90 protein-coding genes, 1 other RNA gene and 1 pseudogene (1 of these 92 running past the window's edge) are annotated in these 115343 nt (G+C 40.1%); 31 read left to right on the forward strand and 61 right to left on the reverse strand.

All coding sequences use genetic code 11. The features are described from left to right. Positions 1 to 563 precede the first annotated feature (563 nt). The 22 genes from AB4153_RS09740 to AB4153_RS09845 all read right to left on the reverse strand — a co-directional run bounded on the left by AB4153_RS09740 (position 564) and on the right by AB4153_RS09845 (position 34437). Positions 564 to 3254, reverse strand: coding sequence for a tetratricopeptide repeat protein (locus AB4153_RS09740; protein WP_371997224.1), 2691 nt, complete (start codon positions 3252 to 3254; stop codon positions 564 to 566). Positions 3255 to 3598: 344 nt separating this feature from the next. Beyond that, positions 3599 to 6094, reverse strand: a complete 2496-nt coding sequence (locus AB4153_RS09745) for an AAA family ATPase (protein WP_371997226.1) — start codon at positions 6092 to 6094, stop codon at positions 3599 to 3601. Positions 6095 to 6315: 221 nt separating this feature from the next. After that, entirely contained in the window at positions 6316 to 7161 is an 846-nt protein-coding gene (locus tag AB4153_RS09750) for a helix-turn-helix transcriptional regulator (protein WP_371997228.1), read from the reverse strand. Further along, positions 7158 to 8054: a hypothetical protein gene (locus tag AB4153_RS09755; RefSeq protein ID WP_371997229.1), complete on the reverse strand. Its 897-nt coding sequence runs from the start codon at positions 8052 to 8054 to the stop codon at positions 7158 to 7160. Before AB4153_RS09755 ends, AB4153_RS09750 begins: the two co-directional genes overlap by 4 nt. Further along, positions 8047 to 9288 carry a hypothetical protein gene (locus AB4153_RS09760; RefSeq protein ID WP_371997231.1) on the reverse strand — a complete coding sequence of 414 codons (1242 nt, stop codon included), beginning with the start codon at positions 9286 to 9288 and terminating at the stop codon, positions 8047 to 8049. Before AB4153_RS09760 ends, AB4153_RS09755 begins: the two co-directional genes overlap by 8 nt. Further along, positions 9288 to 9920, reverse strand: coding sequence for a condensin complex protein MksE (locus tag AB4153_RS09765; RefSeq protein ID WP_371997233.1), 633 nt, complete (start codon positions 9918 to 9920; stop codon positions 9288 to 9290). The genes AB4153_RS09760 and AB4153_RS09765 overlap by 1 nt, the downstream gene beginning before the upstream one ends. After that, on the reverse strand, positions 9917 to 13654 hold the full coding sequence (locus tag AB4153_RS09770; RefSeq protein WP_371997234.1) for an ATP-binding protein: 3738 nt from the start codon (positions 13652 to 13654) through the stop codon (positions 9917 to 9919). The genes AB4153_RS09765 and AB4153_RS09770 overlap by 4 nt, the downstream gene beginning before the upstream one ends. A gap of 112 nt (positions 13655 to 13766) precedes the next feature. Further along, the gene (locus AB4153_RS09775; protein WP_371997236.1) at positions 13767 to 14162 is read right to left on the reverse strand and encodes a hypothetical protein; all 396 of its coding nucleotides are present in this window, start codon (positions 14160 to 14162) and stop codon (positions 13767 to 13769) included. Positions 14163 to 14475: 313 nt separating this feature from the next. Continuing rightward, on the reverse strand, positions 14476 to 14811 hold the full coding sequence (locus AB4153_RS09780; protein ID WP_371997238.1) for a hypothetical protein: 336 nt from the start codon (positions 14809 to 14811) through the stop codon (positions 14476 to 14478). Between the two features lie 3 nt (positions 14812 to 14814). Then, positions 14815 to 15246 carry an MbcA/ParS/Xre antitoxin family protein gene (locus tag AB4153_RS09785; protein WP_371997240.1) on the reverse strand — a complete coding sequence of 144 codons (432 nt, stop codon included), beginning with the start codon at positions 15244 to 15246 and terminating at the stop codon, positions 14815 to 14817. Next, complete coding sequence (locus tag AB4153_RS09790) at positions 15221 to 16672, reverse strand: TnsD family Tn7-like transposition protein (RefSeq protein ID WP_371997242.1); 1452 nt, start codon at positions 16670 to 16672, stop codon at positions 15221 to 15223. Before AB4153_RS09790 ends, AB4153_RS09785 begins: the two co-directional genes overlap by 26 nt. Then, a complete protein-coding gene (locus AB4153_RS09795) occupies positions 16665 to 17627 on the reverse strand; it encodes a TniQ family protein (RefSeq protein WP_371997243.1) in 963 nt (320 codons plus the stop codon). Before AB4153_RS09795 ends, AB4153_RS09790 begins: the two co-directional genes overlap by 8 nt. 2 nt (positions 17628 to 17629) lie before the next feature. Next, positions 17630 to 19045 (reverse strand): AAA family ATPase, encoded by a 1416-nt coding sequence (locus AB4153_RS09800; protein ID WP_371997245.1) that lies wholly within the window; start codon positions 19043 to 19045, stop codon positions 17630 to 17632. Continuing rightward, positions 19038 to 21299: a hypothetical protein gene (locus AB4153_RS09805; protein WP_371997246.1), complete on the reverse strand. Its 2262-nt coding sequence runs from the start codon at positions 21297 to 21299 to the stop codon at positions 19038 to 19040. The genes AB4153_RS09800 and AB4153_RS09805 overlap by 8 nt, the downstream gene beginning before the upstream one ends. 1 nt (position 21300) lies before the next feature. Next, entirely contained in the window at positions 21301 to 22116 is an 816-nt protein-coding gene (locus AB4153_RS09810) for a TnsA endonuclease N-terminal domain-containing protein (RefSeq protein WP_371997247.1), read from the reverse strand. Between the two features lie 925 nt (positions 22117 to 23041). Then, positions 23042 to 25792, reverse strand: a complete 2751-nt coding sequence (locus tag AB4153_RS09815; RefSeq protein WP_371997249.1) for a TrlF family AAA-like ATPase — start codon at positions 25790 to 25792, stop codon at positions 23042 to 23044. 275 nt (positions 25793 to 26067) lie between these two features. After that, entirely contained in the window at positions 26068 to 28956 is a 2889-nt protein-coding gene (gene gcvP, locus AB4153_RS09820) for an aminomethyl-transferring glycine dehydrogenase (RefSeq protein WP_371997250.1), read from the reverse strand. A 175-nt stretch (positions 28957 to 29131) separates the two neighbouring features. Continuing rightward, entirely contained in the window at positions 29132 to 29521 is a 390-nt protein-coding gene (gene gcvH, locus AB4153_RS09825) for a glycine cleavage system protein GcvH (protein ID WP_102528280.1), read from the reverse strand. A gap of 257 nt (positions 29522 to 29778) precedes the next feature. After that, positions 29779 to 30873: a glycine cleavage system aminomethyltransferase GcvT gene (gene gcvT, locus AB4153_RS09830; RefSeq protein ID WP_102528279.1), complete on the reverse strand. Its 1095-nt coding sequence runs from the start codon at positions 30871 to 30873 to the stop codon at positions 29779 to 29781. Positions 30874 to 31148: 275 nt separating this feature from the next. Continuing rightward, positions 31149 to 32360: an FAD-dependent monooxygenase gene (locus AB4153_RS09835; RefSeq protein ID WP_371997251.1), complete on the reverse strand. Its 1212-nt coding sequence runs from the start codon at positions 32358 to 32360 to the stop codon at positions 31149 to 31151. A 57-nt stretch (positions 32361 to 32417) separates the two neighbouring features. Continuing rightward, positions 32418 to 33749, reverse strand: coding sequence for a 2-octaprenyl-6-methoxyphenyl hydroxylase (ubiH, locus tag AB4153_RS09840; protein WP_371997253.1), 1332 nt, complete (start codon positions 33747 to 33749; stop codon positions 32418 to 32420). A 112-nt stretch (positions 33750 to 33861) separates the two neighbouring features. Then, positions 33862 to 34437 (reverse strand): UPF0149 family protein, encoded by a 576-nt coding sequence (locus AB4153_RS09845; protein ID WP_102528276.1) that lies wholly within the window; start codon positions 34435 to 34437, stop codon positions 33862 to 33864. A 688-nt stretch (positions 34438 to 35125) separates the two neighbouring features. Between AB4153_RS09845 and AB4153_RS09850 the strand changes: the two genes are divergently transcribed. From AB4153_RS09850 to AB4153_RS09875, 6 genes are all read left to right on the forward strand, one after another. Then, positions 35126 to 35434: a cell division protein ZapA gene (locus AB4153_RS09850; RefSeq protein WP_102528275.1), complete on the forward strand. Its 309-nt coding sequence runs from the start codon at positions 35126 to 35128 to the stop codon at positions 35432 to 35434. Between the two features lie 62 nt (positions 35435 to 35496). Continuing rightward, a non-coding RNA gene (ssrS, locus tag AB4153_RS09855) (6S RNA) lies at positions 35497 to 35679 on the forward strand. A gap of 374 nt (positions 35680 to 36053) precedes the next feature. Next, a complete protein-coding gene (locus tag AB4153_RS09860; protein ID WP_371997255.1) occupies positions 36054 to 37508 on the forward strand; it encodes a glycerophosphodiester phosphodiesterase in 1455 nt (484 codons plus the stop codon). A 42-nt stretch (positions 37509 to 37550) separates the two neighbouring features. After that, positions 37551 to 40034 (forward strand): hypothetical protein, encoded by a 2484-nt coding sequence (locus tag AB4153_RS09865; RefSeq protein ID WP_371997257.1) that lies wholly within the window; start codon positions 37551 to 37553, stop codon positions 40032 to 40034. 54 nt (positions 40035 to 40088) lie between these two features. Further along, positions 40089 to 41975: a hypothetical protein gene (locus AB4153_RS09870; protein ID WP_303515277.1), complete on the forward strand. Its 1887-nt coding sequence runs from the start codon at positions 40089 to 40091 to the stop codon at positions 41973 to 41975. Between the two features lie 226 nt (positions 41976 to 42201). Continuing rightward, positions 42202 to 42975: a 5-formyltetrahydrofolate cyclo-ligase gene (locus AB4153_RS09875; protein ID WP_303515279.1), complete on the forward strand. Its 774-nt coding sequence runs from the start codon at positions 42202 to 42204 to the stop codon at positions 42973 to 42975. A 136-nt stretch (positions 42976 to 43111) separates the two neighbouring features. Here AB4153_RS09875 and AB4153_RS09880 read toward each other — a convergent pair whose 3' ends face one another. Beyond that, positions 43112 to 43993, reverse strand: a complete 882-nt coding sequence (locus AB4153_RS09880; protein WP_303515282.1) for a LysR family transcriptional regulator — start codon at positions 43991 to 43993, stop codon at positions 43112 to 43114. A gap of 165 nt (positions 43994 to 44158) precedes the next feature. On the opposite strand from AB4153_RS09880, the gene AB4153_RS09885 reads away from it, so the two are divergent. After that, positions 44159 to 45370, forward strand: coding sequence for an MFS transporter (locus AB4153_RS09885; protein WP_248955501.1), 1212 nt, complete (start codon positions 44159 to 44161; stop codon positions 45368 to 45370). Between the two features lie 125 nt (positions 45371 to 45495). Here AB4153_RS09885 and folM read toward each other — a convergent pair whose 3' ends face one another. The 3 genes from folM to folX form a co-directional block, all read right to left on the reverse strand. Next, positions 45496 to 46221, reverse strand: a complete 726-nt coding sequence (folM, locus tag AB4153_RS09890) for a dihydromonapterin reductase (RefSeq protein WP_371997259.1) — start codon at positions 46219 to 46221, stop codon at positions 45496 to 45498. 219 nt (positions 46222 to 46440) lie between these two features. Then, positions 46441 to 47085 (reverse strand): GTP cyclohydrolase I FolE, encoded by a 645-nt coding sequence (gene folE / locus AB4153_RS09895; RefSeq protein ID WP_102528267.1) that lies wholly within the window; start codon positions 47083 to 47085, stop codon positions 46441 to 46443. 70 nt (positions 47086 to 47155) lie between these two features. Then, positions 47156 to 47512: a dihydroneopterin triphosphate 2'-epimerase gene (folX, locus tag AB4153_RS09900; RefSeq protein ID WP_102528314.1), complete on the reverse strand. Its 357-nt coding sequence runs from the start codon at positions 47510 to 47512 to the stop codon at positions 47156 to 47158. Between the two features lie 219 nt (positions 47513 to 47731). Between folX and AB4153_RS09905 the strand changes: the two are divergent. Beyond that, positions 47732 to 47959 (forward strand): annotated as a pseudogene (locus tag AB4153_RS09905) (hypothetical protein); the annotation flags it as partial. Here the strand turns inward: AB4153_RS09905 and AB4153_RS09910 are convergent. From AB4153_RS09910 to AB4153_RS09920, 3 genes are all read right to left on the reverse strand, one after another. Then, positions 47931 to 50999, reverse strand: coding sequence for an efflux RND transporter permease subunit (locus AB4153_RS09910; protein WP_371997261.1), 3069 nt, complete (start codon positions 50997 to 50999; stop codon positions 47931 to 47933). The pseudogene AB4153_RS09905 and the gene AB4153_RS09910 sit on opposite strands and share 29 nt — an antisense overlap. Positions 51000 to 51073: 74 nt before the next feature. Continuing rightward, positions 51074 to 52225 (reverse strand): efflux RND transporter periplasmic adaptor subunit, encoded by a 1152-nt coding sequence (locus AB4153_RS09915; RefSeq protein ID WP_371997263.1) that lies wholly within the window; start codon positions 52223 to 52225, stop codon positions 51074 to 51076. 1 nt (position 52226) lies between these two features. Next, entirely contained in the window at positions 52227 to 53315 is a 1089-nt protein-coding gene (locus tag AB4153_RS09920; RefSeq protein ID WP_102528264.1) for an efflux RND transporter periplasmic adaptor subunit, read from the reverse strand. A 148-nt stretch (positions 53316 to 53463) separates the two neighbouring features. On the opposite strand from AB4153_RS09920, the gene AB4153_RS09925 reads away from it, so the two are divergent. From AB4153_RS09925 to AB4153_RS09935, 3 genes are all read left to right on the forward strand, one after another. Further along, complete coding sequence (locus AB4153_RS09925) at positions 53464 to 53853, forward strand: thiol-disulfide oxidoreductase DCC family protein (RefSeq protein ID WP_102528263.1); 390 nt, start codon at positions 53464 to 53466, stop codon at positions 53851 to 53853. Between the two features lie 125 nt (positions 53854 to 53978). Next, complete coding sequence (locus tag AB4153_RS09930) at positions 53979 to 54809, forward strand: SDR family NAD(P)-dependent oxidoreductase (protein WP_371997265.1); 831 nt, start codon at positions 53979 to 53981, stop codon at positions 54807 to 54809. 158 nt (positions 54810 to 54967) lie between these two features. Beyond that, complete coding sequence (locus AB4153_RS09935; protein WP_371997310.1) at positions 54968 to 55249, forward strand: pentapeptide repeat-containing protein; 282 nt, start codon at positions 54968 to 54970, stop codon at positions 55247 to 55249. Positions 55250 to 55310: 61 nt separating this feature from the next. Here AB4153_RS09935 and mdh read toward each other — a convergent pair whose 3' ends face one another. Then, a complete protein-coding gene (gene mdh / locus AB4153_RS09940) occupies positions 55311 to 56246 on the reverse strand; it encodes a malate dehydrogenase (RefSeq protein ID WP_229369177.1) in 936 nt (311 codons plus the stop codon). A 316-nt stretch (positions 56247 to 56562) separates the two neighbouring features. On the opposite strand from mdh, the gene argR reads away from it, so the two are divergent. After that, positions 56563 to 57033, forward strand: a complete 471-nt coding sequence (argR, locus tag AB4153_RS09945; protein WP_102528260.1) for a transcriptional regulator ArgR — start codon at positions 56563 to 56565, stop codon at positions 57031 to 57033. 107 nt (positions 57034 to 57140) lie between these two features. On the opposite strand, the gene AB4153_RS09950 is transcribed toward argR, so the two are convergent. The 6 genes from AB4153_RS09950 to AB4153_RS09975 all read right to left on the reverse strand — a co-directional run bounded on the left by AB4153_RS09950 (position 57141) and on the right by AB4153_RS09975 (position 63557). Further along, positions 57141 to 58079, reverse strand: a complete 939-nt coding sequence (locus AB4153_RS09950) for a Dyp-type peroxidase (RefSeq protein WP_229369178.1) — start codon at positions 58077 to 58079, stop codon at positions 57141 to 57143. Positions 58080 to 58187: 108 nt separating this feature from the next. Then, complete coding sequence (locus AB4153_RS09955; protein ID WP_248955510.1) at positions 58188 to 59216, reverse strand: ABC transporter ATP-binding protein; 1029 nt, start codon at positions 59214 to 59216, stop codon at positions 58188 to 58190. 1 nt (position 59217) lies between these two features. After that, the gene (locus AB4153_RS09960; protein WP_371997268.1) at positions 59218 to 60849 is read right to left on the reverse strand and encodes an ABC transporter permease; all 1632 of its coding nucleotides are present in this window, start codon (positions 60847 to 60849) and stop codon (positions 59218 to 59220) included. 53 nt (positions 60850 to 60902) lie between these two features. Continuing rightward, positions 60903 to 61922, reverse strand: coding sequence for a Fe(3+) ABC transporter substrate-binding protein (locus AB4153_RS09965; RefSeq protein WP_102528256.1), 1020 nt, complete (start codon positions 61920 to 61922; stop codon positions 60903 to 60905). Positions 61923 to 62173: 251 nt separating this feature from the next. Next, the gene (locus AB4153_RS09970) at positions 62174 to 62923 is read right to left on the reverse strand and encodes a ferredoxin--NADP reductase (protein WP_371997270.1); all 750 of its coding nucleotides are present in this window, start codon (positions 62921 to 62923) and stop codon (positions 62174 to 62176) included. Between the two features lie 40 nt (positions 62924 to 62963). Then, entirely contained in the window at positions 62964 to 63557 is a 594-nt protein-coding gene (locus AB4153_RS09975) for a DUF5610 domain-containing protein (RefSeq protein ID WP_229369181.1), read from the reverse strand. A gap of 274 nt (positions 63558 to 63831) precedes the next feature. On the opposite strand from AB4153_RS09975, the gene AB4153_RS09980 reads away from it, so the two are divergent. Beyond that, positions 63832 to 65313, forward strand: coding sequence for an FMN-binding glutamate synthase family protein (locus AB4153_RS09980; RefSeq protein WP_371997271.1), 1482 nt, complete (start codon positions 63832 to 63834; stop codon positions 65311 to 65313). A 507-nt stretch (positions 65314 to 65820) separates the two neighbouring features. Here the strand turns inward: AB4153_RS09980 and AB4153_RS09985 are convergent. Both AB4153_RS09985 and AB4153_RS09990 read right to left on the reverse strand, forming a co-directional pair. Further along, positions 65821 to 66069, reverse strand: a complete 249-nt coding sequence (locus tag AB4153_RS09985) for a hypothetical protein (protein WP_102528251.1) — start codon at positions 66067 to 66069, stop codon at positions 65821 to 65823. Between the two features lie 138 nt (positions 66070 to 66207). Continuing rightward, on the reverse strand, positions 66208 to 67995 hold the full coding sequence (locus AB4153_RS09990) for an ABC transporter ATP-binding protein/permease (protein ID WP_229369184.1): 1788 nt from the start codon (positions 67993 to 67995) through the stop codon (positions 66208 to 66210). A 371-nt stretch (positions 67996 to 68366) separates the two neighbouring features. On the opposite strand from AB4153_RS09990, the gene AB4153_RS09995 reads away from it, so the two are divergent. Further along, complete coding sequence (locus AB4153_RS09995) at positions 68367 to 68540, forward strand: hypothetical protein (RefSeq protein WP_102528249.1); 174 nt, start codon at positions 68367 to 68369, stop codon at positions 68538 to 68540. Positions 68541 to 68623: 83 nt separating this feature from the next. Here AB4153_RS09995 and aroG read toward each other — a convergent pair whose 3' ends face one another. The 6 genes from aroG to AB4153_RS10025 all read right to left on the reverse strand — a co-directional run bounded on the left by aroG (position 68624) and on the right by AB4153_RS10025 (position 75562). Further along, positions 68624 to 69676 carry a 3-deoxy-7-phosphoheptulonate synthase AroG gene (gene aroG / locus AB4153_RS10000; RefSeq protein WP_102528313.1) on the reverse strand — a complete coding sequence of 351 codons (1053 nt, stop codon included), beginning with the start codon at positions 69674 to 69676 and terminating at the stop codon, positions 68624 to 68626. Between the two features lie 359 nt (positions 69677 to 70035). Next, positions 70036 to 71265 (reverse strand): tetratricopeptide repeat protein, encoded by a 1230-nt coding sequence (locus AB4153_RS10005; RefSeq protein WP_303515319.1) that lies wholly within the window; start codon positions 71263 to 71265, stop codon positions 70036 to 70038. A 419-nt stretch (positions 71266 to 71684) separates the two neighbouring features. Beyond that, positions 71685 to 72065 carry a hypothetical protein gene (locus AB4153_RS10010; protein WP_241906419.1) on the reverse strand — a complete coding sequence of 127 codons (381 nt, stop codon included), beginning with the start codon at positions 72063 to 72065 and terminating at the stop codon, positions 71685 to 71687. Between the two features lie 98 nt (positions 72066 to 72163). Next, positions 72164 to 73414, reverse strand: a complete 1251-nt coding sequence (locus tag AB4153_RS10015) for an ammonium transporter (protein WP_229369187.1) — start codon at positions 73412 to 73414, stop codon at positions 72164 to 72166. A 10-nt stretch (positions 73415 to 73424) separates the two neighbouring features. After that, complete coding sequence (locus AB4153_RS10020; protein ID WP_102528246.1) at positions 73425 to 73763, reverse strand: P-II family nitrogen regulator; 339 nt, start codon at positions 73761 to 73763, stop codon at positions 73425 to 73427. Between the two features lie 479 nt (positions 73764 to 74242). After that, a complete protein-coding gene (locus AB4153_RS10025) occupies positions 74243 to 75562 on the reverse strand; it encodes a polymer-forming cytoskeletal protein (RefSeq protein WP_371997273.1) in 1320 nt (439 codons plus the stop codon). Positions 75563 to 75791: 229 nt separating this feature from the next. Here AB4153_RS10025 and AB4153_RS10030 point away from each other — a divergent pair, with 229 nt between their 5' ends. Together AB4153_RS10030 and zapE are read left to right on the forward strand one after the other, a co-directional pair. Next, positions 75792 to 76412, forward strand: coding sequence for a response regulator transcription factor (locus AB4153_RS10030; RefSeq protein ID WP_102528244.1), 621 nt, complete (start codon positions 75792 to 75794; stop codon positions 76410 to 76412). An 88-nt stretch (positions 76413 to 76500) separates the two neighbouring features. Beyond that, positions 76501 to 77709, forward strand: a complete 1209-nt coding sequence (zapE, locus tag AB4153_RS10035) for a cell division protein ZapE (protein WP_371997275.1) — start codon at positions 76501 to 76503, stop codon at positions 77707 to 77709. Positions 77710 to 77838: 129 nt separating this feature from the next. On the opposite strand, the gene AB4153_RS10040 is transcribed toward zapE, so the two are convergent. From AB4153_RS10040 to glnE, 3 genes are all read right to left on the reverse strand, one after another. Then, positions 77839 to 78120 carry a DUF3081 family protein gene (locus tag AB4153_RS10040; protein WP_102528242.1) on the reverse strand — a complete coding sequence of 94 codons (282 nt, stop codon included), beginning with the start codon at positions 78118 to 78120 and terminating at the stop codon, positions 77839 to 77841. Between the two features lie 194 nt (positions 78121 to 78314). Then, on the reverse strand, positions 78315 to 79283 hold the full coding sequence (locus AB4153_RS10045) for a sensor domain-containing diguanylate cyclase (protein ID WP_102528241.1): 969 nt from the start codon (positions 79281 to 79283) through the stop codon (positions 78315 to 78317). 327 nt (positions 79284 to 79610) lie between these two features. After that, positions 79611 to 82478, reverse strand: coding sequence for a bifunctional [glutamate--ammonia ligase]-adenylyl-L-tyrosine phosphorylase/[glutamate--ammonia-ligase] adenylyltransferase (gene glnE, locus AB4153_RS10050; protein ID WP_371997312.1), 2868 nt, complete (start codon positions 82476 to 82478; stop codon positions 79611 to 79613). Between the two features lie 240 nt (positions 82479 to 82718). On the opposite strand from glnE, the gene AB4153_RS10055 reads away from it, so the two are divergent. The 8 genes from AB4153_RS10055 (at position 82719) to AB4153_RS10090 (ending at position 89524) form a co-directional block, all read left to right on the forward strand. Beyond that, a complete protein-coding gene (locus AB4153_RS10055; protein WP_102528239.1) occupies positions 82719 to 83687 on the forward strand; it encodes a hypothetical protein in 969 nt (322 codons plus the stop codon). A 9-nt stretch (positions 83688 to 83696) separates the two neighbouring features. Continuing rightward, on the forward strand, positions 83697 to 84596 hold the full coding sequence (locus tag AB4153_RS10060; protein ID WP_102528238.1) for a DUF350 domain-containing protein: 900 nt from the start codon (positions 83697 to 83699) through the stop codon (positions 84594 to 84596). 4 nt (positions 84597 to 84600) lie between these two features. Next, positions 84601 to 86349, forward strand: coding sequence for a polyamine aminopropyltransferase (locus AB4153_RS10065; protein ID WP_371997276.1), 1749 nt, complete (start codon positions 84601 to 84603; stop codon positions 86347 to 86349). Positions 86350 to 86429: 80 nt separating this feature from the next. Continuing rightward, positions 86430 to 86843, forward strand: coding sequence for a YjfI family protein (locus tag AB4153_RS10070; protein ID WP_102528236.1), 414 nt, complete (start codon positions 86430 to 86432; stop codon positions 86841 to 86843). Positions 86844 to 86854: 11 nt separating this feature from the next. Continuing rightward, entirely contained in the window at positions 86855 to 87544 is a 690-nt protein-coding gene (locus AB4153_RS10075) for a PspA/IM30 family protein (RefSeq protein WP_102528235.1), read from the forward strand. Between the two features lie 7 nt (positions 87545 to 87551). Next, complete coding sequence (locus AB4153_RS10080; protein ID WP_102528234.1) at positions 87552 to 88208, forward strand: hypothetical protein; 657 nt, start codon at positions 87552 to 87554, stop codon at positions 88206 to 88208. 29 nt (positions 88209 to 88237) lie between these two features. Continuing rightward, positions 88238 to 88561 (forward strand): hypothetical protein, encoded by a 324-nt coding sequence (locus AB4153_RS10085; protein ID WP_102528233.1) that lies wholly within the window; start codon positions 88238 to 88240, stop codon positions 88559 to 88561. A 153-nt stretch (positions 88562 to 88714) separates the two neighbouring features. Further along, on the forward strand, positions 88715 to 89524 hold the full coding sequence (locus AB4153_RS10090) for an ion transporter (protein WP_371997278.1): 810 nt from the start codon (positions 88715 to 88717) through the stop codon (positions 89522 to 89524). Positions 89525 to 89626: 102 nt separating this feature from the next. Here the strand turns inward: AB4153_RS10090 and AB4153_RS10095 are convergent, their stop codons facing one another. Further along, a complete protein-coding gene (locus AB4153_RS10095) occupies positions 89627 to 91108 on the reverse strand; it encodes an inorganic triphosphatase (protein ID WP_371997279.1) in 1482 nt (493 codons plus the stop codon). A gap of 224 nt (positions 91109 to 91332) precedes the next feature. On the opposite strand from AB4153_RS10095, the gene AB4153_RS10100 reads away from it, so the two are divergent. The 6 genes from AB4153_RS10100 (at position 91333) to AB4153_RS10125 (ending at position 97513) form a co-directional block, all read left to right on the forward strand. After that, the gene (locus tag AB4153_RS10100) at positions 91333 to 92016 is read left to right on the forward strand and encodes a TIGR00153 family protein (protein ID WP_229371395.1); all 684 of its coding nucleotides are present in this window, start codon (positions 91333 to 91335) and stop codon (positions 92014 to 92016) included. 25 nt (positions 92017 to 92041) lie between these two features. Beyond that, the gene (locus tag AB4153_RS10105) at positions 92042 to 93310 is read left to right on the forward strand and encodes an inorganic phosphate transporter (protein WP_102528229.1); all 1269 of its coding nucleotides are present in this window, start codon (positions 92042 to 92044) and stop codon (positions 93308 to 93310) included. A 229-nt stretch (positions 93311 to 93539) separates the two neighbouring features. Next, positions 93540 to 94130: a TIGR04211 family SH3 domain-containing protein gene (locus AB4153_RS10110; RefSeq protein ID WP_303567680.1), complete on the forward strand. Its 591-nt coding sequence runs from the start codon at positions 93540 to 93542 to the stop codon at positions 94128 to 94130. Positions 94131 to 94597: 467 nt separating this feature from the next. Further along, the gene (locus AB4153_RS10115) at positions 94598 to 95929 is read left to right on the forward strand and encodes a Na+/H+ antiporter NhaC family protein (RefSeq protein WP_371997282.1); all 1332 of its coding nucleotides are present in this window, start codon (positions 94598 to 94600) and stop codon (positions 95927 to 95929) included. Positions 95930 to 96092: 163 nt separating this feature from the next. Beyond that, the gene (locus tag AB4153_RS10120; RefSeq protein ID WP_102528226.1) at positions 96093 to 96797 is read left to right on the forward strand and encodes a hypothetical protein; all 705 of its coding nucleotides are present in this window, start codon (positions 96093 to 96095) and stop codon (positions 96795 to 96797) included. A gap of 14 nt (positions 96798 to 96811) precedes the next feature. Further along, positions 96812 to 97513 carry a 23S rRNA pseudouridine(2604) synthase RluF gene (locus tag AB4153_RS10125; RefSeq protein WP_102528310.1) on the forward strand — a complete coding sequence of 234 codons (702 nt, stop codon included), beginning with the start codon at positions 96812 to 96814 and terminating at the stop codon, positions 97511 to 97513. A gap of 22 nt (positions 97514 to 97535) precedes the next feature. On the opposite strand, the gene AB4153_RS10130 is transcribed toward AB4153_RS10125, so the two are convergent. The 9 genes from AB4153_RS10130 to cobA form a co-directional block, all read right to left on the reverse strand. After that, on the reverse strand, positions 97536 to 99692 hold the full coding sequence (locus AB4153_RS10130) for a S46 family peptidase (protein ID WP_371997283.1): 2157 nt from the start codon (positions 99690 to 99692) through the stop codon (positions 97536 to 97538). 319 nt (positions 99693 to 100011) lie between these two features. Next, entirely contained in the window at positions 100012 to 101217 is a 1206-nt protein-coding gene (locus tag AB4153_RS10135; protein ID WP_102528224.1) for an amino acid permease, read from the reverse strand. A gap of 377 nt (positions 101218 to 101594) precedes the next feature. Then, positions 101595 to 102812 (reverse strand): NADH:ubiquinone reductase (Na(+)-transporting) subunit F, encoded by a 1218-nt coding sequence (nqrF, locus tag AB4153_RS10140; protein ID WP_229371406.1) that lies wholly within the window; start codon positions 102810 to 102812, stop codon positions 101595 to 101597. Positions 102813 to 102888: 76 nt separating this feature from the next. After that, positions 102889 to 103497 (reverse strand): NADH:ubiquinone reductase (Na(+)-transporting) subunit E, encoded by a 609-nt coding sequence (gene nqrE, locus AB4153_RS10145; protein WP_248955527.1) that lies wholly within the window; start codon positions 103495 to 103497, stop codon positions 102889 to 102891. A 5-nt stretch (positions 103498 to 103502) separates the two neighbouring features. Beyond that, a complete protein-coding gene (locus AB4153_RS10150; RefSeq protein WP_102528222.1) occupies positions 103503 to 104123 on the reverse strand; it encodes an NADH:ubiquinone reductase (Na(+)-transporting) subunit D in 621 nt (206 codons plus the stop codon). Next, the gene (locus tag AB4153_RS10155; RefSeq protein WP_229371408.1) at positions 104123 to 104893 is read right to left on the reverse strand and encodes a Na(+)-translocating NADH-quinone reductase subunit C; all 771 of its coding nucleotides are present in this window, start codon (positions 104891 to 104893) and stop codon (positions 104123 to 104125) included. The genes AB4153_RS10150 and AB4153_RS10155 overlap by 1 nt, the downstream gene beginning before the upstream one ends. Further along, on the reverse strand, positions 104883 to 106100 hold the full coding sequence (locus AB4153_RS10160; RefSeq protein ID WP_102528220.1) for an NADH:ubiquinone reductase (Na(+)-transporting) subunit B: 1218 nt from the start codon (positions 106098 to 106100) through the stop codon (positions 104883 to 104885). The genes AB4153_RS10155 and AB4153_RS10160 overlap by 11 nt, the downstream gene beginning before the upstream one ends. Beyond that, complete coding sequence (locus tag AB4153_RS10165) at positions 106100 to 107461, reverse strand: Na(+)-translocating NADH-quinone reductase subunit A (protein WP_371997284.1); 1362 nt, start codon at positions 107459 to 107461, stop codon at positions 106100 to 106102. The genes AB4153_RS10160 and AB4153_RS10165 overlap by 1 nt, the downstream gene beginning before the upstream one ends. A gap of 541 nt (positions 107462 to 108002) precedes the next feature. Then, positions 108003 to 108824 carry a uroporphyrinogen-III C-methyltransferase gene (gene cobA, locus AB4153_RS10170; RefSeq protein WP_371997285.1) on the reverse strand — a complete coding sequence of 274 codons (822 nt, stop codon included), beginning with the start codon at positions 108822 to 108824 and terminating at the stop codon, positions 108003 to 108005. A 266-nt stretch (positions 108825 to 109090) separates the two neighbouring features. Here cobA and AB4153_RS10175 point away from each other — a divergent pair, with 266 nt between their 5' ends. After that, the gene (locus tag AB4153_RS10175) at positions 109091 to 109990 is read left to right on the forward strand and encodes a phospholipase A (protein ID WP_102528217.1); all 900 of its coding nucleotides are present in this window, start codon (positions 109091 to 109093) and stop codon (positions 109988 to 109990) included. Positions 109991 to 110216: 226 nt separating this feature from the next. On the opposite strand, the gene AB4153_RS10180 is transcribed toward AB4153_RS10175, so the two are convergent. The 4 genes from AB4153_RS10180 to AB4153_RS10195 form a co-directional block, all read right to left on the reverse strand. After that, positions 110217 to 111938, reverse strand: a complete 1722-nt coding sequence (locus AB4153_RS10180) for a hypothetical protein (protein ID WP_371997287.1) — start codon at positions 111936 to 111938, stop codon at positions 110217 to 110219. A 689-nt stretch (positions 111939 to 112627) separates the two neighbouring features. Then, positions 112628 to 113368, reverse strand: coding sequence for a phosphoadenylyl-sulfate reductase (locus AB4153_RS10185; RefSeq protein WP_303515386.1), 741 nt, complete (start codon positions 113366 to 113368; stop codon positions 112628 to 112630). Between the two features lie 39 nt (positions 113369 to 113407). Continuing rightward, positions 113408 to 115099 carry an assimilatory sulfite reductase (NADPH) hemoprotein subunit gene (gene cysI / locus AB4153_RS10190; protein WP_229371479.1) on the reverse strand — a complete coding sequence of 564 codons (1692 nt, stop codon included), beginning with the start codon at positions 115097 to 115099 and terminating at the stop codon, positions 113408 to 113410. A gap of 94 nt (positions 115100 to 115193) precedes the next feature. Then, positions 115194 to 115343 carry the 3' portion of an assimilatory sulfite reductase (NADPH) flavoprotein subunit gene (locus AB4153_RS10195; protein ID WP_371997288.1) on the reverse strand. 1635 nt of this gene lie beyond the right edge of the window, so only the last 150 of its 1785 coding nucleotides appear in the window; its start codon lies beyond the right edge, outside the window; it ends in the stop codon at positions 115194 to 115196.

Below are 115343 nucleotides of genomic sequence, written 5' to 3' on the forward strand. Positions count from 1 at the left end.
ATTTCGTGGGGATTCGTCAGCCCCTAAGGTCGCTTTTTTAATGTTTCAAATTCCTACCAACCCAACAACACCATAATTGTGTCGCTGGCGATGATACTCTTTACATAAACAGCTCTGCGGCGGCGAACCGAAGCTCTTGCGCGGAGTTGACTGGTGTCTCGCAGCGATTATAAGCCAACTAAAATCCCAAATAGCGTCACTGCCGATAGTAACAAAAAAGCGACCCTAAGGTCGCTTTTTTAATACTTCAAATTCCTACCCATCCAACAACACCATAATTGCGTCGCTGGCGATGATAAGACAAGGAAGCCGATGCTTTTAGCCACGGAGTTGACTGGTGTCAATGAGTAGCTAAAAGTGTCGGCAGACGCCGTATTATCAAGCCTAAGCAGCTGAGGATCGTTAATGAAGTTGGTTAACTCACAGACTGATTTTTTGACTATTTTCACCAACATTTACTAATGGAAGTTGGTTAACTTAGCAAAAAAACAAATCTAATAAACCTATCATTATTAATTAAGTGGGTTAACGAGATTATCTTACATCAAGTATCGACCAATTATTTAAGCACCCTCTAACTCTATAGATTGAAGTCGATGTTTTAAGTCTTCCAAGTATTTGTCATTTTTACACAACTCAATCGCCTTAGCTAAATCTGCTTTTGCCAATTCATATTCTTTTTTTGCAAGTAGACACTGACTTCTCAACTCATAATAAATAGAAATTCTATCTTTAGCTCTTGTATCTTCTAATGCATTTTCTAATGCACTTTCCGCACAACTTAAAGCCATAGCCATATGTTCTTCACCATCGGGAAGTGTACTACTTTGACTAAGCCCCAATAAAGCCTGCGATTTCCGATACAAAGTCCAGTGTGACTCTTGCTCTTTTTGCGAAACCTTTGACAATACACTAAGAGCCTCATCATACTTTTTTGTTATAATATAAGATTTGGCTACAGCTCTAGCGTCGAAAGGTTTAAGCTCAGCCCGAGCAGATAACTTATCGGCAAACATTAAGCTAGCATCAGATAATCTCTTTGAAATTATGCTCCTACCTTGACGAATAGCTGCATCAGAAATATTTGCTAATGCTTCACAGGCACTAACCCACTGCCTCTTAGACACGAACTCAGGTGGTAACTCAAGCATGTCCGGAATACTTTCGGCCAAATCTAAACAGCATTCACTATGGTTATAACTAAAAATAGAAGTGAATGAAACAAATGCCTCGTAGAATTGATCTAACCCTTCCATACTTGACATCGTTATTAAACTAGCTAATTTTTGAACTTTTTCTGGACTATTTGAGATTTCATTTTTAACACTATAGTAAGATCTTATCCTCGCTATTGCAGCCAAAGAGACCCTGAGAGGCACTACTGAAGAGTCTGATAAAATATCCTTTACAAGCACTTTTATAGAAAGTTCTCCTGCATCTTTAACTCGTGAACTAACTTTATACTGACTTCCTAAATGGGCTATTTGACCATGAATTGCATGCCAATTGGGTTTTAACTTAAGCAGCTCTTCAAAGCACTCTAATGACTGTTCGTGCTTTCCGCATCGCCTTAAAGCTTTTCCCCTATGATGCATTAGCTCTGCTTTGATCTCATCACATTGATATATATTTAAGGCTGATTGGTATTCCTTGGCACAGCTTTCGTAGTAGTCAATTCGAGAGTCTTGAGCAATTAAGTAAGAATAAGACTCTTTAGAGTCGATAATGCACATAACTTCTGCCAACGATAGCTCACCTGTAAACTCTTTGTTATACAGCTCATCGTGGATGGTCTTTTTGTAACTATCTTCAATTTGAAGAAGGCTATATGTTAACCAATCAACTTTGCCATTATGATTGTTTTCTACTTCATCCCTTATCTGTTTCTTAGCCAAATGAACTTGGCGAAGAATACTAGGAGTCATTTCACCAGAGGCTTTGCCGACATATTCAGAAATCGAATTTACCATACAACTTTGATCTACATTCTCTCTAACTGCAATCGCTACCAGATCATGCAACCTCAATATACCAGGTGTGTTGGATTGAACAATTATAGACAAACCTTGAAGGTTATGTAGTTCTAACTTATTAACGAAAAACTCTAAGAAATCGGAATCGTAAAAATTTAGATTTGAATTGGCAATTTTCTGTAATGCTTTTAGTGTAGCAGGAGGGACCTTTTTCAAAATATTACTTATTATTGACTCCCCTTTATGATCTATAATGTCAACAGGCACATCCAAAACATCGCGATAAAACTTATCGTTACTATTACTTTCCTTTGAAATTACCTTTCTTGCTAGGGCTAAGACTAGGGGAGAGAAGCTGCATGCTTTCAAAAATTCATCACACGCCTCACTAATATTACATGGATTTTCACCAAGTATTTCAATAGCTTGCTTTTTAGGGATATTTGGCTTTGAGATATATAAATTATTATTAGGATCACTTAGCTGAGAACTAAGGACAACAACTCCACCTAAGGAAAACCCAACTTGTAAATCCCTAAAATCATTGTCATTCAATATTCGTTCAATACTATCAATAACTAAGATCGTTTTAGATGAATTAAATGTCTTCACAACATTTATTGGTTTACCACCACGTGTTCTATGTATATCACAAAGAGCATACCCATCTATCCAATCATCCCCATTGATCCATAATTGATTATCAAATTTTTGAGTGGACCTATTAACATAATCAATTAAAGCTTGTGTTTTTCCTGAACCGCTCGCACCAGACAAAATACCAATATTTTTTCCACTTGCGAAGTGCTTTTCTAATACGCTGTAGCTAATAGGGTCATGCACATGGTGTTCACAAAGAGGAGCAACTATATGCGATGGTTTCACACGAGGTAAGTCATATTCTTTATCTAATTTATGAACAAACTCATCAGCAGTTTTTTCCTGAATATCTTCAAGTTTATTTGAAAGTGCAATATCCCCTTCGTTTTTACTCTTGACGACTTGAGCAACTGTTTCAACAAGATAAACAAACACACTTAACAATATTAACGACCACCCCCAAACTCCATTTGGTTCTGCAAGCGGAATCTGGTAATGCGGAAAAGTGGATTGATTAACTAATATCCAATTTACTATTTCAATCCATAATGGGGGATTTAATAAACCTAATCCTGTAACTAGTAATGGCCAAATAATGAATTTTGCAAGCGAAGGTCTGAAGTATGCAATGATAAAAGAAAAGATCTGTTTAAGCGCTTTGTTTGTGTCAATTTTGAACACTAAACTCTCCTTGAAGGGTGTCCCTATTTTATAGTCGTGTCACTAGCTACTTTGTAAACTTAATTTTTAAAATTAGTCATTACTTTACAACAAAATTTATTTATAAAACAGATAAATAAAGGAGTTTAATATTTAGTTCTCAAAGCTAGTACGTTGAAAAAAGGAATCATAAACTAACAATCGTTTTAAAATTACACTTGTGAGACAGTAGAGGAATACTGAATAGGGCTTTCAGCTAAACTGCCTGAAATAAACATTTAAGTATATCTATATTCGTAGCACTATAAAGTTCAAACCAGAATCACCATCAAGGAAATCCGGGTAATTAATCATTACATTCCGCTTTAATTGATAAATAGATTGGTCATCTTTCTCCAGCCATCTTTTTCAGATTCGATCAAATCAAACTTTTCCAAAACCCTAAATGCATCATTAACATACGCATTCCAAGACTGCCTATTCAACTCACAGACCTGCATATTCCATTTACGAGTTGCATCAGTCACATCTTTTATTTTTACTCTATTTTCTTGCTTATTGTGACGTAAATATAAATAACAAAGAGAGTAAGCCAAAGCGAGTCTATTAATTCCCTTAGTCACATGGTTTATTGCTGATATTACATCCTCAGAAAACAGCATCACTGGCAATTTTTTGAATGCTCCAACGATGTATAATGACGCAGCGAGTTTAGCTCTTTCGTCTTGCGTCGTTTTTACCTGTTGGGTTAATACCCCTCCTAATTCATGTATGTTCTCTTCAAAAGAAATATCGCGTTCGGTGTTATTTTTAGAGCACAATAAGCATAAGTCCCCACTCATTTTTGCAATAGAATGTGGCGTTAATTCTTCGCATGATAGACATGCCTTAAATTCGAATAGTTCACTAGAGAATTGACGTTGTAAATCGTATTTCTCAGAAGATATTAGGCTTAATGTTCTTCGACTGTCTTTACTCCAAGTAAGAATTTCTGGAGTTAATTCTGACCTCAAATAAACTTCTAAAAGAGATTTATCTAACTCTTGGTTACCTTCCCCAGGAATTAATACATATCGGCTCCATTCATGGCACCAAAAAACAGGAAGACTCTCGTGTATAGGGGTAAGGTTGAAGTTAAGTTCAGAAAAAAAATGACTAGTAAGAGAGCGATTAACTTCTTTGTCTATATTTTCAGTGTCACTTCTGTATAACTCTGGTCCAATAGCCCCATAACTTCCTTTTTTAACATGGTAAGCTTCAAAAATAGAAATACACTTAGATGTAGCTCTAGAATATGCAACAAAGAAGTCAGTATTTGTCATCTTATGATCTGCATAAATAATAACTATAGGGCTTTCTAGCCCTCTAAACTTTCCGATATTCTCAATATTCACTCCACTTGGAACAAGAGATTCAGGTACCCCTAAAAAAGTTGGTTTTAATACCGTAATATATGACGGAGGAATACCATCAGAAATTAGCTGCTCTACAAGTTGTTTAAGCGAATGTTTTGGAGAAGGAACCACTAGTTCAGACAATGTATCATTTTCATACTCCCTAGGGTTCTGAACTGAGTAATTTGGTTTCGTAAATAGCTTTAACCTATCGCATACTTTTTTAGGAACCCTTAAACTATTTGTCAGTGTAAAAGCTTTAACCATAAGCCGTGATTCTAGCCAATCTAAGGGAACTGGTGTTTCATATTCAAAGACTTGTGTCGCATCACACATTAAAACTATCTTTTTCGTATCAAAAATAGATATGAAGAGCTCCCAAGCTTCCCTCCATACAACCTGCCCTTCATCAACAATTAAGCAATCGTATTCATCAAAAAAACCTCTAGCAGCTCCATTTTTAATGCTATTGATAACACCTAAATCAGCCCCTACACTCATAACTTCATGAGGATTGATATCATTGCTCGAAGTACTATCAAGCTTTTCATCAATTTCCCAGGCTAGCTTATGTAAAGTAAAAACGTCACAATAGCCTTTATGTTCAATAAGCTCAGCTCTGAGTTTGTCCGCTAGTAATCTATTATAAGTAAGTGTAAGTACCTTTCTTTTTAATGAGGCAAGCTTCCTGGCTGTTTGAACTGCTACTACAGTTTTTCCAGATCCTGGCCAGCCATTAATAATCAACCGTTTGCAATTGAAAGCCTCATTAACACATTCGTTTTGTTCTTCTGTTAGCTTTAACCAAAGATAATTATCAGAGTTTATTCGAGATATCCAGCAAGGTGCTGCATCAATTGTAGGAGCTATCATCTCAATTACTTTTTCTAATTGATACTCAGAAAGCTTTGGTATTGACATGTTTTCTCTATGGAATGCCATGATATCAACGATTCGTTGACCAAACGTTTCGCTATGTTTTTTATCAATCACTAGGCTCACAGCTTTATATTCATTAAAATCTTTGTAACCTGGCGGTAGTGAATTTATTGGCACGACAGACTCTGGAAAGCAAAATGCTTTACCAATTTTCATTTTTATTCCATTGTCTAAAAACCATTTTTGAAGAACAAAAACTCCCCGGTTTAACTGAGATACAGGATCTATCCTTGAGATAGTTAGCCCTGAATCACGAGAGTAATAATACCCGTCCTTGTCATGCCTTAATATTCCTCCCTTAACCTCTATTGCTAGGACTCCTAAATCTTTATTTAAAACCAAAAAATCAACTTCACCAATATGACTCTTATCTTTCAGTACATCTGTAATTAAAGAAGATAACCATGGAACACTGTGAATAATATGAAATGAGTCATCTAATTGTTCTCTTAATAGCTTATAAACCAAAGGTTCGGCCACTGGACTATCATTTATTTTTGGAGCACTTGAGGGGTACATTAAGGCCATTAATAAGGCTTCCTTCCTGTCGAATTATAATTCATGTTAAATGTTGAACATTTAATCTTTTCACTACAGTTTTCTAGTTTTATTAGACTGTTAAATTAACGTTTTTTGATTTTTCACGTTCAGAGAAAGACGTCAATTCGAACAAGTTACTATCAAACAATTTTGAGATTTGAGGCTTCAGATTAGACATAAATTACTTCTTAGTTGATATGCATCCATTTTTAGACTTGATAAAGCCATTTTTTTACATCATTTAAGTTTACTAAATATAAAGGCCGAGCTTTCGGATCGCCTTCGAAAGGCTCTTTACTTATAAGGTAATTTTGCAGTGTATACTCAACCATCGAAGCTCGTACAGCTATTGTGAATGTTTTACCGCCTCCATGCTCCATCATTATTACCTTTCTTTGTTCTGGTGATAACTCCGGGTGTGTTCCAATAATCAGCTCAACATTTAAATGCCAAGCTTTATCATGACTATTATCGATATTTGATGTTGCAGAAACTCTAGCTTTTGTAATTCGCCCTAGATGAAAATCTCTAAATTCACCTCTTAATTCATCATAAGCACGGCAATGCCACCTCAATCCGCTATTTGCTATTGCAAATGGATGAATAGCCCTCTTACTACCTTTAGGAGATGTCATTGAAAAATATTCAATTTTTAATGACTGTTTACCCGAGATTGCTTGAGATACAGCTCTGACTATCTCTGGTTCAGCATTAAACCTTGAACTAGGCCCCAGCTCTAAAGCAGATGAGGACCAAAAATTTTCTCGGTAAATATTGGCATAATAACTAACGAATAATTCATACTCATTCCACTTTGAATCAGTGTGTTGTGATCGAAATTTATCTGTAGGTTCAAAGCGCTTCTGAGTTTTGTTATATGCCAAATTGTCAGGATATAGCTCCCGATAATTCACCATATCTTTAGTTATATTACCAACTGTCACCCCAAAAAGTTTAGATAAACGAGTTGCATTAACAGCTCCTTCCCAATAAGCAAGAATCTCAATGGCTTTGAAACGGCTTTCTCTAGCTACAGATATGTTTACAGGTTTCATTTTATTATTCTTATGTTGTCTGTTTTTGAAATTGAATACTGATGCTTAATCAAATGCTCTTGAGTTATTGCAATGCGATGCTCTCTCAAGTAAAGCAGCATATCCATTATTGGTTTGGGGGTTAATGTTGAATTAATACGGTTCTTTAACTGCACAGTTTGAGCAACAAATGACTTTTGCTTATTCAGCTTTTTAAATTCTTCACTAGACAGTTTATGGAGCTCACTCCATTTACAAGGATGAAGAATATCAATTGCTCTAACCTCTGCTATGTTTAATGCCATGTCGAATCCAGCTCCGTCAAAGTCGTAAAAAACACCAATAAGAGTATCATCGGCAAGCTTACCAATAAGCTCTAACAGCGTATTCTGATTCTGACCATGCCCACGATATACTATTAATGAGGATTGATATTCTTTTGGTAGTAAAGGGATTAATTCATTCCAATGGGTCATTAATGTCCCATTTTCTATGATTAATAATGATTCAATTTTTGCAGTATCTATTTTTTCAACACTCAAACTAGTGACAACTCCAGAAGGAGTAATAAAACTAGAGTCATCTTTCACTGGTAATGGCAGCCTTTGCGCTCTAGCCATTGAAATCAATTCTTCAAACACACCTCTTTGCGACCATTTATCTTCAGAGGTATCTTCAGACGACTCCATTCTGTCCTTAGCATCTAAATTAATATTGATAATTGATGAGCCATATAGGTTGTCTCCATAAGACTCTAGGGAGCTTAAGTCATCAAACGTAAAGCTAATTCTCTTACCTTTTAATTGACCAACATTAACTTCGTCACATATTTCACGCCACAACTTTGAGTCATTAACCATATTTTTACGTTGCCGCAAGACATCTTGAATCATTCGAACTTTTATTTTATCCATGCCTTACCCTTCGAAAACAGATATCTCTAACAAAGTGATTACCATCGAAAGGCATAAATACTCTTTCATCTAAAGTTAATTTTATCTTTCCTGTTAGTTCTGACTTTTGCGCCTCATAGTGCTCCATTAGACACAACATCCAGTCTTCTGGTTCAGCATCAACTTCAAGTAACTCATAGGCTTTTAAGGCAGTTAGCTCTCTAACCTCACTTTCTTCATTTAATAAAGCATCAAAAAAGAAATCTACATTCTCTTCAAGAGTATCTATATCGCCTTCAATTGTTTCACTGCGTCCATCAGTAACTTCAACCTCTTCATCCTGATTACTGTTTATTATTTCTTTTCTAACATTCTGCATAACAGAAGTAGCAACATCCGATAAAACGTCTTCATCAATTGCACTATCAATATCAGCACGGCTATTGATAGTGATTGAATTGATACGATTAAAAGACGGGGGTAAATCAATTACCGAATTTAGATCAGGTGTATAGCTTGGATACTTTTGATAATGGGTATAAAAGGAATCTATTAATTGGTTAAGACGCTGCGCTTCTTTGTCTTTAATTAATTTAGCGATCATTTCTAGTAAGCGATGAGCTGTCGTACTCAACTCTTTTAAACACTTATCTACATGGCTCTTTAAAGTTTTCATTAGGAGCCTCTCTAACATTAGATCGGCTCCCGCCCAATCTCTAATATCAGCAACGCTAAGGCTACTAAAAACTTCATTCAATTTTGCGATTTCATTTTTACAACGTGTGGTTTCACGTATCCTGATGTCAATACTCGAAATAGTGCTAAACTCATTTCCAACTATATGTGCAAAAGATTGAACGGTATCAGTAAGTTCACTCATGATATCTAAAGTAAATTCATGAATTTGATCTTGATATAACAATTTATCTTCTTGGCTTTTATTTTTAGCAAATTGATAATTTTGAATAGCATGTCTTAACTCTTCAATCATTCCGGCGAATGCTTGATGAGTTTCCCTTAATCTATACCGCTTGGTAACATGGTTTAGTAATCTTCTAACCGTACTATGTACCTGCACTCCCATTGCATCATCAACATAATAAGCTAAATTATTTTTTTGCAGCGCCTTAATTGCTGACTCATTTTCAGGAATATCTGCTATTTGACCTCGTGCCATGAAGCAGGAATCGTCAATAGTATTAATGTTTCTATATAATGCTCCTGTAGCAGATTTAGCTTCATCTTTTCGGCTCATTAAAACATTTCCTTTTGTACTTCATCTTTGGGTTGAGAAGTATCTATTCCTTCAAACTGACAAATGAAATCTAACTGGTCATAAACAAGAGACCACTTGGCCGTCGCAATATAAACTGCACCTGAACCGCCAACACTTATTAGGAAGCCATGTTCTGTTAAATACTTTAAAATGCCTCTCAATTTAGACTTAGACTCAGTTGATTTATGATCACGTCTGAGACGATGAGCTATTTCATCTAATTGACTATTCAGTGAAGCAGAGTCCTCTATTGCAGCAAGTAATTCAGACTCCAATAAACGATAACCAGCTTCAATAGGGCGTGAATCTGGATCTGTTCTTCTCACCAATCTAAGCCAAAGTATCAGGCCTTCAAAAGAGGCTTGAATTATTTCAAATTGACGTTTTACATCAGCACGATGCTTAGGATTAGACAAATCCTTGTAAGCACAAAAAAAGCCAGCTTTATCTCTTGTTGTAATTATCTTTCTACCTATTTGATGTAGAAACTTTTGAATTGAATTTAAATTCTCATGATCTAATAAATAGCGATAAAGCTCTGGTTGGGAGGCTTCACAAACAACATCACCGTTCAGCAGGGTTTCAATGCAACTCTCAAAACGTTCACTCATGAGCTAGCTCCTTCTAACTTTTCACTGGGAGCATCTGATTGCCCAATGCTATTAATCAAAGGGTTCTTTTTATTGCTTTTCCAATCTGTATACCTAAAGACCCCTTTATCTTTAACTAAATGATTCTTAGTTGTGAAATATTTTCTTAGTACTGATGGAGGATTTGGCTGAGCACAGAAAAGCGCAATGTTATGCCTATCCATAAACTTAAATAGAAGTGTTGTATTTTGTGTAGATAGCTTGCCTAGTTCATCTAGTGGCCAGTGAATTTTTACATTTTCATCACGACAAAGGTATCTAGTCATTCCACAGAAAACAACAATAACGGCCAGCATTGAAATCCCTGTACTACTGACATTTTTAAGGTCATTGTCATTTCGAATGTTAACTAATCTGCCGTTTTCTTCTAGCGATATGTTTACCTCTACTAACGAGGCTATGTCGCTAGTAACTTTGGATACTTTCAAGCTATCAATAACTGCTGCAAAGGAGTTCAAAAAATCATTACTAGGCAGTTGTCCTCTGTCAAGCTCCTGCCAAGACGACCAGGATGTATTGAAATTCTTTAGATCCTTCCAAACGTCATACTCATTGATTTTTGAAACTAAACTAATTTCAACATTACCTATTGCAGGGAATTCATGTTGAGTATTTATGTTGTTTGCTAATGTTTGGGAAACAGAGTTAACTTTCCGATTTAGACTATCCAAGCTCTGGTAAAAACGTATCACCTGCTCACCAACACTTCTTATTGACTCAATTGTTATCGATGTAACATCAGGTATAGAAGTATCGATTAATGTCGCTATATCTTGAATCGCCTCTAAGAAAAACTCCTCTTCATGAGGCTCATATTTACTTAGCTCTTTTCGTGAATCATAAAGCTGTAGCCACAATTCATTAATCTTAGTTTTATTATTTGTTTGGCTCAAAAAAGCAACAACATTCTTAACTACTTTGATAATTGAACGCTTCAATCTCAACGCTTCTGCTACAGAATGGTTCACACTCTCAAATAAAAGAATAGGAGCTTCCGACTCATCAACAACTAGAGGTTGCACATCAACAGGGGCAAGCTCTAACTGAGCATCTATGTTACTTAAGCAACCTTGAGCCGACTCTTCAGATTGTCTTAAAGTCGAAATCTTTTTTGTTAACGAGGATATGTTGCTTTCTAAAGTAGCTTTTACACTATCAAAATTTTTCTGACTCGATTCTAACTCTTGTTCAAGTTTATTTACTTTCGCAGAGATAGTACTGTCCCGTTTATTGAAGTCATCTATACGAGACCATTCAACCTTTTCCCAACTTTTAAATTCATTTACTAACGCTCTGTAACCTTCAACGCGTTCTAGCTTTTCGAAACTTTCAGCTTTAAGTTTTTTAGCGTCAGACTCCATTTTCGTGTCAATGTTTAAATCTGTTAATAAGGATTTAAATTGCTTTTCCAAGTCATTACATTGCTGCGCTAAAGTACTTTTTACCTGAGATATATTTTTGTTAATAACATCCTTACTTTGAAGTGCTTTTTCTTCTTCAAACGAAAATCTCTCTTTCTCTGATAGCATTAGCTCATGAAATTTAGCGGCAATATCTGCAATATTACGTTTAATTGCACTCTCTAATTGCTTAATATCTTCTTCGACTTTAATTTCTGCTGCTTTAGCATCTTTTAACCGTTGTTGCCCATTCGATTTATATATCTCTTTTTGCGTCGCAATAAAGCTTCTTAGTCGGTTTCGCTCATCTTTAATATGCTGTATTTGACGACTAATTTCTTGTTCGGTGTTTTCAAACGCCTTTATCTCATTATTAGCAACTTTTAAACGCTTTTCGAATTGTTTAATTTCATCATTAGCAATGCTTAGGTCGAGCTTTGTAGCCTCTAATTGTTCTGATAAGACTTTATCACTTAGGGCACTTTCTTGGTCAGGAAGGTTCTTCAAATCAATAGAAATACCAAAGAAGTTATCAAAATTTTGCGTGTCATAAAGCTCTGGAGACAATTTGGTATTAAGTAAAAGCTCAGGAAGAATGACTTTGCCTATACTTTCTCTCCAAGCTAACCCACTATTATTTAGAAACTCCTTAAGAGACCCAGGTAAAGGGTAACGTTGTCTAGTAATATCATCCAATTTCGACTGAAGGCGTTCTACGTATTTTTTCTTTTTTGAGTATGAGTTAAGTAAAGCGTCCCTATCCGTACGCTTTAATTTAAATTCCTCTTGTACACGTTCAAATTTAGTTTCACTGTCCTCTAAATCAGTTTCAATTTCAGTTAGCCTCTTTTGCTGACTATTAGAAGATTCCATCTCCTCGTCCGTAAGCTTAGTAGCCATCTGACTTGATACACGAGCTTCAACTAGTTTGTCTTGCAACGCTAACCGCTGATTTTCCATTGATTTTTTATACCGCTCTTGCTCTTGTATTTTTTCCTTTTCAAAAGCATTAATTTTATCGTTAGACTTCTTCTCATTTGAGTGCAAATCAGTATCGATGAGATGTATTTTTTCTTTTAGTTCCTGAGCCTTTTTGCTAGCTTTTTCTTTTAATTTAAGCTTATTTAATTCATGTTCATCTTTTTCTTTTTTAACGGAGTTCAAGAGATTGTCATAATGCTCTGAAGCAACCTTATATTCGTTACGGTAATCCTCAAGTTGCTCAAGTTCGGCTTCTTTTTGACTTACATTTTCTTCATCCCATTTATCCCTTTGAAGATAAAGGTTGTCTAAATGCTCCTTTACAGTTTTCAGCTCAATTTTATTAGCACTTAGAGTTTCATTTAACTGATCTCGTTTTCGGATATACACATTGTGTTTTTCTGTTAGTTCCTGCTCCAAAACCTCTTTGTTTTTTGATTCAGCGTTAATTTCCTCATTACATTCAATCAATAGACTATTGAGTTGTGATTTGTATGAAATGAGTCGCCCCCAAACTTCATACAAATTATTGTACTCACTAATGGATTTTGAAAATTTTTCGTTATGACTATTTAGTTCAATCAGGGATTTAAGATCATTTATCAGTTCCCCATTTTTTTTGTTAAATGGAACTTCTCCAATATCTAATTGCTCTACTAAAAAACTATCGACAACCATTGTTTTGAACTGTTCCAACAGTCTGTCATGTTTCATTAAAACTGAAGTAAGAGACTCAATGTGTTGCATATGAGTTTCTGTTGAACATAATGAGAATTCATATGCATCTACAGAAAGAGAAGCGCCTTTAGAGCGACGAACTTTAAGCCTTTTAAGGTCGTTCTGAATTATTGCTCGATAGTCTATTGTTGTATCGATCTGCTTACTTACTAAAGTATTGATAGACACATAGTCTTTAAGCCAGCTTTTAACCTCTTTACATTCTTTCAGCTGTATTTTAGCTTCATCACTAAACAAAATTTCATCGGCAGCCCCGCGAACAAAACGATATGCAAAACTTTTATCGGTTTTTCTATACATAACCGCACAGCATGTTTGCCCTAGACGAATGTATTCAAAGACCACCATAGATTGATAACGTGGTAAATAAAAATCTAAAAATGATTTCTTACTTCCTGCTTTTTGAATCAACTTATCTGGAGATAGACCATAAAAAACAGGAATTAGGTTTAATGAAGTGGTCTTTCCGGCTCCATTATCCCCAGTATTATTAGTGTGACCTTCACAGCCAATTCTAGTTAATTTCCCTTTAAAATATGAATCGGAAAGATAAATAGCTATTAACCCGTTCTTCATAATTTTCCTTATTTGATTAAGAATGCAACAACCGTATATACCGAATCAGTATACACTGAAACGATGCATATAAAACCTGTTTATTATTACAGCTAAATTAATATTTCTGCGACTAGATCAACCTAAACGCTTTAGTAAAATTTTTTGGATGTTGATGAAATCTTATATGTCCCTTCGCATTCAATCGTTTTCGTGTTTGTCTAAATGGTGGGGTGATATACCCCCAGTTTCCAGCTCTCGAAAAATAAATGACGTAATCAATTTTTGCGTCCCCCCATTTATTTTCTACTAGAATTTCTTCATCGTTTGTTTCAACAGATTTAACTTGGATACGATAGAAGTCATCACCATCAGAGATGACAAAATCGGTTTTGAGACCATGATCGATCATGGGTAGAAAAACATCCCAGCCATCATTAAGTAACCAGCTTGCTGCTAGAGTTTCATATGAAAGGCTTTTGTAATGTTTTAAAGATTGGTTTGCTGGAGTTGAATTTTTTACAGGCATAGTTATATCCGATATAAATTAATGCCGCAGGCCAGTAGGGACCTCTATATGCTGCGAACCCGGTATCGTTATCGATTACCGCCAATTTAATATCACCATACAACCTAAGGTTTGTATCTAATAGAAAGGCTGCCAGCCTTGCAATTTCCCGTTACGGGTATCATGCATAAATACTATTATCAGACAGTATTGCCTGTGATAAAGCTCACATCCAAATTAGCAAGAAGTGAGATGAGCTTCAACACTTAAAATAAAGAGACGTAAAGATTTAAGTTCCTTGCTCTATTTTATCTGGCCAAACAGATAACTTCTTTTAACTAAGTATCGTATGTTCTAACTTTTTAAGCTTTTCAATTAATTCCTTTTGCATGTATTTGTAGATATCTTCAATGTTAAGTATCTCAAGCTTTTCAAGGTAACTTTGACCTGCGTAAGTAATGATTCTCTCAGCATGCATGCCTTCCATTACAAACACTTTATCTGCCCAATCAAGCAACTTTGTAGTACAAAGCGTTGTACCATGTTTCTTACAATACTTTTCACTAAGGCCAGCTGATTTAAATTCGTGATAGCTGCACTTAGAATCAAAATAATCTTCAGCCGTTCTAGACCGGTGCAAATTCGCAGTACAGAGAAATAAAATACGCATAGACTAAGAGAAATCGCCGGTTTTCATACGTTCTAACATGCTCATAACTTTATTAAGGCCATCTTCTTCTTTTAAAACATCTATTGGGCGCTTCCCCTCCAAAGGTGCTTTAGGTTTTCCAATCCAGCTAGCAATTAGTGAGTAGTTTTGTTTAAAGTGTTTATTTAGTTCATCAAATAAAACTATTGGTAACTTTATCCTGTAACAGATAACAAGCTCATTAATCTTTACCTCTATTTCTTCATAAAGTGAGCTTCTATCGTTAATCTGAAAATTCATGACATAGTCTGGTTGAAATATTTTCATTACTGTTACAAAGACGTTTTCTGAGTCATCCTTTTCAATTGCTACAGATACGGCAAAACGTTTAGCTAATGCTCTTAGCTTCAACTTGTTTTTCCTGGAAAGCTTAAATCTTTTTACTCTGACGGGCATATCTTTGCTCTCTTGGTATTTCAGCAGGAAGGTTTTTATAAAGCCACTCTTTATCATGTTTAAATAACCACGTATAAGACGCTCTGATTGCTTTTTGAATCAATCCTCTTGTCGGAGTGGCCTTATCCCTTAAAAGGCTCTGAAGGGCTTCTCTGTGCCTTTTTTGTAACTTGTAGAACCGAATTCTTTTTCTTAAAGTAATTAACTCTGGAAACTTTCTTAAAATCACCTCTACAGCGCCAACTGATATAGAAAATTCATTAGCAATACTTGAAGTGGTATTCCCAATCATTAACTTGATCCAAATGCATCGCTCCATATTTTTAAAAATTTTGCTTGGTCTCAGGTTGATATCTAAGCCTTCTCTGTGAGCCAATATCTTGAGCGTTGTAACACTCAGGCCTTCATCCACGCTGACTTTTCGTAGACTTACTCCGCTGCTGATTTTAGCTATTGCCTCTGCACTCAACATTAGCGGCTTCGGAACATGAGTTGGCTGAGGAGTTAGCCTTTCAGCAATGTTTGAATTCACTAATTCCGAAAACTTACGCCAGCTACCAAATAAATAATCAATCATTATTAAGTGCTTAATTGGGTGATGTGATGCATTTGGAGCATAAAATAAACATTCAGGATATCGGTTATTAACGAGCTGCTTTTTTAAAAACTCACAAATCAATAAGCCTGGTGTTAACTTATTCAAATAATCTTTTAAAGCCTGTCTCAATAATTTCATTCTTAACCTACCGCACCTAGTTACAAACCCCATAACATCGAGCTTTGCTTTATAAGCTAAAAGAATATTATCGGTGTTTAGTGATACATGAGACGTAAGCTCTGTAGAAATTAAGTTAGCTAACTTGTCGTCTTGTAGCCGAGATTCAGGCTCTGATTTAGATTCTGGTAAAATTGGCACCTTTCTAGTTTCCCTATAAACAGGGTGCAATAATTTATGGTGTTTGCTACAGACATAAACACCTGTTAATTGATGTTCAACATGCCAATATGGAAAACCACATTTATCTGTATCTTCAGCAATGCAGTCACAACAGCAATACAAAAAAGGACCAGGAGTGATTCTGTTAGCAACCATTCCCAAAGAGGACTGCAAGCTTGAAGTACAACCTGTTTCCAAGCATTTAAAAAGAGAAACTCTAGTTGCCGCATCTAAAAATGGAGCAAAGTAATGATACGGGGTCATCTGATTAATAATGTCGTTTACCGCGACTCTCGTCATCTGAGACAAGCCAGGAATAAAACATGGAAATTCGTTTGTCGCCCTTTCTTCGTGAACCCCTAGCAGGGCTAATGTACTATTACGAAATGAGTCATATCCAGACATCAAATGATATCTGCTTATCCAGCTATAAACTGTTTCACCAGAAGCAGGGTTAGGCACAAATGAAAAACGTTGAAGCTTATTCATACATTTCATTTTCAATAAAGTTTTCAATAGAACCGAAGAAGCAACGAATAAGTACTAAATGAATTAAGGGGTGAATAAACTTCCCTTCATGAAATGCTGCTTCATATAGATTTAAAACAGGTGCTCGACGTTGCTTAGATTTCAGATCCGCGTTAGCAAAAAACAGCCGATAAAACTCTACAGAGAAAAAATTATCTAAATGCTTCTGAGCATCTCGAACTATTTTTCTTTCCTTTAAATTTAATACCCCCTCACGAGGCCCAATACCTATCCATTTGCGATATGCTTCCTGTAGTCGCTCTAAATGAATACCAGAATAATCGCCCTTAAACAGTTGCAAACTCACTGATTGAAGCCAATGAGTATCTTCATCTTGATAAGAGTTAATAGTCGATATCTTTCCGCTACATACTTCACATCCCCCTGAGAAAGGGGGCATAATAATTTTCAATAAGTTAAACCATTCATTTCCGCAGCCTAAGCAACCTGTTTTCAGAGGTAACTTGTGCTTTGAACAATGAGTTATACCTGGTATTTGATGTTCAATATGAAAATAAGGTGTGGCATTAACTTCAATATCTTCGACCGCACATTCAATACAATAACGCCAATTATCGGTGTACCCTACAACACGAGAAGAAGGTGGTCTTATTTCTATGCTACTAGATATAATCTCTTTTAATGGTTGTGTGAGAAAGGGCTGATAATAATTGATAAGGGTGTGCTGTTGAGCAAACTTTTCAAGTCCTTGACCGTCTCCCCAATAACGATAAACATCTTCGTATGCTTTACGCCAAATATTACTGACCCGCAAAGCCTTTCTGTCACAAGTTATAAACCTTAAAGAATCTTTCAACCGCTTATATGATGAATATAAATGTTGTCGAGCAAGTGGTCCCAATACATGCTCGTTAGGCATCAACAAAACATTCGTTAAAACAGGGATAGATCTCATGTCTATTTATCTCCCAAAATGTCAGTTAATTCATCTGTTGATAAGCTGCTTAAATTCCTTAAATCGATGGCAGGTATAACATCCTGAGTGACAGCTTCAAACTCAACAACTAAACCATCATCGTCTTCACCACTTTGTTGCTTTTCATCTTCCTTAATCGCTTTATCGATCACTTCTCCGATAAGGAACTCTTCTTTGGTCTTAAACGCTCCTGATGGCAGCAAGTCCTCGTATCCCCCGCTTTCTCCATCTCGTAATGCTTTAATTGCTGGTTGAAGTAGCTCAAATTGCAGGTGAAACACTTCTTCTAATAGCTCTACAGATAGACTCTCTATTCCAGTATCTATTGCATGTTCATAGGCTAAGCGAAAAAGTCGTATCGTGAGAGCCGGCAAGCCAATAGTTAATTCATAGACTTTTTCTTTAAATGCGGTATCAAATGAAAAATCACCTTCGAGTAACTCTGGGTAATAAAGCTTATCAATGAATATTGACCAAAATGATAACTCCCCCTTTTCTAGTAAAAATAAATCATTTGGAATACATAAATATTTGAAGCTTCGAGCTGAACTTAAACGGCGTGTTGTACTCATTGTGACATCAAATAGTGGTTTCGCTTTAAAAGTTCCCGCAACAATCATTGGAATACCGACAGAATTAAAAAAGTCGTCAATAAACTCTAGTGTCGCAAAATCAGCTTTTTCAGCCTTATCTTTGCTGTATGAACAGCGCTGTATTTCATCGATGAAAGCTATACCAACATGATGATTTAACGCTACCTTTTTTGCTTCTTGAATCAATAATGGCACCGAAGTACTTTTACCTTTCCATTCTTCATAATAGAAAGTATCTATCACACTATCTATCGCTAGAAAGAACGATAGGACGAAGCCCCTTGTAGTTTTTGTCACAGGTGCTTGAAACTCTATATAGACAATTTGATCGAATCTGACTGGCTCATTTTGGTATATACTGTGCTCAATGACCTGAGGTAAAAATGAAAAACAACTTCTAATTGATAACGTTTTTCCTGTGCCTGAATGACCAAGAATTGAAATACATTTAGATAAGTTTTTTTCGACCGGAAAGTGATAACCTTCTTGAACGCTAACTAAATGTTGTTCATGCTTCATGTCTCTAGAAACAGGGTTTCTATGTTTATAACCAATGAGAATGTTCTTCACAATTGCCTTGTAAAGAGCATAAAGTTCGAGTGGAACAATGTACGTTGAATCAATTAATTCAACTTGCAACTCTCGCTCAAAATCATCAAACCCTTCTTGAAATTCCGGCTGATATGACAACTTTTTAGTGAAATCTTCTAATGTAGTTGCCTTTCTGATAGCTGAAATCAATGGGTTTCCTTGAAATGTAGGAATTGAAAATTCTCTATAGTCAGCTTCTATTCGATTAACCATAATGTTCTCCGTACATTTTATTCAGTGTATTTTGTTGTGATTGGTTATATGCATTTGTATTGTTTGGTGGTGTTAGGTCATAGCTTCCAGACTCATTAGGCTTGCCAAGCACTGTTCTTAGAAGTGAAGAAGTTTTATGATCTTGGAATTTCTTTTCTAAGTATTTCAACGTGCTGATGCCTTTTTTAGGAGATTTACTTTTTCCTGGCTTTGAGTTCTTAAGACGCTCTTTTGCTTGTTGGGAAATATCAGATGTAAGCTCTTGTTGTTTAAACCTTGCCTCTCGCTCATTTTCTGCTTGCAGCACACGTTCCTTGTCGTAAAGCTTTAACCGGTGAAGTGCATCGAACCAACTTCGATTACGATATATTTCTGAATGGTCATTCAACTGTGCCGTATAGATTTGATCTTCAAATTGATACCAAATTTGATTGGTATCGCCATCGAAGTAACGAACATCTAGTTTTTTAACTGTTCGTCTTTTACTGTCTGTCAACCAACCTTTTGAGTGTGCAAAAGGGCAGGAATAAAATAGGCCTTTAAATTTAATACCACGCGAATTAGTTGCAGCCTGGCCTGATGGAAGTAATGCAAACATTAACTGACTTTCAGGAAACCTTTTACCTCTACCGTTATTCATATAATGCTTCATACCAAAGTTCCAAACGGCCAACGAGGTAGATGCAACACCTTGCTCAGACATTACTTGGTCATGTATGTTGTTCTTGAATACTTCATTGTTTCTGATGAGAGTTTGAGCAATAAGTAGCTGAACAAATTCTCGGTAGGTATACCTAGCAAATTGAGATGAATGAACATCTCCTTTCTCAGGCATTCTCTCAACATAGCCAGGCATGAATTGCACGACTTCTCGTTTATCGACTTGAAAGCCGCCTTCAACCCCTCCTTTGCTTTCACCTGAGTAAATTGCAGTATAATTGATACAATCTAACCCTAGTTTCGCATCTAAAAATGTCGCCATATTCTTAGATGGATATTCAACCCCATTATCAATGGTTAACTCTGTACAAACGACATTACAGGGCCATTGGTGATGATTAATCGTAATGCCATACAGCTCGCAAAATTTAACCTTGTCAGTACATGCGTTGTATATTGCTTGTAAAACGCCTTGCCAGTTTGGTCCTCCTATTCCCACATGAATACCGACAACCATGCCTGAGTAAACACATGAAACCCTATAAGTTGTGGGTCTTCCAGAAGTTAATTTCTGCTCAAGGAAGTATGGAAAAATTAAATAAACATCTTCAAGCGTGGCATCTATTTCATATCTAAAAGAAGGCCCATAAACCCCATCACGAGCACGACCAAAGCGGCTTTCATATTCACGTAAAAAATGTCTTTCCCCGTTTTTACTCCATGAAAACAATTGATTTTTCTCTAACAATTTAATGTAGTAATAAAACATTTGATAAGAAATCGAGTCAGACTGAGCTTTAGGTACTTTCCTTGATGTTTTTACACCATCATCTCCCTTAATACTGACTTCTACACTTTGATAGTAAAAATCATAAAGGCGATACATTTGGGTGTAATCAATACGATTAAACATCTTCTTACCCAATCGTCTAAGGAACTCTTCAATATTCTTTTCATCTTCGGGCAATCTATTACGGTATGCTGTAGATGTTGTATGCCTTCCTCGCTTCGGTGAGTTTTCCGAAAAATCAGAAATAGGCTGATAATTACAGCCACAATATCGATAGTTCGGGTACATCGCCTCTAGACATGCACCTCTATAAAAGTACTGAGACAATAAACGTGCAATATGAACAGCATTGACACCAGTTGCTATGCTTAATGTTTTGATATGATGCGATGCTAAATTGGTATACAGGTACTCGTAACGTTTTTCATCATCTTCAACAATAGGAGCAATCAGACTATAGCGATCTTTAGTATCTTGCTTTCTTTCAGATATTATTCGATCTCGCTCTAATTTCGGTAATTGCTTCGGTATATAAAGACCATTTTGGTACTCAGTTTTTTCTACTAAATAATCATATTTAGAAATATGGCGATTGAATTCGTCTATGCTTGCACACAATGGCTTACTTTGTACCCGGCTAGGTCTTATCGGTGAACGCTTTGGATCTTTAGACAATGATTTACGGGCTTTAGGTTGCTGATTCAGATCAAAATAAGCAATTTTTCCATGTTGATAGTTAACATCAACAACCAATAAATTTATTGAGTTTTTTTCTGTATGAATAATGGTGTGTTTATGAAACATACTATGCGACCTCTTTAAGGATAAGGGGTCTATATGGATTTATTTTAACTTCAAGATTTGCTGGTATTTGATGAGTCCAAATTCCCCATTGGAACAAAGCATATAAATCAGAGTAAGACAGCATTAATTTTGATGTTAGCTTTTCCAGGTTAACTTTTACTTCATCACTTTCATTCGCTAAACATAAATTTACGAATTCATATAAAAACCGTTCTTCATGCTCAATGAATTCATTTTTGTATTTTGCAGACTCTCGATGTGCTTTTAGGTTATGGGCACAAATTTTAGAGATATGAGCATCAGTTATGAGCCGATATAAAATCCCTAGTTCCTCGTAGTACCTGCGCTCCAATTCAAGCTTGAACAAAGTACGATGTACGGAAATCGGATGTTTTGATTTAAAATCAAGTGAGTCCATTGGTTTATATGAACGAGCTATTTGAATCACTTTCCTTTGGATTGGATCGTATTCTCGGCATAATAAGTCTGTAGACATGATGTAAGCCTCACCATCACTATCTTGAGGGTATTTACCGCCCATTTCATTCGCGATTTTAATTGCTCGCTCAATGTCCCATAGTGGGAACTGTTCAAAATAATCGATGATATGCGGAAGGGATTCGTAATAGATGCCGGCACGATACTCACCATCAGATAAAAAGTGATGATTACGGCCTGCTTTAACGCCTCTAAAGAAGTGTCTTCGAGTTCCTTTGGGACCACTCCAAACTTTTATGATCGGCTGAAACTCTCCTTTAGCCATGCTATCAATCCATTTTCTTATACTCCCTGTAGCTTTATTTATTTTTACTCTCATTTATCCCACCTCTTAATCGTTAACTAAAAGTTCAGATACAGGGTGATAAAAAGCTGATGATTTAATCGAATTTGTCATTTTTAAAATCTCATAATGTAAATTTCAAAAGACTTATAGCACCAAATAAAAACAAGATCAAATTATTGATTTTATTGAGTATTTTGACATTTCACTTATTTGTTTAAATAGTAAATCAACAATGAATTTTTCCTAAAAAACAGAAGTTTTCACAAAAAACTGTTAACTAATTGATAGGGTTTAGAAAGAATGTTTGGGTAGGTAATTACTATTTAATTAACGATCTGCAATGTCATTATTAAATTAGAGGTAAGTAGTAATTATTTTTATAAAAATAGAATGAAAATAATTTTAAAAAAGTGATTATATTTTCAAAAGTGTTTAGATCTCATCGTTTTTGCAACGCACTAACATTTGAGCAAATGAATTTTTTAAGGGGTGATTGGCAATGTGTAGATCTATCACTTTGACTGATTTATTAGGAGGTAAAAGTGGCTACTGGATACCTTCGACGCTTTAGCGTCGGTATACCTCATTTCTCTGAAATGAGAAGATAACCATGTAGATTAAAGCGATCGGTGAGAAGAAATAATCTCGGTAATATTTACTTTTATTGTCCTCAATTATATAAGGAGCACTTGTTTTCAAAAATTTACAGTAGAAATCATCGTAAAAGGGTATTTCGACATAAAAAGCTAAGACTCTAAGAAATTCAGGACAATTTACTAGGTAAAGCAACTTCATTAGTCATCTTTGCAATAAAGGATTAGTGAGAAAGCTAATTTAGTTTCTGCTATCCCCTGTTTCATTTAAAGTGAAAATAAGCATACAAAGTTAAAGAGACGAAGAACGCCTCTTTCATAACTAAATAAAGTAACAAGTGCGACTCAAGTTATTTTACCCTTCTTTAAATATTAAACATCCTTTTATACCTCTGTTGTAACGCAACTTCCCCACCTTCCATAATTTCACAGACATTTTTTCTAACTTCAATTTCCTGTAATGCACCTGAAGCTAGGGTATTAATTTGCCCTCTATCCTCCAAAGCAACAACATATTCAGAGTCACCATTTACGACAATATTTGGGTTATGAGTAACGACAATGATTTGCCTATCAGCTTTATTCTCATGTAGCTTTGACACAATCAAGCTAGTAATCAGGCCATTATCTAAATCATCTTCTGGCTGATCCAAAACTAGAGGCTCAGTTCCGTATGACAATAAGAAAGAAAGTATTGCAGAGGCTTTTTGACCCGCAGAGCCCTGCGAAACATCTTTAAACCTATTTCCATCATAAAACTTAATCGTTAACTTATCCTCTGGGAACCATGTATTGATTGCATCAAAATTTTGAGGTTGAAGTTGAGACATAAAATCAATAAATCTTTTCCCAAGCTTTGTATTCAAAGCCGCGCCAGTATTAAAATTGAAAATATTCTGCTTAAAGTTATGAACTTTGTCTAACCAGAGCTTAAGGTCACTTAAGTCACTATCTTTACGAATGTTTGATAATTCTTTGTTCAAATCAAAAAGAAATCCACATTCGCGATCTAAGTCAAAAATTTCAGCTGAAAATGCATTATCAGATCTTCCTAGAATACTTCTAAATGAACTCTCCAAATCAACTAAATCAGAAAAAGGAGTAATATCCACTTGAATTGAAGTGTTCCCAGTTAGATATTGCTTGATAAAGTTAATACGATTTACTGTCAAGCCCTGTCTACATTTAATAATTTCTTGGTAAGCGTCATTTATCAAAGCAGTAAATTCACTAACCTTGCCTTCAATTACCTCCATATCTTTAAGTGACTGGTTTATGATTTCCCTATCACCGATCAAACGGGCATAATCGGCTGGGCTGCTCACACCTTTACTCTGTAGGTCTTCGATTAGTTTATTATATTCTGCGTCTACGGAAATATGAGCTTGATTAAAACTGGAGCTTCCATACCATTGCTTAAAGCTTGTTAACTCATCACCCACAGTTTTTAATGCTTTATTCACACTTTCTTTAAAAGTTGACGTTGATTTAATCAAACTTTCTATTTTTGCATAAACCTCTTGTTCATGATCTATTTGCTTGTTAAAAGACGTTAATTCAATTACAGGTAATACAACTGAATTCATTGCTGATTCAAATTCTTCTTTTAGCTTTTCAACATCAAGTTCAACTTGAGATACAATTGTTCTTTTCGCTCTATAATGTTGATAACTTTTTAGAATTTCTGTGTGACCAGACTTTTCAATTGTTTTGATCTTTTGCTCAACATCAGCTAACTGACCTTGTAACAAGTTCTTATTGGATAACTTTGATTGAAGCTCTCTTCGTTGACTACATAATGTTTGAAAATGCGAACGTTTATCTTCCCACTCCATCTTCCATTGTTGAAAGCCAACAGTTGAAGATTCGTCAATTAAGCGTAAAAGCGTATTAGGATTTTTTGCCAAATTAAATATCTGCTTTTGGCTAAATATTTTTATTGGAAATCGGGAGTGTGCCTCACCTTCTTCTGGTATCCATTGCCCATCTTCAAATCGAAAAATTGAAACACTATTATTGCCTTTGGACCATTTTAAAAAATAATTAACATCATCTCGTGTATAAATGCAGCTTATTTTAGTATCAGTTAACATTACTCCATCAGTATCTCTTGAAGCAGATACTTTAATAAAACTTTCGAAAGATCTTCTTATTTCGTTTTGAGGAGGTAAATGAAATAAATCTCGTGATCTATCCATTCCTAATCTAATAAACTCAAGGACTGAAGACTTCCCACTTCCTCGCCCTCCTATTATCGAATTAAGCCATGGATTAAACTCAATAGTTAGAGGTGATGAACGTCCAGCGTATTTTGCATTTTCTATTGTTACAGAGCGTAATAATGTATTTGACGCTCTATTTGGATCTGTAGTTTCATCGTCAGATCGAATTATAGAAGATGAACCGTCAACTAAAGCTAACTTGAGCCCTTCTATAGAAGGTGATGACATTTTTACCCATGTATAAGCTCTGCCAATTTCATTAGGGTGGTGAGCATCAGAGCCTATTACAGAAGGAAGATCAAATTTTAAATTTTCGTACCTTGATAAAGGTGTATCAGGACTTTCTTTATTAGGGAAAACAATCTCTACGGCACTTGCATGCTCGCATACTTGCTTTATTGTGTGTGATGATATTTGTTGGCACAAACCTGCTTTCATATCTATATGTGCAGGTATTGCTACTCCTCCAGCAGCAATAATTTCCTTTATTACATTCTCAGCACTTTCTTCTGCTACAGAGTCACTGTCTCCTTTAGTGCCTCTAAATTTTGATGCTCCAATAACTGAACTAATATCAGCTCCTGTAGCATTTGGGTCAAAAATACCTAACACATGAATATTTGCATTAGCTGTAATTTCTACACCGGGAAAAACAAAAATGGAATGACCTTCTGCTCTTAAGACTTCTGCTGCATCTTTTAGCCCGTCAATCCAGTCTCCTGTATTATGATCCGTAATTGCAACACATTGGATTCCTTTAGCAATATAATCTAACAGCCAGTCTTTAGGTGACTTAGATGCTTTCAAACTACTATCTGCTTTTCCATAATCAAAAGAAGCTGGTGAATGTGTGTGAAAATCAAATTTCCACCACCGTGCGCCAATGAAGCTCATTTAATTTCCCTATCATTATTATTTTATAAATTTAAGTTAATAGCACTTTATCAAACATAACCAACTAAGCGACAGCATAATGCACTTAAAAATGAAATTATCTTGATACAGAGTATGGATACATAGACTAAAGCATAAATAAGAAAGGCGAACCATTTCTGGTTCGCCTTTTAATAATTAATGTAGGATCTAGTTAATTAACCAACTTAATTAAAATAACCATCTTCATTAAATCGTTAACCAACTTAATTAATGATCCTCAGCAGCAATTATCTTTATTCGTAGTCACCAATTGGCACACAAGAACACATCAGATTGCGGTCTCCGTACACATCATCAATACGATTAACTGTCGGCCAGAACTTATTCGCTTTAACCGCTGCACTTGGGAACACGGCTTCTTCACGGCTGTATGGGCGTGTATCAAACGCTGGGTCCATAATGTCGGCCATGGTGTGCGGTGCGTTATGCAGTGGGTTGTTGTCGCTTGGCCACTCGCCTGATTCTACTTTGGCGATCTCTTTGCGAATTGAGATCATCGCTTCTGCGAAACGGTCTAGCTCAACTTTTGACTCTGACTCTGTTGGCTCAATCATTAAGGTGCCCGCTACTGGGAAGCTCATGGTTGGCGAATGGAATCCGTAATCGTTTAGACGCTTAGCAATGTCCATTTCGGTAATGCCTGAAGACTCTTTAAGCGGACGTAAGTCGATAATACATTCGTGCGCTACACGGTCGTTACGGCCAGTGAATAATACTGGGTAGTGACCTGACAGTTTCTTCATTACGTAGTTAGCGTTTAGCAGTGCCATTTGAGTAGACTGTTTCACGCCTTCGGTGCCTAGCAGTTTAATGTACATCCAGCTGATAGGTAGGATGCTTGCACTGCCGTATGGCGCGGCTGATACTGCGCCATTGTTGTCGCTTTCGCGGCCTGGTTTTACGATTTGGTGACCTGCTACAAACGGCGCTAAATGCTTTTTAATGCCGATTGGGCCCATACCTGGTCCGCCGCCGCCATGTGGAATAGCAAAGGTTTTATGTAGATTAAGGTGCGAGACATCTGCGCCAATAAAGCCCGGTGACGTTAAGCCAACCTGTGCGTTCATGTTTGCGCCATCAAGGTAAACTTGGCCGCCATACTCATGGACGATTTCACAAATCTCAGCGATTGATTCTTCATACACACCGTGAGTCGATGGGTAGGTGATCATGATGCACGATAGGCTGTCTGCAAGCTCAGCGGCTTTTGCACGTAAGTCTTCTACGTCGACGTTGCCTTCTTTATCACATGCAGTCACGACCACTTTCATGCCTGCAAGCTGCGCCGATGCAGGGTTAGTACCGTGAGCAGATTGTGGGATTAAGCAGATGTCTCTGTGCCCTTCGCCGCGTGACTCGTGGTATTTCTTAATCGCTAGCAGTCCAGCGTATTCGCCTTGTGCGCCTGAGTTAGGCTGGATACAAACGGCATCGTAACCTGTAATGTTGACTAGGAAGTCAGATAACTCATTGATTAGCTGAGTGTAACCTTGCGCTTGGTCTAGCGGGCAGAATGGGTGCATGTTGGCAAATTCTGGCCAGCTTACCGGTAGCATTTCAACGGCTGCGTTAAGCTTCATGGTACATGAGCCTAATGAAATCATTGAATGGTTTAGGGCTAAATCTTTGTTTTCTAGACGCTTGATGTAACGCATCATTTCAGTTTCGCTTTGGTAGCGATTGAATGTTGGGTGGGTCAAGATGGCATCTTTACGCTCAAGCTCTGCTGGGATTGAGCTAAAGCCGTTACCTACGATGTCGCCATCGATAGCCGCAACATCAAGGCCATGACCTTCACCGATAATCACAGTCAATAACTGGTCGATATCTTCGCGTGTGGTGGTTTCATCTAAGCTGATACCCAAAATGCCGTCAGCATCGATACGTAAGTTTAATTCTGCATCGACAGCGCGAGCTGTAACTGCTGCTACGTCTAAGCCTTTAACACTGATGGTGTCGAACCAAGTGTTGTTAACTAACTCAACGCCTTTGGCTTTAAGGCCAGTCGCTAGAATGTCAGTTAAACGGTTAATGCGGCTAGCAATGGTTTTAAGCCCTTGTGGGCCATGGAACACGGCGTAGAACGACGCCATATTCGCTAATAAGATTTGTGCAGTACAAATGTTTGAGTTGGCTTTTTCACGGCGAATGTGTTGCTCGCGTGTTTGCATTGCCATACGCAGTGCGTCATTACCACGGGTATCTTTTGATACGCCAATAATACGACCTGGCATTGAACGCTTGTGTGCATCACGTGCAACGAAAAATGCAGCGTGTGGTCCGCCGTAACCCATTGGTACGCCAAAACGCTGTGCGCTACCAAATACGATATCTGCGCCCATTGAACCCGGTGACTTAAGCAGTACCAGTGACATGATGTCAGCAGCAACAGTCACAATCGCTTTCTTTTCAGCAAGCTTAGCGAACAGTTCAGTGTTGTCGGTGATTTCACCAAAACGGTTGGTGTACTGGAATAATGCGCCAAATAGCTCGTAGTTTGCGGCTTCTGCTGCTGGGCCAACAATCACTTCAAAACCAAAACATTCTGCGCGGGTTTGCACTACATCTAATGTTTGTGGGAACACATCATCTGCCACAAAGAAGATGTTGGCTTTTTTGGCTTTAGACACACGTTTTGCCATTGCCATTGCTTCAGCAGCTGCGGTAGCTTCATCAAGTAGTGATGCTGATGCAAGGTCAAGACCGGTTAAGTCCATCGACACTTGTTGGAAGTTAAGAATAGCTTCTAAACGACCTTGAGCAATTTCTGGCTGGTACGGGGTGTACGCTGTGTACCAACCCGGATTTTCAAACACGTTACGTAAAATGACGTTTGGTACTTCAGTACCGTAGTAGCCCATGCCGATGTAGCTTTTGAATACTTTGTTTTTATCAGCAATGGTGCGGATGTAGGCTGTGCCTTCCGCTTCGCCACATGAATCACCAATGGTCAATTCTTGCGGTAAACGAATTGAACCAGGCACAGTTTGTGCGGTTAAGTCTTCAAGCGATTCTGCGCCAACATAGTTCAACATTTCTTGCTGTTGAGCTTGGTTAGGGCCGATATGTCGGCTTAAAAATAATTCGTGTTGCTCTAATTGAGTTAGGGTTTGCTTTGTCATGAGAAGTCGTGTTCCAAATCTGCCAGAATCAAGCTGTAGGGCATTAAACTGGTCTAGGGAAAAATGTTGTTGTGCAATACTTTAATAGCAAGCGTAAGGATCGCTTATGCCATTAATAAATTTTTAAAGGCAAAACAAAAGAAGCTCCCAAGGGAGCTTCTATTAGCGTCGACGATTATTCTTCGTCAATCACTTCTTGGTAACCGTCAGCATCTAACAGGTTAGCCACTTCAGCTTCGTCAGATGGCTTAACGCGGAAGAACCAACCTTCGCCAAATGCTTCACTGTTTACTAATTCTGGTGAATCTTCTAATGCTTCGTTTACAGCCACTACGTCACCTGAAATCGGTGCGTAGATGTCTGACGCTGCTTTAACTGATTCAGCTACTGCGCAATCTTCGCCAGCTGTTACTGTGTCGCCAACTTCTGGTAATTCTACGAATACCATGTCACCTAATAGCTCTTGTGCATGCTCAGTGATACCCACAGTGTATGTGCCGTCTTCTTCTTTACGGATCCACTCATGAGATGAAGCATATTTAAGTTCAGCTGGAATGTTGCTCATTATCGTAATTCCTATATCTATAAATTTAAAGCGCAATTTTTATTTGAGTTAATGGGATAAGTACTTAATCATCAATTCGTTGATTATTGATTGATATTATCTAAATAAGTGCTTATACCAAAATATGTTAGTCACAAAACGTGCTGTGAAATCGATTAAATTTGAGCAGCCTGCACGGAGTTGATAGCTTATGTGTCACTATCAATGAGTACAGGCGACAAAAAAGTTAACCGATTTAGCGCAATTCGCTGCTAACATCAGAATGCTTGTTTACCGTTACGTACGAAACTTGGTGCAATGACTTTAACAGCTACGCGCTTTTTACGCATTTCGACTTCAGCCGTATCACTAATACCCTTAGGTACACGCGCCATGGCAATAGAATAGCCTAAAGTTGGCGAGAAAGTCCCGCTGGTGATCGAACCTTCATGTTCAACGCCATCTGCGTCAGTGAAGAACACTGGCATGCCGTGACGTAATACACCTTTTTGTTCCATGATAAGGCCAACTAATTTGTCTGGCCCTGCTGCTTTAATTTCTGTTAGTGCTGCGCGGCCAATGAAGTCACGATCTTCTGGCTCCCATGCGATAGTCCAGCCCATGTTTGCTGCTAACGGGTTAATGGTTTCATCCATGTCTAAACCGTATAGGTTCATGCCCGCTTCTAAACGTAGGGTGTCACGTGCGCCTAGGCCACATGGCTTAACACCTGCTTCAAGCAGTGCTTGCCATAATGCAGCGGCTTCAGCTTCTGGGACGATGATTTCGTAACCCGCTTCGCCGGTGTAACCTGTGGTCGCAATAAATAATGACTCTGACTGCACACCAAAGAACATTTTCATGCCTTCAACGGCGGCGTTTTGCTCGGCGCTGAATACTGTAGCCGCTTTGGCTTTCGCGTTAGGGCCTTGCACAGCAATCATCGCAAGCTCAGGGCGCTCAGTAATGGTCACATCAAAACTTGCTGACTGTTTTTCCATCCAGGCTAAATCTTTCACGCGAGTGGCTGAGTTAACCACCACACGGTAATGGGTGTCAGTAAGGTAATAAGTAATGAGGTCGTCGATAACGCCAGCGTTGTCGTCTAGCATGCCGCTGTAAAGCGCTTTACCAGCGACTTTTAGCTTAGCAATATCGTTTGCTAATAATTTGCGTAGGAATGCACAAGCATCGGTACCGGTCACATCAACCACTGTCATGTGTGATACATCGAACATGCCTGCGTCTTGGCGCACTGCGTTATGTTCTTCGATTTGTGAACCATAGTTAAGTGGCATATCCCAACCGTGGAAATCTACCATCTTGCCATTTGATTCTAAGTGCTTGTTAAAGAGTACAGTTTTATTAGCCATTATTATCTCTTTTTTATGAGCCTTCTGAGGGTACAACAGGTGAAGGCGATTTATATACCGTGAACATTGGAAATATCGTCTTTCCGATATTCACGGCTATGAATGGGGCAAAATTATACCCATAGGGTGAACTTTGTATAGTAGGAAATTTTCTAATCCGAGATTTTAACATTAGTTTAACTAATGCGAAGGGTGTAGTTTTTTTACAAGAATTTCATCTACTTCGGCCGATCCCCTGATATATAAGAGGTTTTAGGCCGAAGTGATGTCAAATTTTACTCACGGCAAAGTTTAGGAAGTTTCAGTTTATTGCCTATAGCCTGTTTGATGAACACTGTTTTTAGTCCAGCGACATTATCAATCAGGTTTAAACCCAAATCACGTAAGGCTTTTTTAACTGGATTGCTGCCTGCGAATAGTCGTTTGAAACCTTCCATTGCACTGATCATCTCTATCGCTTCAGCTTTTCGCCAGCGCTCTAGTGCACGAAGGTTGGCGTAATCACCGAGATCTTTACCCGCGTCATGTAACTCGCTAACGGTTTCGATAATACTGGCCGCATCTAAAAAGCCTAAGTTAACCCCTTGGCCTGCTAACGGATGAATGGTGTGGGCGGCGTCGCCTGCCAATAACAAACGATGACGAGCAAAGTGGCGTGCATAACGCATACGCAGTGGGTGTGATTGACGCTCGCTAACCAGTTCACATACGCCTAAGCGACCATCAGATGCTGCGGTTAAGGCTTTAGAAAATTCTTCAGGCGATAACGCTAATAGCCTTTCGGCTTCTTGCGGCGATACTGACCATACGATAGAACAAAGATTGTCTTCGTATAGTGGCAGTAATGCTAATGGGCCGTCGGCTAAAAACACCTGACGAGCGGTATCTTCATGGGGCTGACTCGTGCGAATAGTGGCTACAATGGCGTGGTGACCGTAATCCCAAAAGGTCAGTGGAATTTGGCACTGGGTTCGCACCCAAGAGTTAGCGCCATCAGCTGCAACCACTAACGCAGCACTTAAGTTTTCGCCGTTATCTAAGGTTAACCACGACTCACGTTCACCAAATGCGATGCGTTCAAGTCGCTGGCCTTCAAGATGGGTAATGTTAGTTAATTCGCTGGTGCGCTTGGCTAAGGCGTAACTGATGGATTGGTTTTCGATAATCGCCCCAAGGGATGGCTCACTGATGCTGGCGGCATCAAAGGCAATTTTGCCTAATCCGTCTTTGTCCCATACGGCCATTTTTTGATAAAGCGCAGTGCGAGCTTGGTCAATGTATTGCCAAGCACCTAAGTTTGTTAGTAATCGCTCACTGGCTTTGTTAATCGCACTCACACGTAAACGTGGCTCACCTGACACAGCCTCTGTTTGGCCCGCATCAATCACCACCACGTTTAAGTTTGCCTCGGCTAAACCGATTGCCGTTGCCAAGCCAACCATTCCACCGCCAACTATGGCTACATCATAGGTCTGAGTTTGAAACATGTTAATCCTTAATCTTCAATCGGTTTACTGAGATGCTTTATAACTGCACTTGCAATCTTAGGCACTTTTCCAACCCATTGCTTTATGGGCAATAGGCGCTTTGAGCGGCGGACACCATGACAACAATCTTAGCCCTAGACTGCGCCCAGCGACTAATGGCCAGTACTGATTTGAGAAGCCGCGCACTAAAAACTCTACATTGTTGATGGTATTGCTACGATCAGCTTCACGTAGTGACAGATAATCATGTATTACAGTGTGTTGGCCAATATCTAATGCTTGTTGCTGTTGCAAGCTGTGTTTGATGACTGTTTCTATGGCATCAATTAAGCCGACCACATCACGTAAACCTAAGTTAAACCCTTGGCCTGCAATCGGGTGCAAGGTTTGCGCAGCATTACCAATAAATACGGTGCGATGGTATATCGGTCTCGGCATATACGACAATGTCAGTGGATAACTGACACGCTCGCCTACATCGGTAAAGCGCCCTGCTCTGTTGCCAAACGCGCGTTGTAATGATGCTAAAAACTCAGCTTTAGGCGCGGTTTTAAGTGCTTGTGCTTGCTCACTATCAAGCGCCCACACCAATGACAAACGTGGCTGATGGCTTTTACCTTGTACAGATTCAGATGACATCGGCAGTAACGCTAAAGGCCCAGTGTCGGTAAACCGCTCATAAGCCCAACCTTGATGCGGCTTATCAGTTTGTACATTGGCAACGAGTGCGACTTGGTCAAACTCAACTTTTTCAATGTCTTGTTTTAGTGCTTGGCGTACTTTGGAGTGTGCGCCGTCAGCAGCTACAAGCAACTGAGTACGAATTTGCTGGCCATTACTGAGGGTTAAGCTGTGACCTGTTGCGTCAGTTTCAAGGGTGTCTAAGGTCGCTGGGCAATAAAGCTTAATCTCATGTTGCTTTAACTCATCAAACAAGACCTTACCGACTTTAGCCAGCTCAACGACTTGGCCCATGGACGAGAGATTAAACTGCTCAGCGTTGAGTTCTGTCATGCCGAAATGACCACGATCGGATATGTGGATGTTTTCAATCTCGGTGCCAAGGCTTGCAAGTTTTGGCCAAATACCTAAACGAGTTAATTCAAATACTGAGCCATGGGCGATGGCAATAGAGCGCGCGTCAAACCCTGGATGATTGGCATCTGGTGCTACGGCTTCAATAATGGCAATTGATAACGGTCGGTTAAGTTTGGTTTGATATTTTTCAGAAAGCTGGGCTAAACCCAATGCGAGACTGGCCCCTGCCATCGCACCACCAACAATGGTGATATCCACTTTTTCTGCATCGTTATTAGCAATAGGCTTATTTGTCGTTGTGTTACTCGAAATAGGCTTAGTAGACGTTGAAAGTGTTTCTGGCTGGGTCATAAAAGCGTGTTCTTTTTATTAATTAGATTGACGCTTGCGCACAAGACTTATTATCTGTGCGCGTGTTTTAGCTGACTAATTTACTGTTTAGTACTTAGTGAAGCTTAAATTATTAATGCAGTGGCGCTGCTGGCTCGCTGTCATCGAATGGGATTTCTGGGCCGAACTCTGAATAACATAATACAGCGGCCATTCTGACAAACTCATGCAGTTCGATAAACGCAGCTTCTGATTCATCGTCATCGCTTACGTCAAATTCAACTTGTGCAATCGCACCTAAGTCTTGAATGATTTCACGTACATCTGATGATGCGCCATTCAGTTTAGGCTGAATTAACGCAATGGCAGTAAGGTAGCTTTGTACCCATAAGGCTAAACATTCTAGACGAGTGCTTAGTGGCTCTTCTTCTTCAGGTAGTAACGGATTAAACCCATATTCAGCATCGCCCAAACGGGTGGCAGTGTCTTGAAACAGTTCCGTGATTAATTGCTGTAACTCGCTGGTTAATGGCTGACCATCGTTCATCAATTCAAGTAATGGTTTTAGCCAAACGGTATTAGCTTGTTCTACCCCACCACAAATTAACCCGACTAAGGCGCCATGCACCTCGACTGGATGCTGACCAATTTCAGCTGAATCGAGTGCTTTTTTCAGTTTTTCAATACATAAAGAAGGAGGGGTTGCCATGGTAATGTTCCATTAAATATTCAATCTGCTGCAATGCTAGCAGAGTTAATAACTGCCACCAAACTCTGCACAAGAATTTGCTGAGTAATTTAGCCACCGGTGACGTGTTTTTATACAAACTTTGATGTGAATCTCTTTAGTATAAAGCACCTTGGGATGATTAGCTTAGATAACAGGCTAATTGCTTGTTAATCATTAGGTTCTGTTTTCAGTTTTTTAATGGTGCTGAATTAACTAAATCAAAAGCTAATATAAACCTTGCCACATATAACTCGATAAACTAAGCGAATGGTGTCAAAACTAGTATGCTTAATCAGGTCGAAATAAACATATTCGGTATCTAGTTGCGGTATCTGTTGATTCAGTTTGGATAGCGATAAATTGCTAGCAATTAACCTCTGTTGTCACTAGGAGGTTACATATGCGGCCTAAGCTGCTCATACATCAAGCAAATAAGTGTTAAGGACGCGAGTTACCTTGCACTTTTAATATATGCGCTATATAGTCCGCAAATAGGCTAGTTCCATTCTCTTGATTGAGTGTTAGATAATAAGCACTTAGTGTTATGCGATAAGCTTTACGGCTTAATCTTAAAGAGAAATGGCTTTAATGCTAAAGCGTTACAGTCAAGGGGTTAGATAAACTGCTACAATTTTTATTTTAGACGAATAAGGATCCTCAGCGACATATGAGTAATAGTGCTATAGATATCTCCCTTTTAGGGCGCACCTACTCTATCGCTTGTCCAAAAGGACAAGAGGATGCATTGCGTTCGATCGCTAAAGGTGTTGAGCAACAGCTGACTAACCTGAAAGCACGTACCAACAATTTAAGCCGCGAAGAATTAGCCATTATGGCCGCGCTGAATATTGGTTACGAGTTACATGAAGAACAGCAAAAGAATAAGCAGTACATGGCGCAAATGGATGAGCGTATTTCGTTATTACAGTCGACGTTAGAAAACTCGCTGATTGAACGAACTAGCAAGGACGACTAAACAGTTTTTAGACTTGTGTTAGACCAATTTTAAGTTGAGTTTGACATGATTCACACCGGTTTTGCTCCCTGGGATATGCGCTTGTAGGTTATGTCCCTGTGCCGATATTTACAAACCCAGGGTGAATGCTTTCATTGACATTGCGTATGCTCGGCTTGTACCGAGAAACCTTAGGAGATGAACATTTTCCCGCCTTGAACCTACGGTTCAAGGGCTACACCGACGGTCGGTATTCTGGGGAGCATCCTAATTAAACAAACCACCTTATTGGGTGGTTTTTTTATGCCTGAATCTTCAGCATTTGACTCTGAAATTTAGCCATATACTTTACGATTAAGCGTCCGTTTTCAGCACTTAACCCAATACTTAACTCAATACTTATTAGTACTGTGTCGACAACTTAACAATCAAGTCCCGCCACGTTACCCTCCCCTTAAGCAACTCAGTTAACTATCCAATACTTGTCAAAAACTGTATCAAAACTTGTGTAATCAGGCTGCAAAATTGTTACGTATCGCAAACTGACAAAGATACACACGTTAAAACTATGGTTGATATTGTTTCAGGGAAAACAATCATGTATAAAGCCTACAATATTAATAACTTGTAAATATGGATTATGACAGGTCGTACCCGACATTTTACCTTTTTCAACCTCATAGTTATCACTGGTCTCGTTATCTTATCTGGCTGTAAATCAACTCCAGAACCCGTTGAACCAGCTTATGTTGTCCCCGCTGCACTTGCTCACTTACCTCTTGATGCAGCTAGTCAGGGCCTAGATATTATTGATACCCAAATGGCGCTTGGCGATCGTAATTTATACCTCACCAATCATGGCCATATTAAGATGCTATCAACAGCACAATGTCCTATTGATATCTCAGCCCATCGTGGTGACTTTCGTCAACCGGAAAGTAGCTATAACGCCATTGCTGCAGCATTAAATGACAACTTCAATAGTGTTGAAATTGACGTCATGCTACTTAAAGATGGCACTTGGGTTAATCACCATGACAGTCAAACTGGTCGTGCAACCGTGCACTACACTGGCGAGCGCTACAAGCTTGAGCGTATGTCTCGCAAAGATTTTTCTGAACTGAAACTGCGTGATAAAGACACGAATGCTTTACTCAATGAGCGCCCAATTACGGCCGCTGAAGCATTTAAGATATTTGCCGCTTATCGCCTGCCTTCACAAAAACTCAATGTAGAAATAAAGTCCGATGCCAATGGCCAAGAGCTTGTCGATTTAGACAATATGCTGCGTAAATATATTGGCCTCAGTGGTTATTATTATTCAGCGGCAGATCAAGACACTTTATACAAACTTCGTGGGATTAACCCTTATGTGTACCTTGGTTTTTTACAAGGAGGCCACCCAACGAGTATAGAAAAGCTACGCAGTGATTTACGTAAGGGGGTTAAAAATGACGCCTATTACCTTGATAACCAAGATGACATCGAGCTAGCTGGACGCTACGGCACTAAGCGCTATCGTTCTCGTTACAAAGACTACACCAGCAGCGAAGCCCTAAGAAAACTGCAAAATAAGCTCGGTAGCAATTCTGGTATTCATCTGGATATTCGCAGCTATATGCAGCATTTAGCAGTAAAAAGTAGAGCTCATAGCTTAGGAATGAAAGTCTATACTTATTCACTCAATGGCACCGACTATCATCAAACACAGCTGCTTAAACTCAACAAGAATAAGCTGCCTGACGGTGTGATTGTGGATGCGACGCCTTATAAAATTTGCCAACGTTTATTTACTGCCTCAGTGCCTGCAAAGCGCTACCAACCGCTCAGTAACCTCGGTCGTTATATCGCATCATTGCCTCAAGATGCAGACTTTGATCGATTTCAGGAAATGTTGGGCTATCAGACTGAAGGCTATTACCTTTCTCTCAATGACGGGCTTAAATCCATCACTGGCGCCAAAAAGGCACAGGTGAAAAATACCACGCCAACCCCCTTGCTTGAGCATGGATTCCCGACCATTACTGACGAGAAAATTGAGCATAAAACCGGTGAAACCATTTTACTCACTTTGCCTGATAGCAAAGCAAAATAGCGCACACAAAGACAATAATAAAAACAAAAAGTAAGCAACAAAATGACTGATAAAAAACAAAGCCCATTTGCAACCAACTTGCTCAATAAAACGCCAACACAGCAGAAAATGCAAGTGGCAGAAAAGCAATTAGAAAAAGTACAAAAAAAGCAGAAAAGCTCGTCCGAAAAGGCCGCTGCCCAGCAAGCCCGTGAAAATGAAATCACCAAATTAGGCAAACCTTTTTGGTGGATGATGCTGATGTTTATTTGCTCGGTATTGTATTTGTTCCCTGAGGCGGTATTTAATGCTGCGCTGACTGATGTGGCAGGCGGCAAAAACTCCAGCGAAGATGATTTACGCGCGGTTGAATTATTTGGCCGAACCATCAGTGGTATTGGTGTCACCTTGTTGTTGGCCGATATGCTATTAAAGGGCAAGCGAGTCGCACGTGTAGGCCGAGCCATTGGCTACTTCGCCTTGATTGCAGTCTTGGTATGGCCAACGGTGTTTTTTGGGCAAAAATGGCTGGTTGATCATTTTATTATTGATGCCTCGTCACCGTCTGAGCGTCAACAAGCTTATTTATCTCAAGTATTACGCAGTGCGTTGATTGAAAAGTCAATCCAGTTTGAAGGCATTGATTACGACCCTGACTCTGACCATAACGCCACAGAAAAAACCTTCTTATCGGTGTTTGGTGGCTTAGTTTACGCTGACGATAAACTGGTCGATGATCTTAAACAAAAGAAGCGCATGATCATGGAAAAGTTTGTCCGCGATCGCGCGTTGTCTCGCTTTGACGAGCACTACGCAAACTATGATGAGTTTCGTCATTCACTGCGGGATAATTACAAAGAGTATGCTCAAGGTTCTAACGAATACAACCAAGCACTGGCAAGCTCACCTGAACGCTCAAATGAGTATTGGCTAGATACTCAAAATCAAGTGAAACAAGGTTGGGGTAAGTATCAAAAAGGCGTTAGCGCTTATGAAGCTCGAGTTGAATCTAGAGCGCAAAAAATCGCCCCTAAAATGTATGATTTTTTTGAGCGTCGCAATAAATGCGGCGACATGAAAAAAGGCAGCCGTAAAAACAGCTGTTATGAACGTTTACAAAAGGGCTACGACAAAGAGATCGCTAAATACAGCATCCCTTATATTCCGCCTGATGATTGGTTAATCCGAGAAGAGATTTCGACGTCTGAAAATGTCGGTAACTCTATTATCACCGGCATCATGACGTTTGGTTTATTTACCGCGATGCAAGCCGCTGATGCTGCGACGGGTGGCGATGCAGGCTTTAAAGATCATCGTATGGTCTATACCAATGATGTTAACCACTATAAGAATGTGTTGATGGTGAAAATGGAACCTGACTTTGTCAAAGAATCAGGTGGTTACCCATTAGGAATTTCGTCTATTCATGAATTTAGACATCATGAATTAACCAGCCTTAAAGTGAATAAAACCCTCAAACAAAAAGGTTTGTCTTTACCCACCACTTGGGTGATGGCTGATCGCACCAGTTTTGATAATGCCGTTGCCAAAAAAGTTCGCCAAGAAGCGGATAAACGCTGGCGCTCCAGCATGAAAAATAAAGGCTTAGATATGCCGCCTAATTTGAGTTGGTCACAATTCCAAAAGCAAGGCGACATTCAAAAACGTATCGAACGGAAAATGAAAGAGCTTTATGTTAGCCCAACCCTCGCAGATTGGAATAACCGCGAATTTAAGCAACGTATTATTGAGCCTAATATTCAACGTAAAACCACAGAGTACCTTAATGTACTTGAGGCCCAGCAAGCTGAATTTGCTGATGGTGGCGCATTTGAATCAACGGGTAAATCTGCACTGCGCGCAACCATAGTGCCACCTATATCCATGTCGATTAGCTTAGCATTAGTGTTATTAACGGTATTAAAACTGCCGATGAAAGCCGTTGAGTTGGTCCAAGCTAAGCAAGCCAATAAAACCAATGATGAACCCGCCGATGGTAAACAAAAAACCAAAGCAGGTTACATTAAAGGCGGAATTTCTGCGGTGTTATTGTTGTCGATTTTTATCGTACCAATCACCGTGAGTAGTAACCAATACACCATGAAAGATTCCGCTATGCATTACTTTTTTGAGCAAATGGAAAACAATGACTCTGCCAGTATTTCATTCGCACTTAAATGGTTATTGGTGACTCAGCCTATGGTGCAACCTATTGGTGCTCGGATCGATGAACACCTAATGATTACTCGGGGATTTGATGCGATTAGCGAGCCGATTAACCGCTTTGATTTAGCCATCATGCCAGAACATGAAACCAGCTCTCAGCCAAGCTCAGCATCTGTAGCTAAAGCCTTATTGCCACTCACTATTACTACTAATATTAGTGGTGCGAATATCGCCGTAATGAACATTAAACCGAAATATGCGGCAGGTATGATGCTGCCGCCTGGAGGCTATGACATTAAAGTGTCAGCTAATGGCCATCAAGCTGTTAGAAAATGGGTATACCTCAAGGCCGATGAAACAGATTTCACCATAAAGTTATAAAACGAACGACCAGTTTAACGTCACATTCACGCATTGATTGATAGGAAGTATTACGTGAGTAAATTAGAACAATTCCAAGAGTTTATCCGCAATAACGGTAAAGACTTAACGGGTGTAAATGTACCCGTTGTATTAAGCGACGAACAAACAAAACTACCAGAGCTCAATTTTACCTTTGGCTGGACCATTGAGATCGGTGTTACAGAACATGAACACGGCGGCCATTGCCCTTCTGGGATAAAATCTGGCTCGGCATCAAATGCCTATAGTTGTGCTAATGATACTGCTAAACAATATGTTAGCGGTCAAAATAGCTTGTTCAACGATCGCTTCCTTAAAATCCTCGGCCCTGATATTTCTGAGAATTTTTTGATTAAAGATAGGGGCTTAAAATCAGCCCCTGAGACTTATGTAGGCAGTAAAGTCTGTTATACCTGTGACGGTACAGGTAAAGATACTTGTTCTAGTTGTCATGGTCGTGGCAGTACTTCTTGTTCAAGTTGCGGCGGCAAGGGCCGTAATCATGTCACTCGTTATGAAAACAATCGCACGGTTCATACTACGGAGTCATGTTCTGCTTGTTGGGGGAGTGGTAGTAATACTTGTGGCGGATGTGGCGGAAGTGGCAAGGTCACTTGTCGCACCTGTGATGGTGGTGGTTACCTCTACTTTAGTTACACCATTGACGGTAATGCAATACGCAGCACAAAGTGGGCTTATAACACCAATGATTACCATGAATGGACTACCGATTACGTTAAGAAAACCGGCCTAAAACTCGTTCACCAATTAACTGAAGTCACCGAAGTTAATGTAGAAGGTGCGTTAGATGGTTGCACCTTTATATATGCCTTTACCGCTAACCTGCCTACTTTGCAATTTAATGCCAACATCGATCAAGTTGATACCACAATGTGCTTTGCTGGGAGCAATAATAACACCCACGATGCCGGTGGTGTTTACGATCCAGCTGTGTGGAGTGTGGCCAAGCAATTAGGTGGCGGTAGTCAATCAACTGATAAATCGGTACTGGCAACGCCTGCGGTTAAAGACATCATTGAAGCTAGCGAAACCAAAACAAAAATTGGATTACTGGAAGAGAACTGGGTATCAACCGATATTAAAGATGCGATCGTTTCTAACTATCAAACCTTAGTGACCCAGCTTAAAAAACAAAGTGTTAAAGGTATTGCACCTAAAATGTTTGGCGGGTTGATCAGTTTCACTTTTCTATTCCTTACTTTAGGCATTTTATTCGCTGCCATGTACCCCACTTTTGCACAAGATTCTGCATACCGCATGAGTGTACTACAGCTTCCTGAATGGTATTTTGCATTACTAACAATGAAGTTTGCCTTATTTGGCCTGCCTGCTTTATGTAATTACTTATTCTTTTTTGGCTTTTTCTGGCTGAGCTTTCAATGCGTCAAAAAGTGGTATTGGAAGAACATTGGCCCTGGGAAGACATGGTTACTCGCATTCAGTTTAACCATACTCGTCCCACATATTGGGTTCAGCTTGTTCTATAACGGGCTTGAAGTTATTAACCATCCATTAGAAGTAACCAATGCATTATTGGCAGCATCAATATTAGTGGGCTTTTACTTTATGATGTTTGGCGCTAAATTGCCTAACAGATGGTATACCAAGTTACTTGGGTTCATCGCTGGTATTGGTGCCTTCTGCGCCATGCATTACGGCCTGTATTTATTGAATACTCGAGTCGGTTTTATTGAAAACCATGGAAGGTATCCGCATGAATTATTGGAGTTTTTACATCCTGGCACTCGATTCATGGCCGAAAACCTAGTTGAATGGGCCATGTTATCAGTAATATTTGCCTACTTCCTTACACGTCGCCAATTCTGGCTAAAAGCCAAATGTTTAGTTGCTGAATACGACAGCCCAGTATTACTAAAATCAATGAACATGGAAAAATAACCCATCATTGCTAAGTAATACACAATTGAAAAACGCAGATTATGGGTAACCTAATCTGCGTTTTTTTATCTTACAACTGATTAATTCTCGTCATATAAGCAAATGCTGCTTAAACAGTTGATTATCTTCTTTGAAATTTTGCTTTATCGCGATAACCTGAAAACGGTTTCCTTATTAATAACGCCTTTTTATCTTTCATTTGTAAGTGATGGAGTACTTCCTACCTATGAGCATGACGCGTTTTATGACTAATTCAGATGAGCAGCCATTAACTCAAGCTGCAAATCAAACCTCAATTACCTATTTTTCCTCTAGCAGCACTGCAACTGATCCTGCGGTATCTCATCAAATAATGTTGGAAAATGACTCTTTTACCGATCCTTCATTATCTGAGCCTATTTTTGATAGTAATGATATGAGTCGTGACAATATACGTCGCCATATCAGGCAGCAACGTAATGGGATTTCAGCAGCGGATCAAAATCAATTGGCTTTAATTGCCAGCCGTCACTTGTTAGCCGAAATTCAACGGATTTCTGCTAAGCGGGTCGCAATGTATTTAGGTTTTGATGGCGAATTAGCAACGGGCAAGTTAATTGAAGCGTTATGGAAACATGATGTTGAGGTGTATTTACCGCGCTTGCACCCTTTTGCTAAGGGCCATTTACTGTTTATGCGCTACACCCCGGATACCCAGATGATTAACAATCGCTATGATATTGCTGAGCCTAAGTTAGATATCCGCCATATGGTTACAGTAAACCAACTAGATATGATTGTGACCCCATTAGTGGCCTTTGATGATCAAGGTAACCGTATGGGGATGGGCGGCGGATTTTACGATCGCACCCTAGCACAAGTAACTGACAATAAACCTCTGGCTGTAGGTTATGCCCATGACTGCCAACAAGTGAGCTTTTTACCAATAGAGTATTGGGATGTGCCCTTACCGGTGATCATTACGCCAACAAGAAGAATTTTCTCAGCACATTTGGGGTAATGCGCAGTTGGGTTAACTAAAAGTTGGATTAATCAAAAGTTAGCTTAATGAAAAGTTCGCTTAACTAAAAGTTTAGGGTTGCGCTCTAGATTTGGCATTGCCAATATTGACTGAGCGCAAAAGTCTGCTTAACCAACTACAAACTCAACTTAGGTTGAATAAAGTCGATGAAGGCAGAGATCCGCTTGGCGACTGTGGAGGAACGATAGTACACAGCGTTGACCTGTTCCCTTGCTGTATTAGATAGCTTTTGTGTTTCTAGTATCGATATCAATCGCCCAGCTTCAATATCTTGTTTGACCATAAAACCTGATAAACACGCAATGCCATTACCTGCTAACGCTAACTGACGCACCGTCTCACCGTTGCTGGATGAAAAACTCGGGTTAAGTGCTTCAAATCCTTTTAACGGCCATTGATTGAGTGCTTTTGAGCCTGTTAAACCTATGGTGTCGTGTGCGCTTAAATCGGCGGTTTGCATCGGTATGCCTCGAGTAGCGAGATATTCTGGTGCTGCCACTAAGTACAAGGCGCTTTTACCCAGTGCTCTAGCATGTAATGAAGAATCTGATAAATGACCAATGCGAATGGCTAAGTCGGTGCGTTTTTCAATTAAATCGACAATGCCTTCATTGGAGCTTAGCTCTAATTGAATGTTAGGGTATGCCTGATTAAATGACTTGATGAGTGGCACCAGTTGATGGAATACAAATGGGCTAGCGGCATCCACGCGTAAGCGCCCTTGGGGCATTTCTTTTTGTGCCATAAGATCATCTTCAGCTTGTTGGATCTGCTGCAACCCTGTGCGAATTGAATCAATAAAACGTCGCCCCTCGTCAGTAACATTCACGCGTCTGGTGGTGCGATTAAGAATAGATACGCCCAACTGCTTTTCAATTTTACTCACCGCACGCGATACCCTTGCAACTTGAATATCCAGTGCTTCTGCTGCTGCAGAAAACCCTCCGGTATCTACCACGGTCAGTAAGATGGTTAAATCATCGGATCTTGTCAGCATGTCTATCCCCTTAATCTTTCAATGTCATTTCGCCTCTTCATTATAACCATTAACGACAAAAGTAATTTGTAAAAAGCACTATTTTTAGCAAATAAGCTTGTCGGCATAATAGCGTCATTGAAACAAAACACGCACTGAAGTTAATTACTTGAATGAGACAATATTATGCCTTTAGCACTCCTTGCATTGACGCTTAGCGCCTTTGCTATCGGTACCACTGAATTTGTCATCGTCGGCTTAATTCCGACTATGGCTGCCGATTTAAATGTCACTCTGCCATCAGCAGGGTTACTTGTTAGTTTATATGCATTAGGAGTCGCCATTGGCGCTCCTGTGCTAACAGCCCTTACGGGTAAATGGAATCGCAAACATGTGTTACTTGCCGTAATGGCATTGTTTGTAGCCGGCAACTTCTTGGCGTGGCAATCGCCTGATTACACTACCTTGATGCTGGCGCGAATACTCACAGGTTTAGCCCATGGTGTTTTCTTTTCGATTGGCTCAACCATTGCGACAGGTTTAGTGCCAAAAGAAAAAGCTGCCAGCGCTATTGCCATTATGTTTACCGGCCTCACTGTAGCCTTGGTGACAGGGGTACCGTTAGGTACTTACATTGGCCAGGAATTCGGTTGGCAAGCCACCTTTTTAGTCGTCGCTGTACTGGGTTTAATCGCCCTCATTGGTAGCGCGATATTAGTGCCTAATAACTTAAAACAGCCACCAGCGGCCAAGTTATCAGCTCAAGTTAAAGTATTAACTCAGCCACGCTTATTGCTGGTATACGCAATTACCGCTTTGGGTTATGGCGGCACATTCACCGCTTTTACTTTTCTAGCGCCAATTTTAGAGCAAGTTTCAGGCTTTAATCCTGATGCGATAGCACTGATTATGTTGGTTTATGGTGTTTCGGTAGCCGTCGGTAATATTTGGGGCGGTAAAATGGCAGATAAAATGGGCCCGATTAAAGCGCTAACCATCATATTCTCTGGTTTGGTAACGGTATTGATCATGTTTAACTTTGCCGCTGTTAACCCTGTAACAGCTGTAATCACTATCTTGATTTGGGGCGCATTTGCTTTCGGTAATGTCCCTGGTTTACAAGTATACGTAGTCAAGCTAGCTGAAAAATACACGCCAGATGCCGTTGATGTTGCTTCAGGTTTAAACATCGCCGCATTTAACGTCGGTATTGCATTAGGCGCTTGGGGCGGCGGATTAATTGTGGCTAACGCAGGCTTAATGCACACCCCTTGGGTTGGCGCTGTGATTGTATTGATTGCACTGGGATTAACACGATTAAGTGGCCGACTAGATAACAAGACGGCAGGTTTAAATACAAAGGCTCAATCTGACGCTCAAAGCCTATGCTCTGACTAACTTTTGGTTGTCATAACATAATGTTTTAGTGACGACATAAATAGGCTAAGCCTTGCGCTTAGCCTATCTTCACTGAACATCGTTATATCATCATTAATCGACAACATAGCGCAGTATTTTAAAGGCTACTTTAACTGCCTACCACCATCTACCGCATAACTTCTGCCAGTGACATATTGGCTAGCAAGCAGATAATCCACAAGCTCGATAATCTCACTATTACCCGCCTCTTTTGGCAATATCGCTTTGGCTAATGCTTTGGCTTTATATGCCTCATCATCACCTTCGTTAAACAAAATCATTGCCGGCGCAATAGAGTTCACTTTTACTGCTGGGGCTAATTTGGCAGCAAAAGATAAGGTCATATTGTGCAGCGCCGCTTTACTGGCCGCATAAGCAATGTGTTTCTGACTGCCCTTTTCAGCAACGTAATCTGTAATGTGGATAATGTTACTGCTACCGACACTTTCGCCTGCTGAGGCAGTTAACATGTCTGCTAAGGCAAGGTTTATTTGATAAGGCGCGCTGACATGAATGTTCATCATTCTGGTCATGATATCGGCAGAGGTGATGTCAGCACTGGTTTTATCGTTATGCCAATCAGATGCGTTATGAATAATGCAATCTAATCCTTGATGCTGCGCCTTAATTCGAGTCAGCATGTCATCGATTTCAGCGGGTTGGCATAAGTCGCATTGATATAAATCAGCCCCTAGTTCTAACAACTCATCGATTGATGGATAGTGACTTCTGAAAGTGCCAATCACATTAATATCTTGGGCAATAAAGTGCATTGCCAATGCATAGCCAATTCGTTTGCCGACACCGGTAATCAGTATGGTTTGTTTCATTTGGGATCTCTTATTCTTGTGTTAATCCAAATCTGCTTTATGGATATTAAAAAATAAACTCGAAAAAACAAAGGCCATTAGCACTGACTAATGGCCTAATCATCATTGATGACTTTTTATAGACTTATCTTTTGTAGCTTTTGTAGCTTTTGTAAACTCAGCTTTTGTAAACTTAGTTTGTAGAATCAATTTTAAGTTATAAAAGACAAGTTAGCTTATTTAACCCTTAGAGAAAAACTCTGCCCGTGAAGCTGGATTATTTTTAAAGCATCCACCCAGAGCTGACGTTTTAGTGTGGGATTGAGTATCCATAATCCCACGAGACTTAACGCAGTAATGGGTAGCATTAATGCTTATCGCTACATCATCGGTTTCAAGTAAGGTTTGTAGCGCTACCAGCACTTGCTGTGTCAGGCGCTCTTGTACTTGAGGACGTTGGGCAAAAAATCGCACCAGTCGATTGATTTTGGATAAGCCGATAATTTTCTTTTTCGGCAAATATGCTACATCAGCTACACCATCGATGGTAATAAAGTGGTGCTCACAAGTACTCACGACACTGATATCACTGACCTTAACCATTTCCTCAACGCCCATCTTGTTGTCTATTTGGGTCACTTTAGGAAATTGATGATAATCAAGCCCTGAGAAAATCTCATTAACGTACATTTTTGCAATCCGATGCGGCGTTTCGCATAAGCTGTCATCAGTTAAGTCCAACCCGAGAGTTGAAACAACTTCAGTCATTAAGCCTTGGATACGTTCAATTTTTTGCTCATTAGTCATGTCATTTTCAACTAATGGCGTTTCAAGACCTCGCTCAATTAATACTTGCTGCACTTTGCGTGCTTCTTCTGAAATCATGTGTTTTCCTTATGACAACCCGTGCCAAATAAAAACCACACCGTTACGTGAAAGCTTGCTAGGCGATCGCTTATTTGCGCTGCTCTAAAGACAGTGAAACAGAGTCGGCAAAACGTAAAGCATGAGGTTTATCAATCGTTACTCGTGACATGGTAATAGATGGGTGTTCACTACAAATAGCCAGTACATCTGCTACTAGCTTTTCGAGCAATAAGAAACGCCCTTCTTCAACATGTTGAATAACTTTTTTAGTGATAACTTTATAGTTTAGTGCATCAGCAACATCGTCGGTTTCAAATGACTTGTCGGCTGGATATTGGATCTCAATATTGATCACAACATCTTGCTGTTTTTCACGTTCGTCTGGGTTAAAACCAATAAAGGTACGTAAACGAAGATTTGTTACTTTAATCATTGCTTGGCTAATAGACATAGTGAGCCTCTTGTAAATACATAAACGTGATACGTGAGAATGAGCAAGTTAGATCACATAAAAAAGAGCCAACTTTCTAAAGTTGACTAGGGCCTGCTGAACTTTTCTGGTTAAGTTTCGTTCGAAATAAAAGCGTTTTAATCGAGGCGGATGAATTGATGCCTAGTCATCTAAGCACCTTTTATTCACAAAGATAAATCCAACAAAGAGTAAACGCTTTTAGTCGAACCCTTCGGGCAGCGTTTGTTGGTCATTTTTACTGCGTTATCGACTTTTTATGTAGAATAACTACACCACAAAGTCTCTGCCTTGCGCCCTTGATACATAGCATGGCCAACAACTCGCTGCAAAAACAACCTTGAAAGATCAACAGCCCCTAATAGTTATAGCGATAAATCGCTAGTTTTGCTAACTAAAACTCTTTGTAGTTTCTATACTTAACTTTAAATATGATCAGATAGAACACTGGCACAATGATCAATGTCAGAATGGTTGCCACACCTAAACCGAACATTACCACGGCAGCCAACGACTCAAAGAAGGCATCGGTTAATAGCGGTAACACCCCTAAAATAGTCGTAATTGCCGCCATACATACTGGCCTTACACGGCTGACTGTGGAGTTAAATACTGCCTCAAAAGTTTCAATCCCATTATTAATATCGGTATTGATTTGATCCAGTAATACAATGCCATTTTTAAGTAGCATGCCCGATAAACTCAGCATCCCTAACAGCGCCATAAAGCTAAATGGTTTATCTAAAATCAATAAACCTGAGGTAATACCAATAATCGCAAGCGGTACACAAGCCCAGATAACTAACGGCTTTCTAACAGAGTTAAATAGGAACACCGTAATTAAGAACATGAACAAGAACCCTAATGGCAGCGTCGCAAATAATGACTCCTGCGCATCACTTGAAGATTCATACTCACCGCCCCATTGCAGCTCATAACCCACAGGCAGCTCCAATGCTTCAACTTTCGGCTTAATGGTTTTAAATAGCTCCGCAGGTAAAATGTCATATTCAAAGTCAGTATCAGCAAATACCGTTAAGGTACGCTTACGATCCCGGCGTTGAATAATCGGATCTTCAAACTTCACTTCAAAACCATCGACGACTTGCTGCAGCGGTACAAACGCGCTCAGTGCTGGGCTCCAGATGCGGATGCTTTCCATTGACTCGATATCAATACGTTCATCTTCTGGTAGCCTACCGATAATAGGCAGCAGTGTTGTTCCTTCTCGATAAACACCAATTTGCATGCCAGTAAACGAGAACTTCAATGCCTCATCAACTTCACTTTTTACAATACCTAAACGACGCGCTTGGGTTTCGTTAAAGCGTGGTGCAATGTATTTCACTCGCTCACGCCAGTCATGACGTACATTGACTGTGGCGGGGGTGGCATTAAAGATTTCCATCACTTGTGCGGCAATACTACGCAATACATCTGGGTCGGCGCCACTAATGCGCGCTTCTATTTTCGCATCCGTTGATGGACCAATTTCAAGACGCTTGAATTTAAGCTGCGCTTGAGGGTAATCCGTTTCAACATCCTTTCTGAACTTAACCATTACATCGGTTAAGGTTTCAAAGTCTGTCGTACGAATAGAAATTTGCGCATAAGATGCGTAATTTTTTTCAGGTGAGTACGTCAGCAAAAAGCGCGGGAAACCTTTACCTATGGTCGAGGCGACAAATTCCACATTATCAAGCTCAACTGCGATGCTCTCCATGCCTTCGACAACCGTTTGGGTTTCACGTATATCCGTGCCTTCAGGCATCCAAACATCAACTAAGAATATCGGAGTCGTTGAAGGTGGAAAGAAGGATTGTTTAACGTATGCAAAACCATAGATAGAGATACAAAACGCAATCACTACTGAAATAACACTGACCCAGCGAAAACGCATACATAGATCGAGCAGCATTTTATAAAACACAAAAAATGCGCCGCCATAAGGATCTTTTAACTCACCTTCTACTTTCTCACCCTCTGCGCCAAAAAATAGCTGCGCAAAGAAAGGCGTAATCGTAATTGCGGTAATCCAAGATAAGAATAACGAGAACAACAATACCCAGAATAGCGAACCGGCAAATTCACCTGTCGAGTCAGGCGATAAGCCAATAGGGGCGAATGCGGTAATCGCAATCACTGTTGCGCCTAAAAGTGGCCACATGGTTTGCTTTACAATAGCTTGAGCTGCTTCTAGTGTTGTTTGCCCTCGTTGCCTGCCAATGAGGATTCCCTCAACAATCACAATGGCATTATCCACCAGCATCCCCAGTGCAATAATAAGCGCACCTAATGAGATCCGCTGCAGCTCAATTTCGGCTTGTAGCATCAACATAAAGGTGCCTAGGCAGGTTAAAAATAAGATTAACCCAATTAAGATACCGGACTTGAAGCCCATAAATACCAGTAACACCCCGACCACAATCACCACTGCGGCAATCAGATTCCATACAAAGCTGCCTACTGAAGCGTCCACTTCGTTTGGTTGGTTGTACATGGTTTCAATGACCATCCCAGCTGGGCGGACACTTTCAATGCTCGCCAGTTTGGCATCAATCGCTTTACCAACTTCAACTACATTCACCCCAGTTGAAAATGAAATACCGATATTAATGGCATCGTGTTGATCAAATTTAAGTAGATTGGTTGGAATGTTTTGAAAGCCACGAGAAACCGTTGCGACATCTTTCAAATAGATAAGCTTGTTGCCCTGAGTGCCAGGAATAATTAATTCTTCAAGCTCGCTGACGGACTTAAACCCGCCACTAGTGCGGATTTTTAAGTTGTCGGCTGACACTCTGATATTACCCGCATCAGACACCATATTTTGCGAGTTAAGCAAATTTTGGATTAATGAAGGGTCAATGTTAGAACTAGCTGCTTTGTTCAGTGACATCTCAACAAAGACTTGCTCTTGCTGATTACCTGCAAGGGAAACTTTACCCACACCTGGGACTAACTCAAGTTCACGTTTTACATAATCAACATAATCGAGAATATCGCGGTAGCTATAGTCTGCTCCGCTGACCATCAACATGATGCCGTATACATCACCAAAGTCATCATTAACGATCGGTGTTTGAACCCCTGGCGGTAAACTGGCTGACATGTCGTTCACTTTACGACGTAATTCGTCCCATATCTGCGGTAGCTCTTCTGGGCCATAGATGTTTTTCATGGTCACGGTGATTTGTGACATACCAGAAGTACTTAATGAGCGAATGTAATCCACATATGGCAAGGCTTGAATCGCCTTTTCAATGGGATATGTCACTTCTTCTTCAACTTCTGTTGAAGTCGCCCCCGGATACAGCGTTACCACAACGGCATCTTTAATCGTAAATGGTGGATCTTCTAACTGACCAAGACCGGTGAATGCCATTAAACCGCCAATCAATAAGATTAAGGTAAACATCCAACTGATAACGGTATTTTTAACAAAGTAACCTGCAATATTCATAAGACACATTCCTTTGTTTTCGCTGTTAGTAAGTCACTATTGTGGCCATAAGAGCCCATTAATATTCCCATCATTTAGGCTCCTTCTATCAGCTTTACACGCTGACCTTTCACTAACCTTGCGGCGCCAGTCGTAATAATCGTCAATCCATCTTCAAGGCCACTGGTGACTTCAATATCATTGCCGACAATCACCCCTAGCGTCACTGAGCGATATTCAATTGATTTATCACTTAGGTTATAAAGCCAGACACCACTTGCTTGGGTATTGATATCGCTACCGTCTTGCATGACCACGGCTTCAATGGGCACTAGATACTCTCGATTATAGGTGTATGTCATATCACTTAAGTTGACTTCGACTTTGGCAGGCATACCTTCCAATACTTTGTACTTAGGGTCTAAATCGACCGCGATGGTGGCAATGTAAGTCGATGTTAGTGGGTCTTTTTCGGTATTAACTTCAAGTAAACGCCCTTCAAATGTCGTATTAGGAAACGCTTCAAAGCTCACTTTAAGTCGTGCCTGCTGCTTTCTGTCCTCTTCCTTTTTAGACACTGCAATCAGTACGTCAGGGATTTGCACATCGACTTCGATTCGCTCAACCTTTTGCATGCTCAATACCGACACTCCCGGTTGAACATTTTCAAAAGATTCCAAAAATACATCACTGACAATGCCTGAAAATGGTGCTCTAAGTTCGGTATACTGCAAATAGAGTTCAGCTTGTTTCTCTTCCGCTTTAGCCACCAAATACTGTGCATTCATTTGATCATACTCAGATTGTGCCATCAGCTTACTATCAACCAGCTGTTTGCCTCGCTGGGCTTGCTTATAGCTGACTTCTTTTCGGGCTTGTCGGTCACTCAATGCGATTGTAAAATCACGTTTTTCTAGCACTGCAAGCAGCTCGCCTTTTTCAACCACTTTGCCTTTGGTTGCAGGAATTCGCTCAATTCGTCCTTCGACTCGAAATGACAGGTTAGTTAAATCCTGCGCTCTTGCAACGCCATTAAACTCCCTGATCACTTCATTATTAGCACGGGGTAAAGTGTAAGTTTTTACTAAAGTTTCAGTTGGCTCTATGGTCACTTTCGGCGTACATGCTGTTATAGCAATAAGGCTTACTAATACCGCTAAGGTGTTTCTCACTTTATGACTCACCCGTTTATGAGAAGAAAATTTCTTATGAGTAGAAAATATCTTATGAGGAAAAAGTGTCTTCATCTTATAATCCTCGCTCTTTAATCCATTTAACCGCAGACTGACCATCCTTGAGCTCGCTTGCTCCAGCAACCACTAACCAATCACCATCATTTAAACCTGTCATTAATCGAGTGCCTTGTAATGTCACAGCCACTTTTTTTATCCGTTTCTCTTCAGGTAACCAAACAAATACGAAAGTATCTTGGTTTTCTTTAACCATTGCACCAGCAGGAATTTTGGGGTGAGCATCGGCCGTTCTCGCGGGTAGTTTAACTTTCACCTGCGCTGACATCCCGGGAAGTACATTAAGTTCATCTGGCATAGGTAAAGTAAGAATGATGGTGTAACTGCTGGTCGTTGGATCTGCAACCGTGTTTAGCTCTTTGAGTTTTGCCGCATACCAGTGATCGCGACTATCAAATTTCACTTCGATATTATTGATATCTTGTAAGCTCTTATCTGATTTTTGTAGAAATCCAATAAACTGTTCGGGTAACTGAAAGCTAATATCTGCTGCGGACTCAGTGCGGATCCCCATCACCTCTTCTTGCATTTGCACAAACTCAAACTCACGCTTCATCCGCTTAGAAATCACCCCTTGATAGGGTGCGATTAAATTAGTGTACGTCACGTCAGCTTTAGCTTTATCCAACGCTGCTTGGGCAATAGTGTAATCACTCTTTGCTTGGTCATAATCATTACGAGATACAACACCTTGCTCAACCAAGGACTCATTACGCTCAAAAAGTACTTTAGCCAATTCAAACTGCGCTTGGGCGACGGCTAATTGCTGCTGGTATATATCACTATCCAGTGTCGCCAAAATATCACCCGCTTTGACAGGATCACCGGGTCTCACCAATATTTGGGCTATTTCACCTGACACACGAAAAGATAAAGCCGCTTTTTCAGATGCTTTAACTTCTCCTGGTAAAAAGCGCTCACGGTATTCTGTGCCGATATCGACTTGTTCCACTTTGACAGGTCTTGGAATGCTAGAAACACTAGTGGCTTCATCGCTGCTTGCAGCGGCGGCGGAAAAAGTAAAAAGACAGGAGAACGTCGTGGAGGTTATGAGTAAAAAAGAAGCAAACTGGTTGAGTTTCTTCATATTTTGTTCCATCAAAAAGTGAGCAATTAACTCGATAGTAACACTCAATACCTTGGCATTAAAGGTGCGCTGATACTCATAAGAGATCTATTGTGTGACATTGAGCGTACCCATAATGACTATTAATAAATCTGAAAGAGGTCTCACAATGGAATTAAGAATTTTTTACGATAGCGCGTGCCCATTGTGCAGTAATGAAATGGAGCAACTTAAAAAGTATGACCGCTTGCATAAAATTGAACTGGCGGATCTAAATCAGCAGGGTTTTGAGCAAAAGTATCCTCATATTGATTTAAGTGTGGCTAATAAGATATTACATGCTGAAACCAACACGGGTGAAATCCTTACAGGCTTAGATGTGACAGCTAAAGCGTGGGCATTAACCGGCAAGCACAAATGGATACAGTTACTCAGGTTGCCTTGTGTCAAGCCTTTTGCAGATATCGCTTATCGAGGTTTTGCTAAAAATCGCTATAAAATTTCTTACTTATTAACAGGTCAACAGCGCTGTGAAACAGGTAGCTGCAACTTAAAATGAATCAATCAAATTACTTGAATCAATCGAGCAACTTGAATCCATCGAGTAACTTGAATACATCGAGTAACTTGAATACATCGAGTAAGCAGACTCAATCGATTAATAAAGCAACCTAGGTGGTGTCAATGCTCAACAGCACTCAATCAGCCATCATCATTGGCGCATCATCAGGTATTGCAAGCGCCATTGTTGATCAATTAATTGCAAATAATGACATCGAACAAATCATTACTGTCAGTCAAAGTACACAATACCAAGCTACTGTGACTGATGCGATTAAGAATAAGGTTAATCTGCAGCATATGGTTTCAGATTATACAGCTGAAAGCATAGCAAAAATTTGCGATTCCTTAGCCCCAATCAAAGGCCATATCGTTAACGTGTTTATCTGTAATGGTAGGTTACACAATCAAGTTGATAAGCAAGCCAACGGCAGCTCTACTGCTGAGGTTCAATCCCTGACAAGTTCAAAAGACACAACATCGTGCCCATTACTTGCGCCAGAAAAGCGCTTAGAAGAGATTAATCCAGAATCGATGCAGGCACTATTCCATTCAAACACCATAGTGCCGATGATGTGGCTACAACAACTTACTACATTGCTTAAAGGTAAACAGCCTTGCATCATAACGGTATTAAGCGCCAGAGTGGGCAGTATCAGTGATAATAATTTAGGTGGCTGGTATAGCTATCGTGCATCGAAAGCGGCATTAAATATGCTAATCAAAACCACTGCAATTGAATATGGCCGCAGAGCTAACAACGTCAAACTGATTGCGTTTCATCCCGGTACCACAGACACTGATTTATCAAAACCATTTCAACACAACGTACCCGAAGGAAAGCTGTTCACAACTGAATTTGTCGCACAACAATTACTGACGATTCATCAAGGGTTATCATTCAATCATGAAGCGGAATTTCTAGACTGGCAAGGTAAAACAATACCTTGGTAAACAATACTTTGATAAACGGTACCTTGATAAACGGTACCTTGGTAAACAATACCTTGATAAACAATACCTTGATAAACAATACCTTGATAAACAATACCTTGATAAACAGTAGCTTGATAAACAGTACCTTGGTAAACAATACCTTGATAAACAATACCTTGATAAACAGTAGCTTGATAAACAGTAGCTTGATAAACAGTAGCTTGATAAACAGTAACTTGATAAACAGTAGCTTGATAAACAGTAGCTTGATAAACAGTAGCTTGGTAAACAGTAGCTTGATAAACAGTAGCTTGATAAACGGTACCTTGGTAAACAATACCTTGATAAACGGTAGCTTGGTAAACAATACCTTGATAAACAGTAGCTTGGTAAACGGTACCTTGATAAAACTCTGTGACGCCAAGAGCATGATGGTACTTTTGCTAAGAATTCAATGATCAAACAGGCACAAAAAAGCGAAGCATTACGCTTCGCTTTTTTAGTCAATAAGCGAAATGCTTATTTAACGAATTCAACACCTAGGTTGATATCGCCTTTTAGTGTATCAAGCATTGCATCACGTGCATTGGCTTCAAACGCGCTAACTTCGCCGTATGGAAGAACTTTTTCAACGCCGTTTTTGCCTAGCACTACAGGCTGTGCGAAGAATTCAGCATGTTCACTGCCGCCATCTACGTATGCACACTCAACAACGTTTGCTTCACCTTGAAGACCACGTACTAATGATAGACCGAAACGACATGCCGCTTGACCCATTGAAAGTGTCGCACTACCGCCACCCGCTTTAGCTTCAACAACTTCAGTACCCGCATTCTGGATACGTGTAGTAAGTGCTGCAACTTCTTCATCAGTAAAGCTTACGCCTTCAACCTGTGAAAGAAGTGGAAGAATAGTCACACCACTGTGGCCGCCAATAACGTTAATGTTTACATCAGCAACGTTTAGACCTTTAAGGTCAGCAATGAAAGTTTCAGAACGGATAACATCCAGTGTAGTAACACCGAATAAACGATTTTTATCGTAAACACCTGCTTTTTTAAGTACTTCAGCAGCAATTGCAACCGTAGTGTTCACTGGGTTAGTGATCACACCGATTAATGCTTTAGGGCAAGTCGCTGCCACTTTTTCAATCAAGTTACGAACGATACCCGCGTTGATGTTGAAAAGATCTGAACGATCCATACCTGGCTTACGTGCAACACCAGCAGAGATTAACACAACATCAGCGCCAACTAATGCAGGCGTTGGATCTTCGCCAGCAAAACCAGTTACTTCAACGTCTGTTGGGATGTGGCTTAAATCGACAGCAACACCTGGAGTAACAGGAGCAATGTCATAAAGAGACAACTTTGAGCCTGCAGGAAGTTGAGTTTTTAATAGTAAAGCTAGGGCCTGGCCAATACCGCCAGCAGCACCAAGTACAGCTACTTTCATAATTATCTCCAATAACGTTCTAGTGTATGACTTCTAAATGTATGATTCGCAGTTTGTGACATAGATCATATTTCTTGTGGCGTCACATTACTGCATCAGCGAGACAATTTCAATTATCCGTTAGTGGAGTAAGGTGAATTACTTATTCTATGATATGTATATAAATAATCACTGATTTAGCCATTCACACTGTAAAGTGAATTTTTATTCACCGATTTAGCTTATTTCTTGACTTGTGACGTTTATCTATTCAAAATGAACCCGTTTTGTGAATATATTGTATTCATTTTAATTATTACTATAAGACGAAAAAAATATGCCAGCGACCAAGAATCAGGATGAACTCGTTAGAACGTTTAAGTCGATACTAAAGGAAGAGCGCTTTGGTAGCCAAAGTGAGATAGTTAACGCGCTGCAAGCAGAAGGTTTTGGCAATATCAACCAGTCAAAAGTTTCACGTATGCTGAGCAAATTTGGGGCCGTACGTACTCGAAATGCTAAACAAGAAATGGTGTACTGTTTACCTGCAGAATTAGGTGTTCCTACCGCAGGTAGCCCAGTAAAAAACCTCGTCCTCGACGTTGACCATAACCAAGCAATGATTGTGGTTCGCACCAGCCCTGGCGCTGCACAGTTGATCGCTCGCTTATTGGACTCAATAGGTAAGCCTGAGGGGATTTTAGGAACGATTGCTGGAGATGACACTATTTTCATTTGTCCAGCTAGCATCAAGACTATTGACGATACACTGGAAACGGTTAAGTCACTGTTTAATTACAGCGAGTAATTAAACGATATCGGCGAACTAACCGATGTAAGACAGGAAGTCAGCCAATAAAAAAGCAATGCCATCGCATTGCTTTTTTTGTGTCTGATAGTTAACAACTAAACAGGTTAGTCATTAGCAAACTGAGCTAAGAAATCTAATGAAGGGGCGAAAAAAGATGAGCCCGTTAATGCTTTAGTGAATTGCATTAAATGATCATGGTTACCATGGCCATCACCGTGCACCATACTGCGAAGCATTTCTTCAAAATGAGTTGGCTTGCTACAGGTCGAGATAAACATTAACCCTTGCTCTCTTAATGAGCCAAACGGCATGCTTTGACGTAGGATTTCCATTGACTTACCATCAGCGTCTTTTAAGTTAACGCGTTTAATATGGCTGGTTAATGGCTTATCTTCAGAAGCATATTCAATATCATCTTGCTTTGTTCGGCCGATAATATCTTCTTGTTTCTTCTGTGGTAGGCGATTCCACTTACTTAAATTATGAGCATATTTTTGCACATGCACATAACTGCCGCCTTTAAATTGATTATCTTCATCAGCGACTAGCGCAACTTCTTGGCGACTACGCCCTTTCGGGTTTTCAGTGCCGTCAACAAAGCCTGTTAAATCACGGCTATCCATGAAACGGAAACCACGTTCTTCTTCAATTAGCTCAACCAAACCTTCAAACATTTGGCTAATTTCATTGGCAACTAAATGCAAAATATCATAACGATCACAGCGGATATGCATGAATAAATCGTACTCAATGGCAGGAGCATCACGATTCCCCTCTTGCATCGCTGGGAATGGACGCAATTGAGCTGGACGCTGTTCACCATAAATAGTGTCCCAATAGTTAGCACCAATAGCGACAAAACCATTAAAGGCACTGTCTGCATATTGATCTGATAACTCGTAAATATATTGGGCTACATTGGCTAAACAAGGACGCAGTTGAGCTTCAACGCCGTCATTTGCATTAAACATCAAGTAGACGCTATGCAAATTTCCTTCAGCACAAACTCCTAACTGTTCGCGAGGCATATTCTGTGTTTCCATGTTGGAATCAACCACCTTTGACAATAATAAGATGCTAATATTGTAAGGTAGTTGAGCAATTTATTCCTTATGCTCTATACGATAATTAACCAATTTAGACTTAGGTCACTAAAATATCACTAAAGGGTGTGCCGATATGGATAAATTCACTTTCTGACCAAGCTTCAATGCAGTTAATTGACTTCTCACTTCGAGCGTTTGTAACCCTACTTTAACCCAATAATGACAAATTGTACCCAGAAAACGCCTTTCGACAATTTCACCATGCCCTTGAGATGCTGGTTGTAAATCAATTTGTTGCGGTCGTAGTAGTAATTCACCTTGGCTATTAAGCGCGAGGTTTAACGTTTTAGTACTCTCAATTAACCCTAAAACCGAAGAGACCTGTGTTGGGCTTTTAACCGTAACAGTTAAATAGTTGCCCTCGCCTAAAAACTCAGCCACATAACGCTCAATAGGTTCAGCATATAGCTCTTCAGCTAACCCATGCTGAACAATGCCGCCTTCTTTAAATAAAGCTAACTTATCAGCAAATACAAATGCTTCATCTTTACTGTGAGTAACAAATACTGCGCTAACGTTACGCTGCTTAAGGATTTGCCTAATTTCTAACATCATTTCGCTACGTACTTGCGAATCAATATTTGAAAAAGGCTCATCGAGTAATAGCAGTTCAGGCTGATAAGCCAGCGCGCGGGCAATCGACACTCGTTGCTGCTGGCCACCCGATAATTCATGAGGGTATCGCTTACCTAACCCTTCAAGTTTAACCAGTTGCAACATATCTTCTAGGCGTTCACTGCGTTCTTTTGCAGTTAAGTCTTTTACTCCAAAAAGGATATTGTCGCTCACGGTTAAGTGGGGGAATAACGCATAGTCTTGAAATATCATTCCAATGCCGCGATTTTCACTCGGGACAAACACACCATCAGCACTTAGCGACTGACCATTGATAGCAATACTGCCTTCACTAATGGCTTGCAGTCCGGCAATCGCGCGAAGCAATGTCGTTTTACCGCAACCACTTGGGCCCAAAAGAGCCACGATTTCACCTTGCTCTAAAGTCAGATTTAATCCTTTGAGAATCACCTGTCCTTGGTAGTCACTTTTTACATTTTGAATGGTCAATGTGGACATATCAGCTCTCTTGCTCCAATGAACGGTTTAGGTAAATCAACGGGATAAGCCCAACAATTACAATCACAATAGCAGCTAAAGCACCATGTTCGAGTTGCTCATCTGAAACGAATTGAAAAACATGGGTCGCAAGGTTTTCAAATCCAATAGGACGTAGTAATAATGCCGCAGGGAGTTCTTTCATGCTTTCGATAAAGACCAGTAACGCGCCAGCAAATATACCTTTACGCAGTAAAGGTAAGTGCACGCGCCATAATAACTGTCGTGGCTTTTGCCCCATGGTAATACTGGCCATATCTAATGAAGGCGATATGCGTTTATAGCTGTTTTCAATACTCCCGATTGAAATCGCCACAAAGCGAACACAGAAAGCAAAAATCAACGCAAACACACTGCCGGTAAATAGCAGTCCTGGTCCACGGGCATCAAAATAGTCATAAACATCATTAATCGCGAAATCAAGATAGGTTAATGGCACTAACACACCGATAGCTAATACGGTGCCAGGGATCGCGTAACCTGTGCTACTTAACCGAGAAGGTAAAATGTCACTTTTACGCGGGCTCACTCGCCTAATAAACATCATCAGTAAGGCTAAAACAACGCAGATAAAGCTCACAACAGCGGCAATGTATAAGCTATTAAAACTGTATTGCCAAAAACGACTGTTCCAGCTTTCATCGAAATAGTCGATGGCATAACCCGCAAGCACCATAAATGGCAGTAAAAAAGCCAACACAATAAGTAAACTGCAATAGCCAAAAGACACCCAAGCTTTAACGCCTTTAAGGTGATAGCGATCAGACTCAGTTAACCTTGATTGTTTTTGGAATAACTCTTGTTTACGACGGGCAAAACGCTCAAAACCCACCATAGCGAATATGACCAATAGCATGATTGCTGATAATTTTGCTGCCGCTGAAAGGCTGCCATACCCTAGCCAAGTATCGTATACAGCAGTGGTAAGTGTTGGCACAGCAAAGTAGCTTACAGTGGCAAAATCAGCAGCCGTTTCCATGGCAACTAATGCCATGCCAACGGCTAGCGCAGGCCTTGCCATCGGTAAACCTAATCGCCAGAAACTTTGCCAAGGACTACAGCCCATAATACGTGAGGCGTGCAATAAGCTCGAAGATTGCTCCATAAAAGCGGTGCGAGCCAGCAAATAGATATACGGGAATAACACCAATGACAGCATGATAGCTGCACCAGTTAAAGTACGAATATCAGGGAAATAGTAATCTTGAGGGGAGGTCCAGCCAAACACTTGCCTTAACATGCGCTGCACGGGGCCTGCATAGTCAAGCATGTCGGTATAAACATACGCAACAATATAAGCGGGCATTGCTAGGGGCAGTAATAATGCCCATTGAAAATATCGACGAGCAGGAAAGTCACACCTCGCCACTAACCAAGCAGCAGGAACAGCAATGACTAAAGAACCGAGACAAACCTGCAACATGAGCAACAGGCTGTTACTGATATAGGTTGGAAGTACGGTATCAATTAAATGACTAAAAACAGCTTCGTCAGGGAATGTTGCTTGTACTAAAAGTGCAAAAAGCGGCAATATTAATATTACCGCAATCGCATAACCAGCGAGCGACCAGCTTCTGGTTAAGCCTAAGATCATAAATACTTTCCAGTCAGTGCCGCATGATTATCATGCGGCGTAATAAAGCATCCTTACAGATCAAATTTTACTTCATCAAGTAGCTTCACTGCTGCTTGATGGTTTTCTGCTAGCTTAAAGATTGGAAGACTATCAGCTTTGAAGTCACCCCAAGAGGCTACCATTTCAGAAGGCTTCACATCCGCTTTAACCGGATACTCCATATTCACTTCTGCGTAAGATTTTTGAGCTACATCAGACGATAAAAACTCCATTAATTTTATCGCATTATCTTTGTTTGGTGCAAACTTAGCGAGTGCCATACCTGAAACATTGATGTGAGAACCACGGTTTTGCTGATTTGGGAAATTGATATATACCGCTTCAGCCCAGCTCTTTTGCTTAGGATCTGACATCATTTTACCGAAGTAGTAGCTGTTACCGATAGCAATATCACATAAACCTTCTTTCACCGCTTTAACTTGTGCTCGGTCATTTCCTTGTGGCTTACGCGCTAAATTGGCTTTAACACCTTCAAGCCAAGTTTTAGTTTCAGCTTCGCCGTGATGAGCGATCATTGATGCAACTAATGCGATGTTATAAGGGTGTTTGAAGCTACGCGTACAAATTTTCCCTCTGTACTCTTCAGAGGCTAAATCTTCATAACTTAGATCAAGCTTACCGACACGGTCTTTAGAAGAATAAACATTACGAACACGCATAGTCAGCGCATACCAGTCATTTTCTGGTGAGCGATATTGCTCAGGAATATTGTTGTTAAGCGTGTCACTGTTAACATCAACAACTAAGTCTTTTTCGACCAATTCCATAAGGCGCGAAAAATCAGAGGTGAGTACAACGTCAGCAGGAGAAAGACGACCTTCACGAGCAATACGCTCTGCAATACCATCTTTAGCGAATACGACATTGACGTTAATGCCTGTATCCTGGGTGAATTTTTCTAAAATCGGCTCAACAAGAAAAGCTTGTCGGTATGAATAAACAGTAAGATCTTCAGCTGCTGTAGCAGTCATTGATCCCATTGATGACACAGTAGCTAAACCTAACAATGCTAGACTTTTAAACGACTTCATTCCAAATTCTCCTTGGCGTTGCATAACTCACTTCACCTTGTCACAAATATATATGTAACAAAATAGTGAGTGATTGCTTATGGAAATGATAATAATTATCAGTTGCGAAAGGATAATAGATCGCTGCTAAAGGAGCAAGTGTTGTTTATGAATCCATCTTTGAATACCAAGGGAATTTATGTATTTATAAGCAATAAATCATATCCCAAGAGCTGCATAAATTAGATGTCATACAGCTTGTTCAAGGCAGATTACCAATATTTTTCAACGGTGATTTGGCCAGGGGCTCGACGTAAGTTCTTCACTAAACCTTTTTCAATTAATGCTGTTTGCGCATCGGTAATCATTCCAGGATTGCCACAAATCATCACCTGAGAATTATCTTGATTAAGCGCAACTCCAGCTGTCTGTTCAAGAATACCGCTTTGTAATCCATCAGGAATTCGACATGACAAACCACCGCTATATGCTTCGCGGGTGACTAACGGAATAAATATGAATTGGGTTGGGTATTTAGCTTTTAATGCTTCTAACTGTGGTAAATAGGCTAAGTCTTCAATCAAGCGAACACCATACACTAGCGCCACTTTATCAAATCGCTGCCAAGGTTCTGCTGTTTCCATCATAGAAATAAATGGCCCAACAGCTGTACCTGTCGCTAAAAACCATAGATGCGGCCCTTGTAAGGCGCCGGTGGGAATTTCATCTAAAGTCATAAAGCCAGCCGCCTTGGTGCTCACTTCAATTGTGTCACCAATACTCAGTGCTTGAAGATCTGGGGAAAGCTGTCCGTCTTCTACAGCAACAGCCAACACTTCGATATAGTCTTTCCCTGGTGGGTTGACCACTGAATAGGCACGCGCAATACGTTTCTCATCACGAATTTGACTCAGTTTGATAAACTGTCCTGCAATAAATGGTTCTACATCTGCTTTGATGCGTAGCGAGAATAACTTCTCATTCCATTCAATACGTTCAATGACGGTACCCGTTGTCCACATAAGCTATTCCTTGAATCTTAGATGAAGAAATCGATTGTATTCATTCAACTTGCGGCGGTGCTGTATTTTGTTTAAAGGTTTCAAGCCCTGCCTGAATTAAACTATAGGTTTGTTCGACCCCTGCTGCAATGTCACCTTCAAGTACTTTCAAACCCGATAATATCTCGGTTGCCTCTTTAAAGCCTTGATCGATAGCACCAGAAATTTTGTCCATAAAAGTATCTAATTGTTCAGAAAACTCCATTTGGCTATTCTGCTGCTGGTGCACCGAAAAGAAATTGGTCGCAAAACTGACTATACGCTCTGCCGTCGCTTCTGGCGAATAATCAACATCGGTTTCTGCTGCTTTTTGTATCGCGTTTTCACCCATTGTAGGTTCAAGCTCAATATTTATCGCATCAATTGCAGCGCGATATAGCAATGCCATCGATTGATCGCCCGCTGCAATACTGACCTTTTCTTGTGCCGCTAAAATACTGCTATTTTTCAACTCGCGGCTTATTTCACTCACTGAAGGTTTTTTTATTTCAGTAGTCTCAGTTATTGGCTTTGAATTCAATTTGTCCGCCGCCTGTTCAGGCGGTGATTGACGATTCGATTTAGCATTCATTTGCGTCGGATTATATAACTCCATCACCAGCTCCAATTAACGATTAATTACATTTCAGGTTAGCTTATTTTATCGGCAACATAATTAAAAACTTAAGCTTTTAGCTTTAATCGGTAAACCATTTTCACGAAGAAAACTGAGCCACGAATATCTGAAGATGAAAATGAGGCTAGAACAATGGGTTAGCTTCATCCATAATCAATTAAGTCAAAAAGTAAACAATATTACGAATAGCATTCAGCTTAAACGATGCTAAGTTTTGTCACGGTTATCCATTGAACATTTTTAAGGAACAAAAATGCAACCACATTGGTTTATTGTCGGATTAGAGATATTTACTGGGTTATTTTTAGCCTGTATTGCTTTCGGTGTTATCGCGGTTATTTATATGTATATCGTCGATAAAGTACAAACCAAGCAGGCGATTCGACATAACTACCCCGTAATTGGCCGCTTTCGATATTTATTCGAGAAACAGGGTGAGTTTTTTAGACAATATTTCTTTGCTCAAGATCGTGAAGAGCTGCCATTTAACCGTGCAGAGCGCAGCTGGATATATCGTGCTGCTAAAAATATTGATCGCACCATTTCATTCGGTTCAACCCAAACACATGACAAGACTGGAACTGTGATGTTTTTGAATGCTGCATTTCCCAAGTATGACTCAGATGAACATACAGACAATATTCTTACCATTGGCGCTGAATGTAAGAGCCCTTACCAAACATCCACAATTTGTCATATTTCGGCCATGAGTTTTGGTGCTTTATCACGTCCCGCAGTGACGGCACTGTCCCATGGCGCAGCGCAAGCAGGTTGCTGGCTCAATACTGGAGAAGGTGGATTAAGTGAACATCACTTAAAGGGTCATTGTGATTTAGTGTTTCAAATTGGCACAGCCAAATACGGTGTTCGAGATGAAAACGGCAAACTGGATGACAAAAAGCTAACTGCTATAGCAGCCCACGATAATGTAAAAATGTTTGAAATAAAATTAAGCCAAGGTGCTAAACCGGGCAAAGGCGGTATTTTACCAGGGGTAAAAGTTACCAAAGAAATTGCTGACATTCGAGGTATACCTGTAGGACAAGACTCTATTAGCCCAAATGGCCATGCAGAGTTTACTAGTGTCGCCGATATCATTGATATGATATGCCACGTTCGCAATGTAACCGGTAAGCCTACTGGTATTAAAGCGGTATTAGGTGACGAGCAATGGCTCAATGATTTATGTGCTGAAATTAACCGCCGTGGAATAGAGCATGCACCTGACTTTTTCACCTTAGATAGTGCTGAAGGTGGTACTGGCGCGGCGCCACAAGCCTTAATGGATCATGTTGGTTTGCCCATAAAAGAAAGCTTACCGATAGTGATTAATTTATTTAGACAGAAAGGCTTAAAGCAACGGATAAAAGTCATTGCCAGTGGCAAGATGGTACTGCCTTCTCAGGTGGCATGGGCATTAGCAACAGGCGCCGACTTTATCGCTTCAGCGAGGGGTAATATGTTTGCACTCGGTTGCATACAAGCATTGCAATGTAATAAGGATACCTGCCCTACTGGGATCACCACTCATAATAAACACCTGCAACAAGGGTTAGATCCCCATAATAAATCAGCAAGAGTGGCTAACTATAATCGCTCTTTGCATCATGATTTAAAAATTATTGCCCACTCTTGTGGGGTCAGTGAGCCTAGGCAGTTAACTCGCCAGCATGCAAGAATAGTTACAGAAAGTGGCATTTCTATCTCCCTAGATAAGTTTTATCAACAGTATTAGTTTTATTAAAAGACATAAAATGATGCTTTAGCAAAAACTACTAGACTTATTGCTAATATATTGACAACGAATATCTTTGGACTATTGTTAATTTAGGTGTAAAATTGTGATGTAGAGCACATTCCTAGGGGCTTATTTTTGAAATCAGAAAACTCAATAATGACGGCTAACAGAACGAATAAAGCAATTTCGTTAACTTGTAGCAACTGCGAAAAGCTATCTGAAATTGAAGGCGAGAAAATCTGTTTCGAACAAGGACAAATCACCAGGTTAACGGAAGATGCTAACCCAAATTCAATGATTAAGATGGTCTGTCATAGCTGGTCTAAAAACAGATAGTTTAAAACAGATAGTTTCAAAACAGATAGTCTAAAAAATAGTCTTTTAAGCTAATTAGAGACAATTTCAGCAATAAAAAAGCAATCCTAAGGATTGCTTTTTTTATGTGAATTTCATTTTTACGTCTTTAAATAAGCCCGTTTGCTCATGAGGCTTATCGACAGAAGTTTATACCAAAATATCTGCCGCGCTATCATCCGCTTTCAATAAACTATCTTCGCTATCGTTATCATTTATTTTTGCGAGTGTTAGTCCACGGGTAGTCACAATCAAACCTGCGCATAATTCATCATAGACAGACTGCAATTCATCTTGATTCATTTCTCGCTTTTCCAGCGTCGCCATAATCGCAAACCAATCCGTGGTCACTTTATGTTGTGTACCCTCTAAGGCTGCTATTAAAGAAATGTTTTGCACTAACGACCTCCATTTTTAGGCTTAATTACCTGATAATTTCCTATTTACCTAAACGATCTCAATCCTTTCCAGGCAATTAAAGCTAATTATACACAAAAACTGCACTATCAAAGAGAGAAAACGTCTACAAGCTGCACATCAAAGTGTGATTGTTTGCTCATTTTGAATTCGCCACAGTTTTGCATAGACGCCATTTTGTAGTAAAAGTTGTTGATGGGTGCCTTGTTCTGCGATTTTCCCTTGGCTTAACACGACAATTTTATCAGCATCAATAATAGTAGATAGTCGGTGCGCAACAACTAAACTTGTATGGCCTTTTTCTGCGACTTTAAGCGCTGTTAAAATAGCCTGTTCAGACTTGCTGTCTAAGGATGAAGTCGCTTCATCAAACACTAGGATAGGAGCAGATTTTAAAATCGCGCGAGCAATAGAGACTCGTTGTTTTTCACCACCAGACAGCTTCAAACCTCGCTCACCCACTTTGGTTTGCCATTGATTTGGCAGCGACTCAATAAAGTCGCTCAAATTAGCTAATTTTACCGCTTCTTTTAATTCTTCATCACTCGCTGAAGGCCTACCATATAAAATATTATTATAAATCGTGTCGTTAAATAGCACGGTATCTTGCGGCACTATCGCAATCGATTGACGTAGTGCTTGCTGAGTCAGTTGTTTAATGTCTTTTCCATCAATCGTTACCGAGCCACTATCAACATCATAAAAACGAAATAACAGTTTAATTAATGTTGATTTACCCGCACCACTTTCACCGACTACCGCCACTTTTTGACCTGCAGGAACGGTAAAACTTACCTCATTGAGAATCGGTCTTTCATCATAATTAAAACAAATATTATTGAAACGCAGCTCGCCTTTTGTTGGCACCACTTCAGACGCACCTGCAGTATCTTGAATACTCGGGACTTTATCTAATAAACCAAACATACGTTCAATATTGGCTAATGCGCCGCGGATCTCTCGATAAACAAAACCTAAAAAGTTAAGTGGGATGAATAACTGCATCATAAAAGCGTTAATTAATACGAAATCACCCAAGGTCATATTGCCCGCGGTCACTTCAGACGCTGCAAGCCACATCATCGAGGTCATTGCCACTGCGATAATTAAGGCTTGTCCTGCATTTAATGCAAATAATGACAGCCTATTTTTACGTTTAGCGACTTCCCATTGATCTAACGCCGAATCATAACGTTCAGATTCATAGCGTTCATTATTAAAGTATTTAACCGTTTCATAATTCAATAAACTATCTACCGCACGAGTATTTGATAAAGAGTCTGCATTAGCGGCATCTCGAACAAAACCCGTTCGCCATTCTGTCGCCACAATGGAATAACCAATATAGGCCACTACAGCAATCAAGGTTATGAGCGCAAAACCAATACCATAATTGAAAAAGAAAATAATGATCACTAAAGTGATTTCTAATAACGTCGGCACGATATTGAACACCATAAAGCGCATTAGAAAGCTAATACCACTGGTGCCGCGCTCAATATCACGAGATAAGCCACCTGTTCTGCGATCTAAGTGAAAATCGAGATCCAGCCTGTGTAGGTGTTCGAATACAGCTAAACCCAAGCGTCGAATAGCACGTTCAGTCACGCGGCCAAAAAGCGTATCCCTTATTTCACCTATAATGACATTCAAAAATCGCACTGAGCCATAGGCAATAACAAGTGCGACTGGCACCGCAACAATTGCTGCAGTTTTCTGGCCATCTAAACTATCAACTAAGTCTTTTAAAATGAAAGGAAGCCCAACGCTGGCAAGTTTAGCAATCACCAGACACAACATAGCTAAAAATATACGCCCTTTAAATTCAAATAGGTAAGGCCATAATAATCTCACCACTTTCCAGTTTAGCTTGCCTACTGGTCCATCAAAATACGCTGACGGTCTCATTTACTTCCACCCATAAATACTTGCGCTTCAAAAATACATTGGCCTACATTCATCACATCAACAATAAGTTAACACTTTTTGCTTGAGGTAAGTTCTATTTAATATCAATAAACAGTGAGAATCCTTAGTGTTGTTCAACATGAATGTAAGCGTATTATATTGAAAAATTGACCACCGAATAATACTTTAAACTTACCAATGTTACGAATTGGTAGTATAAAAGGATATTTTATATAAAATATTTCATTAAATAAGCAATTATTCTCGTGTTTCTAGTTCAGCAACTAAAAAGAATTTGATACTCTTTAATGGATACTTTTTGGCGATTTATACTGGCCATTAACATTTTTTCCCAGTTCAAAGGAAGTAACATGTTAGACGCAGCAAAAGTTCAGCACCCACCATTACAATTAATACAAACATGGGTATGGATGATGATCGAATCAGGTAATCCTGAGCTTCAAGATAAAGGAAGAAACAATCTTATTTCGGCATTTGGAAGCCTAGCTAAAGCCAATGAGTATTTAGCAAACACCAACAAATAAATAAGGCGCTGAATAGCGCCTTATTTTTTGAGCTTTGATTTACTCAAGAGCTTGATCATGAGTGATTAATGGCACATTAACCGTTAACCACGTCTTTTGATGACGCTTTCGCTAAGTGTTGCCAGCAATTTCTCTGTATCACTCCAACCAATACAAGCATCTGTAATACTTTGGCCATAACAAAGCTCTTTGCCCACAACAAGATCTTGTCGGCCTTCTTCAATATTACTCTCAACCATCACACCAAAAATATTGTGATTACCAGAACCAATTTGTCCCGCAACATCTTCAGCAACGAGCATTTGCTTGTTAAAGTCTTTACTGCTGTTGGCGTGGCTAAAGTCGATCATGATATTGGTTGGTAGTTTCGCTTTTTCTAATTGGGCTTCAATTTCAGTGACGTGTGATTCGCTGTAATTTGGTGCTTTACCGCCGCGCAAAATGATGTGGCAATCAGGATTGCCTTTCGTTGATACAATCGCTGAGTGACCAAACTTTGTCACTGATAGAAAATGATGCGGTGCACTTGCTGCGCCAATCGCATCAATAGCGACTTTAATGGTGCCGTCGGTACCATTTTTAAAACCAACTGGGCTCGATAAGCCTGACGCGAGCTCGCGGTGAACTTGTGATTCAGTTGTACGTGCGCCAATAGCGCCCCAGCACATCATGTCAGCAACATATTGCGGTGTAATCATATCGAGGAATTCACCCGCAGTAGGAATACCAGACTCATTCAAATCAACCAGTAGTTTACGCGCAGTTCTCAAGCCATCATTAAGCTTAAAACTGTTATCCATATATGGATCGTTGATTAAGCCTTTCCAGCCTACTGTTGTACGCGGTTTTTCAAAATAAACACGCATTACGATTTCAAGTTGGTCTTTGTACTTGTCGCGAAGTGCAATTAAACGCTTACCATAGTCTAAAGCAGCAACAGGATCGTGAATAGAACATGGGCCAATAACCACAAGTAAACGATCATCTTGGCGATTCAGAATTCGGTGAATACCATCACGCGCATTAAACACGGTTGCTGATGCCGTTTCTGACGCCGGAAATCGCTCTAAAATAGCAATAGGAGGCAATAGTTCTTTTATCTCGTCAATTCTAACGTCATCATTTTGGTAATACATAGTTGATACAGCTCCAGCAAACAGATTATTTACGCCAAATTTAACAGTTGGCAGTAAAGCATAACGAACAGCTTTATAATTCAAACAGTACCATACAATAATTCACTCAATCTATGGTTTTATCTATTTTATGAGTATAAATCACTGTTAATAAATAACTTTAAATTTAACATTACAAAATATTCAATAAATTCATTTATTTCGGTTAACTCTGCCTGTAGCCGCACTTGTATTTCAGCCATAAGCACAGCGTATAAAAAACTATTTTCAGTGCTAACTGAAAATAGTTTTAATAACCGCGGCTGCTATGTATCAGCCAATAGCACTAATTAAGCGATGAAACTTAATAAGAATAATGCTTAATGCCGTAACATTGCTTGCAGTTTTCCTTTGTACCTATGCTGACTGGTCTCATCAAGGCTCAAGTCGATTGCTTTTTCCATATTTTTTTTCGCTCTTCTTTGGTCACCTGTCGCCCAATAAGCCCGCGATAACCCAAAATAGAACTCATGACGATAATCAGCTCTATCCACTGCACGCTTATACCAAACTAACGCCTCTTGATATTGCTTTTCAAAGTAAGCTTGTTGAGCCATATCGAAGTAATAAAATGGGTTGTTAATCCGTGCTATCTCGAGCACTTTATGTACTTGTTGCCATTCTTCTAATCTCTCTTGTTCCCCAAGAATAATGGCTAAGTTATATAGTGTGGTAATATTTTTAGGCTCTAACTGCAATACATGACGATAAGCTTTTTCGGCTAACTCATCCATGCCTTTATGACGATAAATCACGGCCAGCGTATTAATGCTATTAACATAATAGGGATCGAGTTCAATTGCTCTTTTAGCAAGCGCATAAGCTAAGTCATAGTCATTTTTCACTAAGGCTTCTGCAGCAACATTATTAAAATACATCCCAGCTAAGGTCTGTTTATTGATTTGCTTCACTCTGTAAGCTCTTATTGAACGTTCAGGTAAAAAGTCCACTAATATTTCAGAACCTCTCATGCTATATGTATTGGGCTGATCCACATGAAGTAACTTCATGTTGACGTGACCATTAACTAAATAAAAGCCCCCTCGCCTGTCCCATATTGGCTCGACATCTATATCTTGAAACTTAACAGGCACACCTAGTACATCAGCAATAGCAGTTGATAAAACCACTAGTGACATACAATTCCCAGCACGTTCCTCAGCCGTTATACTCGCCATTCTGGTGAAATGGTCACGATATTCGAACCCACCATTTTGCGCATCAATGTATTCAGCTAACCATTTATTAACAGGAACTTTAGTACCGGTAATACCACCTGAACGCGCATAGTCTCTTCTTATCTCTATTTTCAGTTTTTCAGGCAGTGCAAATATGGCATCAGTATCTGGAATCGTGACAGCCGTGAACTCACTATCATTGAATAAGGAACTGACATTAGGTGTTTTTTTAGTTGGGCTCGTGCTGCTACAGCCTGAGATTACGGAGAATATAAAACAGAAAACGATAAAATAAACACAATAAATCAGCAACCTAGTAGGTACTAAGATACCGCCATAAATAAATTTCTCTCTTTCATCTTTTTGTAACATTTTTATGCTCCAGCAAACGCCTTTATTAAGCATAGATGCAAGTACAAAAAATGAGACACTTAAACGTTACAAAACTTATCAAGCCATCAAGTATGGCGCATGACTTCCACGGTAAATTTAACTAAGACTTATGTGCTATGGCTATGAATATGACTATGACAATGAGCTGTAAGCTGTAAGCTGTAAGCTGTAAGCCATTCAAGTCACAACTGTATGTGATGTTAGCAGTGCAAGTGATATAAGCGATGCAATGAGTTAACACCGTTAGCGCTATTTTTAGGGCACTGTCAGTGATGCTCTGGTCAGTAATAGCGGAGTTTATCCAACTCCTCGCCAGTTATGTAATGAGGTAAAAATTCCGCTTTATTCAGAATATAATAAGAGGCTTTTTGAGCCTCGTGCTTAAGCTTTGTTGCTCGCTAAGGTTTTTGTGACGGCTTTCGTGGAACTTGCTGCGAGCTTGGCTCATCAATTTGAATATATAGTTCTTGGTCTTGATAAGAATAAGGACGATAAGCATTGCCTGAGCAGCTGAAATAGCGATATGGCACGGCAATTGGCAAACAACCAACCGGTAAGGCCTGTAAAATTTGGATCTGTTGCTGCATACGTAACATTTCTTGCCATTGATGATCTTGTTGTACTTGATCTCTAACGGCAAAAGCATCAAAAGGTTCAGAGGCTTTGCGCACCACGACTTTACCTGCATAAGCAGGTGAAACTGACACACTCAATAGCATAGCAGTGATACTCATCATGACGACCAGCTTCATTCGCGTGTTCATAATTCGTATGTTCATAGTGTGACCTTTTAAGGCTTATCTTATTTTCAGTATAACAAAAAAAGCAGAGCTAAATAGCTCTGCTTTTCTAACCTCACTCCAATTTAAATCAAAACTTAACTAGCTGATTTAATTGAAACAAACTCTGGGTAGGCATCTACACCACAATCTGATGCATCCATACCGTTATACTCTTCTTCTTCGGTTACACGGATACCTACAGTCGCTTTAAGGACAAACCATACTGCGAATGAAGCCGCGAATACCCAAGCAAAGATAACTGCTGCGCCGTATAGCTGAGCACCAAAGTTTGCATCAGCATTTGACAATGGAACTAACATTAAGCCTAAGAAACCACATACACCGTGAACAGAAATCGCACCGACTGGGTCATCAATTTTGATACGGTCAAAACCAACAATCGAGAAGATAACAACACCACCAGCGACAATACCTGTAACAGCTGCCATCAATAATGATGGTGATAATGGGTCAGCAGTAATAGCAACAAGACCAGCTAATGCACCATTTAATATCATGGTTAAATCTGCTTTACCCCAAACAATCTTACAAACAATTAACGCTGACACTGCGCCAAATGCTGCTGCTGAGTTAGTGTTAACGAAGATTTTAGCGACTGCTGAAGCATTTTCTGCATCAGAAACCAATAACTGAGAACCACCATTAAATCCAAACCAGCCCATCCATAGAATAAACATACCTAAGGTTGCCATTGGCAAGTTCGAACCAGGAATTGGGTTTACTGAACCGTTTGCACCGTATTTACCTTTACGCGCTCCTAGTAGTAATACACCGGCAATAGCTGCAGCTGCACCCGCCATATGAACAATACCACTACCAGCGAAGTCAACGAAACCTGCAGCAGATAAGAAACCGCCACCCCAAGTCCAGTAACCTTCAATTGGGTAAATAACGGCTGTCAGTACCACAGAGAAAAGTAGGAAAGACCAAAGCTTCATACGTTCAGCAACTGCGCCAGAGACGATTGACATAGCTGTTGCTACGAATACCACTTGGAAAAAGAAGTCAGACTCAAGCGCATGGTCAGCACCATCTGCTTGTGAACCAATTAGCGAACCAAATGATGGCAACCAACCCGCTTCAACATTATCGACATACATGATGTTGTAACCGACTAACAGGTACATCACACACGCAATTGAATATAAACATACGTTTTTAGTTAAAATTTCTGTGGTATTTTTTGAGCGAACTAAACCTGCTTCAAGCATGGCAAAACCAGCTGCCATCCACATAACTAATGCACCTGAGATTAGAAAGTAAAACGTATCTAATGCGAAACGTAACTCAGTGACTGTCGTTCCTAACGCTGCTAACTCTTCCATTTCAGCCCCCTTATAGTGCTTCGTTATCAAGCTCACCCGTACGGATACGGACTGCCTGTTCAAGATCAGTTACGAAAATTTTGCCATCACCAATCTTGCCGGTATGGGCAGCTGTAGTAATTGCTTCAAGTAATACTTCTAAATTTTCTGCTTTAGTGGCAATTTCTAATTTCACTTTAGGAAGAAAATCAACTTGATATTCTGCGCCACGATAAAGTTCAGTGTGCCCTTTTTGACGACCAAAACCTTTTACTTCAGTTACAGTCATTCCTTCAATGCCCATTCCAGCAATTGCTTCTCGGACATCATCTAATTTAAATGGCTTGATGATAGCGCTGACGAGTTTCATCTCGACCTCCAAAAGTGTGATTGTTATATATTTGTTTCCAATTACAATTCAATCATTAGGCCAAACTTATAAGTACATGTTTTTAAAGGGATATGATAAAAACAATAATATTTATAACGACAAAAACGCACCAACAAAGTGCAGCTCCATTTCAGTGCGCACAAGATTAGCGCAGAGAATTGAGTGCGATGGATTTACTAAAACTTGGTTAAATTGACGAGTTTAGTGGGAGTTTTAAAAGCCAGAATAAGGCGAATGACTAGCGGCAAATAAAAGCGTTAATAAAAGTACCCATAGAATAATAAAGCAATAAATATAAGTGGGTAAAAGATGAGACGGTATAAATATAGTTGGCCCCAATGGCACAAAAAAAGGCCCTCAATTGAGGACCTTTTATCAAATACCTTCGTTAGGTATTTCACTCTTTTCTGTCAAATATAACAATCTAATTCTGTTAATCTAATGACTGATTGTAAAGGTTACAGATTACCTGTTGAAGTGTCTTCAACAGTATCAACAGCTTCTACTGACTCTGTACGTTCTTCAGCCAATAAATCAGCTAATAAACTGTCTACTTGAGTTTTATCTACCGCATCAGTTTCTGTCGCTTCTTCAGCTGCCACAATAACTTCATCAGCTTCTGCTGCAATATCAGCCTCTAAGCTCGTACCTAAATCAGCTAATAATGCTTCCTGATCATCAGCCGCTTCTTCTAAGCCAGCTTCAAACTCTGACGTGGCTTCAGATTGTGCAGCTTCATCTAATTGAGCCAATGCGGTTTCAGCATCAACTACATTATCAAGCTCTGACACGTCTTCAGCTTCTACAACTTCTTCAACGACAACATCTTTAACTGCTGGTACAGATGCTTCATTTTGAGATGCAGGCTGATTGAATTGAGCCATTAATTCTTCTGCTAATTCAGGCTTCATAACTACTGCACCTACTGCAGCAGCTAACACAACACCAGCAACAACAAACTTAGTAGAACCTGACTTTTTCTCTTGCGCTTTTTCTGCCGCAGCTTTAGCTGCTAATTGCGCTTGAGGATTAGGCTGAGGCTTAATTTCAAGTTTAGATTTTGGCTTTGAAGCAGCTTCAGCATCATTGCTTTGTACTGGTGCTGATGTTGCAGCAGTACGTTGATCTTGCGGCGCAGCAGCTTTAGGTTCTGCTTTTAAAACAGGCTCATTCGTTTGAATGTCTGCTTGCAAGTTGTCTCTGATATCAGAAATTGGTTCAGGTTTAACTTCTGGTTTAATCTCAGTTTTGACTTGAGGAGCGTCAACAGCAACATTCGTAATCGGCTCAGCCATTACGTTAACATTACTCACTTTTGCAGCCTGTGCTATCGGCGCCTCTGCAATAGGCGCTTCAGCCTTTGGGGAGGCGTATGCTGGCTCTTCGATAAATGGAGCGTTATATGAAGCAACAGGTTGTTCATCTGCCGCTAATTCAGGTAAAACGCCTTGCTCAGGGCCTTTAGTTCTAGCACCTAAGAATTGACCACCATCATAAATTTCCATTTTATGACTTGAAACATCACCTTCAACTACACCAGAGCTTACGATGACGAGACTGTTACAGTGTAAAGAACCTTTAAACACACCACAAACTCGTAATTCTTGACAGTAAAGCTCACCGTCAATTTCGCCACCTACTTCAATTTTAACTTGGTCTGTTGAACGAATAACACCTTTGACTTGACCAGCAATCAAAGCAGGCCCTTTTACTGTCATTTCCCCATCCAGTGAAGTTTCGGGACCAATAAAAGTCACCCCGTTTCCTTTGTTATTCATACCCAGCAGTATCCTTTTTATTATAAATTTTCGACTTATAGTAAACCAACTAAATTAAAACAACAAATAACATTGCATTTACATGTCATTCACTTTAAAACGAGGCTTATTTAGCTAATTCATTAATAACTTCAGTGTTTCTAAAATATATGTAATAATCCGCTTCGCTAACATAAGCAAACTATTGTTAAGGACTTCAATAGTTGGTTGTATTCAACAAGGACGTAAGATGATTTTATCGGATATATTCTTAGGCGATATTCCTGAGCCTCTGACTAAACAGCTCTGTCAAATTACTGAGCTACTCAAATGTAATACTATCAGCCATGATCCTCTCGACTTTCATTGGCAACAAGCTGATCAGCACAAAAAAATCCTTCTGCATTTTGTTGATGATCCTAAGCAGCATATCCCAAATCTATCTGCAGAACTTATCTCTGAAGGCAAACACCTTGCTTTTTGCACTGCATTTAACTCAGATACTGAAACCTTACTAATCGCCAATGGTTTTCACGGTGGTTTGGCAGTGTCAGCTTCTATTATCGAAATCATCGAAGCATTAAAAAATATAGATAACAATAAACTCTATTTTAGCCATGATGCTATGTCGCACTATATTCAATCCCGTAAGCGCCAACCTATCACCCAACGCCAGACAGAGTTACTTTCATTAACCACTAAAAAAGAACAGCAAGTGTTGTCGTTAGTGTGCCAAGGCTTATCTAACGAGCAAATTGCAGCCAATTTAAGTATCTCAATCAATACCGTTAAAATGCACATTCAGAATATTTTCAAAAAAACCAATGTTTCAAGCCGAGGCCAGCTGTCTTATGTTTTCACTCAGGTATAAACACTATTTCGATAATTGAGAATGAAATCCCGCTATAAGCTAATTTAATTGCTGATATACTTTGCTATATGGAATGACTTTTTGGCTAATGAGTAGCAATAGCGTGACAACCAATTTATTACAGTTATATCGCGCTAAAATAGTGCAATCTAAATCAAGCTCTCGGGACTCAACCCACGATGTTCTGATTAATGATCCCGCTCAAGAGCAAGCGCTCACGGCACTAAACCAGTTGTTCATGCAACTTAATAATCAACAAACGATAACCTCTCCTTCAACTAAGTCCTCCAAAAGCCAATACGCCGCACCGTTAGGTGTGTATCTGTGGGGAGATGTCGGCCGAGGCAAAACCTTCTTGATGGATTTGTTTTACAATAATCTAAACACTGAGCGTAAACTCAGATTACACTTTCATCGGTTTATGGCAGCTGTTCACCATCAACTTAATAGCAGTAAAGGAATTAACGACCCTCTAGTTCATATTGCACATCTATACGCTGACCAATATCAGGTTATTTGCTTTGATGAGTTCTTTGTTTCAGATATTGGTGATGCGATTATTCTCGGCCGTCTATTCGAGCATTTATTTAATCAAGGCGTCATTTTAGTCGCTACATCTAATATTGAAATTAATCGACTCTATGAAGGTGGGCTACAAAGAGAGCGTTTTTTACCTTTTATTGAACTATTAATTAAGCAAGTTAATCAGGTAGAACTTAACGGCTTGATTGATCACCGTATTAACCAAGCCCCTGCCGCACCACTGCTAGAACAAATTACATTGCCTCTTACGATGGAGCCCCAAGAATTTATTCAATTAGCTGGGAAATACTATCCCCATGAAGCAGCTGTTTGTATTAACAATGACAACATCATCATTTGTAATCGTCCAATTCCTTTTAAAGCCCGAGTAAATAAACTTATTTGGTTTAACTTTGCTGCGCTATGTGACGGACCTCGCTCTCAATTAGATTACATAGAAATTGCCAGTCAATTTGAACATGTCGTAATTGATGAAATACCGCAACTAGGTGGAGAAGTTAGATCTTGGATTAAAGCCAGAGGCACTGAAGATGCAGCTATTGGCACAAAGACAGGTGAACGTCAGCTAAATTACGCCACCAATGATGATCCAGCAAGGCGGTTTATTAGTTTAGTCGATGAGTTTTATGACCAAAAAGTATCACTGACAGTCTGCTCCTGCTTCAATATCAATGAGCTATACACTGGTGGTGCATTGTCTTTTGAATTTAGAAGAACCATCAGTCGTTTAATAGAAATGAAGCGCTGGACTTAACACGTTGAAATATTGGTAAAAAACCAATCAGTTATAAGGCTGGATTCAAGCTCAGAATCAGTTAATGCTAAATACCAAGTACTAAGCACCAAGTACTAAGCACCAAGTACCATGTATGGGAGCCTAACCTTATTGAACGGTATGTTTCATCACGTCACTAAAGCGGCGCATAAAGTTTTCAAATGCTTCATTATCAGGGTAGTCAAATTGATATTTATTATGAAAGTAAATATTAAGCGAAGTTCGGCCATCACTTAGGGTAATGGTATAGCCGTCATAACCCGTTTCTGCGTGCAAGCCACAAAGGTGATAGGTAGAGTTATAGCCAGCGTCACTTGCCTGCTTTTCACCAAATTCAGTGATTTTATTAAACACTTTCAGTGCTTGATAAATATCTATGGCATTTTTCATGGAAAGACTCCTGACTAGATACTGCAATTACGACAATGATAATCTGTTAAATAAGCAATACTTAATTTACGCATTTAGCGCTGAAAAAGATCACTTACTTATTCATTCATTTAGTCTAGGCGAGTGATAAAATAGAACAGTGATAAAGCTCGGAAAATCGTCAACGGAATGGCCAGATAATGTATCAATTTGCTTCAGCGCTCGTGGTGATGTAGTGCTTTAACTTGGTACATTTCTTTATCTGCTAGTTCTAAATACTGAATAACATCAAGTTCTTGTTTCGCCTTTCGAGAAGCAAACCCGACACTATAAGCAAGCTCAAATGGCTCATTACTTGTAGCATTATGCATTTTAAGTGCACGCTTAAAGCGCTCTAGTGCAAATGTCACATGACCATCATTACATTCGCAAAATAATACCAAAAATTCATCACCACCAAAGCGAGCAATAACATCAGAGTCTCTGAACTCTTGGGTCAATAAATTTGCAAAGCTTTTTAGTGCCCTATCTCCAGCATCATGGCCATGAGAATCATTAATTTCTTTAAAAAAGTCCAAATCAAAAAAGACTAAGCAACTGCCTACGTTATTTCTATCCCACGTCGCCATAGCCTGGTTTGCCAAGACTTCAAAACCACGGCGATTAGAAATCCCGGTCAATTCATCTAAGGTTGTTTGCTGAATAGACACTAACTCTGACACAACCATTTCAGCTAAATCTTTAAGTGCGACTTGATCTTCTTCGCCAAACTCTCGAGGTTTATCATCAATGATACATAAAGTGCCCACTCGCATACCGTTAGGCATGGTTAAGGGGTGGCCAGTATAAAAGCGAATATGCGGCGCTTGTGTAACAAGAGGGTTATCACTAAATCGGGGATCAGCTGAGGCATCATTAATCACAAATGGCCCATCATGATGTATAGCATGACCACAAAATGAAATATCACGTGGGGTTTCAGTAGCAACAAGGCCTTGACACGATTTAAACCATTGACGATTTTCATCAACTAAGCTCACTAAACATATAGAGACTGAAAATAACCGTTTAGCTAATCGAGTAATACGATCAAAGCGCTCTTCTGCTGCTGTATCTAATACATTTAGATTCCGCAGGGTTTGTAAGCGCGCTTCTTCATTGTCGCGTATCGGTGCAGTTAACATGTTTCCAGCCCAGAGTGTCGAAGAGTAAGGTGTTGTTTTTATTATTAGCAGTAACGTATTTAAATTTCAATTCAATCAGTTACTAGATAACATTCAGCGTAGTAGCTTTAAGTTCACTCTGCTAAATATCTGAACCATTATTCTAATTAATCAGTCAAAAGTGAAGCGAGCTTCCATATGTTGTAATTAACTAAGCAGCTTCACCCGCTTTTTACTTTTGTGATACTTATATTTTTCCTAAGCATCATGGCTAATTAAAGTTTTAATTAGCCATGGCAAAATTAACTAAAAGCCATCACTGATAACCACAACTGATAACCAAAACTGCTACGGGTTAAGTTCAGAACCTAAAATATGCTGATAAATGTCAATAACCTGAGAGACGTTTTTATCTGCAACATCAGCATCTATTTGGCCCTTTTGTTGTTGTAAAGTCAGTCGATGATTTTCATCTCGTAACCAACAATAAGTTTGCGTCAGATGTTGTGCGGTCATCATAGGTAAAATTTCAAGCTCAGCTAGCACTTGAAAAATGCGTACATTATCAGACCAAATGGCTAACTCTTTATGCTCATTAGCGTTAGCAAGCACCAAATATTGCGCCATGAACTCAATATCAGCAATGCCGCCCACGCTTTGTTTTAAATCAAACTTATCACTACTGACTTTTAGCAAATGGTCACGCATCTTAATACGCATGTCTCTGACGAGCTTTGCCAGTTCAGTGAGTTCTCGAGGCTGCGACAATACTTCAGTTCTGATCTCACTAAAGCGAGCAGCAAGTTGATTATCACCATAAACAAAACGAGAACGAACTAACGCCTGATGCTCCCAATTCCACGCTTCTGTTTGCAAGTATTCTTTAAACTGCTCGACTTCGGTAACTAATAAACCGGATGCACCTGAAGGTCTTAGGCGCATATCGACTTCATACAACTCGCCAGATGTTGTGCGCGTGGCAAACAAATGCACAATGCGTTGTGCCAACTTTAAATAGAAATGGCCAATACCGATGGGTCTCTTGCCATCGGTTTCCCCGGTGTTGAGACTATTACGCAAGAATACTAAATCTAAATCTGAACCATAACCGAGTTCGATTCCGCCTAACTTGCCATAACCAATAATGGCAAAGCCCATTTTATCAGGGCTAGTGCCTTCTGGTACTCCATGTCGAGCCGACACTTGATGCCATGCTTGCAGCACAACTTGTTCGATAATCGCTTCAGCCAAAAAGGTAAGGTGATCGCTCACCTCCATCACAGGTAAAACCCCTGTCACATCAGCAGCTGCTATTTTTAGCTGCTGAGACAACTTAAATTGTCGTAATGCTTCCATCTGCATTTCCATGTCATCTTCTGGCACACGCAGTAGATACTGTCTTAATTCACTTGGGTAATCGTCAACTGAGGTGGTGTCGTAAAGTTGCGATGGGTCGATTAGCTCATCTAACAACATTGGAAAGTTGGCTAACTCTTCTGCAATCCAAGGGCTAGCGCAACATAAGCTAATCAACTGCTGTCGAGCACCAGGATTTTCACACAATAGTTCAAGATAAGTGGTGCGAGTTAAAATCTGCTCTAACACACCAGACACTGCTTTTAATGCAACACTTGGAATAGGTTGTTCGAGCAATTCAGACAACAACCTAGGCATGAGTTTTTCAAGGGTTTCGCGTCCTCTAGGACCAATAGAGCGTTTTGTGGTGGTGGAGCGCCACTCAATTAATGTAGGCCAAAAGTTCGCATCATCCACTAAATGCTCATCCAATAACGCTGCTGCATTGTCAGGATCTTCAATCACCCATAATTGACTGGTCCAATGCTCAGTTTGATCATGTTCATCTTCACCGCCAACAGTCTCTTTAAAATGGCCGTGGATCCGCGCCATAGCATCGGTCACTTTGGCTCTTAATTCAGTTTCATCCTCGCATTTCATCGCAATACACAACCGCTGCCAATCCACACTATTGTCAGGTAGGGTTTGCGTCTGTTTGTCATCAATGGCTTGAAGTAAATTCTCGACGCGCCGCAGCAGAATATAATTGTGCTTCAACTCGTCTACCGCAAGATACTCAAGTTGGCCTAAGTTATATAAAGTATCAATCGCACCGAATAAACTTTGTTGGCGCAATGACGGCTCCCTACCACCACGAATAAGCTGAAAACTTTGCACTACGAATTCAACTTCTCGAATACCGCCTGCGCCCAGTTTAATGTTATCGGTCAATTGACGTCGGCGAACTTCTTGGGCAATTAACTGTTTCATTTTTCTTAATGAATCGATTGCTGAGAAATCGATGTATCTTCGGTAAACAAAAGGTCTTAACAGATCATGTAAATCGTCACTGTATTGTGTCCAAGGGCCAAGCACTCGCGCTTTCACCATGGCGTAACGTTCCCAGTCTCGTCCTTGCTCTTGATAGTAATCTTCAAGACCACTGAAGCTCACAACCAATGGCCCACTTTCACCATAAGGACGCAAACGCATATCAACACGAAACACAAAACCATCAACCGTAACTTGATCCAATAAGTTAACTAATCGCTGCCCCATTCTGATAAAAAATTGTTGATTGGCTTGAGCGCGTCGGCCGCCAATGGTTTCGCCGTGCTCTGGGAAGGTAAAGATTAAATCGATATCAGAGGAAAAATTCAGTTCACGGCCACCGAGCTTACCCATCCCGAGAATAAGCAAAGGTTGTGGGTTACCTTCTTCATCGCTAGGCGTGCCTAATTGCTGGCACATTTCTTTATAAAGCCAATCCCGTGCGGCAATCACTAAAGCTTCAGCAAGTGCAGATAAATCTAATAACGAGGATTCAACATCGGAATAATTTTTGAAATCGCGCCACGCTAAGCGCACCATCTGCAGGTTTCGATATTGACGCAGTGCTGATTTGACGGCCTCCTCTGAAGTTAGTACTTCAAGTTTAGCGTCAAGTTCTGCAGAAAAAGTCTGTCTGTCGACGTCTTCAATTAAGCCATTGAATAAACTTTCAATCCAGTGAGGGTTACGACAAAGTTGCTCGGCAATATAATCACTTAACCCAAAAACAGTCCTTAACTCTTGCTGCTGGGTTTGATTAAGTTTGTCTGCAACCTCAGGCCATTCATCAGACAGTCTTAACCAGTAACGTTCTGCAATGTTAGATAATTCGGCAGATAAGGCATTGTTACTTTGGTTTTGCATTATTATTCGATCCCTTCAGCAATTTACATACGGCGTTACACTTTCCAATCGACATATTATGTCGAAATGTGCTATACCATTCATAACAAAAGTTTAATGTAAGTCTTAATTGAATATGCCATTAAGATTACTATAACCTGTATACTAGTTATACCTAACCGTATAAATATTTGGTCGTAATTGAGCACATATTTATGCGGTTTGTTATTATATTTATAGATGAATTTCTTACCATTTGGAGAAAACATGGCTGGCATGCTTCCCCGTGTCCTCGCAGTATTTTCAACGATAATATTGTGCTTAACATTAACAGGCTGTGGTGACGACAGACCTGAAAAAATTGCTCAGTATCAGCAATTGTCTCAACAACGTTTGGGGCAATTAAACTCGATGCTCAATGCGGGTGAATTGCGTAATGCGACCTTGCTCAATCAGTACGCTAACTTACTTAAGCAAAGTAAACCTGATTTAGTCCCTTTATTAGATGAGCTCGCAAAAGATGCGGGAACATCAGGGCCAATGTTCCAGTCCCTACAAAGACGTACCAGTGAATTATCTGATTCAGCCAACTTCATCGATTTAGATCAACAGTTAGAAGAAGCGCAGAATATTTACCAAGCAGCTGATTCAAGTCTGTATAACGATATGCTGTCAGATCCAGTCAATGTTGTAGCCGATTTATCTGGCGGGCAGCTTGCACGAGTTAATTCTATCAGCCGAGAAGCTGCAGCACTGGCCAATGGCAGTGAAGATTTTGGCGCAGGTAGTCAACTTGTCGGTAACCCGTCTTATGGTAGCTGGCAAAGTAACTCCAGTGGCATGTCATTTTGGGCCTGGTACGGCATGTACTCGATGTTCTCAAATGTGATGAACCCAGTACGTTACGACCGTTGGTCAAATAACCGTGGTTACAGCTACTACAACGATGTAGGCCGTTACCGTTATACATCGCCAAAGCAGGCTAGTGCGCAAAATCGCACCTACGAGAACACCAAGAAAACGTTTAACTCTCAAGGTAAACAGTTTAATAGCCCGTACGCAAAATCTCGCACAGGCTCTACAAGTTTATCAAGACAAAGTACTTCAGCGCCAAAAGCCAGTACAACGGGCACCAGAAGTGCAAGTTCAAGTAAGTTCCGTTCGACCTACTCTAAAGACAGCAGTTTCCGTAATTCATCAAGCCGCACAACTCGCGGTGTACGCCGAGGCAAATAAGGAATAATCATGACATTTTTAACTGACTTCGGGCTCACCCTAGACCTGGCTATTATTTTAGCAATCGACATTACCATTGCGGTAGTTTTGTTAGCGCTAATGCGTTATCTACAAGGCTGGAGTGTGCGAGTCAATAGCCGTGCAGAATTAGCCGAACGCGATAACTTCGCTTTTGGTGTTAGCACAGCAGGCGCGGTTTTAGCCTTGGGTATTGTATTAACTGGTGCTATCACTGGTGAAGCTGCAAACTCTTACGCAATGGAAGCTATAGGCATGACTTTCTATGGTGTATTCGGTTTAGTATTGATTAAATTTGGCCGTTTCTTACATGATAAAGTTGCGCTAAATGAAGTGGACAAAAACAGTCAAATCGTTAATGGCAATATGTCGATTGCTATTGTTGATGCCGCTGCCGCAATTGCTACTGCGATTATCATCCGCTCAGTATTAATGTGGGCTGAAGACATCACCCTTGATACCTTTATTGCTATTTTCACTGCGTTTTTGATTTCACAGCTAATGCTAGTGATCTTAACCCGATTCCGTGAGCATCAATATGCGAAACGTAATCAAGGTGATTCAATGCAAAAAGCCTTAGAACAAGGCCAAGTTGCTATTGCAGTGCGTCACAGTGGTTATATGATTGCGATGGCATTTACCTTTAATGCGGCAAGCCATTTCATCATTTATGACCCTTCTGCTTACTTTATGAATATTGTTGGTTGGTTAACCTTCTCTATAATCATGTTAATTGCACTATCAGTATTATTGGCCGTCGTTAAAAAGCTAGTACTGGCGCAAATTAACTTAACTGACGAAGTAGAGAAACAGCATAACGTCGGTGTTGCAGCCGTAGAACTTGCTATTAGTGTCAGTATCGCCCTTATTCTTGCGGCATTAATGGCGTAATTTGATGAATAACACTTTGCTTGAAAATGGCCAGGAGGGCAGCAACAAGCAGAGCAGTCCTTCTAAACGCAGCTTAGCTTGGTTCGATGATGCTCTTTTATTGGGCATTATGGCACTCCTTGCTGGCTGCGGTCTTATTTACGAATACCTCTTATCTCACTATGCGGGCCGTATTTTAGGCGCGCTTGAAGCCGCTATTTATACCATGATTGGTATTATGATTGTGTCGATGGGTATTGGTGCTTTTGCAGCTCGCAAAATTCGCTGCGCCTTTACTGGTTTTGCCTTACTTGAACTGACAGTGGCATTTTGTGGTTCATTGGCCATTTTAATCACCGCTGCAGTTATTGGCTTTGGTCAACAACTGCCATTAATAATTGCCAATACACTGGGCCTACCACCTGATCATATTCCTGACGGCGGCTTTATTGGCACCTTACAAAACTTAAGTGAATACTTACCTTATGTTTGGGGGGTTATTCTGGGCTTGATGATCGGAATGGAAATCCCACTGATTGCCCGTGTACGTCAATCGCTTTCAGAAGAACATCTGCTGCACAATGCGGGCACCATATACGGCGCTGACTATGTCGGTGCAGGTGTCGGGGCAGCCATTTGGGTTATGTTCATGCTATCGCTGGACATTCAACTTGCAGCAGCACTGACTGCCAGTGTGAATTTATTAGCTGGTTTTGTGTTTATCTGGCGTTTTTGGGATCAGATCCGCTGGGCAAAGTTGATCTTAACAGGGCACTTTATCGCCAGTGGCGTATTGGTATTATTGGCAATGCATGGCCCAAGTTGGGAACAAAACTTCAATAACCTGCTGTATAAAGACAAAGTTGTGTATGCAGAAGCCACACGTTTTCAGCAATTAACTTTTACTGAAAGATTGCGGGGTAATGGTCAAGCGCCTGTTTACTCACTCTACATTAACGGCAGATTACAGTTCTCAAGTATCGACGAGCACATCTATCATAGCTTTTTAGTCCACCCTACTCTGGCAGCAAGTGCGAGACAGGACAATGTACTGATTATTGGTGGCGGTGACGGTCTAGGGCTCAAACAGGTATTAAAGTGGCAGCCGAAATCAGTCACGTTAATGGATCTTGATGAAAAGTTAGTAGATTTATTTAAGCAGCCACAAGACAACATGCCAGAGCATGTAAGCAATGCCATGTTGGCATTAAATGGTGATGCGCTAAACGATCCTCGAGTGACACTTATCTACGATGATGCCTTTAATGGCGTAGATAAACTGATTAGTGATAATCAAAGGTTTGATTCAATCATTATCGATTTGCCTGATCCAAGCCATCCCGATTTAAATAAATTATATTCTGATTTGTTTTACCGCAAACTGGCAGAATTATTAAGTGCTGATGGTGCAATGACGGTACAGTCGACCTCGCCTTATCATGCCCAACAAGCGTTTATCTCGGTAGGTAACACTATCGAATCAGCCGGTTTTACGGTTGAGCAATATCACCATAATGTGCCTAGTTTTGGTGAGTGGGGCTGGACCATAGCAACGCGTTCAGGGCTCGATGCAAGAACACGCCTAGCTCATAACGAACAGTTACCCATCGAAGAAGATTGGTTAACGCCGGGTTTAATCCACGCTTCTTTTGAATTCCCCGGTAACTTTTATGATGACAAAGACAATATTAAGATTAATACAATTGGATCATTACAGCTTTATCATTACCACTTAGCGTCATGGTCTGAGAATCAAGGGATGAATCTTTTTTAATCTACCAAAAATAGCCTTGACATAATATGTCTAAGTGCTATCTTTGAAACCTAAGACATAATATGTCAACAAGGACAAATATGAATATCCATAAGATTGCTAATCACCTAACAGAACTCGGCGACGAGAGTCATACCGGTTTGAAGTTTGATTGTTTCCCAATTGACGGTGATGTCGAAGTATTACAAGTCAACGTTGCTGGTCGTGAAGAATTACCCGTATTCGTATCGGTAACTGACAACCAAATTTTGTGCATCAGTTACTTATGGGATGAGAGCGAAGTCAAAGAAGACACTCGCACTCAAATGTTTGAAACCATGCTGGAACTTAATATTCCAATGCCACTTTCATCGTTTGCAAAAATTGATGATAAGTATGTGGTTTACGGTGCACTATCCGTCACCTCAAGCATGGAAGAGATTGAACAAGAATTATCAGTATTGTCTGATAACTGTTTAGAAGTCATCGACGAACTTGTCGAATTTTTGAAGTAAGGAGCCATATCATGGGCATTTTAAATAAAATTTTAACGGCATTTCGCGGTGGTGCTAATGAAGTCGGTCAAAATATTGTCGACGCAAATTCTACCCGTATTTTTGAACAAGAAATTCGTGATGCAGAAAAGCATCTAACCAAAGCGAAGCGTGAATTAACTGATGTGATGGCCAAAGAAATGCAAGCCAGCCGTGAAGTTGACCGCCTTAAGCGTAGCATTACTGAGCATGAAGGTTATGCCACTCAAGCGCTTGAAAAAGATAACGAAGCTTTAGCTATCGAAGTCGCAGAGAAAATTGCTCAACTTGACCAAGAACTTGCAGACCAAGAGTCAGCTAATACAAGCTTCTCTGCTCACGCAGTACGTTTAAAAGACTTAGTGAAGAAAACTGAACGTCAGTTAACTGATTACCAACGTCAGTTAAGCATGGTTAAGACCACTGAAAGTGTTCAAAAAGCTACAGCGACTATCACTGACTCATTTGCTTCAAGTAACTCGAAGCTAATGAATGCTAAAGATTCTTTAGAGCGTATCAAAGCGCGTCAGCAGTCGTTTGATGACCGCCTACAAGCTTCTGAAGCCTTAGCTGAAGAAAACAGTGACAAGTCGCTGCACGCTAAACTAGCTGAAGCAGGTATTGGCGAGCAAAAATCTAATGCTAATGCTGTATTAGAGCGCCTAAAAGCGAAAAAAGGTTAATTAAGCTATGGGATTTCTAAGTGGCCTTTTCGGCAAGAAAGAAGCCCCAAAACGTCAGCTTGATCATGTAAACAAACTACTAAAGGGAGATATGATCTCCCTTGATGATAGTTTTGCTTTACCTGAACAGTTACGTGGGCAGCAACTTAAAGTTGAAGAAGTACATACCTATGAGTATGAACGTTCACAGCAATGTGAGTGGTTACTTAGAGGTCATAGTGGCACAGCCATTTACCTCTCGTATCATCAAGAAGATGAAGCGTATTTAAGTTTTTCAATCAAAGTTAATCGAGCCGTTGTAGAACAGCTATTTGATTTAGACCAATTTGGTCAAATTTTTGAAGAACCAGGTAACGCTGAGCTGAAAACCCTTTCATTGTCCAATGAATTAGATAGCGAATACGGACGTTGGCTTGCTAGCGCATATCATCAAGTTGAGTTTGGCTGTTTTGGTTACTTCCATCGTGAAGATTACCGAGGTCAAAAACCACCTCAAGATGATAGCAGTCAGCACCGTGGTAATGCATTTGAAAGCTATTCATTGGTTAATAATGAAGATTCTCAAGCCGTCGATATTGAAGTGTACGAAGGCGGCGATACAGATGTAATGTTAACCTTGTATCGTCCAGTGACTGACATTCGCGAGTTTTGGCCAGCAAGTTAATCTTCGCAATTTAAGGAGTAACACCTGACATGAGTAAAGGTAAATCATTACCAGATACATGGATTAAAAATCAGCAAGCAGCAAAAGCAACTCAAGTGGCTTTTGACCTCGATGAAAAGTTTCAATACTTAATTCGTAAAGCTGCGCTTGATGCAGGTGTTAGCCCTTCAGATCAAATTCGCTCCATCTTAGGTTTAGAAGTGACAAAACGTCCTAAACGACCAAGATTGACCGTGTCATTAAGCCAAGATGATTATGTCATTCTGGCCCAACGGTATGGATTAGCATCAGATGCACAGCTTGAAATTAAAAAGCGCGTGCTTGATGATTTAGTCCAATTTGTTGATGTGTAATTTGTTAGCCACTGATTACGGTTAATACCGTAATGATATTTATCGAACATAAAACACGCCTTTGAGCGTGTTTTTTTATGCCTTGAGATTGTCTCGCCACAGTTACATTGTTAGCATCATTGCAAAGATTTATTGTATAAACGGATTTTTAACATGAGTGAAAAAAAACGCTGGTCACTGAAAGCCTTAAATGGTCCTAGTCCATTTGATTTAGCCATGATGGTGTTATCACTGTTTTCTGTCGTCGTGGTATTAGTGCTGACATTCAGTCATGTCGACCCTGAGACAAGACAGCTATTACTGTTTATCGATCTCAGTATTTGTATGATATTCATGTCGCGATTCTTCTATGGCCTAATCAAAGCCAGCAATAAAAAATTCTATCTACGCCATCATTGGATCGACTTTGTTGCCAGTATTCCTGCCATTGAAGCCCTGCGTATCGCCCGTGTATTCCAAATTCTTCGAGTCATTAGGCTTATTAGAGTTAGCCGCGCACTCATCGTACCGTTACTAAAACAACGTAAACAAACCACATTAGCCAGCCTATTACTAGCAATGGTGTTTATCTTAACCACCGCTTCTATCGTGATTTTATTAGTTGAGGCGGGTGTTGAAGGTGCCAATATTGAAACCGCTGAACAAGCTATTTGGTGGACACTCGTGACCATTTCAACTGTAGGGTACGGTGACTACTACCCTGTGAGCAGTGTCGGCCACGTTGTTGGGGCGATTGTTATTATGAGTGGTGTGAGCTTTTTTGGTGTTATCTCAGGCTATATGGCGTCAGTATTTGTTGCGCCAGATGAAAATGAACGCAATGAAACCAATAAAAATGAGATTAAATTTGAGCTTGAAAAAGCGATTTCCAGAATGGAGCAGAATCAAGCTCAAATGGAAAAGAACCAACAGCAGATGCTGGAAGAAATCACCCGCTTGCGTCAAGAAATCAGCAGAAAATGATCTTCAAAATTAGCAATAAAACTGTATAGCGTTCAAACAAAAAGACCTATCGTTTGATAGGTCTTTTCTTTATTCATTAAACAACTCACTTGGTTAACATGATTACCAGTAAGGTTGATTTTTAAGCGCACTTTTACGAGAGTGCTCCATCGCAAAAAGTAAACTTTGTGCTTTATCTTCCAACCAACTCGCGATTTCAATATCACTGTCTTGGGTGATTTCAGATAATAATTGATAACTGCCTAATGTTTGGATCCCTAACGCCAGGTCTTGCCAAGGGGCGCGAAAGGCTTCTCTATCTTCAGCTTGATATAACTCACCATAAGCAAAGCCAACCAAAATACTTTCGTCTAATCTCTGGGCAACCTTTTGATAATCCAAACTGTCCATTGCAGCTGTTACCGGCATTAAATTAACAATTTTTTGCCAAGAGTCCTGCTGTAAATGATTAGCAAATAAGCCAAGTTCAGGGTAATCCACCATCTGATGGCTACCGTTAGTGGTTTTTAATAATAAATCGACTAATGATAATTGCAGTTGTCCATACTCTGGCACTTGCCAAAGGTGAGCCAGTTTATGGCTTGAAACCAACTCAGTGACTTTTGTCATCACGAGTTCGGTGATCACGGCTTTATCTGCCCGTTTACCAAGTAACTTTTTTTGTTCATCTAAAATAAGACTTAAACTTTGCAATGGCTCAATGAACTGCATTTGCTGTTCTATTAATTCAAAATATTGCAAAACTTGCTTGTTAAGTAACCCAAATTGACTCAAGGTCAGCCTTAATAATCTGACACATGCCCTGAGCTGCATCCAAAGTTTAGCTTGATGAGGAATATCTCGGGTTTCAATCAATAAGGACTCAATGATTTGCCAACGCTCGATACCTGTTTCCAGTAATACTTCTAAGGTTCTTGGCAAGCTCTTGTCTGTTGGCAGACAAATGTAATCTATCTTCTCTAGCGGAGCTGAATGTTGGTGCCCAGATAATTGATAACCACGCTGCGCCTTGCTGGCTTTACCTAGTCGAACCGGAATGGTGCGCGCCACTTCAATGGCAAGGTGTAATAAAGCTGATGCTTCACCTGCTAATAATTCAAACTCAATTTCACAAATAGGCTCTGATTCACCATTAGCAAGCACCTCACCGACATCAAATGCCACTTCAACTAAGCTACCTTCGATATAAATATGCCAAGCTTGGCGGGTAAAATTGGTCTCAAAAACACAATGTAGGTCTTGTTGTAATCCGTCGATATCCGCTTCATTTGGCCAGATGTCTTTAGGAAACAAATTAAGAGAGGGTATTTTTTGTTCAATAGGGACATTGTATTCAGGTCGTGTATGAATACCACCAATAACTGAGCCTGCAGTTTTAATGGTTTGCTCTGTAAAGTTTTCACTACTTCTTACCCGCAATCCCATCTTCCAACGACGAAGTTGTAATGCTGCTGTATCGAAATATTTATTGGATAATTCACGGGTATTTTGTGGTGTGGATTCGCTCATTCCATTGAGTAATTTAACTAGTAAATCATGGTATTGCGACTGCATAAACAGCTTCAGTTCTATCTCAGCGTCCATTGACTTTCTACTCACCTTGTCATTAAATCTTCATAAATGCGTCATGTTAAGTTCATAATGTCACATTTCTGTAATAAAAATCCCTTAGGATTGCGCAACTCAGTTCTATATACTGAGCGCTAATAACTGTAGATTAAATTAAAAACACAGTTTCAATATGCGGACGCTTGAGGTAACATGCGCCCGTTTTTCCAACTTTGGAATCATTAAATAGGTTAACCGCAATGCCAGTAAACTCTATTTTAGGTGTGTTTGCAAAATCACCCCTTAAACCATTAGAACAGCATATAGATAAAGTTCACGAATGTGCATCTTTACTCGTACCCTTCTTTGAAGCAACGACTTCGGGTGATTGGGATGAAGCTGTAAATGTACGTAAGCAAATTAGTTTATTAGAAAATGACGCTGACGCGCTGAAGCGTGAAATTCGTCTTACCCTTCCTAGTGGGTTGTTCATGCCTGTTGAGCGTACTGACTTGCTTGAGTTATTAACTCAACAAGACAAAATCGCCAACAAAGCTAAAGACATCTCAGGCCGAATTATTGGTCGCCAATTAGTGTTCCCTCAACCAGTTCAAGCACCGTTTAACGCTTACCTCAAACGTTGTTTAGATGCTGTCTCTCTTGCTAAGCAAGCAATTAACGAACTCGATGACCTTCTAGAAACAGGTTTCCGTGGTCGTGAAGTCGAATTAGTCGCTAAGATGATCAATGAGTTAGATCTGATTGAAGCTGATTCTGATGATTTGCAGATCCAAGTACGTCGTTTACTACTAAGCTTGGAAGCAGATTTGAATCCTGTCGATGTAATGTTCATGTACAAAATCATCGAATGGGTTGGAGGCTTGGCTGATTTAGCTGAGCGTGTAGGCTCTCGCCTAGAGCTAATGTTAGCTCGCAGTTCATAACTAACAAGGTTATCAAGGAAACAACATGGTTGATGTATTAGTCACCAATGGCCCAATGCTAATTGGTATTGCGGCTGTATTTGGATTTTTGATGGCATGGGGTATTGGCGCAAATGACGTTGCCAATGCTATGGGTACCTCAGTAGGTTCCAACGCCATCACAATCAAACAAGCAATTATTATTGCAATGATCTTCGAATTTGCCGGTGCTTATTTAGCAGGTGGTGAAGTGACCAGTACTATTCGTAAAGGTATTATTGACGCAAGTTTCTTCGTTGAATCGCCTGAATTACTGGTATACGGCATGATCGGCTCTTTATTAGCGGCAGGTTTATGGTTAATCGCGGCGTCGGCATTAGGCTGGCCTGTATCAACGACTCACTCTATCATTGGCGCCATTGTTGGTTTTGCTGCTGTAGGTGTTGGTACTGAAGCGGTTGAATGGGGTAAAGTTGTTGGCATTATCGGCTCATGGGTGGTAACACCTGCGATATCCGGTTTCATTGCTTTCATGCTGTTCCAAAGTGTTCAAAAGTTAATTTTCAACACCGATGACCCACTCGCGAACGCAAAACGTTTCGTGCCTTTTTACATGGGACTTGCGGGCTTTATTATGTCGCTTGTGACTATAACAAAAGGACTTAAGCACGTTGGTTTACACTTCTCTACCGTTGAAGCATACGGTTTAGCACTTGCTGTTGCTATCGGTGTAGGGATCTTCGGTAGAGTGGCTATTGGTCGCTTAAACATGCCAACCAATGTTAACCGTCAAGCTGAGTATGCAAACGTAGAGAAAGTATTCGCTATCTTAATGGTTGTTACCGCTTGTTGTATGGCATTTGCCCATGGTTCAAACGATGTTGCTAACGCAATTGGCCCATTAGCGGCAGTTGTTTCTGTTGTTAACAGTGGCGGTGAAATTGAGTCTAAAGCAGCATTAGCTTGGTGGATTCTACCTTTAGGTGCTGTTGGTATCGTAATGGGTCTAGCTATCTTTGGTAAGCGCGTTATGCAAACCATTGGTAAAAACATTACTCACCTAACGCCAAGTCGTGGTTTTGCTGCAGAATTAGCAGCTGCTTCAACGGTTGTCATTGCATCTGGTACTGGTCTTCCTATCTCTACAACACAGACACTTGTTGGTGCTGTATTGGGTGTGGGAATGGCACGTGGTATTGCTGCAATTAATATCGGTGTAGTCCGTAATATCGTCATCTCTTGGGTAGTTACTCTCCCTGCAGGTGCCGCATTATCTATCTTGTTCTTCTTCACCATTAAGGGTGTATTTAGCTAAGATAGCGATTGCTATATTGCTTAAAAGGCCGGTCATGAAAATGTCCGGCTTTTTTGTGGCTCTTTTTTGAGTGTTAAAATGCCTAATAAACCGTGCAATAAAAGCAATGATTGCAGCGTTTTTGACTAATAATGCACATTTACATCAGTAATACCGCTTATTTAAATAAGTCTTTGACGTTCTTCCTTGCAATCAAGTCGCTAAATAAATAGCATGACGGATAGTTCTAATGGTATGGAAAAATAACGTGTTCAGAATGCTTACATTAGTAGCCCTGCTACTGCTCTCAAAAGGTTTAATGGCTCAGACGCATTACATTACTGACGATGTGTTTATTTACATCCACGGTGGTCCAGGTACTCAGTATCGTATATTAGGCAGTATTGAAGCTGGCCAGACAATTACCTTATTAAACGAGACGCAAAACGATTACAGTAAAGTTCGTGATCATAAAGATCGTGAAGGCTGGGTAAAGTCAGACTTGATTGAAACAGGTTCAAGCTTGCGAACTCGCTTACCGATTATTGAAGCTGAATTAGCGCAAACAAAATCAACCTTAGCGCAATTAGATCAAAGTTCAGAATCTGTTGCACAACAGCTAACGTCTTCGAACAACCAAATTGCTTCGTTGCAATCAGAGTTAACAAAAGTCACTAATGAACGTGATACAGCTAACCAGCAGCTGCAATCGATTAAAGATAATGCTCAATCTAAAATGTGGCAACAAGGCGCATTGATTGCAGGTTTAGGCGCATTAATTGGCATTATTTTGGTTTATTTACCAAGACCACAGCGTAAACAGAAAAGTCGCTGGATGTAACTTCAGCTATTTAAGTGCACGCTATAAAGCCAATGCTCTGCATTGGCTTTTTTGTTGATTCCAATACAAGATCAAACCTGTTTTCTAATGCCCTTTATTAACCTTGTCAGTATTCAATTGCCCCTTACACGCGCATCAAAAACAACTGTAATCTGAAGCTAAATTAAACCAACGTGTTTGCGAGCCACTAGCTTTGCCTCACAACTTGCTTATTAATCCCGCTCACACAACATTTTTTATACGCAAATGTTAATTTTACAAAACGAAACCTAGTGTATTTTGTAAAAGTTAGCTCAGAAGCAAAGAAGTCTAGACGTCTAGATTGACACTAATTTGTAGATCTCCTATGCTTGCCAGAACTTAAGAAGTCATCATAATACGACTATTAATGAAGAGTTTGCTAAAGTACTCAATTGCATCCATAGACGCATAACCAGTATCACTGAAATAAAAAAAGAGAGACGACCTTGACGACAAAAAATACAACTACGACGAGCCCAGCCTCCTTTATCGCTTTATTGCCTCTATTCGCCTTTTTAGCCCTATTTATCGGTGCTGGCGTTTACTTTCAAAGCCAAGGGGTAGATTTCGCTTTTTATCAATTACCAAGTGTCATCGCTATTTTACCTGCGATTATTTTGGCGCTATTGCTATCGAAGCAAAAACTAAATCAGTCTATTGATACCTTTATTGCGGGTATCGGTCACAGCAACATCATCGCGATGTGTTTAATTTACTTACTCGCAGGTGCTTTTGCATCTGTTGCTAAAGCCACTGGTGGTGTTGATGCAACCGTTGCACTAGGTCTTTCAATGATCCCTTCAAGCATGTTGCTTCCTGGCTTCTTTGTTATTGCCGCCTTCATTGCAACCGCTATGGGCACCTCAATGGGCACCATTGCTGCTGTTGCGCCAATTGCTTTAGGTGTTGCTGACCAAGCGCAAATTGATTACGCCCTAATGGCAGGTGCTGTTATGTCAGGTGCGTTGTTTGGTGATAACTTGTCGATTATTTCTGATACCACCATTGCTGCAACCCGAACACAGGGCTGTGAGATGAAAGATAAGTTCCGCGAGAACTTAATCTTTGCCTTACCAGCATCATTAATCACGCTTGTGCTATTTGCTTTTGCAGGCCAAGGACAAGCTGAGGTCGCCGCGCAAGAAATTGATATCATCAATGTTATCCCTTACTTAACCATCTTATTTCTAGCAGTTGCGGGTGTGAATGTGTTCGTTGTGCTAACCGTGGGTATTTTACTTGCTGGAGCAACAGGGCTGTTTGTAGCTGATTACGGTGTAATCCAGTTTGGACAAGATATTTATGCTGGTTTCACTAACATGCAAGAAATCTTCATCCTTTCAATGCTTGTTGGCGGTTTAGCTGCACTAATGCAGCAGCAAGGTGGACTGAAGTTTGTCAGTGAAAAAATTGAATTACTAATCAAACGTTTCTCAAAAACTAAAGGCGGTCAGTCAAGCCGAGCAGCTGAATTAGGTATGGCCAGTATTGTTGCAGCCACCAATACCTGTGTGGCAAACAACACTGTATCGATTGTCGTTGCTGGTGATATTGCTAAAGATTTAGCTCAAAAACATGGTGTTGAACCTAAACGTGCTGCAAGTGTATTAGATATCTTCGCTTGTATTGTTCAGGGTCTTATCCCTCATGGCGCCCAAGCATTATTGATAGCATCTACATTTGCTATTAGCCCATTAGCAGCCATCTCTTACGCTTGGTACTGCATGATTTTAGCGGTAGTCGCTGTAGCCATTGTGATTTTACGCAAGCGCAACTAATCAGCGCGGTTAGACGATAAGTTTAACGCTTTTAAAACCTGATATAGAAATGCCAACTGGCAATTTATATCAGGTTTTTTGCATCTCCCTCTTAATAAAATATGTCGATTAGTGATAATCTGTCACTAACAATTAGTTAACGAAAGCAGATATTAAGCCATTCATGAGTCAAACAATTGAAGCCAATAAACATTACGATTTACATTTAATGATTATTTTCATGTCTTTAGCGACGGCGTTGATCAGTGGTTTGGGGATTAGTACTGCACTTATTGCTGAGGTTGCTCGATTAGGAGTCAGTCCATTAAGTATTCGCGCTGACACCTTAGGCGACTACATGAGTTCGCCTTTAGCGATTGTATATAACATGGGCTTAGTGATTGGCGGCGCTTGTTTGATGCTTTCGATGCTGGCGCGATATTATGTTTTTACCGATGTATATAGCAGGATCATTACCATTACTGGCGCTATTCTAGGGGTATTAATTGTACTGATTGGTATTTTTCCAATTAACTTTCTTGAGCAACATCGTTTCTTTTCAACTGGTTATCTCATTTGTACTTTTCTACTGCACAGCTTTTGTTTCATTGATTACTTTAGAAAAAAAAGTTCACTTTCAACATCTTTATTTGGCTTTAACATTATTGGGCTAATTTTCTCTATTGCGTTAATGTATTTACTCAACTGGTCTACGCTTGATTTTGATCCTTGCACTCATAGAGTCGGCGATATTTGTTGGGTGTCTTTAGTCATGTGGGTACTGACTCAAGCCAATATATTATGGTGTGTCTTGCTGGGGCTAAATATGAAAAAAATGATTAAGTTTCAGCAAAAACAGCTATCAAACCTCACCTTTGCGAGCGATTAACCTTGTCAGTTAATATGCGTTTAGAACAATACCTCGCCCATTGTGGTGTCAGCTCAAGACGTCAAGCTCAGCGACTTATTGCTGCTGGTCGTGTCAGTTTTAACGGCCAACAGGCATCACCATTAGATAGAGTGAATCAATCTGCTGTTAATCCTAATATCTTATTGGATGGTGCGCCAATTGCCCCTATTGAAAGTAAACAGTATTGGCTGTATCACAAACCTGTAGGCATTGACTGCCGCTTATTGCCCGACCTTCCATCTAGTCTTATCCATATTCTACCGCCCGCTCCTAGGCTCTATCCTGCTGGTAGATTAGATAAGGATTCACGCGGGCTGTTATTGCTCACAAATGATGGTGAATTAACCCACCGATTAATGCACCCAGATTTTGGCCATGAAAAAGTGTATCTAGTAACAGTAGATCGCCCTTTTAATGATGAGTTTATTGAGAAAATGAGCCAAGGGGTAAGCTATCGTGATGTCACCACTAAACCTTGTAAAGTTACCGCAGTCAGTGAGAATCAATTTCAAATTACGTTGACCCAAGGTTTAAACCGACAGATCCGTAGAATGGCTAAAGCTCTAGGCTATAACGTGATTGATTTGGTGCGTATGAGTATAATGAATTGTGAACTTTTGAACTTAGCAGAAAAACAAATGCGGCCCCTAGAGGCCGCAGAAATTTCGGTTCTAAGGCACCTACTGAAACTCTAGATGCCTGTAATGTATGAACCTTCTACTTAACGATTTCCATCTCTTCAAGTAAGTTATCAGCGTTATCTAAGTATTTCATAACCCATAACATGTAACGGCTGTCCACTTGAATTGAACGGTTTGTCTCAGGATCGTAACCCCAATCACCAATAATACTCTCGTAAACACCATCAAATAGTAACCCCACCAGTTCAGCTCGACCATTTAAGGTAGGTGAACCAGAATTACCACCGGTTGTATCAAGAGTTGATAAGAAGTTAACCGGTACAGAATCTAGAGATTTAACATAGTAATTGCCGTATTGCTTTTGGTTAATTAACTCAAGCTGTTTAGCTGGAGAGTTAAAAGGCTCGACACCAGTATCTTTCGCAACAATGCCTTCTAAACGAGTAAAAGGAACCGCCACTAATCCATCTTGTGGACTATAACCTTTCACATTACCAATGGTGACACGTAAACTTGAGTTAGCATCAGCATATACAGGCTTATCAAGTTCACGGTTGTAAGCGATAATCGCATCCATATACTGTGGGCGTACTTTCATTAAATCACCAGCAAGCTGCTTATTATCTAGCTCACGCTGCATTCTTTCATCATACGTACTAACAGCATATTGAATGAATGGATCTTTTGACTTCTTAAATTCAGCAACCGACTTATCCATCCACGCTAAGCGCGTTTCTTTGTCAGATAACGTAGTTTTAGCGTACATGTTATCAAGGTGCTTAGTGAATTTAGCTTCATCAAATGGCTGACCGATTGCAAATGCTTTATCAAAAGCTGCTAGACGGTATTCGCTAGGCAATGCTGCATATCGTTTAATCAAATCTGCAAGGATGGCTTTATCCACACTAGGGGCATAACGACGCTCAATACGCTCCATTCCTGAAGTGAAATTAGTCATATCACGTTCTTGATAGCCTGGTTCGCGATCCATATCTGGCAAGGTTTTTTCATTTGCAAGACGGTATAAACGACCCGCTGTACTCATCATGCTGCTATAGCCCATATAGCTCATCAGCACGTCACGCTCTTGACCTTGTTGCTCTTTAGCGATCAACTTATCAAGTTCAGCTAAAGTCTCACCATACTGCGATTGACGCTTCTTATCAGCTTTAATCCAATTAGCCAGTTTTTTCTCCAAGCCCTTACGCTCTTCAAGCATTGGCGATTTGCCATAAAACTCAATCATTGAAGTAAAGTTTTTAGCGTAGTTCGCTAAACCTGCAATAGCACTTTCATACTTAATGCGATCGTCACTGCCTTCTGGCGCGGTTTCTTTGATGATTTCAATTAAACGTTCACGTAGTACTTTCCCTTCTGGGTAAGCCCATTCAAACTGATTTTCTACTTCGTTAGCTGTGCGGTAACGGTTTGTACGACCTGGATAGCCTGCTACCATCACAAAATCACCGTCACTCACACCTTTAGCTGATACTTTTAAAAAGCTTTTTGGCTCATAAGGCACGTTGTCTTTACTGAAATCTGCAGGTTTGCCATCTTTACCCACATAAGCGCGGTAGAATGAGAAATCACCGGTATGGCGCGGCCACATCCAGTTATCAATATCACCACCATATTTACCCACGCTCGCAGCTGGATTATAGGTTAAGCGAACATCACGAATTTCCATTTGTTTAACTAAGTAATACTCAAGTCCACCGTGGAAACTATAGACCTTACAACGGTAACCATCTTCAGCTTCACACTCAGCTACAAGGGCTTTCTCTTTTTGCTCAATCCCTTTATAAAAATCGTTACCCACTTTATTCATTTCGCCAGATTTAACTTGATCAGTTACATCAGTCACTTCTTCTGTTACAAAGATGCGTGAACCAGGCGTTGCAGGTAATTCGTCTGCATAGGTTTTTGCTAAGAAACCATCTTTTAATAAGTTCTTTTCTGGGGTTGAGTTGTACTGAATTGAGCCATAAGCACAATGATGGTTAGTGACAACTAACCCTTTGGGAGAAACAAATGATGCAGTACAACCGCCCAAGCTAATCACTGCGTTCATTGGGTATTCTGTCAATTTAGATATCGATTTAACATCAATCTCTAGCCCTTTTGCTTTTAACTCATCAGCCATTGCTGGGAGTTGATAAGGCTGCCACATCCCTTCATCTGCTTGTGCAGCAAATGAGGCCACGATTGCGGCGCTTAATAACCATGTTTTCATTGTAATAATTCCATTTTATAAGTGAGTGCACATCTAGCTTATTAACCTGATTTCAGGTTTATTATTCTTTTACGCCTATAAACTGCAGCACAATTATTGAAATGACAGATGATATAAAGCTCTTCTGTCCTTTGTGCTTGTTAAACACTTTGCGTATTTAACACATAAAAAAGTCAGGCATATAGCCTGACTTTATCATATCGAAAGAAGTTAAGAACAGTGGTTGTAAAACTCCGTTACATTCTTGTTGCATTACTTTCAATAATATCCACTTTTTAAAGTCGCTTTTGAAGTAACTTTTGAAGTAACTTTTGAAAAATTAGCCTAATGCCACCATTAGCTGAGCTAAAACAATCAGCGCACCCAAGATACCAGCAACACCCATAGCAAAGTTACCACCACTCACTTCATAACCGCCCATTTGCGCTTTACGTTGTTTTAGCGCCATCGCAATTGGCAAGAAAATAATCATAACGACTAACGGTATTGCTGCAAATCCTAGTACTTGGAAAAAGCCATCAGGGTAATACAGTGCACAAAGTAATGGTGGTACAAAGGTAATCAACCAGGTTTTAGCACGACCAGCAGCATCATCTCTTGCACGGGTTAATTCTGCAACATAGTCAAATAAGCTCATGGTCACACCTAAGAAAGAAGTGATCAGTGCAAGATTTGCGAATAAATCAATAAACTGGCTCACGATAGCTGACTGAGCCACAGCTTGCAGCGCACTGACTAACTCAGGCAATGAACCTGCAAAGCCATGAACGGTTTCGCCGCCCAGTGTACCAAGGGTAACAAGTAACCATAAGATGTAGCAAAATAGCGGAATAGTCGAACCTATTAATAGGATCTTTCTCAGTGACACTGCGTCACCATCAAGGTATCTAACGATGGTAGCAATACACACGTGGAAACCAAATGACGTAAACACCACTGGAATTGCTGCCAGCCATAATTGATCCAGCTTATCGCCTTCAGCAACATTAGCTGAGAAGTTAGTTAACGAGGCAACAATATTAACTTCAGGTAATAAGAAAGCTACCACTAATACTAATAACACCACCATAGCGGTAAAAAGGACTCGCGAGACTTTATCAATCCACTTGACGCCCACGGCGATAATGCCGCCAAAAAACAGCGTAAATAGTAATACTGAAATTTGATTATTTAAGTCTACGCCTAGTAACGGCTCTAAGCGGGATTCAAGTAATGAAGAACCGCCCATTAAATACACCATCGTCAGTGCAAATAATAAACTTAGAAAGGATGCACCTTGGATCAGTTGGCCTACTTTACCTAATGTTTTACCCGTAATGCCATGCACGTTGTCACCAACACCTGCACGTAAATTAATCTCTAACATCAGTAATGAGGTGTAAGCTGATAATCCCCAAATCACCACCAGCAACAAAATTGCTGGCATAATACCTAATGCTGCTGTCGCAAGGGGTAAAGCTAGCATGCCCCCACCAATCGCAGTTCCAGCCACAATGGCTATTGAGCCAAGCATTTTTAAATTCAAAACATGAGTCCCATTTAATTATTGGTCGTTATTATATTGCGCAGCTGAAGTCTTATTAATGATTCATGCTACTCATTTGACAGTATCAGATGCTTCTTGTAACAAGCAATAGGTATAGAGAGATAAAGGCTTACAAGCCCGTTAATAAACAATTACGCAACAATTTATTAAAAACTTTAACGCAACAATTTTGCAATGGCGTAGCATTACAACACTACATTAATTATTATCCAGAAAATGGCAGCGATAGGAAGGAAGAGTGACGATATGAATGTTATAGCCTAATCGTTTACTCGAAATAAACAAGCATAAAAAAAGCCGAAACCTCAGTTTCAGCTTTAATAATATTGATTCAATCAAAACTTGTCTATTTCAGGCTAGTCACCAAAATCATCAAGTAAGATGTTTTCCTCTTCAACACCTAAACTTTCAAGCATGCTGATCACTGAGGAGTTCATGATTGGAGGGCCACACATGTAAAACTCACAATCTTCTGGCGCTTTATGATCTTTAAGATAATTTTCAAGCAATACAGTATGAATAAAACCTGTATAGCCTTGCCAGTTATCTTCAGGTAAGGGATCTGATAACGCCACATGCCAGACAAAGTTGTCATTTTCTGCAGCAAGCATGTCAAAATCTTCTTGGTAAAAAATCTCTCTAGCAGAGCGAGCACCATACCAAAATGACATTTTACGTTTGGTTTGCTTGCTTTTAAGTTGGTCGAAGATATGTGAACGCATTGGCGCCATACCAGCACCACCGCCAATGAATACCATTTCAGCTTCAGTTTCTTTAACAAAGAACTCACCGAAGGGGCCTGAAATCGTCACTTTGTCGCCCGATTTCAAGTTAAAAATATACGATGACATTTGCCCTGGCGGTAAATCGTTGGTTGGTGGTGTTGCAATACGCACGTTGAGCATAATTGTCCCTTTTTCATCAGGGTAATTTGCCATTGAGTAAGCACGTAAGACATCTTCACTAACCGTAGAAACTAGATTAAATAATTCAAACCGTTCCCAGTCATCGCGATACTGTTCAGGAATATCAAAATCAGCGTATTTCACTTCATGTGCAGGTGCTTCAATTTGGATATAGCCACCCGCTTTAAAATGAACCTCTTCACCTTCAGGCACTTTAAGCAACAGCTCTTTAATAAATGTCGCTTGGTTATTATTTGAAATAACCTCACATTGCCACTTTTTAACCCCAAAGATTTCTTCGTCAACTTCAAGTTCCATATCCGTTCTAACGGCAACCTGACAAGCTAAACGACAACCTTCTTTTGCTTCTTTTTTGGTAATGTGGTCAAGCTCAGTCGCTAAAATATCGCCGCCACCAGATTTAACTGTCACACGACACTGACCACAGGTTCCACCACCACCACAGGCTGATGGAATGAAAATACTGTTACCTGCAAGTGCACCAAGCAGTTTATCCCCTGCAGGCGTACGCACACTTTTATCCGCTTCACCATTAATTCCAATGGTGACATCACCGGTATTCACCAATTTACTTTTGGCGAATAAAATTACCATTACCAGCAAGCTTACCACTATGGTAAACATGCCTATGCCAATTGCCATTTCCATTAAATGTACCTTCTCAACAATTTGTCATCACTCAGAGAATTCATATTCGATTGCATTGTCATTTTTAAGCACCACACTATAAGGTAATACCAGCGAAAGACATGAAACCCAGCGCCATTAAACCAGTCGTTATAAAGGTTATACCGATCCCCTGTAAGCCCAGCGGAATAGCATGAAACTTCATCCGCTCACGAAGACCTGCTAACAGAATAATCGCCATTGCCCACCCCACAGCACTACCACCAGCAAAGACCATCGACTCAACTAGGTTATAGTCACGGTTTGCCATAAAAATAACCCCTGCAAAAATTGCACAGTTAACGGTTAATAGTGGCAAGAAAATACCTAAGGACTGGTACAGAGTTGGAATATAACGTTCAAGAAACATTTCCAAAATTTGCACCAAGGCAGCAATCACCCCAATAAAGGTAATAAGCTGCAAGTAGCTTAGATTTAATTCTGGAAATCCAGCCCAAGCTAGCGCGCCAGGCGCGAGTACATTTACATAGATAATTTGATTCAAAGGCACAGCGAGCATCATCACTACGATAACGGCAATACCTAAACCAAAAGACGTTGATACCTTTTTAGATACCGCAAGGAACGTACACATACCTAAGAAGAATGACAGCGCCATATTGTCGATAAACGCAGCTTGAATAAATAAATTAATATAATGTTCCATCGCCATTATCCTCTCTTACGCTGCACAACATTGATCGCCCAAATCATCACGCCGATCAAGAAGAACGCACTTGGCGGTAAGGTGAACATTTCGTTTGCAAGATACCAACCACCGTTTTCAATAGTGGTAAATATTTCATGGCCAAACAAAGTACCGCGACCTAATAGCTCACGCACAAATGCCACACCAAGCAATATCACGCCGTAACCCATGGCATTTCCTAACGCATCAACTAATGCCAGATGCGGAGGATATTTCATCGCGAAAGCTTCTGCTCGCCCCATGATGATACAGTTGGTGATAATCAAACTCACAAACACAGATAACTGCTTTGAAAGTTCGTAAGCCACGTCTTGTAACACCATATCAACGATAATCACCAGTGAAGCAATCACAGTCATTTGCGCAATAATTCGTACACTGTTAGGGATGAAGTTACGAATCGTCGAAATGATTAAATTCGACATGACCAATACAAACGTCACCGCCAATGTCATCACTAATGCCGTTTGCATTGAGTTACTAACAGCCAGTGCAGAACACACACCAAGCACTTGCATCGCGACTGGATTATTAGCAAAGATAGGCGAGGTTAAGATCTGCTTTGTAGAAACTGCACTACTCATTATTTAGCCTCCGTAACAGCAAATTGCTTAAGAAAAGGTTGATAACCTTCAACACCAAACCAGAATTCAACAGCGCGTTGAATACCAACACCTGTTCTGGTTGCGCCACTCACTCCATCTACACCGTGAACATCGCCCTCTTTGGCGCCGCCTTTAACAACTTTAATCGCAATATTGCCTTTTTCATCAAATAACTGCTTACCTTTCCATAAGTCAGTCCATTCAGAATCCGTGACGAAATCAGCAATACCAGGCGTTTCACCGTGCTCATAGAAAATGATATTTTCTACCGTATTTAGATCAGGTTTTACCGCCAAGTAACCATATATCATTGACCATAAACCTTTACCGTAAATCGGCATTACCACACTGGTAAGCTGACCACTCTCATCACGTACTTCGAAAATACGGATGTCATTAGCACGAGTTTTAATCTTCGCGGTATCTTTTTTAGGTTTTGATGAGGTTTCTGGATTAATGGCCGCCATGCGCTCATCGAGATCCAGTAAGTTCTCTTGGGCAACAAACTCTCCTGATTCTAGGTTCACCATTTTCGGCGTCACACGCTCAGTAAATAATTCTCGGAAGTCACCAGCGCTAATATCAACATTAGCGGCGCGAAGTACAAACTGCTGTACCTCATCACGCTTTTTAACCAGTTTACGTTCTTTAAGAATTTCAACGGTACCGGTGATCATAAACGAACAAACTAAACTCAGGCTGATGATAAATATCATCGTGCCTGCGACAGTATCTTTCTTAAAGGCCATGACGTTTTAGTCTCCGTTTAATGTTGGCGCGAGCCACCAGATAATCGAATAGCGGAGCCCATAAATTGGCAAATAAAATCGCCAACATTATGCCCTCAGGTAATTTCACGTTCAGCACTCGAATTAACACCGTCATAAACCCAATCAATGCACCATAGGCATATTTCGCATTTCGAGTATAAGAAGCGGTAACAGGATCTGTCGCCATGAACATCATACCCAAGGCAAAACCACCAGTAACAAGGTGCCAAGTCCAAGGCATTGCAGCAATTGAGTTCTTGGCAGGGCCAAATAAGTTAAACAAGATAGCCGTAGCAATCATGCCTAACAAAACGCCAGCAACCACTCGCCAATCAGCAACTCGAGTTAATAACAATACGCCGCCACCAATTAGGATAGCCAAGGTACTGGTTTCACCAATTGAACCTGGAGTGAAGCCTAAAAAGGCATCCATCCATTTAGGGTCAGATAATGCGCCAAGCCAACTCACATCTGCATAGAGATTTGCGCGACTGGCAGCAGCTTCAGTCAAGGTGGTCGCACCCGCAAAACCATCCACTGCAACAAACTGACTAATTGCCGCCACTTCAGTTGGATAAGCAAAATAAATAAAGGCGTAACCTGCAAGCGCAGGGTTTAAGAAGTTATAACCCATGCCGCCAAACATCTCTTTGGCGACTATGACACCAAAGCTCACGCCAACAGCAATAATCCATAACGGGGTTGAAACTGGCACTATGATTGAGAACAGTAATGCGGTGATAAAAAAGCCTTCATGCAACTCTTGCTTTCTCATCTTGGCAAAAATCACTTCCCAAAATAAACACACAATCAATGTGGCGAGATAAATCGGCACATAATAACTTGCGCCATAGGCAAATAAGCTGACTAAACCTGATTGGTCAGTTAACTGACCGAATAAGGCGCTAAAAATGGCTAACTGCCAACTTTCAGGCTGAGTTGCGCCAGCAGCTATAGCAACTTGCGCTTGTAAACCTAGGTTATACATTCCGAAAAACAATACTGGCAATAAACACATGCCAACAATGTGCATGGTACGCTTAACATCAATGGCATCACGAACATGCACTTTACCTTTAGTACTGCGACCACGTGCGATCCATAAAGAGCGCAAGTAGCTTTTCATCGAGTGACCGTGAGCGTAATAACGCTCTTGCTTACCCGGTTTGTTCTGTTGCTGACTCATTAACCTTCCCTCTCGATGATATCTAGGCAAGCACGTAATTCTTTACCAAAATCATATTTACCTGGGCAAACAAAGGTACATAAAGCTAAATCTTCTTCATCTAGCTCTAGTGCGCCCAGTAACTGCGCTTCATCGGTATCTCGAACCACTAAGTCTCTTACCAATAAGGTCGGTAAAATGTCTAATGGCATTACACGGGCTAATTGACCAAACGCCATCATTGCCCGCGGTGAACCACCTGCATGAGTAGTAAAATCGAATAACTTTTTAGTACGGCTAAAACCAGACATCATAATGCCGGTTAGCGAAAACTTTTCTTTGTTGCGTCGTACCCAAGGCAGAAGTTCATGACGTGCATTTTCAGTAAGCACACAAACTTGAGAATGGTAACGACCAAGGTAGTTATATACACCTATCGCTGTATGACCAGACAACACTGAACCAGAAACAACCCGTGATTGAATGTCTTTGAGTTCACTTTCAACCAATTCACTTAAGTCGCCCCCCATTTGCGTGCGAACCAAGCGTGGTTTAAGCACATTAGGGCCAGCTAAAGAAATCACTCTTTGATTAAATAATTCACCAGTTTGAAATAGCTTTCCAAACGCAATCACATCTTGATAGCCAATATGCCAAACCACTTTTTCGATATTAACTGGATGTAATAAATGAATATGCGTACCAACAAGACCCGCTGGGTGTACGCCGCCAAATTGATGCGATTCAACTTGTGGTAAATCATGACCGGGTAAACTATCACCCTCATCATGGCACAACATCACTTTACCATCGGTTAAACGGGTTAACGCCTGCATGCCGACATTAAAGGCCTGTTGCTGCTCAGCAATGATAATTCGAGGATCGGCAGCAAGTGGATTGGTATCCATTGCCGTAACGAAAATCGCCGTAGGCACAGTTTCAATCGCAGGGATGCGAGAAAACGGTCGAGTACGAAGCGCTGTCCACAAACCGCTTTTTACAAGATTAGCTTTTACCGCATCGCGCGTTAATGACATCACATCTTCTGACGATTCAAAAGAGAGGGATTCATCACCTTCACAACGAATAACAACTGACAATAACACGCGTTTCTCACCGCGATTTATTGCTATTACCTCACCGCTTGCTGGTGCTGTAAATAGCACGCCAGGTGTTTTCTTGTCTTCAAAAAGAGCTTGACCCTTTTTGACCATCTCACCTTCTTCAACAAGCATTGTCGGTTTAAGCCCAACATATTCTTCGCCAAGAATAGCAACACGAGAGGTTTGTTTAGCAGATTCAATGCTTTGTTGCGGTTGACCCGCAATAGGCACATCGAGGCCTCGTTTAATAGTTATAACCTGATTTGAGGATCCAGCCATTACTTGTAACCTTTAAAATTCAGATAGCACATAATAAATAATTCTGTGAGCTAAATCCGCTATTGAAGTCACACCTTTAAAACAAATGTGAAATAAATGTACGGCAAAAATTGCTTCACGCTTGTAATTTTGAACTACATCCGATATTAAATTTCATTTTCGAAAGTTTAACACGTCGTAAAAAGAGGGATAATTAAGCAAATAACGCTTACCTAGCACAAGATACTATCAAATAACATAGACTGAGATCACAGTAAACTCAACAGAATCTGAATGACAATTACATGAAAAAACAAATGAGGATGTTATTTACGGGTTAAGTTTACCAGTTGTTGTTAAAAATAATCCCTATTCGCAAAAAATAAGTAAAAAAAAGACTGAAATAGTCATTCAGCCTTTTTACCGCAATTGTAATCATCAATATGGATTTAGTCCCAGATAGATTACTTATCGCTAAAATCAATAGATCGATTAATGTTTTGATTATTCTCAATTCACTGATGATGGTTCAACAGTTTGATATATATTGTAAATATATAAATCACAGCCCTAAAGCGGTAATTTCAGAATGTATTTGCGATTGCGCTCTTTCAACTGGGTTAAACCAGTTTAAAGAATCTGCAAGTTGAACCACTTCGCCAATGATCATCAAAGCTGGCATTTTTAACGCTGGATCTGCAGCGAGTTGAGACAACTCACTTAACTTGCCAATAAAACGCTGCTGTGATGATGTCGTTGCCTTTGACACTATCGCCACTGGCGTATCAGGGCAGCGCCCATGACTGATTAAACCTTCACTAATGATATTGGCATTTAAAATACCCATATAAACCACTAACGTATTATTCGAATTAGCGTAACCTTGCCAGTCCATAGGGCGACTTTCAATTTGGCAATGCCCTGTAATAAAAGAAACCCCTTGAGCGTAATCTCGATGGGTTAATGGGATCCCTGCATAAGCTGAAGTGCCACTTGCTGCTGTGATACCGGGTACAACCTCGAATTTAACATCGCTTTCAACCAATGTTTGTAACTCTTCACCGCCACGGCCAAAAATAAATGGATCGCCACCTTTTAAGCGCACTACATTTTTACGGGTATAGGCTTTAGTCACGAGTAGTTGATTGATTTCATCTTGTGCTGCACTGTGCTTACCTGCACGCTTGCCAACAGCAATCTTCTCTGCATGTTGTGGAATGAGATCAAGAATGTCTTGGCTGACCAGTGCGTCATACAAGACTGCATCAGCGTTCTTAAGCACTCGATAGGCTTTTAAAGTCAGTAATTCAACATCGCCAGGGCCTGCGCCAACTAACCATACTTTTCCTTTAGCCTGCTGACCTGGTATTGAAACTAACGCCATTACCTTTAACCCCACTTTATTCAATTAAGGCTAAATATAACGGTTTACATATTCCATATATAATAGATAAAACTTAGCTTTTATTCTTTTTAGTTATATAGAGTCGCGTTATCACTTGCTTTATGTTTATCTCAACAACATAAACTCACCTTCATATAGACCTAGTATGACATCTGCATCTAAATACATTTTAATCGCAGATTTTGTTTCACCTTTGTTATCGCAATGATAACCTGTCAAAAAATATAGAGATTAAAGAGGGTTAAATGTCCAAGTCACTCTGTCTGCCATTCATCTTTTACTTATTTGCTTTCGCAAGTTTCAATGCCAGCGGTGAGGATTCTTTAGTTGATGAAAGAATCCAAAGTGAAGTAGAAACTTCAGATAAAAGTTTCGTCATTACGCCCCATAAGGTGAACTATATTCTGCCTTATACCTACAATGATAATCCGAATTCAGAGCCATACATCGATTTTAAAACGGGAAATGAAGGGAGTGATGAACAGGTAGATAATGCTGAAGCAAAATTTCAAATTAGCTTCAAGTTCCCCCTTTGGTACAATGTGTTTGGTGATAATGGCCACCTTTTCTTTGCCTATACCAATCAATCCTATTGGCAGGTATACAATAAAGACATCTCTTCTCCTTTTAGAGAAACTAACCACGAACCCGAAATATTTATGCTGTTTAATAATGATTGGGAAATAGCAGGGCTTCGAAACTCGTTCTGGGGCTTTGGTGCTGTTCATCAATCTAATGGTAAGTCTGGCAGTTTATCCCGCAGCTGGAATCGAATTTATGGTGAGATGGTATTCGATCGAGGACCGTTCGCATTAGCTTTTAAAGCTTGGTATCGGATACCTGAAGATGAAAAAGAAACACCGACATCTCCTGATGGTGATGATAATCCAGACATTGAAGACTATATGGGCAACTTTGAACTGAAGGCTGTATACGGTTTAGGCGAGCACCGCTTTACAATGATGGGACGTAATAATCTCGAAAGTCCAAATAAAGGCTCAATAGAATTTACTTGGAGTTATCCAATATTAGGTAACTTGCGCTTATATACGCAATACTTTAATGGCTATGGCGAAAGCATGATTGATTATAACCATCACAACCAACGTATCGGTATTGGGGTTTCAATAAACGACATTTTATAATGTTTAGCTAGCGCTAGAAGCTTTGGTAGGATTTGGATAGGTTGAGCACGACAATTCTGTGATAAAAGCTCTGCTATGATTGCTCTGTGATAAATGATTGCTCTGTGATAAATGATTGCTCTGTGATAACAGTTCAGCACTAGCATTAGCCTACAATGACTTAAGCAACAACAATAAAAAAGGTGAACCACTAGGCTCACCTTTTTTGATCTTCGAGATTAATAACCTATTTAGCTTTGCTGTTGGCTTTGGTCGAGATAGAAATACCTTTAGCTGTGACATCAAGACCAAATTGCATACGCATATCGTAATCTTTAAGCATTGCTAGCTCTTCAGGTATCGGCTCACCACTTTCTTCTATCAAAGAAAACACTGGCGTAAGTAGCTTTTGGTAGTCTAAAGCGACACTATTTAAGCCATTCGCCTCTAACTTCTCTGTAGCTAGTTTATCTGCTAATGCTTCACCTTTGTCACCACTAAAGATAACCAAGTGATTATCTTTCATCGCCATTTGAGCAGTCACGCCCATTTCTGGTGGTAACATTAAATAAGGGCTCACATCAATTGCACCGCCATTTTTCTCTAACTGAATATTAGCCAATTGCGGTACAAAAGGACGTACCATATTTAGCAGCATTTCAGGGTCGTCTGCAGATAAGCTAATAAGCGCATCTAAATGCTTAAAGCCTGGCTCACCGTTTTCGTCAGTTAATGAGAAATCAACAATCGTTGCGCTGATCCCTTTAACGCCGTTAGCCATGCCTGTCATCATCCCCAGCATAGCAGGGTTTTGTTCACTTACCCCGTATTGCATTTGGGCTAATGCTTCACATTGATAACTCGGTGTTTGTAAGTCTTTCCAAATTTCAGATAAAGCCGGTGCCAGTTGCATCACATCCATACCAAAGGCTAAAGAAGCAACATTGTCATTGATGTTTTGGCTAAAACTTGGAATAAAACCGCGCATTTTAGTCAATGCACCTAAAATAACTTGGTTATTTGATTCAATCACGATTTCAGCATCAAAATTAGTTTCTTTTCTGTCAACTGAAAACGATTTAAGCCCCATCACAGAACGTGGCCAATTAGCCGCGATAGAATTGAATTCAGCCTTACATTCTGACGTTTTGAATTCAGCGAAAGGATCCTCACCAGAGCCTTCCATTTGAACCAGTTTAGTCAGTTGTTTAGCGAGCATATTACCATCACTAGACGTTAGGCCATTGACCAATTCAACGTGATTGATAAAACTAATACTGTCTTTCAAGAAGCCATGAGTTGATGCTATCTCTTCAAGCATGCCTGAATCGCTAATTGGGTTTTCAACCTTGGTTAAGCCCAGTGCTGTTTCAAGCAGTTCAGGCTTATTAAATGAAGTATTTAAGGTGACGGTTAACCAGCCCTCTTTTTGCGAAAATACCATATCGATAGATTCATCTTCATCAATCAATGAATAAGCTCGGTAATCTTGGCCTTTTATCGACTCTGCTTTGTGTACTAAGCCGCTTTCATCAGATGCTTTATCCAATAAGGACCAAATTGCATTTTCATCTTCAATTTGAACCTTGAACACAGGTAAAGCACCTAGAGTATAAGTGTATGATTCAATGTGTGATGGTAAGCCAAATGTCTTTAAAAATACGCCAGGGTTTTCAAAGCTCATTAAATAGCTTTTATATAAGCTAACAAAAAAGCGCTCTTGTTCTGAACCGAATGGGCCCGCTTGCTCAATTTGTTCTAAAGATAGTTTACTGTTCACGCCCATTGGCATGGAGTACAAGTAATCTTCTAGCGGAAATGGGGTTAATTGCCCAGAAAACAATAATGTATCAGCAGGTATATACTCAAGAAGTTCGTTGTTAGATGATGTACCGCCATCTTTACCAGACAGCACATACGCGCCAGCACCAACAGCGATAACCGCTGCTGCAATTGCGAGTTTTTTCATTATTTTTTGCTCCATAAATCACATGTAAATTAAAACAAGTCACTCTTCCTTGAGAGTTATTGGATTAAGTATTGATATTGTCATCGAACAGCCTACCGAGCAGGGTTCAATTTTTAATAAGTTTCGCAATAACCTAGCATTTTTTTATTTTTGGATCATATAAAAACGGTAAATAGGCTTGGTTTTTTACAGAGATGGTCAGCGGAAGTTAAGGTTAAGGGCAAGAAATGAATTAAGGGAGCGATTTCTCGGTTAGTCACCATAAAGTAACTAACCGAGAAACCTAAATAGATTGTACTTACGCTAGCAAGCCAATCTTAGGAAGCTCGTGTTAACGAGCAAGGCTTTTGGAGGTACAGGGTTTGCAATCACAAACCTAAAGTGTCGACAAAAACCATCTACGGGAACTTCTCAATTTAGACTATAAAATTAACTTGTGCATATTTTTGTGGATAAATTGTTGGTAAAAAATGTCTCAACATCAAAAATCAGTCATAGGTTGTAAAAGTACAGAGTAAACATTTGTTCGATTATGCACATCAACAAACCACTAAGCCGACTCACTATATCCAGCAGCACTATGATAACGTTAATAAGTGACACAAATACGATAGCTCAATGACAGTTAAATAATAGTGAGTACAATATAAAAATATCAGCCTTAGCTGATATTTTAACTATTGATAAACCTAGATTTCGTAGTGCAGTCCACACTCACGCTTCATGCCATTAAAGCGAGTATCTTCTTCGCTCATTCCAAGCTCTAGGGGTTTACTAGAGTGAGTATCACCGACAGAGACATACCCTTGTTCCCATAAAGGATGGTAAGGCAAATCATGCAGAGTGAGGTACTCATGCACATCTTTATTAGTCCACTCAATAATTGGCAATAACTTAAACCGATCACCGTGAATCGCTAAAATTGGCAAAGCTTCACGAGTACTTGCCTGACTCCGGCGAAGACCAGCAAACCAAGTCCCAACATTTAACTCATTCAAGGCTCGTTGCATCGGTTCAACTTTATTGATGCGGTTATATTGCTCTAAGCCCTCAAGATCTTTTTCCCATAACTTACCAAAAAGTGCTTCTTGCCAAGCTGAAGATTGCTCCGCTTTGTACACTTTAAGGTTTAGATTTAATCGCTCAGTTAATTGATCGATAAACTGATATGTCTCAGGAAATAAATACCCTGTATCAGTCAAAATAACCGGAATATCTGCTTGTGCCTGACTGACTAAATGCAGCATAACAGCAGCTTGAATACCGAAACTCGATGATAGTGCATGCTCGCCGGGTAAATAAGCTAATCCCCATGTCACCCTTTCTTGTGCAGTTAAACCTGACAAGAATTGATTAACTTTCTCGAGCACAATCGCCTGCTCAGATTTAGGCGCTGTTAACAACGCTAATAACTCATTTTGCTCAATCATATTCTTACCCTCACTGGTAAAGCGCAGGAAAATAACGCCTTAACCATGAAAATCTTTCGCAGCATCATTCACTGCTTTGACAATACCATGTCGTACTGTGAAGTTACCAAAGGTCTCACCAGCATCACGCTCTTGTACGTACAAACCAAACAGGTTATCAAGCTCAGCGAGTATTTCCGCCTCTTGAATGTTTTCTTTGTACATTTTATTTAAACGCGTACCTTCAAAGCTTGCGCCTAAATACAAGTTATAACGCCCAGGCGCTTTACCCACTAAGCCAATTTCCGCGGCAAATGGTCTAGCACAACCATTAGGACAGCCAGTCATACGCACAACGATGGCTTGTTCGCTAATACCATGCTTAGTTTGCAGCGCATCAATATGATCAATAAACTCAGGGAAATAACGCTCCGCTTCAGCCATCGCAAGTGGACATGTCGGCAAAGCAACACAAGCAATCGAATGGCCACGAGTCTGGCTAATTAACTTGCCAAAAAATCCATGTTGGCGAGCAAGATCTTCAATAGCAGCTTTATCTTCTTCAGCAACACCAGCAATAATCATGTTCTGATTTGATGTCATTCTGAAATCGCCTTTATGGATTTTGGCGATTTCACGAAGACCAGTTTGCAGTGTTTGACCTTGCTCATCTTTAATACGGCCACTTTCGATAAATAACGTCAGATGCCATTTATTATCGACACCTTTTACCCAACCATATCTATCACCGCGATCTCCAATAACCGCATCACGCTTCGGCTCAAAATTCACTCCTGCACGTTTTTCAACTTCCGCTTTAAATTCTGCGACGCCATGATCAACAATCGTGTACTTTAAACGTGAACGCTTACGGTTAACACGGTTGCCCCAATCACGCTGAACAGTCATTACAGCTTCTGCAAACTTAATCACATCTGCGGTTTTAATAAAGCCAAAGTCATCAGCTAAACGCGGGAAAGTCTCAACTTCACCGTGAGTTGACCCCATACCACCACCAGCAACCAAGTTAAAGCCGACTAATTCTCCAGCTTCTTCAATGGCGACAAAACCAAGGTCATTGGTATAGACATCAACATCATTATCTGGCGGTACTGCAACTGCCATTTTAAACTTACGAGGCAAGTAGGTTTTGCCATAAACAGGCTCATTGGTTTCGGTGTCTAATAGCTTTTCTTCATCCAACCAAATTTCAGCATAGGCGCGGGTATGTGGCAGTAAATGATCTGACAACTCTTTTGCTACTGCATAAGCCTGTTGGTGCAATGTAGACTCAATTGGGTTTGGGTTACACATCACGTTTCGGTTTACATCACCACAAGCAGCAATAGAATCTAGTGCCGCTCTATCTAACCCTTGGATCAAGGTTTTCAGGTTACGTTTTGGAATACCGTGATATTGAAACGTTTGACGAGTCGTTAAACGAATACTGTTAGAAGTCGTTAATGTTGATGAAATCTTATCGACATCAAGCCATTGCTCAGGCGAACAAATCCCACCAGGAACACGAGCACGAAGCATGAAGCTATACAATGGCTCTAGCTTTTGCTCTTTACGCTCGTTACGTAAATCACGATCGTCTTGCTGATAAAAACCATGAAACTTGATCAATTGCTGATCGCCATCACTAAACGATCCAGTGACTTGAGTGTCTAAGCCTTCTTTGATCGAACCGCGCAGATAATCACTGTCGGTTTTTAGATATTCATTTACTGCTAACTTTTGCTCACTCATCATGTGGCCTCTTTAATACTTGCTGCGCTGGCGACTCTATTCACCAACGCTGCTTTATTCTTATTGTCTTGTTGAAGACTGCGATAATCTGTATTTAGTAAACGTCTTTTTGGTAACGTTTAGCACTGCGTAAGTCTTCTAAATAGCTTTCAGCACCAGCTTCATCTAATCCGCCAAACTCAACAGCAACATTAATCAGTGCTTGATGGACATCTTTCGCCATCCGCTCTGCATCACCACAAAT

Source organism: Shewanella sp. 10N.286.52.E4 (assembly GCF_041468785.1).
GTDB classification, from domain to species: domain Bacteria; phylum Pseudomonadota; class Gammaproteobacteria; order Enterobacterales; family Shewanellaceae; genus Shewanella; species Shewanella electrodiphila.

What these genes read in the sequence shown, in the direction of transcription:
- AB4153_RS09745 (WP_371997226.1), bottom strand. Translation starts at nt 6,094, where the DNA reads ATGGCCTTAATGTACCCCTCAAGTGCTCCAAAAATAAATGATAGTCCA.
- AB4153_RS09750 (WP_371997228.1), bottom strand. Translation starts at nt 7,161, where the DNA reads ATGAAACCTGTAAACATATCTGTAGCTAGAGAAAGCCGTTTCAAAGCC.
- AB4153_RS09755 (WP_371997229.1), bottom strand. Translation starts at nt 8,054, where the DNA reads ATGGATAAAATAAAAGTTCGAATGATTCAAGATGTCTTGCGGCAACGT.
- AB4153_RS09760 (WP_371997231.1), bottom strand. Translation starts at nt 9,288, where the DNA reads ATGAGCCGAAAAGATGAAGCTAAATCTGCTACAGGAGCATTATATAGA.
- AB4153_RS09765 (WP_371997233.1), bottom strand. Translation starts at nt 9,920, where the DNA reads ATGAGTGAACGTTTTGAGAGTTGCATTGAAACCCTGCTGAACGGTGAT.
- AB4153_RS09770 (WP_371997234.1), bottom strand. Translation starts at nt 13,654, where the DNA reads ATGAAGAACGGGTTAATAGCTATTTATCTTTCCGATTCATATTTTAAA.
- AB4153_RS09775 (WP_371997236.1), bottom strand. Translation starts at nt 14,162, where the DNA reads ATGCCTGTAAAAAATTCAACTCCAGCAAACCAATCTTTAAAACATTAC.
- AB4153_RS09780 (WP_371997238.1), bottom strand. Translation starts at nt 14,811, where the DNA reads ATGCGTATTTTATTTCTCTGTACTGCGAATTTGCACCGGTCTAGAACG.
- AB4153_RS09785 (WP_371997240.1), bottom strand. Translation starts at nt 15,246, where the DNA reads ATGCCCGTCAGAGTAAAAAGATTTAAGCTTTCCAGGAAAAACAAGTTG.
- AB4153_RS09790 (WP_371997242.1), bottom strand. Translation starts at nt 16,672, where the DNA reads ATGAATAAGCTTCAACGTTTTTCATTTGTGCCTAACCCTGCTTCTGGT.
- AB4153_RS09795 (WP_371997243.1), bottom strand. Translation starts at nt 17,627, where the DNA reads ATGAGATCTATCCCTGTTTTAACGAATGTTTTGTTGATGCCTAACGAG.
- AB4153_RS09800 (WP_371997245.1), bottom strand. Translation starts at nt 19,045, where the DNA reads ATGGTTAATCGAATAGAAGCTGACTATAGAGAATTTTCAATTCCTACA.
- AB4153_RS09805 (WP_371997246.1), bottom strand. Translation starts at nt 21,299, where the DNA reads ATGTTTCATAAACACACCATTATTCATACAGAAAAAAACTCAATAAAT.
- AB4153_RS09810 (WP_371997247.1), bottom strand. Translation starts at nt 22,116, where the DNA reads ATGAGAGTAAAAATAAATAAAGCTACAGGGAGTATAAGAAAATGGATT.
- AB4153_RS09815 (WP_371997249.1), bottom strand. Translation starts at nt 25,792, where the DNA reads ATGAGCTTCATTGGCGCACGGTGGTGGAAATTTGATTTTCACACACAT.
- gcvP (WP_371997250.1), bottom strand. Translation starts at nt 28,956, where the DNA reads ATGACAAAGCAAACCCTAACTCAATTAGAGCAACACGAATTATTTTTA.
- gcvH (WP_102528280.1), bottom strand. Translation starts at nt 29,521, where the DNA reads ATGAGCAACATTCCAGCTGAACTTAAATATGCTTCATCTCATGAGTGG.
- gcvT (WP_102528279.1), bottom strand. Translation starts at nt 30,873, where the DNA reads ATGGCTAATAAAACTGTACTCTTTAACAAGCACTTAGAATCAAATGGC.
- AB4153_RS09835 (WP_371997251.1), bottom strand. Translation starts at nt 32,360, where the DNA reads ATGTTTCAAACTCAGACCTATGATGTAGCCATAGTTGGCGGTGGAATG.
- ubiH (WP_371997253.1), bottom strand. Translation starts at nt 33,749, where the DNA reads ATGACCCAGCCAGAAACACTTTCAACGTCTACTAAGCCTATTTCGAGT.
- AB4153_RS09845 (WP_102528276.1), bottom strand. Translation starts at nt 34,437, where the DNA reads ATGGCAACCCCTCCTTCTTTATGTATTGAAAAACTGAAAAAAGCACTC.
- AB4153_RS09850 (WP_102528275.1), top strand. Translation starts at nt 35,126, where the DNA reads ATGAGTAATAGTGCTATAGATATCTCCCTTTTAGGGCGCACCTACTCT.
- AB4153_RS09860 (WP_371997255.1), top strand. Translation starts at nt 36,054, where the DNA reads ATGACAGGTCGTACCCGACATTTTACCTTTTTCAACCTCATAGTTATC.
- AB4153_RS09865 (WP_371997257.1), top strand. Translation starts at nt 37,551, where the DNA reads ATGACTGATAAAAAACAAAGCCCATTTGCAACCAACTTGCTCAATAAA.
- AB4153_RS09875 (WP_303515279.1), top strand. Translation starts at nt 42,202, where the DNA reads ATGAGCATGACGCGTTTTATGACTAATTCAGATGAGCAGCCATTAACT.
- AB4153_RS09880 (WP_303515282.1), bottom strand. Translation starts at nt 43,993, where the DNA reads ATGCTGACAAGATCCGATGATTTAACCATCTTACTGACCGTGGTAGAT.
- AB4153_RS09885 (WP_248955501.1), top strand. Translation starts at nt 44,159, where the DNA reads ATGCCTTTAGCACTCCTTGCATTGACGCTTAGCGCCTTTGCTATCGGT.
- folM (WP_371997259.1), bottom strand. Translation starts at nt 46,221, where the DNA reads ATGAAACAAACCATACTGATTACCGGTGTCGGCAAACGAATTGGCTAT.
- folE (WP_102528267.1), bottom strand. Translation starts at nt 47,085, where the DNA reads ATGATTTCAGAAGAAGCACGCAAAGTGCAGCAAGTATTAATTGAGCGA.
- AB4153_RS09910 (WP_371997261.1), bottom strand. Translation starts at nt 50,999, where the DNA reads ATGAATATTGCAGGTTACTTTGTTAAAAATACCGTTATCAGTTGGATG.
- AB4153_RS09915 (WP_371997263.1), bottom strand. Translation starts at nt 52,225, where the DNA reads ATGAAGACACTTTTTCCTCATAAGATATTTTCTACTCATAAGAAATTT.
- AB4153_RS09920 (WP_102528264.1), bottom strand. Translation starts at nt 53,315, where the DNA reads ATGAAGAAACTCAACCAGTTTGCTTCTTTTTTACTCATAACCTCCACG.
- AB4153_RS09925 (WP_102528263.1), top strand. Translation starts at nt 53,464, where the DNA reads ATGGAATTAAGAATTTTTTACGATAGCGCGTGCCCATTGTGCAGTAAT.
- AB4153_RS09930 (WP_371997265.1), top strand. Translation starts at nt 53,979, where the DNA reads ATGCTCAACAGCACTCAATCAGCCATCATCATTGGCGCATCATCAGGT.
- mdh (WP_229369177.1), bottom strand. Translation starts at nt 56,246, where the DNA reads ATGAAAGTAGCTGTACTTGGTGCTGCTGGCGGTATTGGCCAGGCCCTA.
- argR (WP_102528260.1), top strand. Translation starts at nt 56,563, where the DNA reads ATGCCAGCGACCAAGAATCAGGATGAACTCGTTAGAACGTTTAAGTCG.
- AB4153_RS09950 (WP_229369178.1), bottom strand. Translation starts at nt 58,079, where the DNA reads ATGGAAACACAGAATATGCCTCGCGAACAGTTAGGAGTTTGTGCTGAA.
- AB4153_RS09955 (WP_248955510.1), bottom strand. Translation starts at nt 59,216, where the DNA reads ATGTCCACATTGACCATTCAAAATGTAAAAAGTGACTACCAAGGACAG.
- AB4153_RS09960 (WP_371997268.1), bottom strand. Translation starts at nt 60,849, where the DNA reads ATGATCTTAGGCTTAACCAGAAGCTGGTCGCTCGCTGGTTATGCGATT.
- AB4153_RS09965 (WP_102528256.1), bottom strand. Translation starts at nt 61,922, where the DNA reads ATGAAGTCGTTTAAAAGTCTAGCATTGTTAGGTTTAGCTACTGTGTCA.
- AB4153_RS09970 (WP_371997270.1), bottom strand. Translation starts at nt 62,923, where the DNA reads ATGTGGACAACGGGTACCGTCATTGAACGTATTGAATGGAATGAGAAG.
- AB4153_RS09975 (WP_229369181.1), bottom strand. Translation starts at nt 63,557, where the DNA reads ATGGAGTTATATAATCCGACGCAAATGAATGCTAAATCGAATCGTCAA.
- AB4153_RS09980 (WP_371997271.1), top strand. Translation starts at nt 63,832, where the DNA reads ATGCAACCACATTGGTTTATTGTCGGATTAGAGATATTTACTGGGTTA.
- AB4153_RS09990 (WP_229369184.1), bottom strand. Translation starts at nt 67,995, where the DNA reads ATGAGACCGTCAGCGTATTTTGATGGACCAGTAGGCAAGCTAAACTGG.
- AB4153_RS09995 (WP_102528249.1), top strand. Translation starts at nt 68,367, where the DNA reads ATGTTAGACGCAGCAAAAGTTCAGCACCCACCATTACAATTAATACAA.
- aroG (WP_102528313.1), bottom strand. Translation starts at nt 69,676, where the DNA reads ATGTATTACCAAAATGATGACGTTAGAATTGACGAGATAAAAGAACTA.
- AB4153_RS10005 (WP_303515319.1), bottom strand. Translation starts at nt 71,265, where the DNA reads ATGTTACAAAAAGATGAAAGAGAGAAATTTATTTATGGCGGTATCTTA.
- AB4153_RS10010 (WP_241906419.1), bottom strand. Translation starts at nt 72,065, where the DNA reads ATGAACATACGAATTATGAACACGCGAATGAAGCTGGTCGTCATGATG.
- AB4153_RS10015 (WP_229369187.1), bottom strand. Translation starts at nt 73,414, where the DNA reads ATGGAAGAGTTAGCAGCGTTAGGAACGACAGTCACTGAGTTACGTTTC.
- AB4153_RS10020 (WP_102528246.1), bottom strand. Translation starts at nt 73,763, where the DNA reads ATGAAACTCGTCAGCGCTATCATCAAGCCATTTAAATTAGATGATGTC.
- AB4153_RS10025 (WP_371997273.1), bottom strand. Translation starts at nt 75,562, where the DNA reads ATGAATAACAAAGGAAACGGGGTGACTTTTATTGGTCCCGAAACTTCA.
- AB4153_RS10030 (WP_102528244.1), top strand. Translation starts at nt 75,792, where the DNA reads ATGATTTTATCGGATATATTCTTAGGCGATATTCCTGAGCCTCTGACT.
- zapE (WP_371997275.1), top strand. Translation starts at nt 76,501, where the DNA reads ATGAGTAGCAATAGCGTGACAACCAATTTATTACAGTTATATCGCGCT.
- AB4153_RS10040 (WP_102528242.1), bottom strand. Translation starts at nt 78,120, where the DNA reads ATGAAAAATGCCATAGATATTTATCAAGCACTGAAAGTGTTTAATAAA.
- AB4153_RS10045 (WP_102528241.1), bottom strand. Translation starts at nt 79,283, where the DNA reads ATGTTAACTGCACCGATACGCGACAATGAAGAAGCGCGCTTACAAACC.
- AB4153_RS10055 (WP_102528239.1), top strand. Translation starts at nt 82,719, where the DNA reads ATGGCTGGCATGCTTCCCCGTGTCCTCGCAGTATTTTCAACGATAATA.
- AB4153_RS10060 (WP_102528238.1), top strand. Translation starts at nt 83,697, where the DNA reads ATGACATTTTTAACTGACTTCGGGCTCACCCTAGACCTGGCTATTATT.
- AB4153_RS10065 (WP_371997276.1), top strand. Translation starts at nt 84,601, where the DNA reads ATGAATAACACTTTGCTTGAAAATGGCCAGGAGGGCAGCAACAAGCAG.
- AB4153_RS10070 (WP_102528236.1), top strand. Translation starts at nt 86,430, where the DNA reads ATGAATATCCATAAGATTGCTAATCACCTAACAGAACTCGGCGACGAG.
- AB4153_RS10075 (WP_102528235.1), top strand. Translation starts at nt 86,855, where the DNA reads ATGGGCATTTTAAATAAAATTTTAACGGCATTTCGCGGTGGTGCTAAT.
- AB4153_RS10080 (WP_102528234.1), top strand. Translation starts at nt 87,552, where the DNA reads ATGGGATTTCTAAGTGGCCTTTTCGGCAAGAAAGAAGCCCCAAAACGT.
- AB4153_RS10085 (WP_102528233.1), top strand. Translation starts at nt 88,238, where the DNA reads ATGAGTAAAGGTAAATCATTACCAGATACATGGATTAAAAATCAGCAA.
- AB4153_RS10090 (WP_371997278.1), top strand. Translation starts at nt 88,715, where the DNA reads ATGAGTGAAAAAAAACGCTGGTCACTGAAAGCCTTAAATGGTCCTAGT.
- AB4153_RS10095 (WP_371997279.1), bottom strand. Translation starts at nt 91,108, where the DNA reads ATGGACGCTGAGATAGAACTGAAGCTGTTTATGCAGTCGCAATACCAT.
- AB4153_RS10100 (WP_229371395.1), top strand. Translation starts at nt 91,333, where the DNA reads ATGCCAGTAAACTCTATTTTAGGTGTGTTTGCAAAATCACCCCTTAAA.
- AB4153_RS10105 (WP_102528229.1), top strand. Translation starts at nt 92,042, where the DNA reads ATGGTTGATGTATTAGTCACCAATGGCCCAATGCTAATTGGTATTGCG.
- AB4153_RS10110 (WP_303567680.1), top strand. Translation starts at nt 93,540, where the DNA reads ATGGTATGGAAAAATAACGTGTTCAGAATGCTTACATTAGTAGCCCTG.
- AB4153_RS10120 (WP_102528226.1), top strand. Translation starts at nt 96,093, where the DNA reads ATGAGTCAAACAATTGAAGCCAATAAACATTACGATTTACATTTAATG.
- AB4153_RS10125 (WP_102528310.1), top strand. Translation starts at nt 96,812, where the DNA reads ATGCGTTTAGAACAATACCTCGCCCATTGTGGTGTCAGCTCAAGACGT.
- AB4153_RS10130 (WP_371997283.1), bottom strand. Translation starts at nt 99,692, where the DNA reads ATGAAAACATGGTTATTAAGCGCCGCAATCGTGGCCTCATTTGCTGCA.
- nqrF (WP_229371406.1), bottom strand. Translation starts at nt 102,812, where the DNA reads ATGGAAATGGCAATTGGCATAGGCATGTTTACCATAGTGGTAAGCTTG.
- nqrE (WP_248955527.1), bottom strand. Translation starts at nt 103,497, where the DNA reads ATGGAACATTATATTAATTTATTTATTCAAGCTGCGTTTATCGACAAT.
- AB4153_RS10150 (WP_102528222.1), bottom strand. Translation starts at nt 104,123, where the DNA reads ATGAGTAGTGCAGTTTCTACAAAGCAGATCTTAACCTCGCCTATCTTT.
- AB4153_RS10155 (WP_229371408.1), bottom strand. Translation starts at nt 104,893, where the DNA reads ATGGCCTTTAAGAAAGATACTGTCGCAGGCACGATGATATTTATCATC.
- AB4153_RS10160 (WP_102528220.1), bottom strand. Translation starts at nt 106,100, where the DNA reads ATGAGTCAGCAACAGAACAAACCGGGTAAGCAAGAGCGTTATTACGCT.
- AB4153_RS10165 (WP_371997284.1), bottom strand. Translation starts at nt 107,461, where the DNA reads ATGGCTGGATCCTCAAATCAGGTTATAACTATTAAACGAGGCCTCGAT.
- cobA (WP_371997285.1), bottom strand. Translation starts at nt 108,824, where the DNA reads ATGGCGTTAGTTTCAATACCAGGTCAGCAGGCTAAAGGAAAAGTATGG.
- AB4153_RS10175 (WP_102528217.1), top strand. Translation starts at nt 109,091, where the DNA reads ATGTCCAAGTCACTCTGTCTGCCATTCATCTTTTACTTATTTGCTTTC.
- AB4153_RS10180 (WP_371997287.1), bottom strand. Translation starts at nt 111,938, where the DNA reads ATGAAAAAACTCGCAATTGCAGCAGCGGTTATCGCTGTTGGTGCTGGC.
- AB4153_RS10185 (WP_303515386.1), bottom strand. Translation starts at nt 113,368, where the DNA reads ATGATTGAGCAAAATGAGTTATTAGCGTTGTTAACAGCGCCTAAATCT.
- cysI (WP_229371479.1), bottom strand. Translation starts at nt 115,099, where the DNA reads ATGAGTGAGCAAAAGTTAGCAGTAAATGAATATCTAAAAACCGACAGT.